This is a genomic window from Patiriisocius sp. (assembly GCF_051252435.1).
Taxonomy (GTDB): Bacteria; Bacteroidota; Bacteroidia; order Flavobacteriales; family Flavobacteriaceae; genus Patiriisocius.
Map to the genome: position 1 here is coordinate 1 of NZ_JBPOFW010000004.1, position 115,343 is coordinate 115,343.

At 36.6% G+C, this 115,343-nt stretch carries 102 protein-coding genes (1 of these 102 running past the window's edge); 38 read left to right on the forward strand and 64 right to left on the reverse strand.

What is annotated here, in order from left to right; all coding sequences use genetic code 11:
* Window positions 1-867 precede the first annotated feature (867 nt).
* The 4 genes from thrS (at window position 868) to rplT (ending at window position 4,152) form a co-directional block, all read left to right on the forward strand.
* Window positions 868-2,817 carry a threonine--tRNA ligase gene (gene thrS, locus ACSHW7_RS09590; protein ID WP_435679135.1) on the forward strand — a complete coding sequence of 650 codons (1,950 nt, stop codon included), beginning with the start codon at window positions 868-870 and terminating at the stop codon, window positions 2,815-2,817.
* 99 nt (window positions 2,818-2,916) lie between these two features.
* Entirely contained in the window at window positions 2,917-3,429 is a 513-nt protein-coding gene (gene infC / locus ACSHW7_RS09595) for a translation initiation factor IF-3 (RefSeq protein ID WP_435679518.1), read from the forward strand.
* An 83-nt stretch (window positions 3,430-3,512) separates the two neighbouring features.
* Window positions 3,513-3,710: a 50S ribosomal protein L35 gene (gene rpmI, locus ACSHW7_RS09600; RefSeq protein ID WP_435679519.1), complete on the forward strand. Its 198-nt coding sequence runs from the start codon at window positions 3,513-3,515 to the stop codon at window positions 3,708-3,710.
* 97 nt (window positions 3,711-3,807) lie between these two features.
* Window positions 3,808-4,152 carry a 50S ribosomal protein L20 gene (gene rplT / locus ACSHW7_RS09605; RefSeq protein WP_151893710.1) on the forward strand — a complete coding sequence of 115 codons (345 nt, stop codon included), beginning with the start codon at window positions 3,808-3,810 and terminating at the stop codon, window positions 4,150-4,152.
* Window positions 4,153-4,282: 130 nt separating this feature from the next.
* Here the strand turns inward: rplT and ACSHW7_RS09610 are convergent, their stop codons facing one another.
* A complete protein-coding gene (locus tag ACSHW7_RS09610) occupies window positions 4,283-4,789 on the reverse strand; it encodes a hypothetical protein (protein ID WP_435679136.1) in 507 nt (168 codons plus the stop codon).
* Between the two features lie 243 nt (window positions 4,790-5,032).
* Between ACSHW7_RS09610 and ACSHW7_RS09615 the strand changes: the two genes are divergently transcribed.
* Together ACSHW7_RS09615 and ACSHW7_RS09620 are read left to right on the forward strand one after the other, a co-directional pair.
* A complete protein-coding gene (locus ACSHW7_RS09615; protein WP_435679137.1) occupies window positions 5,033-6,397 on the forward strand; it encodes a hypothetical protein in 1,365 nt (454 codons plus the stop codon).
* 1 nt (window position 6,398) lies between these two features.
* Complete coding sequence (locus ACSHW7_RS09620) at window positions 6,399-8,021, forward strand: caspase family protein (RefSeq protein ID WP_435679138.1); 1,623 nt, start codon at window positions 6,399-6,401, stop codon at window positions 8,019-8,021.
* Here ACSHW7_RS09620 and ACSHW7_RS09625 read toward each other — a convergent pair.
* On the reverse strand, window positions 8,005-8,280 hold the full coding sequence (locus ACSHW7_RS09625) for an EF-hand domain-containing protein (RefSeq protein WP_435679139.1): 276 nt from the start codon (window positions 8,278-8,280) through the stop codon (window positions 8,005-8,007). The two genes, ACSHW7_RS09620 and ACSHW7_RS09625, sit on opposite strands and share 17 nt — an antisense overlap.
* Window positions 8,281-8,473: 193 nt before the next feature.
* Here ACSHW7_RS09625 and ACSHW7_RS09630 point away from each other — a divergent pair, with 193 nt between their 5' ends.
* Window positions 8,474-10,111 (forward strand): ABC-F family ATP-binding cassette domain-containing protein, encoded by a 1,638-nt coding sequence (locus ACSHW7_RS09630; protein WP_435679140.1) that lies wholly within the window; start codon window positions 8,474-8,476, stop codon window positions 10,109-10,111.
* A 116-nt stretch (window positions 10,112-10,227) separates the two neighbouring features.
* Window positions 10,228-12,096 carry a B12-binding domain-containing radical SAM protein gene (locus ACSHW7_RS09635; protein ID WP_435679141.1) on the forward strand — a complete coding sequence of 623 codons (1,869 nt, stop codon included), beginning with the start codon at window positions 10,228-10,230 and terminating at the stop codon, window positions 12,094-12,096.
* 108 nt (window positions 12,097-12,204) lie between these two features.
* Here ACSHW7_RS09635 and ACSHW7_RS09640 read toward each other — a convergent pair whose 3' ends face one another.
* Window positions 12,205-12,741, reverse strand: a complete 537-nt coding sequence (locus ACSHW7_RS09640) for a hypothetical protein (protein WP_435679142.1) — start codon at window positions 12,739-12,741, stop codon at window positions 12,205-12,207.
* Between the two features lie 210 nt (window positions 12,742-12,951).
* Here ACSHW7_RS09640 and ACSHW7_RS09645 point away from each other — a divergent pair, with 210 nt between their 5' ends.
* Entirely contained in the window at window positions 12,952-13,188 is a 237-nt protein-coding gene (locus tag ACSHW7_RS09645) for a hypothetical protein (protein WP_435679143.1), read from the forward strand.
* A gap of 260 nt (window positions 13,189-13,448) precedes the next feature.
* Here ACSHW7_RS09645 and ACSHW7_RS09650 read toward each other — a convergent pair whose 3' ends face one another.
* The 10 genes from ACSHW7_RS09650 to ACSHW7_RS09695 all read right to left on the reverse strand — a co-directional run bounded on the left by ACSHW7_RS09650 (window position 13,449) and on the right by ACSHW7_RS09695 (window position 24,065).
* Window positions 13,449-14,339 carry a hypothetical protein gene (locus tag ACSHW7_RS09650; protein ID WP_435679144.1) on the reverse strand — a complete coding sequence of 297 codons (891 nt, stop codon included), beginning with the start codon at window positions 14,337-14,339 and terminating at the stop codon, window positions 13,449-13,451.
* Window positions 14,340-14,343: 4 nt separating this feature from the next.
* Entirely contained in the window at window positions 14,344-15,066 is a 723-nt protein-coding gene (locus ACSHW7_RS09655; RefSeq protein ID WP_435679145.1) for a hypothetical protein, read from the reverse strand.
* A gap of 139 nt (window positions 15,067-15,205) precedes the next feature.
* Window positions 15,206-16,390 (reverse strand): asparagine synthetase B, encoded by a 1,185-nt coding sequence (locus ACSHW7_RS09660; protein WP_435679520.1) that lies wholly within the window; start codon window positions 16,388-16,390, stop codon window positions 15,206-15,208.
* Window positions 16,391-16,840: 450 nt separating this feature from the next.
* On the reverse strand, window positions 16,841-17,077 hold the full coding sequence (locus tag ACSHW7_RS09665) for a phage tail protein (protein ID WP_435679146.1): 237 nt from the start codon (window positions 17,075-17,077) through the stop codon (window positions 16,841-16,843).
* Window positions 17,078-17,412: 335 nt separating this feature from the next.
* A complete protein-coding gene (gene dnaB / locus ACSHW7_RS09670) occupies window positions 17,413-18,966 on the reverse strand; it encodes a replicative DNA helicase (RefSeq protein ID WP_435679147.1) in 1,554 nt (517 codons plus the stop codon).
* Between the two features lie 166 nt (window positions 18,967-19,132).
* Window positions 19,133-20,086 carry an acetyl-CoA carboxylase carboxyltransferase subunit alpha gene (locus ACSHW7_RS09675; protein ID WP_435679521.1) on the reverse strand — a complete coding sequence of 318 codons (954 nt, stop codon included), beginning with the start codon at window positions 20,084-20,086 and terminating at the stop codon, window positions 19,133-19,135.
* 53 nt (window positions 20,087-20,139) lie between these two features.
* Window positions 20,140-21,042: a DMT family transporter gene (locus tag ACSHW7_RS09680; protein WP_435679148.1), complete on the reverse strand. Its 903-nt coding sequence runs from the start codon at window positions 21,040-21,042 to the stop codon at window positions 20,140-20,142.
* A complete protein-coding gene (locus tag ACSHW7_RS09685; RefSeq protein ID WP_435679149.1) occupies window positions 21,029-22,108 on the reverse strand; it encodes an LptF/LptG family permease in 1,080 nt (359 codons plus the stop codon). The genes ACSHW7_RS09680 and ACSHW7_RS09685 overlap by 14 nt, the downstream gene beginning before the upstream one ends.
* Window positions 22,109-22,183: 75 nt before the next feature.
* Complete coding sequence (gene tgt / locus ACSHW7_RS09690; protein ID WP_435679150.1) at window positions 22,184-23,314, reverse strand: tRNA guanosine(34) transglycosylase Tgt; 1,131 nt, start codon at window positions 23,312-23,314, stop codon at window positions 22,184-22,186.
* A gap of 253 nt (window positions 23,315-23,567) precedes the next feature.
* Window positions 23,568-24,065: a hypothetical protein gene (locus tag ACSHW7_RS09695; protein WP_435679151.1), complete on the reverse strand. Its 498-nt coding sequence runs from the start codon at window positions 24,063-24,065 to the stop codon at window positions 23,568-23,570.
* Window positions 24,066-24,247: 182 nt separating this feature from the next.
* Between ACSHW7_RS09695 and ACSHW7_RS09700 the strand changes: the two genes are divergently transcribed.
* Entirely contained in the window at window positions 24,248-25,093 is an 846-nt protein-coding gene (locus ACSHW7_RS09700; protein ID WP_435679152.1) for a transketolase, read from the forward strand.
* 130 nt (window positions 25,094-25,223) lie between these two features.
* Window positions 25,224-26,177, forward strand: a complete 954-nt coding sequence (locus ACSHW7_RS09705; RefSeq protein WP_435679153.1) for a transketolase family protein — start codon at window positions 25,224-25,226, stop codon at window positions 26,175-26,177.
* A gap of 159 nt (window positions 26,178-26,336) precedes the next feature.
* Here the strand turns inward: ACSHW7_RS09705 and ACSHW7_RS09710 are convergent, their stop codons facing one another.
* The 12 genes from ACSHW7_RS09710 to ACSHW7_RS09765 all read right to left on the reverse strand — a co-directional run bounded on the left by ACSHW7_RS09710 (window position 26,337) and on the right by ACSHW7_RS09765 (window position 35,966).
* Window positions 26,337-27,500, reverse strand: a complete 1,164-nt coding sequence (locus tag ACSHW7_RS09710) for a glycosyltransferase (protein WP_435679154.1) — start codon at window positions 27,498-27,500, stop codon at window positions 26,337-26,339.
* Between the two features lie 78 nt (window positions 27,501-27,578).
* Window positions 27,579-28,835, reverse strand: coding sequence for a hypothetical protein (locus tag ACSHW7_RS09715; protein WP_435679155.1), 1,257 nt, complete (start codon window positions 28,833-28,835; stop codon window positions 27,579-27,581).
* 92 nt (window positions 28,836-28,927) lie between these two features.
* Window positions 28,928-30,232, reverse strand: coding sequence for a 30S ribosomal protein S12 methylthiotransferase RimO (rimO, locus tag ACSHW7_RS09720; RefSeq protein ID WP_435679156.1), 1,305 nt, complete (start codon window positions 30,230-30,232; stop codon window positions 28,928-28,930).
* A 144-nt stretch (window positions 30,233-30,376) separates the two neighbouring features.
* The gene (locus tag ACSHW7_RS09725; RefSeq protein ID WP_435679157.1) at window positions 30,377-30,967 is read right to left on the reverse strand and encodes an SET domain-containing protein; all 591 of its coding nucleotides are present in this window, start codon (window positions 30,965-30,967) and stop codon (window positions 30,377-30,379) included.
* A 151-nt stretch (window positions 30,968-31,118) separates the two neighbouring features.
* Window positions 31,119-32,078 carry a signal recognition particle-docking protein FtsY gene (gene ftsY / locus ACSHW7_RS09730; RefSeq protein ID WP_435679158.1) on the reverse strand — a complete coding sequence of 320 codons (960 nt, stop codon included), beginning with the start codon at window positions 32,076-32,078 and terminating at the stop codon, window positions 31,119-31,121.
* A 187-nt stretch (window positions 32,079-32,265) separates the two neighbouring features.
* Window positions 32,266-32,418, reverse strand: coding sequence for a DUF4295 domain-containing protein (locus ACSHW7_RS09735; protein WP_435679159.1), 153 nt, complete (start codon window positions 32,416-32,418; stop codon window positions 32,266-32,268).
* A gap of 43 nt (window positions 32,419-32,461) precedes the next feature.
* Window positions 32,462-32,644 carry a 50S ribosomal protein L33 gene (gene rpmG / locus ACSHW7_RS09740; RefSeq protein ID WP_435679160.1) on the reverse strand — a complete coding sequence of 61 codons (183 nt, stop codon included), beginning with the start codon at window positions 32,642-32,644 and terminating at the stop codon, window positions 32,462-32,464.
* Window positions 32,645-32,669: 25 nt separating this feature from the next.
* Window positions 32,670-32,909, reverse strand: coding sequence for a 50S ribosomal protein L28 (rpmB, locus tag ACSHW7_RS09745; RefSeq protein ID WP_435679161.1), 240 nt, complete (start codon window positions 32,907-32,909; stop codon window positions 32,670-32,672).
* A gap of 76 nt (window positions 32,910-32,985) precedes the next feature.
* Window positions 32,986-34,233, reverse strand: a complete 1,248-nt coding sequence (locus tag ACSHW7_RS09750; protein WP_435679162.1) for a competence/damage-inducible protein A — start codon at window positions 34,231-34,233, stop codon at window positions 32,986-32,988.
* A gap of 3 nt (window positions 34,234-34,236) precedes the next feature.
* A complete protein-coding gene (locus ACSHW7_RS09755; RefSeq protein ID WP_435679163.1) occupies window positions 34,237-34,575 on the reverse strand; it encodes an Hpt domain-containing protein in 339 nt (112 codons plus the stop codon).
* A gap of 4 nt (window positions 34,576-34,579) precedes the next feature.
* A complete protein-coding gene (locus ACSHW7_RS09760) occupies window positions 34,580-35,191 on the reverse strand; it encodes a fumarylacetoacetate hydrolase family protein (RefSeq protein WP_435679164.1) in 612 nt (203 codons plus the stop codon).
* A 1-nt stretch (window position 35,192) separates the two neighbouring features.
* Window positions 35,193-35,966, reverse strand: a complete 774-nt coding sequence (locus ACSHW7_RS09765) for an exonuclease domain-containing protein (RefSeq protein WP_435679165.1) — start codon at window positions 35,964-35,966, stop codon at window positions 35,193-35,195.
* A gap of 150 nt (window positions 35,967-36,116) precedes the next feature.
* On the opposite strand from ACSHW7_RS09765, the gene ACSHW7_RS09770 reads away from it, so the two are divergent.
* A complete protein-coding gene (locus ACSHW7_RS09770) occupies window positions 36,117-36,743 on the forward strand; it encodes a glutaredoxin family protein (RefSeq protein WP_435679166.1) in 627 nt (208 codons plus the stop codon).
* 84 nt (window positions 36,744-36,827) lie between these two features.
* Here ACSHW7_RS09770 and ACSHW7_RS09775 read toward each other — a convergent pair whose 3' ends face one another.
* The 4 genes from ACSHW7_RS09775 to ACSHW7_RS09790 form a co-directional block, all read right to left on the reverse strand.
* The gene (locus tag ACSHW7_RS09775) at window positions 36,828-38,177 is read right to left on the reverse strand and encodes a dihydrolipoamide acetyltransferase family protein (RefSeq protein WP_435679167.1); all 1,350 of its coding nucleotides are present in this window, start codon (window positions 38,175-38,177) and stop codon (window positions 36,828-36,830) included.
* A gap of 78 nt (window positions 38,178-38,255) precedes the next feature.
* Window positions 38,256-39,377 (reverse strand): glycosyltransferase family 2 protein, encoded by a 1,122-nt coding sequence (locus ACSHW7_RS09780; RefSeq protein WP_435679168.1) that lies wholly within the window; start codon window positions 39,375-39,377, stop codon window positions 38,256-38,258.
* A 10-nt stretch (window positions 39,378-39,387) separates the two neighbouring features.
* A complete protein-coding gene (gene recR, locus ACSHW7_RS09785; protein ID WP_435679169.1) occupies window positions 39,388-40,008 on the reverse strand; it encodes a recombination mediator RecR in 621 nt (206 codons plus the stop codon).
* Window positions 40,009-40,081: 73 nt separating this feature from the next.
* Window positions 40,082-42,571: a VPS10 domain-containing protein gene (locus tag ACSHW7_RS09790; protein WP_435679170.1), complete on the reverse strand. Its 2,490-nt coding sequence runs from the start codon at window positions 42,569-42,571 to the stop codon at window positions 40,082-40,084.
* Window positions 42,572-42,696: 125 nt separating this feature from the next.
* On the opposite strand from ACSHW7_RS09790, the gene ACSHW7_RS09795 reads away from it, so the two are divergent.
* Complete coding sequence (locus ACSHW7_RS09795) at window positions 42,697-44,160, forward strand: sodium:solute symporter (protein WP_435679171.1); 1,464 nt, start codon at window positions 42,697-42,699, stop codon at window positions 44,158-44,160.
* Here ACSHW7_RS09795 and ACSHW7_RS09800 read toward each other — a convergent pair.
* Window positions 44,131-44,493 carry a CoA-binding protein gene (locus ACSHW7_RS09800; RefSeq protein WP_435679172.1) on the reverse strand — a complete coding sequence of 121 codons (363 nt, stop codon included), beginning with the start codon at window positions 44,491-44,493 and terminating at the stop codon, window positions 44,131-44,133. The two genes, ACSHW7_RS09795 and ACSHW7_RS09800, sit on opposite strands and share 30 nt — an antisense overlap.
* A 763-nt stretch (window positions 44,494-45,256) precedes the next feature.
* Between ACSHW7_RS09800 and ACSHW7_RS09805 the strand changes: the two genes are divergently transcribed.
* The gene (locus ACSHW7_RS09805; protein ID WP_435679173.1) at window positions 45,257-46,726 is read left to right on the forward strand and encodes a hypothetical protein; all 1,470 of its coding nucleotides are present in this window, start codon (window positions 45,257-45,259) and stop codon (window positions 46,724-46,726) included.
* 236 nt (window positions 46,727-46,962) lie between these two features.
* On the opposite strand, the gene ACSHW7_RS09810 is transcribed toward ACSHW7_RS09805, so the two are convergent.
* Window positions 46,963-47,970, reverse strand: a complete 1,008-nt coding sequence (locus ACSHW7_RS09810) for a 3-oxoacyl-ACP synthase III family protein (protein ID WP_435679174.1) — start codon at window positions 47,968-47,970, stop codon at window positions 46,963-46,965.
* A gap of 244 nt (window positions 47,971-48,214) precedes the next feature.
* Between ACSHW7_RS09810 and ACSHW7_RS09815 the strand changes: the two genes are divergently transcribed.
* Entirely contained in the window at window positions 48,215-50,668 is a 2,454-nt protein-coding gene (locus ACSHW7_RS09815) for an alpha/beta hydrolase family protein (protein ID WP_435679175.1), read from the forward strand.
* Window positions 50,669-50,934: 266 nt separating this feature from the next.
* Here the strand turns inward: ACSHW7_RS09815 and ACSHW7_RS09820 are convergent, their stop codons facing one another.
* Together ACSHW7_RS09820 and ACSHW7_RS09825 are read right to left on the reverse strand one after the other, a co-directional pair.
* Entirely contained in the window at window positions 50,935-52,248 is a 1,314-nt protein-coding gene (locus ACSHW7_RS09820; protein WP_435679176.1) for an ABC1 kinase family protein, read from the reverse strand.
* A gap of 50 nt (window positions 52,249-52,298) precedes the next feature.
* Complete coding sequence (locus ACSHW7_RS09825) at window positions 52,299-53,003, reverse strand: TetR/AcrR family transcriptional regulator (protein WP_435679177.1); 705 nt, start codon at window positions 53,001-53,003, stop codon at window positions 52,299-52,301.
* A gap of 284 nt (window positions 53,004-53,287) precedes the next feature.
* Here ACSHW7_RS09825 and htpG point away from each other — a divergent pair, with 284 nt between their 5' ends.
* Together htpG and ACSHW7_RS09835 are read left to right on the forward strand one after the other, a co-directional pair.
* Window positions 53,288-55,180, forward strand: a complete 1,893-nt coding sequence (gene htpG / locus ACSHW7_RS09830; protein WP_435679178.1) for a molecular chaperone HtpG — start codon at window positions 53,288-53,290, stop codon at window positions 55,178-55,180.
* Window positions 55,181-55,343: 163 nt separating this feature from the next.
* Window positions 55,344-59,540: an HYR domain-containing protein gene (locus ACSHW7_RS09835; RefSeq protein ID WP_435679179.1), complete on the forward strand. Its 4,197-nt coding sequence runs from the start codon at window positions 55,344-55,346 to the stop codon at window positions 59,538-59,540.
* A gap of 132 nt (window positions 59,541-59,672) precedes the next feature.
* Here the strand turns inward: ACSHW7_RS09835 and ACSHW7_RS09840 are convergent, their stop codons facing one another.
* The 4 genes from ACSHW7_RS09840 to ACSHW7_RS09855 form a co-directional block, all read right to left on the reverse strand.
* Window positions 59,673-60,347 (reverse strand): response regulator transcription factor, encoded by a 675-nt coding sequence (locus tag ACSHW7_RS09840; RefSeq protein WP_435679180.1) that lies wholly within the window; start codon window positions 60,345-60,347, stop codon window positions 59,673-59,675.
* Window positions 60,348-60,449: 102 nt separating this feature from the next.
* A complete protein-coding gene (locus tag ACSHW7_RS09845; protein ID WP_435679181.1) occupies window positions 60,450-61,250 on the reverse strand; it encodes a sensor histidine kinase in 801 nt (266 codons plus the stop codon).
* A complete protein-coding gene (locus tag ACSHW7_RS09850; RefSeq protein WP_435679182.1) occupies window positions 61,229-61,894 on the reverse strand; it encodes a hypothetical protein in 666 nt (221 codons plus the stop codon). The genes ACSHW7_RS09845 and ACSHW7_RS09850 overlap by 22 nt, the downstream gene beginning before the upstream one ends.
* A gap of 6 nt (window positions 61,895-61,900) precedes the next feature.
* Window positions 61,901-62,335: a hypothetical protein gene (locus tag ACSHW7_RS09855; RefSeq protein ID WP_435679183.1), complete on the reverse strand. Its 435-nt coding sequence runs from the start codon at window positions 62,333-62,335 to the stop codon at window positions 61,901-61,903.
* 202 nt (window positions 62,336-62,537) lie between these two features.
* Between ACSHW7_RS09855 and ACSHW7_RS09860 the strand changes: the two genes are divergently transcribed.
* The 6 genes from ACSHW7_RS09860 to ACSHW7_RS09885 all read left to right on the forward strand — a co-directional run bounded on the left by ACSHW7_RS09860 (window position 62,538) and on the right by ACSHW7_RS09885 (window position 76,030).
* Window positions 62,538-63,044: a phage tail protein gene (locus tag ACSHW7_RS09860; RefSeq protein ID WP_435679184.1), complete on the forward strand. Its 507-nt coding sequence runs from the start codon at window positions 62,538-62,540 to the stop codon at window positions 63,042-63,044.
* A gap of 225 nt (window positions 63,045-63,269) precedes the next feature.
* Window positions 63,270-69,479 carry an HYR domain-containing protein gene (locus ACSHW7_RS09865; RefSeq protein WP_435679185.1) on the forward strand — a complete coding sequence of 2,070 codons (6,210 nt, stop codon included), beginning with the start codon at window positions 63,270-63,272 and terminating at the stop codon, window positions 69,477-69,479.
* 236 nt (window positions 69,480-69,715) lie between these two features.
* On the forward strand, window positions 69,716-74,749 hold the full coding sequence (locus ACSHW7_RS09870) for a M36 family metallopeptidase (RefSeq protein ID WP_435679186.1): 5,034 nt from the start codon (window positions 69,716-69,718) through the stop codon (window positions 74,747-74,749).
* A 170-nt stretch (window positions 74,750-74,919) separates the two neighbouring features.
* A complete protein-coding gene (locus ACSHW7_RS09875; protein ID WP_435679187.1) occupies window positions 74,920-75,054 on the forward strand; it encodes a hypothetical protein in 135 nt (44 codons plus the stop codon).
* The gene (locus ACSHW7_RS09880) at window positions 75,054-75,404 is read left to right on the forward strand and encodes a DoxX family protein (protein ID WP_435679188.1); all 351 of its coding nucleotides are present in this window, start codon (window positions 75,054-75,056) and stop codon (window positions 75,402-75,404) included. The genes ACSHW7_RS09875 and ACSHW7_RS09880 overlap by 1 nt, the downstream gene beginning before the upstream one ends.
* 2 nt (window positions 75,405-75,406) lie before the next feature.
* Entirely contained in the window at window positions 75,407-76,030 is a 624-nt protein-coding gene (locus ACSHW7_RS09885; RefSeq protein WP_435679189.1) for an alpha-ketoglutarate-dependent dioxygenase AlkB family protein, read from the forward strand.
* On the opposite strand, the gene ACSHW7_RS09890 is transcribed toward ACSHW7_RS09885, so the two are convergent.
* Window positions 75,956-76,402 carry a hypothetical protein gene (locus ACSHW7_RS09890; protein ID WP_435679190.1) on the reverse strand — a complete coding sequence of 149 codons (447 nt, stop codon included), beginning with the start codon at window positions 76,400-76,402 and terminating at the stop codon, window positions 75,956-75,958. The genes ACSHW7_RS09885 and ACSHW7_RS09890 overlap by 75 nt on opposite strands.
* A 313-nt stretch (window positions 76,403-76,715) precedes the next feature.
* A complete protein-coding gene (locus ACSHW7_RS09895) occupies window positions 76,716-77,495 on the reverse strand; it encodes a S1/P1 nuclease (protein WP_435679191.1) in 780 nt (259 codons plus the stop codon).
* 127 nt (window positions 77,496-77,622) lie between these two features.
* Here ACSHW7_RS09895 and ACSHW7_RS09900 point away from each other — a divergent pair, with 127 nt between their 5' ends.
* The 6 genes from ACSHW7_RS09900 to ACSHW7_RS09925 all read left to right on the forward strand — a co-directional run bounded on the left by ACSHW7_RS09900 (window position 77,623) and on the right by ACSHW7_RS09925 (window position 81,765).
* Window positions 77,623-78,483, forward strand: a complete 861-nt coding sequence (locus ACSHW7_RS09900; RefSeq protein WP_435679192.1) for an SPFH domain-containing protein — start codon at window positions 77,623-77,625, stop codon at window positions 78,481-78,483.
* Between the two features lie 20 nt (window positions 78,484-78,503).
* Entirely contained in the window at window positions 78,504-78,671 is a 168-nt protein-coding gene (locus ACSHW7_RS09905) for a DUF4177 domain-containing protein (RefSeq protein ID WP_435679193.1), read from the forward strand.
* Window positions 78,671-79,183: a hypothetical protein gene (locus ACSHW7_RS09910; protein WP_435679194.1), complete on the forward strand. Its 513-nt coding sequence runs from the start codon at window positions 78,671-78,673 to the stop codon at window positions 79,181-79,183. The genes ACSHW7_RS09905 and ACSHW7_RS09910 overlap by 1 nt, the downstream gene beginning before the upstream one ends.
* Window positions 79,167-80,504 carry a serine hydrolase gene (locus ACSHW7_RS09915; protein ID WP_435679195.1) on the forward strand — a complete coding sequence of 446 codons (1,338 nt, stop codon included), beginning with the start codon at window positions 79,167-79,169 and terminating at the stop codon, window positions 80,502-80,504. The genes ACSHW7_RS09910 and ACSHW7_RS09915 overlap by 17 nt, the downstream gene beginning before the upstream one ends.
* 3 nt (window positions 80,505-80,507) lie before the next feature.
* Window positions 80,508-81,434: an alpha/beta hydrolase family protein gene (locus ACSHW7_RS09920; RefSeq protein ID WP_435679196.1), complete on the forward strand. Its 927-nt coding sequence runs from the start codon at window positions 80,508-80,510 to the stop codon at window positions 81,432-81,434.
* 172 nt (window positions 81,435-81,606) lie between these two features.
* Window positions 81,607-81,765 (forward strand): Arc family DNA-binding protein, encoded by a 159-nt coding sequence (locus ACSHW7_RS09925; protein WP_435679197.1) that lies wholly within the window; start codon window positions 81,607-81,609, stop codon window positions 81,763-81,765.
* 68 nt (window positions 81,766-81,833) lie between these two features.
* On the opposite strand, the gene ACSHW7_RS09930 is transcribed toward ACSHW7_RS09925, so the two are convergent.
* On the reverse strand, window positions 81,834-82,337 hold the full coding sequence (locus tag ACSHW7_RS09930) for a hypothetical protein (RefSeq protein ID WP_435679198.1): 504 nt from the start codon (window positions 82,335-82,337) through the stop codon (window positions 81,834-81,836).
* A gap of 819 nt (window positions 82,338-83,156) precedes the next feature.
* Between ACSHW7_RS09930 and ACSHW7_RS09935 the strand changes: the two genes are divergently transcribed.
* Window positions 83,157-84,380, forward strand: a complete 1,224-nt coding sequence (locus tag ACSHW7_RS09935) for an MDR family MFS transporter (protein ID WP_435679199.1) — start codon at window positions 83,157-83,159, stop codon at window positions 84,378-84,380.
* 219 nt (window positions 84,381-84,599) lie between these two features.
* Here the strand turns inward: ACSHW7_RS09935 and ACSHW7_RS09940 are convergent, their stop codons facing one another.
* Window positions 84,600-84,815: a DUF1328 domain-containing protein gene (locus ACSHW7_RS09940; RefSeq protein WP_435679200.1), complete on the reverse strand. Its 216-nt coding sequence runs from the start codon at window positions 84,813-84,815 to the stop codon at window positions 84,600-84,602.
* Window positions 84,816-84,908: 93 nt separating this feature from the next.
* Window positions 84,909-85,352, reverse strand: a complete 444-nt coding sequence (locus ACSHW7_RS09945; protein ID WP_435679201.1) for an Lrp/AsnC family transcriptional regulator — start codon at window positions 85,350-85,352, stop codon at window positions 84,909-84,911.
* Between the two features lie 130 nt (window positions 85,353-85,482).
* On the opposite strand from ACSHW7_RS09945, the gene ACSHW7_RS09950 reads away from it, so the two are divergent.
* Both ACSHW7_RS09950 and ACSHW7_RS09955 read left to right on the forward strand, forming a co-directional pair.
* The gene (locus ACSHW7_RS09950; protein ID WP_435679202.1) at window positions 85,483-85,875 is read left to right on the forward strand and encodes a hypothetical protein; all 393 of its coding nucleotides are present in this window, start codon (window positions 85,483-85,485) and stop codon (window positions 85,873-85,875) included.
* A gap of 57 nt (window positions 85,876-85,932) precedes the next feature.
* Window positions 85,933-86,535, forward strand: coding sequence for a hypothetical protein (locus tag ACSHW7_RS09955; RefSeq protein WP_435679203.1), 603 nt, complete (start codon window positions 85,933-85,935; stop codon window positions 86,533-86,535).
* Between the two features lie 110 nt (window positions 86,536-86,645).
* Here ACSHW7_RS09955 and ACSHW7_RS09960 read toward each other — a convergent pair whose 3' ends face one another.
* The 3 genes from ACSHW7_RS09960 to ACSHW7_RS09970 all read right to left on the reverse strand — a co-directional run bounded on the left by ACSHW7_RS09960 (window position 86,646) and on the right by ACSHW7_RS09970 (window position 91,149).
* Window positions 86,646-87,092 (reverse strand): RES family NAD+ phosphorylase, encoded by a 447-nt coding sequence (locus ACSHW7_RS09960; protein ID WP_435679204.1) that lies wholly within the window; start codon window positions 87,090-87,092, stop codon window positions 86,646-86,648.
* 9 nt (window positions 87,093-87,101) lie between these two features.
* Complete coding sequence (parS, locus tag ACSHW7_RS09965) at window positions 87,102-87,602, reverse strand: type II RES/Xre toxin-antitoxin system antitoxin (RefSeq protein WP_435679205.1); 501 nt, start codon at window positions 87,600-87,602, stop codon at window positions 87,102-87,104.
* Window positions 87,603-87,723: 121 nt separating this feature from the next.
* Window positions 87,724-91,149, reverse strand: a complete 3,426-nt coding sequence (locus ACSHW7_RS09970; RefSeq protein ID WP_435679206.1) for a methylmalonyl-CoA mutase family protein — start codon at window positions 91,147-91,149, stop codon at window positions 87,724-87,726.
* Window positions 91,150-91,312: 163 nt separating this feature from the next.
* On the opposite strand from ACSHW7_RS09970, the gene ACSHW7_RS09975 reads away from it, so the two are divergent.
* The 3 genes from ACSHW7_RS09975 (at window position 91,313) to ACSHW7_RS09985 (ending at window position 93,275) form a co-directional block, all read left to right on the forward strand.
* Window positions 91,313-92,203: a T9SS type A sorting domain-containing protein gene (locus tag ACSHW7_RS09975; RefSeq protein ID WP_435679207.1), complete on the forward strand. Its 891-nt coding sequence runs from the start codon at window positions 91,313-91,315 to the stop codon at window positions 92,201-92,203.
* A gap of 76 nt (window positions 92,204-92,279) precedes the next feature.
* Window positions 92,280-92,984: a DUF4197 domain-containing protein gene (locus ACSHW7_RS09980; protein ID WP_435679208.1), complete on the forward strand. Its 705-nt coding sequence runs from the start codon at window positions 92,280-92,282 to the stop codon at window positions 92,982-92,984.
* A gap of 108 nt (window positions 92,985-93,092) precedes the next feature.
* Window positions 93,093-93,275: a Lacal_2735 family protein gene (locus ACSHW7_RS09985; protein ID WP_435679209.1), complete on the forward strand. Its 183-nt coding sequence runs from the start codon at window positions 93,093-93,095 to the stop codon at window positions 93,273-93,275.
* A 2-nt stretch (window positions 93,276-93,277) separates the two neighbouring features.
* On the opposite strand, the gene ACSHW7_RS09990 is transcribed toward ACSHW7_RS09985, so the two are convergent.
* From ACSHW7_RS09990 to ACSHW7_RS10070, 17 genes are all read right to left on the reverse strand, one after another.
* Window positions 93,278-94,051, reverse strand: a complete 774-nt coding sequence (locus tag ACSHW7_RS09990) for an ABC transporter substrate-binding protein (protein ID WP_435679210.1) — start codon at window positions 94,049-94,051, stop codon at window positions 93,278-93,280.
* On the reverse strand, window positions 94,041-94,868 hold the full coding sequence (gene pyrF, locus ACSHW7_RS09995; RefSeq protein WP_435679211.1) for an orotidine-5'-phosphate decarboxylase: 828 nt from the start codon (window positions 94,866-94,868) through the stop codon (window positions 94,041-94,043). The genes ACSHW7_RS09990 and pyrF overlap by 11 nt, the downstream gene beginning before the upstream one ends.
* 36 nt (window positions 94,869-94,904) lie before the next feature.
* Entirely contained in the window at window positions 94,905-95,981 is a 1,077-nt protein-coding gene (gene prfA, locus ACSHW7_RS10000) for a peptide chain release factor 1 (protein ID WP_435679212.1), read from the reverse strand.
* A gap of 177 nt (window positions 95,982-96,158) precedes the next feature.
* A complete protein-coding gene (locus ACSHW7_RS10005; protein ID WP_435679213.1) occupies window positions 96,159-96,881 on the reverse strand; it encodes a hypothetical protein in 723 nt (240 codons plus the stop codon).
* A 70-nt stretch (window positions 96,882-96,951) separates the two neighbouring features.
* Window positions 96,952-98,130 carry an AIR synthase related protein gene (locus ACSHW7_RS10010; protein ID WP_435679214.1) on the reverse strand — a complete coding sequence of 393 codons (1,179 nt, stop codon included), beginning with the start codon at window positions 98,128-98,130 and terminating at the stop codon, window positions 96,952-96,954.
* A gap of 87 nt (window positions 98,131-98,217) precedes the next feature.
* Window positions 98,218-99,717, reverse strand: coding sequence for a carboxypeptidase regulatory-like domain-containing protein (locus ACSHW7_RS10015; protein WP_435679215.1), 1,500 nt, complete (start codon window positions 99,715-99,717; stop codon window positions 98,218-98,220).
* 12 nt (window positions 99,718-99,729) lie between these two features.
* Window positions 99,730-101,103: a CsgG/HfaB family protein gene (locus ACSHW7_RS10020; protein WP_435679216.1), complete on the reverse strand. Its 1,374-nt coding sequence runs from the start codon at window positions 101,101-101,103 to the stop codon at window positions 99,730-99,732.
* A 1-nt stretch (window position 101,104) separates the two neighbouring features.
* Window positions 101,105-101,509, reverse strand: a complete 405-nt coding sequence (locus tag ACSHW7_RS10025; protein WP_435679217.1) for a curli production assembly/transport component CsgF — start codon at window positions 101,507-101,509, stop codon at window positions 101,105-101,107.
* 37 nt (window positions 101,510-101,546) lie between these two features.
* Window positions 101,547-102,290, reverse strand: a complete 744-nt coding sequence (locus ACSHW7_RS10030) for a CsgE family curli-type amyloid fiber assembly protein (RefSeq protein WP_435679218.1) — start codon at window positions 102,288-102,290, stop codon at window positions 101,547-101,549.
* Between the two features lie 26 nt (window positions 102,291-102,316).
* Window positions 102,317-102,811: a hypothetical protein gene (locus ACSHW7_RS10035; RefSeq protein WP_435679219.1), complete on the reverse strand. Its 495-nt coding sequence runs from the start codon at window positions 102,809-102,811 to the stop codon at window positions 102,317-102,319.
* Window positions 102,812-102,925: 114 nt separating this feature from the next.
* Window positions 102,926-103,831, reverse strand: coding sequence for a hypothetical protein (locus ACSHW7_RS10040; protein WP_435679220.1), 906 nt, complete (start codon window positions 103,829-103,831; stop codon window positions 102,926-102,928).
* Window positions 103,832-103,970: 139 nt separating this feature from the next.
* Window positions 103,971-104,870 carry a hypothetical protein gene (locus ACSHW7_RS10045; RefSeq protein WP_435679221.1) on the reverse strand — a complete coding sequence of 300 codons (900 nt, stop codon included), beginning with the start codon at window positions 104,868-104,870 and terminating at the stop codon, window positions 103,971-103,973.
* Window positions 104,871-105,135: 265 nt separating this feature from the next.
* Window positions 105,136-106,029: a hypothetical protein gene (locus ACSHW7_RS10050; protein WP_435679222.1), complete on the reverse strand. Its 894-nt coding sequence runs from the start codon at window positions 106,027-106,029 to the stop codon at window positions 105,136-105,138.
* Window positions 106,030-106,077: 48 nt separating this feature from the next.
* The gene (locus ACSHW7_RS10055) at window positions 106,078-107,034 is read right to left on the reverse strand and encodes a hypothetical protein (RefSeq protein ID WP_435679223.1); all 957 of its coding nucleotides are present in this window, start codon (window positions 107,032-107,034) and stop codon (window positions 106,078-106,080) included.
* A 48-nt stretch (window positions 107,035-107,082) separates the two neighbouring features.
* Window positions 107,083-107,985, reverse strand: coding sequence for a hypothetical protein (locus ACSHW7_RS10060; protein ID WP_435679224.1), 903 nt, complete (start codon window positions 107,983-107,985; stop codon window positions 107,083-107,085).
* A 553-nt stretch (window positions 107,986-108,538) separates the two neighbouring features.
* Window positions 108,539-110,722 carry a glutamine synthetase III gene (locus ACSHW7_RS10065; protein ID WP_435679225.1) on the reverse strand — a complete coding sequence of 728 codons (2,184 nt, stop codon included), beginning with the start codon at window positions 110,720-110,722 and terminating at the stop codon, window positions 108,539-108,541.
* Between the two features lie 404 nt (window positions 110,723-111,126).
* Entirely contained in the window at window positions 111,127-112,080 is a 954-nt protein-coding gene (locus ACSHW7_RS10070; RefSeq protein ID WP_435679226.1) for a calcium/sodium antiporter, read from the reverse strand.
* A gap of 125 nt (window positions 112,081-112,205) precedes the next feature.
* Here ACSHW7_RS10070 and ACSHW7_RS10075 point away from each other — a divergent pair, with 125 nt between their 5' ends.
* Window positions 112,206-112,358 carry an SsrA-binding protein gene (locus tag ACSHW7_RS10075; RefSeq protein WP_435679227.1) on the forward strand — a complete coding sequence of 51 codons (153 nt, stop codon included), beginning with the start codon at window positions 112,206-112,208 and terminating at the stop codon, window positions 112,356-112,358.
* Here ACSHW7_RS10075 and ACSHW7_RS10080 read toward each other — a convergent pair whose 3' ends face one another.
* Both ACSHW7_RS10080 and ACSHW7_RS10085 read right to left on the reverse strand, forming a co-directional pair.
* Window positions 112,359-112,871: an adenine phosphoribosyltransferase gene (locus tag ACSHW7_RS10080; RefSeq protein ID WP_435679522.1), complete on the reverse strand. Its 513-nt coding sequence runs from the start codon at window positions 112,869-112,871 to the stop codon at window positions 112,359-112,361.
* A 201-nt stretch (window positions 112,872-113,072) separates the two neighbouring features.
* On the reverse strand, window positions 113,073-113,543 hold the full coding sequence (locus tag ACSHW7_RS10085; RefSeq protein ID WP_435679228.1) for a Na(+)-translocating NADH-quinone reductase subunit F: 471 nt from the start codon (window positions 113,541-113,543) through the stop codon (window positions 113,073-113,075).
* A gap of 259 nt (window positions 113,544-113,802) precedes the next feature.
* On the opposite strand from ACSHW7_RS10085, the gene ACSHW7_RS10090 reads away from it, so the two are divergent.
* Together ACSHW7_RS10090 and ACSHW7_RS10095 are read left to right on the forward strand one after the other, a co-directional pair.
* Entirely contained in the window at window positions 113,803-114,675 is an 873-nt protein-coding gene (locus ACSHW7_RS10090) for a tail fiber protein (RefSeq protein ID WP_435679229.1), read from the forward strand.
* 11 nt (window positions 114,676-114,686) lie between these two features.
* Window positions 114,687-115,343, forward strand: the 5' portion of a protein-coding gene (locus ACSHW7_RS10095) for a hypothetical protein (RefSeq protein WP_435679230.1). Its footprint extends 195 nt past the window's final position; the window shows 657 of its 852 coding nt (coding positions 1-657); it begins with the start codon at window positions 114,687-114,689; its stop codon lies beyond the right edge, outside the window.

Genomic DNA, 115,343 nt, shown 5'->3' on the forward strand with positions numbered 1-115,343 from the left:
GGCAAACTCTTCGTTTTATTAGCGGGTGCAAATGTAAAACCATTTCCGATAACCCACAACCTTTAAACCAAAAAAAAATAAAAATATTTTAAAGAACTTTCAACACCTCAAAAACATACACTCAACTCGTTTTCTTAGCGGGTGCAAATATACTACTGTTTTTAAAACTAAAAAGCTTTTTAAAAATAATTTTCAGATAAATTTTAAAGAACGTTGTTTTGCTTTTTTGAACTTCATTAACTCCCTCTCAAAGCGGGTGCAAATGTACAATCTCTTTTCAATTCAAACCAAATAAAATATCAAGTTTTTTTAAAAATAATTGCCCTTAATTCTTAATGCATTGATAACATATATTTTATCTCAAATCTTATTTTTAAACCTCATTATACCTTTATATATATCCTATTTTTTACCCAACATCCGTTTTGATTTTAAAACATCCACCTACAGGTATTCCAACCATTGAAATCAAAAATTGTTTCATGTTATACTTATAGAGGTTTTATTATTTAAATGTTTAAATATAGTTACGGTTTATTTTAACAATTATGGTAGTTTTCTTTTTTTGCTCAAAATTTTAAACAACGCTACGAACTTACGTTAGGGATTGAAGTGGCATCCTTTTTAAAAGCTCTTTATGCTTTTAAAAAGATATAACGGAAAGCCCGACCCTTTGGTAAGGTGGAGGCACGACAGTTTACCAAAGGGTAACGCCCAAAAAACTAGCCGAATTACGACAAATATTTCTCCCAGCCACTACTCGACTCTATCTTCGTTCTAGCTTTTGAAACGAGCCATGAATTACCCCTCTTTTAATATTCTAAAATTGATAAAACATACTATCTTTGCCGTCTAAATTAAAAATCTATGATTGCAATTACGTTACCCGATGGGAGTGTAAAACAGTTTGATGCTGGAACGACACCTATGAATGTTGCCAAAAGTATAAGTGAGGGACTTGCTCGAAATGTAATTTCGGCTTCTTTTGATGGAGAAACGGTTGAGACGAGCACGCCTTTGAGCAATGATGGTAGCTTGGTATTGTACACATGGAATGATGATGAAGGAAAAAAAGCTTTCTGGCATTCTTCGGCCCACGTATTGGCACAGGCACTAGAGGAGTTATATCCTGGTGTAAAATTGTCTATTGGTCCAGCAATTGAGAAGGGGTTTTATTATGATGTTGATTTTGGAGATGTTTCATTTACAGAAAAGGACTTAGCTGCTGTTGAAAAGAAAATGTTAGAAATTGCCCGTGGAAAGCATGAGTTTTCCATGCGTTCTTCCTCAAAAGCAAATGCGCTTGATTTTTATAAGAAACAAGGCAATGAATACAAAGTAGAGCTTATTGAAAATCTGGAGGACGGAACAATCACTTTTTGCGACCATGATTCATTTACTGATTTATGCCGCGGTGGTCATCTTCCTAATACCGGTTTCATAAAGGCGATAAAATTGATGAGCATCGCTGGAGCTTATTGGAGGGGTGACGAAAACAACAAACAATTAACACGTATTTACGGGATTACATTTCCGAAGCAAAAAGAGTTAACTGAATATTTAGAGCTTCTAGAAGAAGCTAAGAAAAGAGACCACAGAAAACTTGGAAAAGAACTAGAGTTGTTTACATTTTCGGCAAAGGTGGGTCAAGGTTTACCTTTATGGTTGCCAAAAGGAGCCGCATTGCGAGACCGTCTTGAGAACTTTTTGAAGAAAGCACAAAAGAAGGCAGGCTATGAAATGGTAATGACGCCACACATAGGAAGTAAAGAATTGTATGTAACTTCTGGTCACTTTGCGAAGTACGGTGAAGACAGTTTTCAAGTAATCAAAACTCCTAACGAAGGTGAAGAGTTTATGTTGAAACCTATGAATTGCCCTCACCACTGCGAAATTTACGCGAGCAAACCATGGTCTTATAAAGATTTACCTAAACGTTTTGCAGAATTTGGAACCGTTTATCGCTACGAACAGAGCGGAGAATTACATGGACTGACAAGGGTAAGAGGTTTTACTCAAGACGATGCGCATATTTTTTGCACTCCTGACCAGTTGGATGCAGAATTTAAAAAAGTGATAGACTTGGTGCTTTATGTTTTTGGATCTTTAGGGTTTGAGAATTTTACAACACAAGTTTCTGTTAGGGATTTATCAAAACCCGAAAAATACATAGGTGACGTAGATACTTGGGATAAAGCTGAAAGCGCCATTCTAAGCGCTGTAAAAGACAAAGGACTTGAATATGTTGTTGAAGCTGGGGAAGCTGCTTTTTATGGTCCTAAATTAGATTTTATGGTAAAGGACGCACTGGGAAGAAGTTGGCAATTGGGTACTATTCAAGTGGATTACCAGTTACCGCAGCGTTTTGAGTTATCATATAAAGGCAGCGATAATGAATTACATCAACCGGTTATGATTCACCGAGCGCCTTTTGGCAGTATGGAACGTTTTATCGCTATTTTGCTAGAACATACAGGAGGAAATTTCCCTCTTTGGTTAATGCCTGAGCAAGTCGCAATATTATCATTGAGCGAAAAATATGAGAAATACGCCGAAAAAGTTTTAAATTTGCTTGAAAATCACGAAATTCGCGCCCTCGTCGATAATAGAAATGAGACAATTGGGAAGAAAATTAGGGAAGCCGAAATGAATAAAATCCCATACATGTTGATTTTAGGAGAACAAGAGGAGAATGACGGCACGATTTCTGTACGTAAACACAGTGATGGAGATATGGGGTCGATGACGGTGGAAGCCTTCGGAAATATGATTTCTCAAGCCATTAAAAACGAGATAAAAGAATTTAACGTAGATTAACGTCTACATTTTTAACCAGATTTTCGCAATTGCGGAAATTACTAAATTATATAAGCCATAGCAATACGAAGAAAAAGAAGCAGGGGTCCCGCAAGGATCATTAAAGAAGACCAACACAGAATAAACCGAAAAATTCGTGCAGAAGAAGTACGTCTTGTAGGTGACAATGTTGAAATAGGGGTCTACCCTACACGAAAAGCACTTGCCATCGCAGAAGAACAAGAGTTGGATCTTGTGGAAATTTCTCCAAATGCAAACCCACCGGTTTGTAAAGTAATGGATTATAAGAAATTCGTCTACGAGCAGAAGAAGCGCGAAAAAGTGATGAAGGCGAAAGCCAGTAAAGTGATCATTAAAGAAATTAGATTTGGTCCCAATACTGACGATCACGATTATGAGTTTAAAAAGAAACATGCTGAAAAGTTCCTTAAAGACGGAGCAAAGTTAAAAGCATACGTATTTTTTAAAGGACGTTCTATTATTTATAAAGATCAAGGAGAAATTTTATTGCTTAAGTTAGCACAAGAACTCGAAGAACTTGGTAAAGTAGAACAAATGCCAAAACTTGAAGGTAAGCGTATGATTATGTTTATCGCACCAAAGAAAAAGTAAATCAGTAGTTAGTGGCAGTAGTCACGGCTCTAAAAATATTCCGCTCTGCGGAAGAATGCGAAATAGTAATAAAAAAAGGAAACATGCCGAAACAAAAGACAAAATCTAGTGCAAAGAAGCGTTTTAAGCTAACAGGTACTGGGAAAATCAAAAGAAAGCATGCGTTTAAAAGCCACATCTTAACAAAGAAGTCTAAAAAACGTAAGCTTGCCCTAACTCACGATGGCCTTGTACACAAAGCTGACGAGAGTAATGTGAAACAAATGCTTCGAATGAAGTAATCGTTTTCACGGTTAAACAAATTTTATAACCCTGGAGTAGTGCAATTTGAAAGTATTCATAAAATGAATCGCCTGCTACAAAAAACAAATTAAAAAAATGCCAAGATCAGTAAACAGCGTTGCCAAAAGAGCACGTAGAAAAAAAGTATTAAAACAAGCCAAAGGTTACTTTGGAAGAAGAAAGAACGTTTGGACGGTTGCTAAGAATGCAGTAGACAAAGCAATGTCTTACTCATACAGAGACCGTAGAAACAAGAAAAGAACATTTAGAGCATTGTGGATTACGCGTATCAACGCAGGTGCACGTCAACACGGAATGTCTTATTCTCAATTTATGGGAGGTATGAAAAAAGCAGGTATCGAATTGAACCGTAAAGTTCTTGCAGACCTTGCGATGAACCACCCAGAAGCTTTTGAAGCTATTGTAAAAAAAGTAAAATAAGATATTTATAAACTCTTATTATTTCGCATAAAAAATCCCGCTCAATTTGAGCGGGATTTTTGTTTATATAATCTTTTAGCTTTCGCGAAAATGAGCTGCACACTTACAATGCGTACTACAATCATAATTTTTAAAATTGATAACGTGCACTCAGTGCAATATCCAAATCTAAATCATCTCTGTAATCTCCAAAACCAAATTCAGGTCGTATATCTAATGAAAGTAAAAGCGGAAAATCAAAATTGTATTCGATACCTCCTACTCCAGCGACAAAAGCAAACGTTTCGTTATCATCTTCAAATCTTCCATTATTAGTATTGAATCTTCCGTCTCTTACATTAACTTGTCCTATTCCTGCTCCAGGTCCTACATACCAATTAAAGCCTCCATCAATATTAAAAACCCACTCATAAAGACCAACCAGTTTGAACGCAGAGAAATTACGATTGTCTCGAATACCCAATCCAAATTCCAACCTGTTATTGTTAGAACCTACGGCTCGTTGATAATTTGCCTCTGCACCAAAACCATCACTATCGCCAATACGAATACCAATGGCATTTTGGGAGATTTCTTGAGCAATTGACGCTGTTGAGAATAATAGCCCAATGGCTAAAAATACTATTGCTTTTTTCATAATTTAATTGTTAGAATTATTAGCCTCAAATATATCGACAATGTAAACGCAGTAGTGTTAAGGTATATGTAATCAATAGCTAATATTATATTAAAGGTATTTACATATATCTGTCTTTGTTGCTATATATATATTTTAATATAATCAACAACTCCTTTTCGCTCACCCAAAAGATACTTTCACTCATTGGCTCTTTAACAACTTAAGAATCGGACGTAGATTAGTTTCAAAATTTAAAATATTATGAAACAAATTACACTTACCATCGCGTTATTATTCTGCTTAACAATACAGGCCCAACTAAAGAAAACTTCTGTAATTGGAGCTACAATTTTAGATGTCATTAATGAGTCAAAATCTATTTCAAGCCTTGTTACCAATCACGAACTAGTTATGGGACAATATCGAGACATGAAATTATGGTCTCAGGGAAATAAAATTTCGGCAGAAAGCCAGATTGCTTTACAACATTCCTATAATGAGTATGCCAATCAAATGAACGCGATACTTGATGCATTGAAGAATGATTTGGAATCACTTTCCACACTTAAAGAATTAAAAGGTACGAAACTCAATAAATTTATTGACCGTTTTGACAAATCCTATATCCATCAACTTGAATCTGCAGTAAATACATATAACACAAAATACACTCCCGCATTTAATCTTGCCGCACAGGAAGCTAATAGTAAATCAGGAATTTTAGGCTCAATCATATTGATTCTTGAAATTGGCGAAACCATCTATACATCAATAAAAAGTTTATTTACGACTGGTAAAATTGATAAAGAATTAGAAAAAGAAGCTGTGAGTCTCGCCATGAAATATGCTACAGATGCATTAGACAAACAACTAAGATACCCACTACTAGAAACCACGCCAATAGTAAATTCAAGAATTGAAAGTAATATAAATTCACGTTCAATTACCACAGATAATGATACACCTGCATATTCTAAAACGTTAATGATGAATGAAAATAATAACATTCAACCACTTGGTAGAAATCGGACAGATGAGCAAAACAATAATACTTACGGCGAAATAGAACTCAGCTTTTATCCAGAAGATTCAACTATTGAATTGTCTTCTATTTCTAAAAACATAATTGTAGCCGAAAGTGATAAAATTGAAATTCCTATGTTTTCAACAGCCGAAACACTCAAAACCGGAGACCGTTTTTGGGTAAAACTAGAAGGATATGATTATGCAGATTTTTTCTACTTTGATTCTAATACGCAATCTTGGCAAGATCCGTTTGGAAAAGGAATTATTGTTGGAGGAGGATCAAGCCGAAATAAATCTAAGGTAACATATTTACCTTCGAAAGACCAGTATTTTGAAATTACTGGGACTACGAGCGAAGAACAATTTATGATTTTGATTTCAAACGCTCCAATTGGAGACCAAATTAGAAATCAAATTTTAAACAATGATTTAGAAGGTGTGCTATTTCTGGAAGATATTGGAAAGCGAATTCCTAATATGGCGGCCCCATATCCTCTAAATTCAGCTAGTCATCTTAGTACGATAAGTTGGGCATCATCCTTAACACAACAGATTTACGTACCCGTATTCATAAAAATTGAAAAAACTAAAAACCAATAATATGAAATGTTCATCACACATATACACACTTTTCCTCTGTCTTTTTATGGGCATTTTCGCAGATGCTCAGAATAAAAATATTGCAGTTGGATATCTAGAAACAGCAACTACTTCAAATACGTTTGCTTTTGTAGTAGGAAACGACCATTATAAAGACCCTTCCATTTCAACACTGGCATCTTGTAGATTAGATGCAGAAAGGTTTGGATATTTTTTGAAAAGTGACAGCGGTTTCAATATTCCGTCACAGAATGTAATCGTACTACTCGATGCAAATAAAGAACAATTTATCAAACGATTTAATGAACTTTTAAATACCACAAATAATGAAAGTACCTTCTATTTCTATTATAGTGGTCATGGGATCAAAGGCGGATTATTACCTACCGACTTTTCCAGTAATGAACCTCAATCTTACATTAGCTATTCCTGGATTAAGCAATCTTTGAAGGACAGAAATATAAAGTTTCAACTTTTTATGATTGATGCTTGCTATTCTGGATCCTTGATAAAAGAAAAGTCAATAAAAAAAGAACAAATTTCGTATTTAAATGCAATTGTTGAAGATTCAGGCAGTGATGATTTTGTGATGTTTACAGCAACAACGGCGTTTAGAGTTACACCCGCTGGGCAACACGCAAGTTTATATACTTCAAAAGTACTTTCTATTTTAAATGATATCACCACAGATATCAATCATGACAAGATTGTAACTACTGGTGAATTACAACTCGCAATAGAAAACGAATTGAGTGCTTCAAATACACCGCAATTCTTCGGAAATGAACAACACCCTATCGCTTTAGTTTCATCAAACAATGGAGTTTCCCCACTTAATATTTCCGCTATGCGAACTTCAAGAAAGGCAACAAAAAATAAAATACAGAGAACGGCAGAGACTTCTCATTTAGTAAAGTGGAGAACATACGTTGAAGCGCATCAAAATCAATCGAGCAAATTGAAAACAATGATAACAGATTTAGAAAATGAGTCCACTCCTTTGGCAAATGCAAAACTCGGATTTTTATACAGAGAGGGCATTGGAGTGACTAAAAATAATTTAAAGGCGTTGCAATATTTTATCTCTGCCACGTATGAAAATGATAGTTTTGGAATGTATAATTTGGGCTTTATGTATATAACCGGAAGGGGAGTAACACAGGATTTTGAAAAAGGAATTGCTTATTTTGAAAAGGCAGCTGAGGCAAACGACCCTTTTGCACAATATAATCTGGGCAATCTCTACAATAGTGACACATGTGATTTAGTTCAAAAATCTACTGAGAAAGCTATTTCATATTATAAGAAAGCTACCGAGCAAAATTTTGCAAAAGCACAATTAGGTTTAGGGCGTTTATATTTTGAGTTAGCAAATGAAAACAGCGATACTTTCGAGATAAGAAAATTAAACGCAAAGGGATTGTTCCATATAAAAAATGCGGCGATCTCAAATAATGCCAATGCGCAATACGAAATGGGAAATTGGTGGTCAGAAAAATCTTCCAAACCTCATTTTGAAACGGAGACTTCGTCTTATTGGTTTAAAAGAGCCTGTGACAATGACCATTTAATTGCTTGTAGTGAATTGCTAAATAGAGATAGAAAGGTTACTTCTTCTCATTAATCTCATCAACGGCGGCTTTAAATTCAGACCAACTTATGAGTTCATCGCCCTCTTTGTCGTACCCTTCTATAAGTTTTGAAGCGACCATACCTCGTATAAAACCAGAAATTTCGGCCTCCTTTAATAATTTGACTATTTCGTTTTTATTTAGTTTGCCGTTGCCGTCTTCGTCAAAAAAATTATAAGCGTCTTTCGGACTTGAAAAATTGGTGGCAATCAATAAATGGATTTTGTTTAGGATATCGTCTTTTGTGCTCATTTTTAAAGTTTTGATTATTAATAGCTCGGCTGATTGAGAAACAAGACCGCTGCGCTGATAGATTAAAGAAGCAAGACTTCTTCTTTTAACTCAAACGAATATACTAGAAATTAACACCAAAGTCAAGTTGAAACAATACACACTCCATCCATTTTTAGTACTTTCGCATCCTTAAAATTTCAGAAGAAAAAAGATGATCACAGTCGATAATATTGCAGTTGAGTTTAGCGGTACTACCCTATTTAAGGATGTAAATTTTGTTATCAATGAAAATGACAAAATTGCCCTTATGGGTAAAAACGGTGCAGGAAAATCTACGATGATGAAAATTATTGCAGGCGTTCAAAGTGCTTCCCGCGGAAAAGTGAGCCGTCCAAAAGATACCGTCATAGCTTATTTACCGCAGCATTTGCTCACTGAAGATAATACCACCGTAATTGAAGAAGCTTCAAAAGCATTTAGTCACGTTTATAAAATGCGCGACAAAATGGATGAACTGAACAAGCAATTAGAAACTAGAACCGATTATGAAAGCGATGAATACATGTCCATCATTGAAAAAGTTTCTGAACTAGGTGAGCGTTATTACGCGCTCGAAGATGTAAACTATGACGCCGAAGTTGAAAAAGCATTGAAAGGTTTAGGTTTTAAACAAACCGATTTTACGAGACTGACTTCCGAATTTTCTGGAGGATGGCGTATGCGTATAGAGCTGGCAAAAATTCTACTTCAAAAACCAGACTTGATTTTACTGGATGAGCCAACAAATCACATTGATATTGAATCTGTGATTTGGCTAGAGGACTTTTTGGTCAATAAAGCGAATGCAGTGATGGTAATTTCGCACGACCGTGCATTTATTGACAACATTACAAATCGTACTATTGAAGTAACAATGGGACGCATTTATGATTACAAAGCAAACTATTCCCACTATTTACAATTGAGAGAAGACAGGCGTTTACACCAAATAAAAGCCTATCAAGAACAGCAAAAATTTATTGCAGACAATATGGCTTTTATTGAACGTTTTAAAGGAACCTATTCAAAAACAAACCAAGTAACCTCACGCGAACGTATGCTCGAAAAACTTGAGATTATTGAAATTGACGAAGTTGACAACGCAGCCTTAAAATTGCGCTTCCCTCCTGCACAACGCTCTGGCGATTATCCTATAACCGTTGAGAACTTGACTAAAAAATATGACGACCACGTTGTATTTAGTGACGCAAATATGTCCATAAAACGTGGAGAGAAAGTAAGTTTTGTGGGTCGAAATGGAGAAGGAAAATCCACGATGATAAAATCAATTCTCGGCGAAATTGAAGTCGAAGGAACTTGCAGTTTGGGGCACAATGTGCAAGTGGGCTATTTTGCTCAAAACCAAGCTGCATTATTGGATAACGAAATGACGGTTTTTCAAACGGTCGATGACGCAGCAAAAGGCGACGCTCGCACTGGGATAAAAAACATCCTCGGCCGGTTTATGTTTAAAGGCGACGATATTGATAAAAAAGTGGGCGTACTTTCGGGTGGAGAGAAAACGAGATTAGCGATGGTCAAATTATTATTGGAGCCCGTCAACCTGTTAATTTTAGATGAGCCTACGAACCATTTGGATTTAAAATCAAAAGACGTGCTCAAGGAAGCGCTATTGGATTTTGATGGCACCTTAATTTTGGTGTCGCACGACCGTGATTTCTTGCAAGGACTTTCAGAAAAGGTTTTTGAATTTAAGGATAAACGTGTCATTGAGCATTTTGAAACGATTGACGCTTTCTTGGAACGAAATAGAATTGATAGCTTAAAGGCAATCGATTTGATGGCATAAATTATATATCGGTTTCATTTCTTCTGAAATTTTAATGAATTACTTTGATTGTTTTCAATGAACAAAAGAGTGTCGAATAGTGATTATTTCAGTATGTAGTATTCTATCTTTGTACTATGCACACCAAAATCCTTTTTATCACGCCACCCTTTACACAGTTAAATACTGCGTATCCGGCAAGTGCATATCTCAAAGGATTTATGCAGCAACACGGAGTATCGTTTGCACATTGTGATTTAAGTATTGAACTCTTCACTTCCATCTTTACCGGTGAATTTCTGCGCGCAATCTTTAAAGAAGCTGCCGATTTAAAAAACCACTTCTTCCCAGAAGTTAGCTACAAAAAAGAGCACTACATTAAAAGTGTTGACGTGGTAATTTCATTTCTTCAAAAGCAGGATATCAAAACTGCGCACAAAATATTAGCTCCTCAATTTTTACCCGTTGGACATCGATTGTCAAAAGCAAACACAGACATTAAATGGGAAGCTGGCGAAGAAGGAATCATTGATAAAGCAAAGCATTACGGCACACTTTTTATTGAAGAGATAGGAGATTTCATTCAAGCCAATGTGGACGAGTTTTTTGCGTTCACTAAATATGCTGAGCAGATTGCAACCTCGGCGAGTAGTTTTGACCATTTGGACGAAGTTTTGACCTACCAACCTACGCTCATCGAAGATGAAATGATTAACATTCTAGAAGAGAAAATTGAAAAACATACGCCGCTTTTGGTTTGCTTTACAATTCCTTTTCCCGGAAATTTAGTGGCTGCGTTGCGATGTTCTCAATTTATAAAACAATTTTTTCCAACTATAAAAGTAGCTTTTGGTGGTGGCTATTGCAATACCGAGTTACGCTCACTCAAAGACCCAAGAATTTTTGACTATGTGGATTTCATTTCTTTGGATGATGGTGAAGGACCGTTGTTAAAAATTATCAATTTTATAGAGGGAAATGTTGACGTAAATGAATTGGAACGCACGTTTATTCTAGAAAACAATGAAGTAGTTTACAAGAATAAATTACCAAATACTATTTACCATCACAGCAAATTACCTACGCCAGATTATTCTGGATTGCCTTTTGAAAAATACGTTTCCTTTTTAGATGTGGTAAATCCCATGCACCGTATGTGGACTGATGCGCGATGGAATAAATTGACAATTTCGCACGGGTGTTACTGGAAACAATGTTCGTTTTGTGATGTGAACTTAGATTATATAGGCAATTACCAAAACACAACGGAAAACGATTTAGTAAACAAAATTGAAAAAATAGTCAAAGACACCGGCATTTCAGGATTCCATTTTGTGGATGAAGCCGCACCGCCCAAAATGCTAAGAGCCCTATCAAATGCGCTACTGGAAAGAAAGGTGCGTATTACTTGGTGGACCAATATACGGTTTGAAAAAACATTCAGTTTTGAACTTTGCGAACTCATGGCAAAAGCTGGCTGCATTGCAGTTACTGGTGGTTTAGAAGTAGCTTCCGATAGGCTTTTGGCAAAAATGAAAAAAGGGGTGGACATTGCTCAAGTGACCAGAGTTACCCATAATTTTTCTCAAAATAATATCATGGTGCATGCGTATCTTATGTACGGCTTCCCTACTCAGACTGAACAAGAAACCATTGACTCCTTAGAAGTCGTGAGACAGCTATTCGAAAAAAAATGTATTCAATCTGCATTCTGGCACCAATTTACAACAACGGTTCACAGCCCGATTGGAAAAAATCCGGCGGAATTTGGCATAAAAATAACCGGTCCAGAATTTAAAGGATTTGCTCAAAACGATTTAACGCACAAAGACCCGCAAGGAGCCAAACATACCAAATACACCAAAGGCCTTAATCTTGCGTTACACAATTATTTAAACAATGCAGGCTTTGAAAAGGATGTACAGCATTGGTTTGATTTTCCAATTCCCAGTGTCACGCACTCCAAAAATTTAATCGAAAGCTTTTTATCTGCAGAAGTGGTGTAATGTCTAGATTTCTTAAATAGCAGAAATTTCAGCAAAAAAAAGAAGGACTGGAATACTCCAACCCTTCTTTTCGATACATACCTTAAACTATTTCAGCTTCAGTGATACTTATGAAAATACCAATGTAGTTGCTGAAACATTATAGGTATTTGAGGTAGTACGATGGTTTTGTAAATACTCATTTACTTTCTTCTTCCACGTTTCTGCTAAAGCGATTTCCTCAGTAAGTAGGGAACCGTCGTCATTATTGTAGAATTCAAACGAGTCCAAAATAGCGTTGTTTTGAGAAGTAAAAACCAATGCAATTCGTTGTATGGATTCGTATTCAGATTTTCCACTTTTAATACGTTTTGTTACTTTTTCAACGTCGCAAAATTTTACGTCATTGAGATTCACTTTTTGCAGACGCTCGCTGTCTTCGGCTTTGCTATAATAGTAAATCTGGTTATTACTGCTATCAATTCCTATAGCAGAATTATAATTGATTACATAGTCTGAAAGCGTGCCGTTGTCCTTTGAAATGGCATTTACCAACGCTTTTTTAAGCTGTCTTTCTCTCTTTTTTGTGTTACTCTTGATGAGTATAAATGGCATTGTACATACTAATACTAATATTATTGCGATAACAATCATTCCTGTTTCCATGATATTTAATGTTTTTGATTTTGATACTATAGTGAGTTTGCATCGTTTGCATTGAAACGTTGCGAAAGTTTAATCGTAAATTAAAACACTCGTAATTACCAGAAAGAATGGAAAGGGTAAATGATGTCCTTAGAAAAGGAGTTGTCAAGAAAAATAAGGTCGTAAGACTGAGACTTACTTACTTGATTTAGAAACAAACGTTGGCTTCTTATGCGTAAGCCATTTGATTTTGAAGTAACATCGTCAAAAGAAAAAGGAACTCTTTCCGGCTGCGGAAATGTAACCACCGATTCTGCTTCTGTAACAATTAAAAAGTGTGACCCAATGGCAACTTTGGATTGCACCGATTGTTCTTTATCTATTGAAACAGCATTTGCAGTATCTAAAAAAGACAAATTCTCCGCATTCACTGAAACTGACATCAGTACAGAGAGCGCAAGGAAATGAAAGATGTTTAGAAATGTTTTCAACCTAAAATATTAAAAATGAAGCTTTTTAAAATTCCGATGTGTCAATTTTTAGACTTCAAATTACACTACAAATGAACTTCAAAAAAAGTGATTTTTTTGATAAGATTTAGTTAAATTTTTTGAGGGAATTGAGATGTGTTTTTTAAATCTAGCCATGCAAAAATTTAATACGGTTTTTAATTTATACTGTAGGAATTAGTGTGGGAAATTATGTTTTATTTTAGGTGTTGGGTGCAGTTATTTTACGTGATATAATATGAATTCAAATAATATTTTAGATGAAGTATAAAGGGCATAATTTTTCCTTTCTTCTCCAGATAGTTTATGATTTGTTGAATCTCCAAAATCTGAAACTGATTTTATAGAAACAAATTTTGGTTTCGAATCTTTCAAGGAATGAGCTGAAGTGAAATAAAATCCATTAGTCTCCATATCCATACCCTTAATTCCGTGATAATCCTCGTTAATTTCCTTAATCTTGATATCACTTCTCAAGAGTGAACTACCGGAAACCATTAGTCCAATATGACATTTTAAGGGCTTTACAAAATCAGAATGATTTTCATATTCTGATTTAATAGTAATGAGGTCGATTTGTTTTGAAAATAAAGATAAGCGTGATTTAAGATTTTTATCTATTGAATCTGCATTCTGCCTAAACTTCTTTTTAGTTTCTTTATCCTGTTTTTGTACTTCTACAATTTCGTTATAATTCAAGGATTTTTCTGCAATTATAATATCTCCAATATTAGATATGTTTTTATTTCCTGCACAAATTCCGACCATAAACAAATATTTTAGCTTGAATTGAGTCAGCATTTTACTGGTCGTAGAAACAACAGCCTCGACACCCATTGAAATTGGATAAGGAAGAATAATCTTTTTTATTCCATTTGCTGTTGAGATACTTCCTTGATAGTATATGGTAGCATCGTTTAAATCTTCATTTAGTTCTTTGCATTCGTCCAATAATTCAACAACCGAATTAAATTCTTCATCAGTTGCTGTAAGTATTCCAATGTCAAAATCCAATTTATTTACAGATGTTTCGATAGAAGTTCCTAAAATTTTTCGAGCTTCCTCGCCAAATTTTGAAGCGTTGATTAATATCTGATTAATATCCGTCATTACTTTATGAGAGTAGATGCTTCTTCATTGCCTCAAAAAACTTATCATAAACTTTTTCGTCAGTAGTTTCAGGCACAGTTAGTTGAATGTTTAAATTTATTGTAACACCGTTTCCTCTATCCGAGGATACTTTTTTACTCATTTTAGAAGCTAAACTTGTTTTTTCTTCACTTACTTGCTCGTTATGAACTGATTCTACAATATTATCTACAACCTCATCTTTTTCTTGTTCAGTTTCCACAAGGTTATTTGAGGAAATAATTTTACCATTAGATTCTTCAATTAAATTTGCTTCCTTTAAGATTTCTAATACAGCTCCTGAACCCGCTCTAGAATCTTTAGACTTGCTTTGTCCAGAAGAGTATTCAATATGCCCAACAAAGCCACTTTCCTCCATACCACCTTTTACTTCTAATACCGTAAGCATCTTTTTGAAGAAATCCGTTTCGGCCACAATTGTTCGCCAATGTTTTATAATTTCTTCAGGTTTGTTAAAGGTCAATGCCCTTCCTAATTTTAAACCTAATTCAGTTGGTTTTTTTGTGTTTCCACCTTCGATAATTCCAGCGCCAACAAGAAATTTACTATTTTTACTTACTATAGCCCTATGAATAGCAGTTGATTGACTTATGTCATCTAAATTGGCGCCTTTTGGGCTTGAACTATAAGCTTTGATTAATTTTGTCAATTCATTGTAAGATGAAGACGGTAGTCTAAATTCGGCCATATTTTTATTTTTAGTTTATTGTTTTTTTAATTGCACCCAACATGTTATAAAATGTAATTTATGCATTTTATACGGTAATATAAATCTGTTATCAACAGTTTATTGTGCGTGTTTATGGGATTTGTTATTTCCAAATACATCAAGTTTTCTGCTTTTTCTTTTTTGCTGCGGGGAATAAAACGTTGTTTAAAATCAATCGATAGCCCGGGGAGTTGGGGTGTAGTGCTAGCTCGGTTTTTGCATCGCCTACTCTATGTTGATAATCCTCTGGGTCGTGACCACCATAAAAAGTAAAAAAGCCTTTTCCTTTTATGCCGTGAATGTAGCGAGCTTCGCCCGTCGCTTTGTGCTCACCCATCACCAACACATTGCTTTTAATCTCGTCTCGTTCATAACTTGTAGTTTGCCCCATAAATCCCTTGACCAAAGAAGTATGATTTTGAACCAACATACAAGGGATTGGGTCCCATTTAGCCGAGTAATCCATTAATGAAAAATAGTCCGTTTCTTTGCGCACTTTGCGTTTGGTCGTCATATCAATGGATGAAAATTCATACACCATTGGACTTCGCTCTAGCGTAAAGTCTTTAAAGGCAAACGTTTTTTTATCGTCAATTTTGTTTTGGTAATTAGGTTCGCTCGGGTCTCCGTCAAACATTGGTTCGCAAATATCAACGCCTTCTGCGGCAAGCGCAATGTCAAAACTATCGGTTGCACTGCACATGGCAAACATAAAACCACCACCCACAACATAATCACGTATCTTGAGCGAAACATCTCTTTTTTCTTCAGAAACTTTACTGTACCCCAACTTCGCCGCTAGTTCTTCACTTTTTTGTTTTTCCTCGATATACCAAGGTGCCGAACGATACGCTCTATAAAATTTACCGTACTGTCCTGTAAAATCTTCGTGGTGCAAGTGCAACCAATCGTATAAAATCAATTCGTCTCCCAATACTTCTTCGTCATAAATAGTTTTATAAGGAATCTCTGCATAGGTCAACACCATAGTAACCGCATCATCCCACGGCAAATTTCCCTTCGGGGAATAGACTGCAATCTTAGGTGCTTTTTCTAAAACTACCGCTTCCATATTTTGAGAAGGACTAGCGATTTCGGTAAGGATTTGTTCGGTTTTCGAATCGCTTAAAATTTCGAAAGACACACCTCTTATTTGGCATTCTCTTCGTATTTCTTCGGAGTCTGGAATCAAGAAAGAACCGCCACGATAATTGAGCAACCATTTTACTTTAGCGTTTTTTTCGAGTGTCCAATAGGTAATTCCATAGGCTTTTAAATGTTCTTTTTGGGTTTCTTCATCCATTGGAATGAGTATATACGAGGCATTGGCGCTCCAACCAAAAAGCAATATAAAGGCAATAATTATGTATTTTGACATGTACTGTATATTTAGCTTACAAGATAAAAGTTTCTTGTTTGTTAGGAGTTTTATTGTCGGCAAAATTTGAGCCAAAGAAGGAAAGAAATGTTAAATATTAAAGGTTGAATGTGTAATGGCGGAGGTATTTGGGGAAATTTCGCTATACAGCTGCGACTGCGTTCAGCCGGACAAATAGATGATAAATAAAAATATCACATTGAGTACTTCGATACCGCTTGAAATAGGCACAAGCTAATCTCAGAATAAACGAAATTCGAAATGCTTTACAGTACTTTCGTATAATATAAAGACATTAGCTTCGGAAATATTAAACAACGGAATCATAGCCACAGTTTAAAATTTCCGAAGTAAGAAAAAAGATGTTAGCAACCCTTAATTTCTTGATGGAAACATTCCTTCTACACAAATTATATAAGTAACTTCATCTTGACTTTCCATTTTAGGTAGACCAAACGTTGTTCTTCCATCACCACCATATTTAGTTCCCAAAATCGCAAAAAGCGATTGATTTTTAGCAATTTGTTGTATCTGTCCTTGGCAAAAAGCCCAACCTCGTGGTGCAAAATTGCCTGCAAATAATAAAACTTGTCCTAAATACCCATCTTCCATAACTTTTAAATTTAATTGGTTAAAAATATAACCTTAAAAGTAGTTTTACTTCACGTAAATAAAATGCGTATAAACACCTATTTTATTGAAAATAAATTATTTACAAATAAATAAAAATGAGATTTTAAAAATAAAATATCTATTGAAGGATGAATTTAGTGTAATGCAAAGACAATTTCTTCAGAAATTTTAAACAACACAATTATAGTAATTGCTTAAAATTTCTGAAGTGAGAAAAAAGATTGTAGGAATTAATTAATATTCAAATGTTCAAAATAGGTTTTGACTGTGCTCAACCGAATAACTATACAATGTGATTTTAAAATGTAGAAATTCTAAAAAGGTACTTCGTCCTCACCCTCGGGTGACAAATCATCATTCATGGAGCTTCCAAAAGCATCTTCGGCTGATGGGAAGTTGGGTGTTTTAAAAGTATCATCGTTTGCAGCGGCGTTCATGCTGGAAGCGATTTCGTTAGTAAAAGGAAATGTTTCAAGGTTTTCAAACTTACCTAAATGCCCCACAAAACGTAGTCTAATTTCGTCCAATCCACCATTACGGTGTTTTGCTACGATAAATTCCGCTTGTCCATCTGTGGGTGAATTTTCCTCATCATCCCATTCTTCAATTTTGTAATATTCTGGGCGATAGATAAACGACACGATATCTGCATCCTGCTCAATCGCTCCAGATTCACGAAGGTCACTCAACAATGGGCGTTTGCTTCCTCCACGAGTTTCCACGGCACGTGACAATTGTGATAATGCAATAACGGGAACATTGAGTTCTTTGGCGAGTGCCTTTAAGTTTCGAGAAATCGTTGAAATTTCTTGTTCACGATTTCCGCCATTTTTATTTCCACCGGCCGTCATTAATTGCAAGTAGTCAATCATGATCATTTTTATCCCGTGCTGCGATGCTAAACGTCGCGCTTTTGCACGTAAATCAAAAATGGAAAGTGATGGCGTATCATCAATAAATAAAGGTGCTTTTTCCAGCCCTTTTACTTTTACATTTAACTGTTCCCATTCATGTTTTTCGAGATTCCCGGTACGTAGCTTTTCCGAAGAAAGTCCCGTTTCACTGGAAATCAAACGTGTAATCAATTGTACAGATGACATTTCGCAAGAGAAAAACGCCACGGGAATATTGTGCTGTACTGCCATGTTTCGCGCCATAGAAAGCGTCAATGCGGTTTTACCCATACCTGGACGTGCTGCGATGATAATTAAATCACTTGGCTGCCAGCCCGATGTCAACTTATCTACTAAATCAAAACCGCTGGGAACCCCAGAGAGTCCTTCTTGATTAGCAATTTCTTCAATTTTCTTTTTCGCTTGGATTACCAAATCCTGAGCCGTTTCACTGGAACGTTTTATGTTCCCTTGTGTGATATCGTATAATTTACTTTCGGCAGTGTCGAGCAGATCAAAAACATCTGTCGTTTCATCGTAGGATTCTTCAATAATTTCGTTTGAAATTTTAATCAAACTACGTTGAATATATTTTTGAAGAATAATACGTGCATGGAATTCTATATGTGCAGAAGATGATACTTTTTGCGTTAATTGAATGAGGTAAAATTCGCCTCCTGCTTTCTCTAACGTTTGGCTACGCTTTAACTGCGCTGAAACGGTTAATAAGTCGACGGGTTCGCTATTTACAAAGAGCGTGTGGATGGCTTCAAAAATGTGTTGATGCGCTTCTTTATAGAAAACATCTGGGTTAAGAATGTCAATAACCTCATCTACCCCTTTTTTGTCAATCATCATCGCTCCAAGCACAACTTCTTCTAAATCAATAGCTTGCGGTGGTATTTTTCCCTTTTCAAGGCTAATTACCTGTGAAGGACGCTTTGCATAAGAGGTTTGAGGCTGTACTTTTTCCATAAGGCGAATGTAAAGAAATTGTTAAGCGGACGGTAAAAATTTTAGTCCGCACTATTCACAGGTCATTAACAATCCAACTGTTAATAACTCAATAATATTGTTGATAAGCATAAAAAAAATCTGAAGCAGAAACTTCAGATTTTAAGAATCGTTGGTATCGTTGCAACTAGCCTTTGAAGACTCCCATTTCTGAATATTTATCCATCCTTTTTGCAACTAAATCTTTTGGTGATAAGTCTTTTAATGCCTTATATTCTTTTGAAATTGCAGCGGCAACTATTTTAAAAGTTTCCTCTCTATTTCCGTGTGCTCCACCAATGGGTTCTTTGACGATGACATCAATAAGTTTCTGTTGTTTCATATCGGTTGCTGTGAGTTTTAAAGCTTCAGCTGCCTGTTCTTTAAATTCCCAACTACGCCATAAGATTGAAGAACAACTCTCTGGAGAGATTACAGAATACCACGTGTTTTCTAACATCAAAACTCTATCTCCCACGCCTATCCCTAAAGCACCACCGCTCGCACCTTCTCCTATTATTACAACAATAATGGGTACTTTAAGACGGGTCATTTCAAGTATATTTCTAGCGATTGCTTCCCCTTGTCCGCGTTCTTCGGCTTCTAGTCCTGGATATGCTCCAGGGGTATCTATTAAACAAACTACAGGAATTCCAAATTTTTCCGCACTCTTAAATAAACGCAATGCCTTGCGATATCCTTCAGGATTTGCCATCCCAAAGTTGCGATACTGTCTCGTTTTTGTGTTGTATCCTTTTTGTTGTCCAACAAACATATAGCTCTGGTCGCCAATTTTACCAAGACCACCTACCATTGCTTTATCGTCTTTAAAACCTCTATCACCGTGCAACTCTACAAAAGATTCTCCGCATATAGCATTGATATAGTCCATTGTGTAAGGACGGTTAGGGTGTCTAGATAATTGAACACGCTGCCAAGGCGTCAAATTTTTATATATCTCCTTCTTTGTATCGTTTAATTTTTTTTCAATCTGTTTGCATGTTTTCGTAACATCAACATCACTCTCCGTTCCTATCGCACATGCCTTTTCAAACTGCTCTTGCAGTTCTTTTATGGGTAATTCAAAATCAAGGTATTCCATAGTATTCATTGACTTTTAATTTATGGTCAGTTTACAAAGATAAAATAATGTCGCTAGGTATCGCTTAAACGTCTTTTTTTTCTTTGGGTTTTATTTTTGATAATTCCGTTAGCTATTACTGTTACTACAATTAGCGCCGCTCCGTAATAAAATTGCGGACTCATATTCTCGCTATCTCCCAAGATGAGCAATGCTAAGATAATACCGTAAACGGGCTCTAGATTTATGGTCAACATCACCGTATATGGGCTGATCCATTTCATCACATGAACACTCGCGATAAATGCATAAGCGGTACAAGCCGATGCTAAAATTGCTAAATATATCCAATCACTCGTCTGCAATTTAAAGAACTCGCTCGTAAAGCTTCCGCTGAAAATTAAATACACCGTAATACACAACATACCAAATCCCAATTCGTAAAACGAAATTACTGATGCGTTATACTTCACAGCAAATTTTCCGTTGATTACCGAAAATAAAGCACTCAAAAATGCAGATGTAAGTGCCATCACAATTCCCCAAAAATAATCTCCCTCAACATTAAATATAATGCACAATCCAGCGATAACAAGCACACCAAAAGCTACCTCGTACCAGATTACTTTCCGTTTGTAATAAATGGGTTCTAAAATGGAGGTGAAAAAAGCACCCGTTGAAAGCACCGCAAGTGTTATAGATACATTTGAAACTTTAATCGCACCAAAAAATGTTAACCAGTGCGCAGCAATAATAGCTCCCGCAATCAAAAATCCCGTTAAGGTTTTCTTCGGAAATTTTAAAGGCATTTTTTTATAGCCAACCCATCCAAAAATGAGCAAACTCGCAATCAACATGCGATACCAAACCAAAGGTATTGCCTCAATACTTATAAGTGCTCCTAAAACGGCTGTAAATCCCCAAATGAAAACTATGAAATGGAGATGAAGATAATTAAGTAGTTTATCGTTTGGCATTTCGTAAGAGATAAATGGCTAGTACTCCGAATACCATATTAGGTGCCCAAGTGGCTATAAACGGAGAGAAATCACTCTGCTCCGCTAGTGTACCAAAAATTTTATCAAAAAATATGAATACCATTCCAATGGCAATCCCGATAGCGAGATTGACCCCCATCCCACCACGACGCTTCACAGAAGATACCGCCACAGCAATGATGGTCAAAATATAAGCTGAAACCGGCAAACTCCATCTTTTGTAACGCACCACTTCATACCTATTAATATACGACGAGCCTTTTTCTTTCTCTCTTGCGATAAAGGCGTTTAATTCATTTAAATTGAGCGTTTCGGCAATGTATTTAACTGGAGTTAAATCTTCAAGGTCAAAATCAAAAATGGTATCTCTTTTCTGTTCAAAAATTAGAGAATCTCCAAATTCCCCAACCCTTCTTTCTTTGTACGTAAACAATGAATATGTAGAATCTTCTTCATTGAATTGAATTCGACTAGCTGAAATTTTATTGGTCATTTTAGAACCTTCAAAATGTTCTAAAGTAAAGTTGGTTCCGGTCTTTTCAGAAACATTAAAATAGCCCACATATAAATAATCATTTTCATTAAGCTGTCTGTAAACATTCGAGTTCTCGTAAGCTTTTTTTCCTTTTTTTAGATGCTTATACGTAAAATCATTAAAGCCTTGGCTGGCTATGGGAGCAAGATACATCCCCAAGAAAAAAGCACCAATACATACAATTGTTGCTCCTATCATATAAGGGCGCAGAAATCTGTAATATGAAACACCACTACTTAAAAAGGCAATAATTTCAGTATTATTGGCAAGTTTAGATGTAAACCAAATCACCGATAAAAACAAAAACAACGGAAAAAGCAAATTGGCAAAATAGACCGTAAAGTCCAAATAATAAATTGCAACCTCAATAAATGGTACTTCGTTTGCTAGAATTTTGTCAATCTTCTCTGCAAGATTTACAGTAATCCCAATAGGTATAAAAAGCAATAGCAGGAGCAAAAATGTTCCTAAATATCTTTTTAAGATGTATTTATCGAGAATACTGAGCATTGATAATTAAAACTATTTTTTTGATTATTTAATATTTCCGAAGAAAAACGCTATTCTTTCTAAAGGCTAACAAAATTACAATCGCTTGTCCATTTGCTTCACCATCATATTTTTCCACGTCGTGTAATCTCCCGCTAAGATATGCTTTCTAGCCTCGCGCACCAACCATAAGTAAAATCCTAAATTATGGATTGTTGCAATTTGTCTTCCAAGCATTTCGTTTACGGTAAATAAATGACGAACATACGCTTTGCTGTACTCCGTATCTACCCATGTGATTGCCATTTCGTCTAGCGGAGAGAAATCTTGTTCCCACTTTTTATTTTTGATATTGATGGTTCCGTGCGCTGTAAAAAGCATTCCGTTTCTACCATTTCTTGTGGGCATGACGCAGTCAAACATATCAATTCCCAGAGCAATATTTTCCAATAAATTAATAGGAGTACCCACGCCCATTAAGTAACGCGGTTTATCTTTTGGTAGTATTGCCGTTACAACTTCAGTCATTGCATACATTTCTTCGGCGGGTTCGCCTACGCTCAGTCCACCAATGGCATTTCCTTCTGCACCAACACCTGCAATATATTCGGCAGATTGTTGCCTTAAATCTTTGTACGTGCTTCCTTGCACAATGGGAAAAAACGTTTGATTGTAATCATATTTTAACGGTGTTTTATCCAAATGTTTAATACAGCGTTCCAACCAGCGATGCGTCATGTGCATGGAGCGTTTTGCGTAATTATAATCACAGGGATACGGAGTACACTCGTCAAATGCCATAATAATATCTGCACCAATGGTTCTTTGGATTTCCATCACATTTTCCGGAGTGAACATATGGTAACTTCCGTCAATGTGTGATTTAAACTTTACACCTTCTTCTTTAATTTTATTATTTCCAGAAAGGGAATACACTTGGTAGCCACCGCTATCGGTTAATATATTTCGGTCCCAATTCATAAACTTGTGCAATCCTCCTGCTTTCTCAAGAATATTGGTTCCCGGGCGTAAATATAAATGGTAAGTATTCCCTAAAATAATATCTGGATTTATCTCATCTTTCAGCTCTTTTTGGTGCACACCTTTTACAGTTCCCACTGTTCCCACTGGCATAAATATGGGGGTCTCTATGGTTCCATGGTCTAACGTAATCGTTCCTGCGCGCGCCTGCCCTTGTATGTCTGTAGCTTCGAGTTTAAAATCCATTTGCATTGTTTATAAAGGCAATTACCCTTCATTTTAAGAACGGCAAAGATAGGGTAAATAGTGATTTTTGAAGCTCATAAATTATGATAGTTTCTTCGGAAATGAGACGAACCTTTCACAAATTGCTTTTAATAAAATAATAGGTTTAGCCTAAATAAATTATTATAATTTCTGAAACCAAATATTTATACCAATAAAAAACCCTTGTCGTAAACAAGGGCAATTATATCAATTTTTTAAAATTTCAGAAGTTCTAATTCTTTTCAAAAGTCAGAAAATCTGTTCCTCCATTTCCACCACTAACATCTGTCAACGCAATTTTTGTTTCTGAAACCGAAACGAAATCCCAATCATCATTTAAATCCTCAAAAATACTTGAGTCCGGTACTGGGAAAAAAAGATTGAAATCGTCATCACTCGTGCTATTTCCATCGTCGTCGTTAGAGCTGTTGCTGCTATTGTCTGAAATGGACCAAGTACCATTTTGTAACTGTCCATTTCCAGCAGCATTTACAGAACCGTCTGCATTGAACGTAAAGTTAATCCCCGCAAAATCTGATGTTTCATCAGTATCACTATCAAAAAAATAGGTGATACGCCACGTTCCTGTTTGTGCGATTGCTGTCGTTTGATCTGCACTTGTTTGATTTGGAGTAGTGTCATTGTTGCTATTGTCATCGTCACCACAAGAAACCAGCGTTCCTGTAAAAATGATTAAAAATACACTTGCTTTTAAAATGAGGTTGTTCATGGTTTTTTGTTTTAGGTTTATTAATAATAGATAACGTTTAATAGCTCAATTTATTACAAGGAAAAGATTGACAAATAAATCTTTTCTGTTAACAAACCGTCTAAATCGTTAATAACATCTATTGGCTATATTTTGCCTAGGGGTACTAAAAAAGTATTTTTGAAGCAAATCTAAAACGTATTATGGCCAACATTCAAGAAATGGAAGCACTTGTAAAACAGGTGCGTAGAGATATTTTAAGACAAGTACACAAAGTAAATTCAGGACACCCAGGCGGATCTTTAGGCTGTGCAGAATTTTTTGTAGCACTCTACCAAGAAATTATGGAGCGCAAAGATGGTTTTGATATGAACGGAAAAGAAGAAGACCTGTTCTTTCTTTCAAACGGTCACATCTCTCCCGTTTTTTATAGTGTTTTGGCACGTTCGGGATATTTCCCAGTTGAAGAGTTAAACACCTTTAGACTACTCGATTCTAGACTGCAAGGACACCCAACTACCCACGAAGGGCTTCCGGGAATTCGTATTGCATCTGGGTCTTTAGGTCAGGGAATTTCAGTAGCCATAGGTGCAGCTGAAGCAAAAAAATTAAATAAAGACACGCATACTGTATACGCTTTATGTGGTGATGGCGAGTTACAAGAAGGTCAAAACTGGGAAGCTATTATGTACGCGGCCGGAAATAAAGTTGACAATCTAATCGTTTCCATCGATTTGAACGGTCAACAAATTGATGGATCCACAGACAATGTACTTCCTATGGGAAATATAAAAGCTAAGTTTGAAGCCTTTGGCTGGGAGGTGGTTTCGATTGCAAAAGGAAATGACATACAATCTATCCTTGACGGAATGGCAACCGCAAAATCAAAATCTGGAAATGGAAAACCTGTTTGTGTTTTACTACACACAGTAATGGGTAACGGAGTTGATTTTATGATGCACACGCACGCTTGGCACGGTAAAGCTCCAAACGACGAGCAACTTGTAGAAGGTCTTGCTCAAAACGCTGAAACACTGGGGGATTATTAGTCAACCCTCTATCACCGAAGCAGGAACAAACATAATTTAACTATAAAGTGAGTAAAACTCACAAAAATGAATACAATTAACTAATATACCCGCAAAAGTTCCCCTCCTTTGGAGGGGTTAGGGGAGGCTTATGAAAGAATATAAAGACACAGGTAAAAAAGATACACGTTCAGGTTTTGGAGATGGTCTCACCGAACTCGGTAAAACAAACGAAAATGTTGTTGCACTATGCGCAGACTTGACTGGTTCACTTAAAATGGACGAGTTTAAAGCCAATCACCCAGAGCGTTTTTTTCAAGTAGGTATTGCAGAGGCTAATATGATAGGTATGGCAGCTGGAATGACCATTGGCGGTAAAATTCCATTTACGGGAACATTTGCAAACTTTTCTACGGGCCGTGTGTATGACCAGATACGACAGAGTGTTGCCTATAGCGGGAAGAATGTAAAAATATGTGCTTCGCATGCTGGAATTACACTTGGTGAAGATGGTGCAACACACCAAATCCTAGAAGACATTGGCCTTATGAAAATGTTACCGGGGATGACCGTAATCAATACCTGTGATTACAATCAAACAAAAGCTGCTACCATTGCAATCGCTAAACACAACGGACCTGTTTATTTGAGATTTGGGAGGCCAAAGGTTGCCAACTTCACTCCAGAAAATGGAACATTTGAAATTGGAAAAGCAGTACATCTACAAGAAGGAAATGATGTTACAATAATTGCAACGGGCCACTTGGTTTGGGAAGCACTTGAAGCTGCAAAAACTTTGAACGAAGCAGGCATTAGTGCTGCTGTAATTAATATCCACACCATAAAACCACTTGACGCAAACGCGATTATAAAAAGTGTAAAAACTACGGGTTGCGTGGTCACTGCCGAAGAGCACAACTACCTTGGTGGACTGGGCGAAAGTGTTTCAAGAATTCTTGCTGAAAATCATCCCGCACCACAGGAATTTGTTGCCACTCAAGATACCTTTGGCGAATCTGGAACTCCAGAACAATTGATGCAGAAATACGGCTTAAATGCCGAAGCTATTGTAAAGGCTGCAAAGAAAGTTATCGCTAGAAAATAACATTTAAAATTTACAATGATTAAGGTTGATCGTCTATTTAATTAGATTTTCAACCTTTTTTTTACAGATAAAGCGCTCTATTGATGTTCCGAGTTTAGAATTCACCCTCTGGGAGCGCCAAGCTTTTGAAAAGGTAGTCGCACGAAAGTTTCGTGAGAGCTATTTATTCTTCTCCTCAATCCATTTACTCATATATTTTGTCGCGCTCAACTGTTGTTGTTGGATAATTTGTCCTGTAAAATGAGCCTTCCGATGCGCATCTACATTTTCAGAAAGTTGTTTTATATACTCAATAAATGCTTCGGAAAAGTGACTTTTTTGAAATCTCGCGTTACAATTATCAACCCCTGCTTGTTGCGCTAACAACCAATTATTTTTCTCATCGTGCAAATGAACAGCAGTGGTAGCAAAAGCAACGGCATCATCCTCAATAAAAACTGAAAAAGTTTCTAAATCGAACATCCCCTCTGCCCCCATCGAAGTAGCAACAACAGGAGTTCCATATTGCATGGCATCGAGAATCTTACCTTTTATTCCAGCACCAAATCGCAACGGAGCCAAGCAAACCTTTGCTTTTTGCATTACTGTTTCTACGCTCTCCGCCCAGCCTTTTATCAAGAATCCCTCTTTTTCATTATGTAATTCTTTGATGTGTTGCGGAGCGTAATTTCCGTAGATGGAAAGTGTCGCGGTTGGAAGCTCTTTTTTTATAAGAGGCCAGATGGATTGCTTCAAATACAACACCGCGTCCACGTTGGGCGCATGAAGAAAATTACCAATAGTCATAAATCCGTTGCGGTTTTCAAATGGTGGAAAATCCATTCTTTTTTCTTCAAGAATTTCATCTACTAGCAATGGTAAATACCATAAACTCTCTTCGGAAATTTTAAAGGTTTTGATAAGTAGTTGCATTTCAAATTCTGAAATTATCAAACTACAATCGCAGCGTAAAATACTTGCTAATTCTCTTTTTGCAGTTTCAGAATAGATATCTGCATTTGCTGCATCGCCCGTTTTTTTAAAAGCCTCTTCTCTCGCTTTTCGGAGAAAATGTAAATCTTCGGTGTCTAAAATTTTTAGCGCATTCGGACAATTTTCGGTCACTCGCCACCCGAATTGTTCTTCAGTTATATACCTATCAAAAAGTACAATTGAAGGATTTAGTTTAGAGATAAATTCATCAAAAGACGGATCATTCAGTTTTAATATTTCCGAAGAGATTTCTAAATGATGTAACGGTACACTCTTTTCAGAAATACTCGCAGTGCTTGCAAACGAAATACTGTATCCTGCTTTTTGAAACAACTCGACCAGCTGCATCATTCTTCCTCCAGCCGCAGTGGTTTTTGGCTCTGGGAAATTGTGTCCTATGATGAGAAGTTTGTTTTTGATGATGATAAATTATAATAAGTCGAGCGGGATTTTATACATCTCAATTGATGAATCTTCACCATCATTTGCGATGGTCAGCGCTGCATATATTGCATCGCCAACCCATTCAATTTGAGGGAAGCCGCTAGAGCGTTGACTGCTCGTTTTTGAAATGGTAAGTGGTGTTCCTTTGGCGCCACTTGCGTTGACTTTCATTATTTGAATGATTGCTTGTTCGTCCTCAAACTCCATCCAAGATACGATGGCTTCCTCTTCATTGAGCATAACTATATCTACTCTTCCCAAAGTTTCTTTTACATTCAATCTTATAGGTATGCCGAAATCTGTTTTGTCATTTTTCTTAAAGGCAACTTGTACTTTAGTTTTTTGATTTGCTTCGGTAAACCAAGCTACTGCGATTGCATTTCCGGATGTTGAAATGCTTGGGCCATTTACGGGACAGCCTTCAATCTTCCAATTATCTTCGTTGACAGTTTTTGGTGCAGACCAATCTTGATCCTCAATTTTTTGTACTAATGAAATGTCTCTCACTTCCTCTTCGCTTCTGTCGCGATAAACAACCACAGGACCTTGCGTGGTCATTGTAGCGCTTGTCTGGCAACAATCGCAAACACGATTATCAAGTTCTATTTCATCTATAATATCGCCATTTTGATTGATATGAGCGCCTCGTAAGGTCATAGCTCCTTTGCTCTCATGATGACCGTCCTCGTGACTCATTTCTTCACTGCTCACGGTATTTCTACCATCGAGCCAAGTGACGAAAAACTGTCCTCCATAACTGGGGACGATAGAAACAAATCCATGTTCGCTTTGAGTGCCATCTGTATTAAGGAGAATATCCTTTTTCCACATTTTGGTCGTGGCATTGTAGAGGTTTAATTTTATGTCGTAGGTGTATGTTCCGTTTGCTGATTTTTGGAGAAAACTGGTAAGTATATTACCATTGCTTTCTGCAATCGCTGGGAAATCTGCCCAATTTGTAAACCAATCATTTCCTTTAACAATCGTTTCGGCATTTGCCCACGTTGTGTCTTTTAGGATTGAGAAGTTTAGAAAGTCGGTTTCTCCTTTTGAAGTTACCCATGAAATGTAGAGCTCATTTCCGTTAGAAAATAATCGTGGAGTTTGACTTTGAGCCATGGAAGGGTTATCCATTTTTACAACTGCCAATGGTATCTCAACTTCTTTCTTAGCTTGATTTTCAACACAACTACCCAAAGAAATTACGAAAGAAAAAAATAGTAAAGAGTAAAGTGTTCTCATGTTACTAAAGTACGTAAAATGTGATTGAGGTGTGTATGTAAAGAATTAAAATTAGCAGAAATGTGACTAATTATAATGTAGATAGAAAGCAACTATTTTACTACTTCAGCATATAAGTCGAAATCTTCGGCTGCGGTAATTTTCACGTTAAAGAAATCTCCAGTTCTTAAATAGTCATCCTCCGCATTTATGAGTACCTCGTTATCTACATCTGGACTATCAAATTCTGTACGACCTACGTAATATCCGCCTTCTTTTCTGTCGATCAAAACTCTAAATTCTTGACCAATTTTTTGTTGATTCAGCTCCCAAGAAATTTGAGATTGGATTTCCATTATTTTATTGGCGCGTTCCATTTTTACATCTTCTGGAACATCATCTTCTAAATTGTAAGCGTGCGTATTTTCTTCATGTGAGTATGTAAAACAACCCAAACGCTCAAACCTCATTTCTTGAACCCAATCTCTCAGGGTTTCAAAATCTTCTTGAGTTTCACCCGGATATCCTACAATAAGTGTCGTACGGATTGCCATATTGGGAACTGCCGCTCTAAAATCTTGTAACAATTTTGTAGTTTTTGCTTTTGTAGTCCCACGGCGCATTGACTTTAAAATAGGATCAGCAATATGCTGTAATGGAATGTCGATATAATTACAGATTTTAGGCTCTCTGTTCATTAGATCAAGCACATCCATAGGGAAACCTGTTGGGAATGCATAGTGCAATCTAATCCACTCAATCCCTTCTACTTTTGCGAGTTTTTCAAGCAGCTCGGCAAGATTACGTTTTTTGTACAAATCGAGTCCGTAGTAGGTTAAATCTTGCGCGATAAGAATTAACTCTTTTACTCCTTTTGCAGCTAGTTTTTCAGCTTCAGTAACCAAATCCTCCATCGGGGTAGATCTGTGTTTCCCTCGCATGATTGGAATGGCACAAAACGAACAAGGGCGATCGCAACCTTCGGCAATTTTTAAATATGCGTAGTTTTTGGGTGTTGTTGTTAAACGTTCTCCAATTAATTCGTGCTTATAATCAGCACCTAACGCTTTTAATAATCCCGGCAATTCGGTTGTTCCAAAATACTGATCAACATCAGGGATTTCTTTTTGAAGATCCGGTTTGTAACGTTCGGAAAGACAACCCGTAACAAAAACCTTATCTACAATTCCATCATTCTTTTTTTCAACAAATTCAAGAATTGTATTGATGCTTTCTTCTTTTGCATTGGCGATAAAACCACAGGTGTTGATGACAACAATATTACCCTCTTCCTCATGTACCACTTCTTTATTGTTGGCCCTAAGTTGACCCATCAATACTTCACTATCGTACACATTTTTTGAGCAACCAAGAGTCACTACATTAATTTTGTTTTTTTTGAGGGTTTTCGTACGCATATTTCTGAAATATAAATGTTGCTTTTAAAGGGGTGCAAAGATACTCCTTAAAAACGGGAAAGCAACATATTAGAGATTAAAGTGCGTTTGTGTTTTTCTGAAATTTCAGAAGAAATAGCAGGCAACATTTATCCGAAAAACATACTATTTACTACGATTGTAGTAGATTTCTAAAATAGATGCCAAAGGCTCTTTCTTAGAATTTACTGCCTCGATTCTATTTTTAGTTTCCTGCGAAAGCAGCTTAAAAAGTGGTTGTTGTAAATCTCCAATTTTTGGGAAGACTGCGGCAATACTCTTATCCCATTTTTGATGATAGTTTTTTAAATCGTCCGGGTACACAGTTTTGCGCTTTGTTCCTTCTTCAGAAGCTCTAAATGGGGTATCTACGTTTAAATATCCATAATCATCTGTCAATTGTTCTCCGGGCTGGATATCCCTAATGGCAATCTCAAAATCATACGCTGTAGAGAGACAGTTACTCTTAAAACTATGATTGACAAACCTGCCATGATCCCAGCATAAAACATAATTACCTTTACTATTTCTGTAAGAATATGTATTGAGAACTTCTTTATACAAATCGTCAAACTCTTTGAATTGTTCAATTGTAAACTCTCTATCGAGTTTATCTAAAACCCAAGTGATGGTTCCCGCAGGAATAAATTGGGTCGCTACCACGCCGTGACCTATTTCGTCATTAATGAATTGGATTTCAGTGTGAGGGTGTATCATTTTTAAATTTAGTGATTAGTGACACTAAAATAATTTAAATTAAAAGATACACTAGTCAATATTTTCTTAAAAAATATAAACCAAGATAAATTAGTTGGCTGAAAACTAATCCATCAAACTCACAACTTTCAATAAAATTTCAGAATAAAAACTATCTCTTAAAAAAGGAATCTACAAACTCAAATTTATTAAAGATTTGCAGGTCATCAATACCTTCTCCCACTCCAATATATTTAACGGGAATTTGAAATTGATCACTAATACCAATGACAACGCCACCTTTTGCGGTACCATCTAACTTTGTGACGGCCAATGAAGTTACCTCGGTAGCAGCCGTAAACTGTTTTGCTTGTTCAAATGCATTCTGCCCAGTTGAACCATCCAAAACAAGCATGACATCGTGCGGTGCATCTGGTACAACTTTTTGCATGACACGCTTTACTTTTGTCAACTCGTTCATCAAGTTTATTTTGTTATGTAAACGACCAGCCGTGTCAATAATGACAACATCTGCATTTTGCTGTACGGCACTTTGTAATGTATCAAAGGCAACACTCGCAGGATCACTACCCATCTCTTGCTTTACAAGCGGCACTCCTGTTCGGTCTGCCCAAATTTGAAGTTGATCAATGGCAGCTGCTCTAAAAGTATCTGCCGCTCCGAGCACTACATGTAGCCCAGCATTTTTACATTGTTTTGCTAGTTTTCCAATAGTAGTAGTTTTACCCACTCCGTTCACACCGACGACCATTATTACGTGCGGTCCGTTTTCGTGCTTGGGTAGCTTGAATTCGGTTTCATTACCCGAATCGATTTCGCTTAAAAGGCCAGCAATTTCTTCTCTTAAAATTTGGTTGAGTTCGTCTGTCCCTACGTATTTATCTTTTGCAACACGCGCTTCAATTCGGTCAATGATTTTTAGGGTTGTAGTAACCCCTACATCACTGGAAACAAGTACTTCTTCCAGATTATCAAGCACATCTTCATCCACTTTGCTCTTTCCAGCAACTGCTTTGTTGAGTTTGTCAAAAAAACTTGTTTTAGACTTTTCAAGTCCTTTGTCAAGTGTTTCCTTTTTCTCTTTGCTAAATATTTTTTTAAAAAAACTCATTTGTTTTTCAATAGTTGTTGGTTGAACTGAAAAGTATTCAGTTTTTATTCATTTCAGAATTACTGTCAAAAATAAGACCTAGCTTGCTCTTATGCAACATTGTCAGTCACACGACACGAATACGATGACAAACAGAAAAAGCCACTCTCGTTAAAAAGTGGCTTAAATGCTTTTGTGTGGCGAACAATTATTGTTTGCTCAACCAGTCGTTTACTTGCTCTGGAGCCATGATTGCCTCTGTAAACATATATGCTCCTGTCTTAGGCGACTTAACCATTTTGATTGCTTTGGTTAAACGCTTTGATCCTGTTTGTAACGATGCTACTGATTTCTTTGCCATTATAAACTTATTTATAATTCACGCTTTCGCGAGAATTTAATTCTTACTTAATTTCTTTGTGAACAGTCATTTTCTTTAAGACTGGGTTGAATTTTTTCAACTCCATTCTATCTGGCGTGTTCTTTTTGTTCTTTGTAGTAATGTAACGAGATGTTCCTGGCTGCCCAGATTCTTTATGCTCTGTACATTCTAAAATTACCTGTACTCTATTTCCTTTTCTAGCCATTGTAGTAGACTTTAATCGTTAACGATTATTGATTAGTAAAACCTTTTGCGCGTGCTTCTTTGACAACGGCAGAGATTCCTCTTTTATTAATATTTTTTATCGCTGAAGCCGAAACTTTAAGTGTAATCCACTTATCTTCTTCAGGAAGGTAAAAACGCTTTTTAAATAAGTTTACATCAAACTTGCGTTTTGTTTTATTCATGGCGTGAGATACGTTGTTTCCAACCATTGCTCTCTTTCCGGTAAGCTCACAAACTCTAGACATTGCGGGATAATTTTAATTATTTTTCAAACAGGGTGCAAATTTAAGGATATTTATTGGTTCCCGCAACAAAAGAAATTTAGTTTTTTGAAATTTCTTTTAGTAACATTTCAAAAGCCTTATTGACGGCTTTCCCAATAACTCTTTCTCGGGTATTCCCAAAGTTAAATTTTTCACTAATAACTCTCTCCGGACCTGCCACAGCAATACATACCGTTCCCACTTCGTCAACCGCCTCTCCTTTTGTGGGACCCGCAATCCCTGTGGTGGAAATTGCATATTCGGTTCTGAATAATTGGTTTGATTTTTTTGCCATTTCTTCGGCAACTTCAATGCTTACCACACTGTAGGTATCAATAATTTTTGGGTCAACGCCCAGAATATCACTTTTCAACTGCGTTGCATACGGTACCAATCCGCCTTTGAAATATAGTGACGAGCCTGCAATTTCAGTAATTTCAGAAGCTATTCTACCTCCCGTACAACTTTCTACAACGCTCAAAAATTGACCTTTTTCTTGTAAAGCTTCGGAAATTTTACTTTGAATGCTATTTTCGTCCTCGTAACCCACTGCGATATCTTTCAACATTTCATGAAGGACGTCCATTTGGGAATCAACGGATTGTTTCAGCAAAATTTCATCTTTCCCCATTGATGACAATCTAAGCCGCACACGCCCTAACGATGGTAAATACGCCAGTTTGATTTCCGCAGGTAGAGCGGTTTCCCAGTTTGTGATTATTTGTTCAATCTGGCTCTCCCCTTTCCCGTAAGTCAACAATGTTTTATGATAAATAAATGGGCGATTGAATTTTTTTACAATGCGAGGAAGTACCTCATCAAGCATCAATTGTTTCATCTCGTAAGGAACTCCTGGCATAGATACAAAGACGGTCTCATTTTGTTCCATCCACATACCCGGTGCGGTACCATTAAGATTATTTAACACGATTGCCTTTGAAGGCACCTGAGCTTGTTCAAAGTTTGAGGGCAAAGGTTCCCTACCAATGTAGGAGGCAAATATGTGCTTGATATTTTCTAGAACCTCCTTGTTTTCAACGAGGGTATCGTCAAAATACTCTAAGAAAGTCTTCTTGGTAATATCATCTTTTGTAGGACCCAAACCTCCGGTAACTAAAACGATATCCACACGCTCGTTGGCGTCTTTCAATGCGCTTAGAATATGCGTTCGGTCATCTTGAATGGATGTAATTTGATACACGTTTACACCAATTTTGTTTAACTCTTTTGAGATAAAAACAGAATTGGTATCAACTATTTGCCCTATTAGTATTTCGTCGCCAATGGTAATTATTTCGGCACGCATAGGCTATTGGTAATCTTCTTGTAATTCTTTGAATACGATTTGTAATACTTCAACCAGACGGTCAATATTACCTTCTATTGTGCTATTTGATTTTGAAGTTTTTGTCCAGTTTTCAATGGCAGCAACATCCTTTTGCACATCGATACCAAACATTTCAAGATTTGGTTTCATTTTGTGGGCAAATTGATATGCAAGTTCTTTATTATCGTTTGCAATAGCTTCTTGTAACGCTGCTAGATCTGGGGGAATCTCTTCTAGAAACGTGTTCGCTACTATTTCCATAAAGTCTTCATCACCACCGGCAATTTCATTTAGACTTTCTTTTGAATAGCTTCTTTCCATCTAATTATTTTATTTTAATATCAAAGACTTTTTTGTCTTCGATGTATCCTGTTAGGTTATCGTTTGTTGTTACTTTTGCCACACCACTTGGTGTGCCGGTAAAGATAATATCTCCTATCTTCAAAGTAAAATATTTTGAGACATATTCGATTAAAGCATCAATTTTCCACAGCATTAATGAAGTATTGCCGTTTTGGACTACTTTTTTGTTATTTTCAAGCCTAAAGTTTATATTATTAATATTCTCAAATTCAGACTTATCTATAAATTTTCCGATTACTGCAGACCCATCAAATCCCTTTGCTTTTTCCCAAGGAAGTCCTTTTTCTTTTAATTTAGATTGCAAATCTCTAGCGGTAAAATCTATGCCCAGTCCTATTTGGTCATAATATTTATGGGCAAACTTTGCATCAATGTGTTTCCCTATTTTGGTAATCTTCACTAAAATTTCCACTTCGTGGTGGACATCGTCTGAAAATTCTGGAATAAAAAACGGCTGCTTTTTTAATAATATTGCAGTATCCGGTTTCATGAATACCACAGGGTCTGTTGGACGTTCGTTCTCCAATTCGGCTATATGATCTGTATAGTTACGGCCTATGCAAATTATTTTCATCTTAAAACTTATTATTCAATTTACTCAATTTAATACGCGTCAACACTTTTTTAGTGTATAACGGAAAATCGGCATTTAACAACCAACCAAAATATCCCGGCTCATTTTCCAGCACGTCTTCCACCAATGTTCCCTTATGCTTACCAAACGCAAACATTTCTTTTCCTTTTTTATTGTACCCAATATAGCCAGCAAAATCTGCAAACTTTCTATGTGCGCTAAACTCAGCAAGCGTGGACATATCGTTCTCGAGGTCTGGATATCTATCCAATTGTGCTTTTAAAACCTCATACGTGGCATTCGTATCTGCAGCCGCACTATGTGCGTCCACCAGCTCTTTATCGCAGTAAAACTTGTAAGCAGCTTCCAGCGTGCGTTTTTCCTTTTTATGAAAAATTGTCTGTACATCAACAGCGAGATTTTTCTTCATATCAAAATCTATTTCGGCTCTTAGCAATTCTTCGGCAAGTAACGGAATATCAAAACGATTGCTATTAAAACCACCCAAATCACTATCCTTTATTAAATCATAAACTTTTTTAGCAAGTTCTTTAAAGGTGGGTTCATTGGCAACCATTTCGTCAGTAATTCCATGGACGGCTGTTGTCGCCGCAGGGATGGGTACCGTGGGATTAACGCGCCATGTATGGCTTTCTTTATTTCCATTAGGGAATACCTTTAAAATCGAAATCTCCACAATACGGTCCACCGCAATATTGATTCCGGTGGTTTCAAGGTCAAAAAAGCAAATAGGTTTTGTGAGTTGTAATTCCATTGATATATTTTATGCGACAAAGGTACTGAGAAAATAGGTTTTTGAACTTGAACTCTAATTTGATATTGAAAATAATTTCTTCGGAAATGCGCCAACCCTAATTTCTTCGGAAATAAATAACAACCAAAACCAATCCTTATATTTGTACTTATGAATGCATTACAAAAAACACTCCTCTTTGGCGTCCTATTATGTACAGCTTTTAGTTGGGCACAGCAAGATAGGATTATCATTTCCGAAGAGAAAAAAGGAAAACGCATTGTACTCAAAGCCGAAAACACTACAGACGAAACTCTAAACATTTTTGTGCTCATCAACGCCAACGGCTATCGCCGAAGTGCCGATAAGCCAATTCTCATCGATGTTCCAGCCAAACGGAAAATACCTTTGGCCACTTTAATTGCAATAGACGAACCCAACGCGTCATACACCTACGAGTTGATTATCAACGACAAATTGGACAACACAAAGGACATTTCTTATACCAAAGCAGCGTCTGATATTTCACGGGTTATTGAAGGAAAACTAGTCATGTTCTCAAAAGCTGGTTGCGACCGTTGCAAGCGTTTGGAAGAGGAATTAACCTACAAGCGCATAGATTTTAGAAACTTCAATCTCGATGAAGACCCCATACTTTACAAACAGTTTATGGCATTTATAGAAAGTTCGTTCACCGAAAAAACACAAATACGTTTCCCAGTAATATGGAACAAAACCGAAGCTATTTTTGGATATGATGAATTGGAGGATGTGATGACTGAGTTAAGTAATCAATAGCTTAGTAACAAAAACAAAAAAGCTCCGAATTTCAAATGAAAATCGGAGCTTTTTTATGTAATATTTCGGCTTTGCCTACTTATTTTAAATATCTCTTTTACTATCCCAACCTTGTAGATAATCTGCTACCGCTTTTACAAATTGACCTCCAAGTGCGCCATTGACAACACGGTGATCATAACTGTGGGATAAGAACATTTTGTAACGAATGCCTATAAAATCGCCATCTGGGGTTTCGATTACCGCAGGTACTTTTCTAATGCCACCCAATGCGAGAATACCCACTTGTGGCTGATTGATAATTGGGGTTCCCATAATGCTGCCAAAGGTTCCCACATTTGTTACCGTATAGGTACCGCCTTGAATATCATCTGGTTTTAAGGCTCCATCTCTCGCCCGCCCAGCCAAATCATTCACAGCTTTTGTCATTCCAACTAAGTTGAGTTGGTCTGCATTTTTAATTACTGGGACAATCAAATTACCATCTGGCAACGCAGCTGCCATCCCAAGGTTTATATTTTTACGCTTGATAATATTATCACCATCCACGGCAATATTCATCATTGGAAAATCTTTCAACGCCTTTGCCACGGCTTCCATAAATATAGGAGTGAAGGTCAAATTCTCACCCTCACGTTTCATGAATGCATCCTTCACTTTTTTACGCCAATTCCAAATATTTGTAACATCGGCCTCTATGAAGGATTGTACATGAGCACTTGTTTGAACGCTCTCCACCATGTGATGTGCAATGAGTTTCCCCATACGTGTCATCTCAATAATTTCGTCACCACTATTTACCGAAACTGGTGCTTTTGGCTTTGCAGGAGCATTTGTTGCAGCCACCGGATTTTTAGCTTCGATAACAGTTTTAGGCTGTGCACCAACATTATTTTGTTGAGTATTTGCTTTTTCTGAACCTCTGCTAGCGATGTATTCGAGCATGTCGTTTTTAGTAACACGACCATCTTTTCCTGTTCCGTTAATTGCATCCAATTCAGATTGAGAGATACCTTCTTGGCTCGCCATGTTTTTAACTAATGGAGAATAAAAACGCTCTTCGGTGCTACTTACCGGCGCTGTACTTTCTTTAGCGGCCGTCACTGTTGCTTCAACCGCTTCCACAGTTTTTGCTGGTGGTGCGGTCATTTCATTATTGCTTGCCTCCGTGGTTTGAGTTGCGGTTGCTTCTCCGTCAGTTTCAATAATTGCAAGCGTTTGCCCTACTTGCACTACATCATCCGTATTAAATAAAATCTCAACCAGCACACCGTCCACTTCACTTGGCACTTCACTATCTACTTTATCTGTTGCAATTTCAAGTACCGCCTCGTCTGCTTCAATGGTGTCACCTACATTTTTCAACCAGTTGGTCACCGTAGCTTCGGCAACGCTCTCGCCCATTTTAGGAAGTTTTAATTCAAATTTTGCCATAGTATTTTGCTGTAAATAGCTTTTAAAGTTTGCAGGTGCAAAATTAGTTAAATTTTGTAAGCCATCTTTTAAATATTTCTAAAAAACGACTACCGTTCCTTTTTCGTCACTACGGTCACTTCCCACCATGAAATTACACCTTGGCGGGCAAATTCTGAAAATATTATTCCTTACTTTTAGCTGGGCCATCACATTAAATATCTGGCCATAAGGCATATAATCTGCATCAAACACAAAGAGTGTGTTTGAAAATAAACTGTCTTGAAAAATATTTTTAGAAGAGGCTGTAATCTCCATATCCAACACTTTTGAAATATCTCTAAACAAAGATAAATTTTCAGTCAATATGTATGCTTTTTCTGGCTTCGAAAATGAGCTGCTGTTTTCGGCTTCGGTTGTTTTATTTGACTTTGAAGCTAACTTGACACCTAAGCTCACGATACCATTGAACAGAAAGTTAGAACTAAAATGTTTGCTATAAAATATTTTCATCGCGCCGTAAAAACGTTCTAAATAAACCGCATCTTTGGTGGTGCTTTCGCCTTTATAGTGCAAGGTTTTTAGATTTCCGAGGTACTGATTTCTATATCCCGCTTTCTCTATTTTATACGACAAGTCAATATCCTCACCATACATAAAATAAGCTTCGTCAAATCCGCCCACTTCATTGTAAATTGAACGTTTCATCAACATATATGCTCCCACCAAAACCGAAACTTGACCCCTATTTTCTGCTGAAATTTTAGTCGCATAATACATATTTGTAAAACCAATCATCTTTAAAAATGAGACAAAAGGTTTGGGAATATTCCGCTTACTTTCTGGCAAGAAATTACCTGTTCCGTCCATTAAATAAACGCCTACAGCACCAATATTTTCTTGAGACTCTGCGAATTTTAATGATTCAGCAAACGTATTTTCGGCAACTGCGGTGTCTGGATTTAAGATGCAAACGTATTCGCCAATGGCTTCGTCAACGGCTTGATTGTTTGCTTTGCTAAAGCCTACATTTTCTTTATTTTCAATTAATTTCAGCTTCGGAAATTTCTGCTGTACCATACTACAACTATCATCTGAAGACGCGTTGTCGATGATAATAATTTCGGCATCAATATTTTTTGTTGCCCTTAAAACACTCTCGATGCACTGCTCTAAAAAATAGCGCACATTATAATTGAGAATGATGACCGAAAGTTTCAATGTGCTTTATTTAGGAGTTTTTCAATGAATTTTCAAACGGGATGCGATTCACAATACTACGCCCCAATGTTACCTCATCTGCATACTCTAGCTCGTCTCCCACAGAAATTCCACGGGCGATGGTTGAGGTTGTAATCTTGTATTCTTCAATTTGTCTAAACACATAAAAGTTTGTGGTATCGCCTTCCATTGTTGATGAAAGCGCAAAAATTATTTCGTCAATCTTGCCTTCGCTCACTTTTTTTACAAGCGAATTGATATTTAAATCTGAAGGTCCTATTCCATCCATAGGGGAAATTTTCCCGCCGAGTACATGGTAGTGCCCACGGTATTGGCTGGTGGCTTCAATGGCCATGACATCTCTAATGTCTTCTACGACGCAAACAATACGTTCATTACGGTTGTGGCTGGCACATATTTCGCAAAGTTTTGTGTCACTTATATTGTGGCAGTTATCACAAAAATTGACGAGTGCACGCATTTGTTGCAAACTTTCGGATAAAGCTTCTGTTTGTTGGGTGGGTTGTTTTAACAAATGGAGTACAAGACGTAATGCGGTACGCTTACCAATTCCTGGTAATTGTGACATTTCATTTACTGCATTTTCAAGTAATTTTGAAGAGAAATCCATTGGCTGCAAGATAAAAAAAATGCTTCAGAAAATTCTCATTCCTGAAGCATTGATAATCTTTAATTTTTGAAAACTATTGCTTGATTAATTTTTTTGTCACCGTTCCTTTTGAAGTTTCGATTCTAACAAAATAGACACCTTGTGGCAATCTGTTAATATCAAGTTCGGTTTCCGAAGAAAGAAACAAGTTTTTTAAATTTATCATTAATTTTCCGTTGACATCATAGATTTCTATATCTGCTTCGGTTTCAAAAGGCACCCTCAGTAAAACAGTATTCGTTGCTGGATTGGGGTACAACACAACTTGATTTTCTGAAATAAAATCAGTTGTTCCAAGGTTGTCTTCTACTAAAGGTGACGCCCAAAGACCGCGACCATAGGTCCCTGCATATAATGTATTTGTTGTGTTATTAATATCAAACTCATTGATGATTACATTAGGGAGATTTGTGCTGTAAGGCTCCCAATCTTCGAGCGTATTGTCTATGTAATACACACCGTAGTCCATACCCAAATAAAGACCGTCCTGTCCATTGTCATCCCATATAATTGCTGTTGCGCTAAAGTTTGGTAAGTTCTTTTTATAATTTATCCAAGTCTCGCCACCATCGTTTGAAATAAAAACTTTATTCGCATTATTTGAAGCCACTGCAATTTTATTAGGATTTGTAGGATGCACGGCCAATGAACGTGCTGAACCTCCATAAGTGCCCATATCTTCCCAGTTAGTTGCACCACCATCTTGAGTTCTATAGAGTCTTGTGTTTTCAGTTATATACATAATTTGATTATTTGACGGCGCAATCTTTAAATGGTCGATGTTTCTAGGAAATTGTTGCGAAATCGTCGTCCAAGAGTTACCACCGTTTGTTGACTTAATGACGTTTCTGTAAGCAACATACAAAGTTCCGTTTTGACTCGGATCTTCCTCTAACGGTGTCACCCAATTTCCTGAGCCACCACCTGGGGTATTTACTCCCTGAATATTAACGCCTTGATTATTAGATTTATACAAAGAACCTAGTTGAATCATCCCATAAAATTGATTGTCGTCTGTACGAGACACAAAACCCTCCATTCCATCTGCTCCGTACCATTCTCTCCAGTCCGTATTCTCTGTATAAAAAGACCCTCCATTGTCTTGAGACCCTCCCACAACGGTTACATCGGTTTCTTGTGAAACTCCTATTTTATAGAATTGGCGAATACCTAATCCTTCGGATAAATTTGTAAAATAATCTGCATTTAAATTTTGGGTATTCTCGGCTTTAAAAAAACCGCCATCTGTACCTACAAATAATGTTGTTCCTACAAAACCAATGATATCCACATCTGCATGACAATACCCTATTCCTTCATTTGCAGCTAAATCGATTAACCAACTTGAGGTACATTCAAACGAAACACCTCCATTTAGTGAACGCCAAGTTTGTATTCCTGCAATATGAACTTCATCCACATCATTTGGGTTTACATCTATATCCATATCCCTAGGAGCTTGGCCACTATTATCTGAACCGTTTATTTCATACCCAAAGTAGTTAAGACCTCCTTGATCTAACTCTGTAAAAGAATCTCCTCCATCGGTAGATTTAAAAAGACCCTCAAAGCTTCCAGAAATTGCTTGAATAACATAAACAACTTCTGGATCATCTGCTGAAACTCCTATCATTTGAGCATCGCTAGACAGATTAGGTATAGTAGTGAATGTAATTCCGCCGTCAATAGATTTATGAAACCCATTTCCCGAAGCATATACCACATCTGGATTTCCTGGCTTAAATTCAATATCAAAACCACGACCGTCAGTTGTAATCTGAATCCAGTTTGCACCACCATCACTACTTCTATATATTCCAGCATACTCCGATGTAGCAAATAAAATAGAAGTATCTACTGGATGAATCAATATTTTATTTACTACTGAATTCCCAATAGTGCCAATATTATTCCACGTACCTCCAGCATCTAAAGACTTATAAATACGTCCATTTGAAGACCCAAAATAATACACAGAAGAATCCAAAGGATCAATAGTGACAGAATAGGTATATAAATTAGAAAATTGATCATTCAACGGATTCCAAGATTGCCCTCCATCCAATGTTTTCCAAACTCCACCTGTTTCGGCACTAACGATAATATGGTCACTATTGTCTGCAGCAACAGAAAAACCAGTAATTCTACCCAGTCCAGGACTCCAAGAGCTCAAATTATTAAAATTGAAAGGCCCTATTTCTTCCCAGTCATCAACAAGCTGTGCTCTGTTTGCGGCTGTTTCATTTAAATAAGTATTGTAACGTTGTAATTCCGCTAGGTTTTGGGCATCTGAGGGTATAAATCCATTTTCATTCATCCTTCTGTAAGCCATGTATTCCCAACGTTTAAATTGTTTGTAGCCCGAACCTTTGCCTTTGTCCTTATCTGCAAAATACGCTTCAGCGCTAGCGACAACTTCTTCTACTGAAAAAGTACCAGCATCAATCATACGTAAATATTCCTGCGCAGAAACTGTTGAAATTGAAATAAAAAGGACAAGTAGGAAATAAATATTTTTCTTCATAAATTAAAATTAAAACAACAATTAGTGTAAAAATTGCCTAACAAAAATAACTAAAAAACAAATCGTAGCTGTCCAAACTTTGTACATTTACATCTCATAAAAAACACCTATTTACCACTATAATTATGACTCCATATCAAATTTTAGGTCTTATTGGCGGTTATTTTGGATTGCTATTGCTCATTTCATTTTTAACAAATAGAGGTGGTAGTAATGCCGACTTTTTCAAAGCTGGCAAACAATCGCCTTGGTATTTGGTTGCCTTTGGAATGATTGGCGCATCATTAAGTGGGGTGACATTTATATCTGTTCCGGGTGCTGTTGAGGGAATTAGTTTTGGCTATTTTCAAGTGGTGTTGGGCTATACGATTGGGTATGCTGTAATTGGGATGGTGCTTTTACCGCTCTATTATCGTTTGAATCTCACTTCAATTTACAGTTATCTCGACGGGAGGTTTGGCAATGCTTCGTATAAAACGGGGGCTTCTTTCTTTTTACTTTCTCGTATTGTGGGAGCAAGTTTTAGATTATACCTCGTTGCAATTGTGTTGCAAGATTTGGTTTTTGATAAAATTAATTTCTTCGGAAATGAGGGCGTTCCCTTTTGGTTTACCGTAACCGTTACTATTTTGTTGATTTGGTTGTACACTTTTAAAAGCGGAATCAAAACCATTGTTTGGACAGATACTTTACAAACACTCTTTATGCTAACAGCACTAGGGGTTGCAATTTATTACGTTTCCGAAGGACTTGGATTATCTGGAGCTTCATTATTCCAAAAGATTAGCGAAAGTGATATGTCTCAAATATTCTTTTTTGACGATATAAAAAGTGGCAATAACTTTTTCAAGCAATTTGTAAGCGGTGCTTTTATTGCTATTGTAATGACGGGTCTTGACCAAGATATGATGCAAAAAAACCTTACTTGCCGAACCTTAAAAGATGCTCAAAAAAATGTTTTCTGGTTTACACTTGTTTTGACCGTGGTAAATATGGTGTTTTTATGCCTCGGCCTTTTATTAACCTTGTACGCGCAACAAAACGGAATCGACGCTACAAAAGATAAATTGTTCTCAACCATCGCTGTGGAATCTGGAATGGGAATTGGGCTGGCAGTGTTCTTTTTACTTGGTCTTATCGCAGCCGCATATTCTAGCGCAGATAGTGCATTAACCTCGCTAACGACCTCTTTTAGTATTGATATTTTAGATATTGAAAAGAAACATACCGAAGAGAAACAAATCAAAATACGAAAGCGTGTGCATATCGCAATGTCGTTTGTTTTGATATTCGTGATTATCTTTTTTAACTATATTATTGGAGATACTTCAGTAATCACAAAACTGTTTACGTTTGCTGGATATACGTATGGGCCTTTGTTGGGAATGTATGCTTTTGGGTTATTTTCAAAATGGAACGTGAAGGATAAATTTGTGCCTTTGATAGCGATTGCAACTCCATTTTTAGGATATGCGATAAGCTATTTTAGTTTGGCGTGGTTTGAATTTGAGTTCGGCTTCTTTATTCTCATACTCAACGGACTCCTAACGTATTTAGGATTAGTATTGATTCGTACCGAGAAGCACTAGTGTGCACGCTACTTCAGATTCAATATTGTTTTCTTTTAATAATTTATAAAATTCAGGGTTTTCTGTTCCAGGATTGAATACAACGCGTTTGGGTTTTAGTGAAATTATATAATCGTAATATTCCTCTTGTCGTTGCGGATTGAGGTATAAGGTAACAGTATCTATATTTTCATAATCAACCATTTCAGTATCAATTTCAACACCTGCGACTTCGCCTTTTTTGAGTCCGATGGCAACCAAGGGATGACCGTACATAGTCAAGCGATTGATTGCTATGTTTGAATATCTATTTGTTTTAAGGCTAGCGCCTATAACTAGAGTTTTCTTTTTCATATTAATTATTTAGTCCTCCCCCAACCCCTCCGAGGGAGGGGAGCTTTTCAATTAGATTGTTTTATTTATTCCTCAACATTCCCCCTTCGGGGGCTAGGGGGACTTTCTATTTGGCCTCCCCCAACCTCCCGAAATAAACACGGGACAAGTTCCCCGAGGGAGGGGAGTTAAAATCATGTTCAATTCAAAAATCGGTTTCATCCGTCATCCGTCATCCGTCATCCGTCATCCGTCATCCGTCATCCGTCAAACATAAAATTAAGCTTCCACTATTTTAAATTTCCGAAGAAAATGTTAAATATTAAAACAAGTGTAACAGGTTTGAAAATGGAGCGTCTATTACATAGAAACGTTTTCACTTTATTGCGATGAATTTTACGTTGATGGTTAGTGTTAATAATTGCAATAGAGTTACAGCCCCAGGATTCTAGATTTTGGGGCTGTTTTTTTACTGAAATTTCAACTAAAAGTTAAATATTTTAAAATAAACCGAAATAACTGAAACACTTGCCTTAGTTATTGCGTCTATAAAGAAAAAGATGCTCATTGTTTGTTTTGAGCATTACCTAAGAAAAAATTATATAATTATTTGAATTAGCCTTCACGATTTTATAAGTAAGTACATTAGGTTTTTAAGTGTAAGCCCTCAGAGAAGTCTGGGGGCTTTTTTTTGTGATTAATTTTAATAGGTTTAGAATAGTAAATTATATATATATATATATATATATATATATTAGCAAACTTATTAATCATTAAAAATAAAATGAAAAATACCCTTTTAAAAATAGCCTTATTACCCGTTGCATTTTTTATGCTAACTAATTGTGGAAATGATGATGCCGTTGACCCAGTCGCAAGCATAGATGCAATTCAAGCAAACTCTATTGAAATCCTTACTGGCGGCGATGCAAAAACGTGGAAAATAAGTAGTGCTCAATTAGATGCAAATGGCACGATACTCGACCTCTCTTCTAACTTTAATATCACTGATGATGAGTTTATATTTTCTGGAACGGTAGAAAATGGAATGCTCAATTGGCGCCCTGGACATGCGGTTAATTTAGAAGGCACAACAAACCAAGAAACATTGCTGGACTATTATTTAGGTCCTATAAGTTCTAGCGTTACCTTTTATACAGATAGCGGGACGAGCTTAACAACGCTTGATGGCGCATTTACTTTTGATGTGGTTGATGCAAACACAATAACAGGTGTATTGACCACCTCGGGCAGACAAGCGAGTGGTGATTTATCCATAACCCTTACTCAAAAAATGCAAGCTGATTATGCTAGTATTCCTGCGAATGGGTTGGATTTTTCGTTAGTTACAAGTTTTACTACTGAAAATTCTAATATTTTAGGTGCTGAGATTGCAACAGGATTTATAGGTAGCTATAGTGAAAATAGTTTTTACATTATTACTAGAGATGACAGTCAAATAACTATTCCAGGAGATCCTGGACCTGAACAGATTTTAAAATTCAATATCGACACTAATACATTTGAAGAAAATCTATTCTATCAAGACCAGTACGTAACAAAAAGACTTAATATTATCAATAATGAATTGGTTGTATTTGGAGGACAATTTGCAAATACGTACCCACTAAATCCAAATGGTGACCCCACTTCAATTTTTCAGCATGACTTAGCATTAACACGCTTTGGGTTTTCTGTACAAAATGATTTAGCGTACATCACGGGTGGAGATACTGCACAAAATGATTTAGCAAATAAAATAAGATCCTATAATTATATCACTAATGAAATTCAAGAAATAGCTATACTCCCTGTGACACGTTTTCGCTCAGATAATGAAGTTGTAAACGACAAACTATATATTTTTGGTGGGCGGAATGGGTTCAATATTGGAAATCCAATCCCAGAAAAAGAAAGTTATATACTCAATATTCTTACTGGAGAAATTACAAGTTTTGATATGCCAGATGATCCATATAGTTCGAATGCCTCAAGAAATGAACATTTAATCTACGTAGGTTATGAAACTAGAACGGATAATGGAAGTGATGATGATGATTCGTTTGATAAAACTATTAATTTTGGAGTTTACAATACTCTTGATGATTCATTTACAGTACTAGCTCATAATTTAGACGATAGTGCAGAATTCACAACCATTGAAGCAATGACTGTTTTCAATGGTAATTTATATGTCATTTACGGTGATACATCAAACCCTGCAACGGTCAGTATCTTTAGTGCTCCAATTTAAAAGTTACTTTTACAATCCAAAAAACCGCCTGCTACATTCTAGTAATAAGCGGTTTTCTTTTTTCTGAAATTATATTACAACAATAGTATTCCAAAAACTATTTATCAACAAAAAGGCCACAGAGAATAAAATGTAAGGAAAAAGCTTACCTAAAAATAAGTCCCCCTAGCCCCCGAAGGGGGAAATCCACAACATAAAAATTTTCAAAATCGTACATCAAAAATCGTAAATCTTCCCTACCATCTAATAACAACACTACCCCACGTAAAGCCACTACCAAAAGCAGCCAGCACCACCAAATCATTTTCCTTTATTTTCCCTTGCTCCCAAGCTTCAGATAAAGCGATGGGGATGGATGCCGCTGTGGTATTTCCGTATTTCTGGATGTTATTAAAAACCTTATCGTCCGCTACTTTCATTTTATGCTGGATGTATTGCGAAATACGCAAGTTAGCTTGATGCGGGATAAAAAGGTCTATATCTGCCGTGGTCAAACCGTTTGCTTCAAGCCCTTCTTTAATCACTTCGCTAAAGCGCACTACTGCGTGTTTAAAAACAAACTGCCCGTTCATGTGCGGGTAATACGGTATATTTTCTTGGTCGTTTTCGGCGATAATTTCAGGGACCCAATGTTGTGTGGCTGGGCCTTGTAACGCCAATTCGTCTTTGTGTTTTCCTTCACTGTGTAAATGAGTGGAAAGTATTCCGCCACTTTTGCGTTCATTTCTTGAAACAACAACAGCTCCTGCCCCATCACCAAAAATCACCGAAACCCCTCGCCCACGCGTTGTAAAATCGAGTCCGCCGCTATGGTTTTCACTACCAATAACGAGGACGTGTTTGTACATTCCGGTTTTTACAAATTGGTCCGCCACCGAAACCGAATACACAAACCCACTACACTGGTTTCTTACATCCAGCGCGGGTATCGTTCGCATCCCCATCATCTCTTGCACCTGCACGCCACCTCCCGGAAAATACATATCTGGGCTCAACGTTGCAAACACAATCATATCAATATCATCTGGCGTCAAACCTGCTCTTTCCAGTGCAATCTTGGAAGCCTTCACGCCCATAATCGACGTAGAATTTCCATCGCCTTTTTTAATGTGCCGCCTTTCTTTGATGCCCGTACGTTCTTGAATCCAAGCATCGTTGGTATCCATTAATTTCGACAAATCGTCATTTGTCACAATATTTTCTGGCACATAATGCCCTACACCGCTTATTTTTGAAGAATACATAATCTGCTCCTGTTTTAAGACGGAAAGATACATATTTAGCAATATGCGATTTCATATTTTACACATCTTTCACTATGCATGCATAATAGAAATGTGGTAATTTGGTTTTAAAATCCGTAACTTTTAAACCTCTAAAACCAGTAAAAATCTTTAGTCTTTCTTCGGAAATTTTAAATTAATAAAACCGGTTGCAGGGATTTAACATTTCCGAAGTAAACAGTATCATTTTAAACATTAAAAAACTATGAAAAAATTAACACTCCTTTTAGCCTTTTTAATCTGTCTATCGCCACTCGTTGCACAAGACACAGATGGATATCAAAAACCCCCAAAATCAATTTTGGACTTAGTGGACGCACCGCTTGCGCCTTCAGTTTTGCTGGATGACAAGGGAGAAAATGTGGTAATGCTTTTTCGGGATCCGTACAAAAGCATCGCAGAGCTTTCTGAAAATGAACTTCGCCTTGCGGGATTACGCATCAACCCAAAAACGAATATTGGGAGTCGCACCAATTTTTGGAACAATATTAAAGTAAAAAAAGCAACGGCCACGAGTGATACGCAAGTAAGCGGTCTGCCTGAAAATCCACGTCTTTCCAACTTTTCGTGGTCACCCAATCAAAAAATGATAGCATGTTTGAATACCACAAACGAAGGTGTTGAAGTTTGGGTTTTGAACATTGAGAAAGCAAGCGTTAAAAAATTGACGAACGCTACTGTAAACGCAAATATGGGCGATGCGCTCAACTGGTTTAAAGACAACAATGCGCTATTGGTAAAAATGCTGCCGGGAAACCGAAATGCGCTCATCAATGTGGACGAAGCTGTGCCAACAGGCCCAACGATTTCAGTGAGTAATGGAGAAAAAGCACAAAATAGAACCTACCAAGATTTATTAAAAAACCCGAATGACGAAGCCAATTTTGAACAATTAGCGATTTCTGAAATTAAAAAGGTGGACTTAAATGGTACTGTTTCAAATTTCTTGGACAGCGGAATGTACAGAAGCATTTCCTTCTCTCCCGATGGGAATTATGTGCTCGTTTCAAAAATAAAAAGACCCTTTTCTTACCTGGTTCCTTATTATAGATTTCCGTACGACGAAATGATTTATGACAACAAAGGGACTTTTAAAACCACCGTAAACGAAGTTCCCCTTGACGAAGTTCGCCCAAAAGGTTTTATGTCCACAAGGATGGGAAAGAGAGATATGAGTTGGAGAGACGACAAACCCGCAACGCTAACATATGCAATGGCGCAAGACAAAGGAGACCCAGAAATTGAAGTGGGTTATAGAGATATTGTGTATCAATTAGATGCTCCATTTACTGGAAGTGGCAAAGAGATTTTTAAAACCAAACAACGCTATTCTGGCATCACTTGGGGAGATGATAATATTGCAATTGGTACTGACTATTGGTGGAATACCCGAAATACAAAAACCTATCTTTTTAATCCTTCAAATGGAGGGAAAGATGCAAAAATAATTAGTGATCGCAATTACCAAGATCAATACAGCGACCCAGGAAGTTTTGTGACAAAACGAAATGAATACGACCGCTCGGTATTGGCACTCGATGGTTCGACAGCTTATTTAATAGGTGATGGATATTCAGAAAAAGGACAGTTTCCGTTTATTGACGAAATAAATTTAAAGACCCAAAAAACAAATAGATTATATGAATCTGCATACACAGATAAAAAAGAAAATATCTATGAAATGATTGATATCAAAAAAGGAAAAGTGCTTGTTCGTATTGAATCGCAAAATGAATATCCTAATTATTATTTCAGAAATATTAAAAAGAAAAACGATTTAACTCCAGTGACAGCTTTTGAGAATCCTTTTAAAAGTTTGCAAGATGTACACAAAGAAGTTATCACTTACAAAAGAGACGACGGATTAGAATTAGAGGGAACCCTATATCTACCTGTTGGTTATGACATGGAGAAAAAAGAAAAAATGCCAATGATTTTGTGGGCATATCCGCGTGAGTTTAAGGATAAAAATAGTGCTTCACAAAGCACCTCAAATCCCAACGAATTTATTTACCCGTACTACGGCAGCCCAGTTTATTGGGTAACTCGTGGGTATGTCGTACTTGATGACGCTGCATTTCCTATTGTGGGCGAAGGCGATGAAGAACCTAATGACACCTTTAGAAAACAACTCGTGGGCAATGCAAAAGCTGCGATTGATGCGGTGGACGATTTAGGATATATTGACAGAACACGCGTGGGAGTTGGAGGCCATAGTTATGGGGCATTTATGGTTGCAAATTTATTGAGCCATAGTGATTTGTTTGCTGCAGGAATTGCAAGAAGCGGAGCTTATAACAGGACATTGACACCATTTGGTTTTCAAAGTGAAGAGCGTAGTTATTGGGATTCCCCAGAAACATACAATACCATGTCCCCATTTATGCACGCAGATAAAATGAAAACACCGCTACTATTAGTTCACGGTGAAGCAGACAACAATAGCGGAACGTATCCATTACAAAGTGAGCGTTATTTCAATGCATTAAAAGGTCTTGGAGCACCTGCAAGATTGGTAATGTTGCCTAAAGAAAGTCATGGATATCGTGCTAAGGAGAGCATTTTACATTTACTTTGGGAACAAGATACGTGGTTAGAAACCTACGTCAAAAATAGAAATAGCAATGAGCTAAAAACAAGTGAAGGTATTAAAAAGTAAAATCTTTAAACGTTGTTAAAAATATCTGAAACAAATATCCCGCCGTAAAGGCGGGATTATTATTTAAATCAATTTCTAATAATGCAGATGCTCTGCCAGCATCATTGAGTTTCATTAAAATGTGAAAAGAGAAGCTCGCGCCTCTCTTTTCTAAACAACCTAACCAATAAAATAAAAAGATTACTAAGTATGTAATCAATATTACTTTATGCTATAAAGATATTATTTTGTTTAATCATAATGAAAAAAGAATAAACAAAGTTTTGTTAATTTTTTATAAAATTTCTGTAATTATTCACTTTAATCTCGGCACCCAAATCGTTCATTAGATTATAGAGACCAAAAAAGGTTCGATTGATGTATAAGAAATGTTTTGATCCTCTATTTCCGTTCATTTTTCTAATTTCGGTGTCCTTTGAATATTTCTCACTTAAGTCGGCTATTTTACCAAAGAAATCCTCATTGCTAAAATCAAACGTTTCATTATGCATTGGCTGTGTAAACAAACTCAACATTTCATGAAACAACTCAGAGAAAAAGGTTACTTCTTCTGCAGTATCATTCGGCATTAAAATTTCTAATTCGTATAATTTCTCCTTAAAGATTTTTGGATCATTTATATTTTCAGGGATTGCCAATTCAAAATATGGTGTGTAAAATTCCATGGGTACTTCTTTGATACAACCAAAGTCTATCGCAATCAATTCATTTTCTTTTGACACTAAAAAATTCCCCGGATGCGGGTCTGCGTGAACACGTTTCAATTCGTGCATTTGGTACATATAAAAATCCCACAACGCTTGCCCCAATTTGTTGGCAACGCCTTTTGAAAATGGCTTTTTGGTAAACTCACTCAAGTGCTCGCCTTCCATCCAATCCATAGTGATGATGCGCTCATTTGATAATTCTTTATAGTACTTCGGAAATTTTAAATTCGGAATATGACTGCACGCATTTACCATTGCGTTGCTCTGCTCCACTTCGAGATTGTAATCTGTCTCTTCCAATAATTTACCCTCTACTTCCTTGAAATATTTATCGCTGTCTTTCCCTTTAATGTTGAACATTTTCATCGCAACAGGTTTTACCATTGCGAGGTCGCTCGTAATACTTTCGGCAACTCCGGGATATTGAATTTTTACAGCCAATTTTTTACCATCTTTTTCGGCGATGTGTACTTGCCCAATACTTGCTGCAGCTATAGAATTTGCATCAAAACTATCATACAATTCTTCTGGATATTTTCCGAAGTACTTCTTAAATGTTTTTCTCACCAAAGGAGCAGACAAAGGCGGTACCGAAAATTGAGCTAATGAAAATTGCTCCACGTATGCCTTTGGCATAATGTTCTTTTCCATACTCAACATTTGAGCAACTTTTAACGCTGACCCCTTTAAAGATTTGAGTCCGTCATAAATATCGCTTGCATTGTCTTGATTGAGTTTATCCTTTGCGTTTTCTGGGTCTACTATTTTATTTCCGTAATATTTTAAATAATTTCCACCAACTTTAACACCAGTTTTCACAAGCTTTGAAGCTCTTGAAATTTTACCCGTGGGTATACTATCTATTGTTTTCAAATTCGATTATTTTGTACTGTTATAAATGGTCACTGAACGGAGCCTAAGTGCTAATTCATTTTTTCTTTCCACAAAAATTTTCCAAAATCAAGCACGCTTTCCAACGGTGTGGTTTCAAAAACATCAAAAATGGCTCGTACCGATTTTTCAATAACGACATCTGTCTTTTCAAAAGAGGGAGAGTTGTCTTCCATCCAGTATTTTAAAATGAACAAGGTTTGTAACCAAGCCCCTTCACTAAAAACCGAAACGGGTTGTTTTAAAATCTTGAAACTCTTTTCATCATTCTTGTCTTGTATCAATTCTCCAGCAAATTCCTTTACATGTTTGCGCAACCCTTTTAACTGCACCATATTTTTCATCATGTCATTATGTTCTTTCAAACTGAATAACACATAACTTCTATTCGCCGTGAGCATTTCAAAAAAAGTGTAGAAAAAAGTGAGCATTTTTTCTTGATTGCTGGAATGTGGATACTCCGGATTTTTATGAGCCAACTTCATTGAGTGGTCAAAAAATGTAGTCCAAATGTCTTTTTGTAACCCTTCAAAACTTCCGAAAAATTTATAGAATTCACTTTCGGTCATTCCATGTTCTTTGGCAAACTTGTATACACTTTTTGGAGTTCGCTCATTTTCCAACACATAGTCCATATATGCTGAAATAATTACATCTCTCGTAATTTCTTTCTTTTTTGAAGCCGCTTTTTTAGTTGTAGTTTTCTTAGCCGTTGTGGTTGCTTTCTTCGCACTCATAATCTCTTGATTTAGAATGTAAAGATACAAAACGTTTAACCATTTTAATTTAAGGTTAAACAAAATGTTTTGTTAAAATGGTACAAAGTTAAAACTCAATTTTATTTCGTTTTCGATTTAAGTTTCACCGTGACATCCTGTCACATCATCCTTTTTGGTACTCTGTTTGAAATAGAAATGTTAGCTTCGGAAATTTTAAATGCTTGGCACATTTCCGAAGTGAAAAATTATACAAAAAACAATACTAATAACTCCGAAGTTTTTCGGAAAAAATAATTTGAATAATGAGCACAGGAACTATTAATGTAGCGGTGGAGAATATCTTTCCACTTATCAAAAAGTTTTTATACAGCGACCACGAAATTTTCTTGCGTGAGTTGATAAGTAACGCGACAGATGCGACCCTAAAGCTAAAACACCTTACAAATATTGGTGAGGCCAAAGTGGAATACGGCAACCCAATCATTGAGGTTAAAATTGACAAAGAAGGAAAGAAATTGCACATCGTCGACCAAGGTATAGGGATGACAAAAGAAGAGGTTGATAAATACATCAACCAAATTGCATTTTCTGGAGCAGAAGAGTTTATCGAGAAATACAAAGACACAAAAGGCGAAGATGCTGGAATTATTGGGCATTTTGGTCTTGGTTTCTATTCGGCTTTCATGGTAGCCAACAAAGTTGAAATCATCACAAAAAGTTACAAAGAGGAACCAGCTGCACACTGGACGTGTGATGGATCGCCTAACTACACGTTGGAAGAAGCTTCAAAAACGGAGCGCGGTACTGAAATCATCTTACACATAAGTGACGATGAAACTGAATTTCTTGAAGACAGTAAAATTTCAGGATTATTAAATAAGTACAACAAGTTTATGCCGGTACCGATTAAGTTTGGTACAAAAACGGAAACACTTCCCAAGCCAAAAGACGCTAAAGAAGAAGATGCTGCGCCTACGAAAGAAGTTGACAATATTATTAATAACCCAAAACCAGCTTGGACAAAACAACCTACGGAGTTAAAAGATGAGGATTACAAATCTTTTTACCGTGAGTTGTACCCTATGCAGTTTGAGGAGCCGTTATTTAATATTCATTTAAATGTTGATTATCCTTTCAACTTAACGGGGATTTTATATTTCCCAAAGATGAACAAGGATATGCAAATTCAAAAGGATAAAATCCAGTTGTTCCAAAACCAAGTATTTGTGACGGACAACGTGGAAGGCATCGTACCAGAATTTTTAACGATGTTGAGAGGTGTAATAGATTCGCCAGATATTCCTTTAAATGTTTCGCGTAGTTATTTACAGGCTGATGGAGCAGTTAAGAAAATTTCTAGTTACATCACGCGTAAAGTGGCAGATAAACTAAAGAGTTTGTTCAATGAAAACCGTGAGGATTTTGAAGCCAAATGGGACGATATTAAAATAGTGATTGAATACGGGATGTTGACGGAGGAAAAATTCTTCGACAAAGCCCAAGACTTTATGCTCTACCCTACCGTTGATGGCAAATACTTCACGTTTGCTGAACTGAAAGAAAAGTTGGCTGCCGCACAGACAGACAAAGATGATAAATTAGTTTTACTGTATGCGAGCAACAAAGACGAGCAACACAGCTACATCCAGTCTGCGAAAGATAAAGGCTATGAGGTATTGTTGTTGGACTCTCCAATCATTTCGCATTTGATTCAAAAAATGGAAACGAGCCAAGAGAATATTTCTTTTGTACGCGTTGACGGTGACCATATTGACAACCTCATCAAAAAAGAGGACGAGGCTATTTCAAAATTGAACGATGAAGAAAAAGAAACGTTAAAGACATTCCTAACGGAAATGATACCGTCTGAAAAATTTTCAGTTCAATTAGAAGCAATGGACAGCAATGCAAATCCTTTCATTATTACCGAACCAGAATTTATGCGTAGAATGAAAGAGATGCAGCAAAATGGCGGAGGCGGTGGAATGTTTGGAATGGGTAACATGCCAGACATGTACAACCTCATCGTGAACACCAATCACGAATTGGTTGCCGAAATTTTAAATACAAAAACCACGAAGAAAAAAGAACGATTGGTCAACCAAGCACTAGATCTTGCAAAGTTGAGCAAAGGATTATTGAAAGGTGCAGACATGACTTCGTTTATAAAGCGCAGTTATGAGATGATCAAGTAGAGATACTTTTTAAGTAATGCTAAAGGCTTCGGAAATTTAAAATTTCCGAAGCCTTTTTTTTGCTTTAGAGTAATCACTTTTCAACTAAAAAAAAGAGTTGAAGTTTCCGAAGTGAAAAAAACTTCATTTAGATTTGTTACCCAAACTAAATCCTCACAAACTGATGGCAAAAAAAATACTACTCGGACTTTTTCTACACATATTTCCATTTCTCATCTCTGCTCAATATGTACAATTAGGGGATGACATTGATGGAGAATCTTTTGGAGATTTTTCTGGTTGGTCCTGCACATTAAGCGCAAACGGAGACCGTTTGTGCGTAGGCGAAAAATTTAATAACGAAGGGAGTCCTACGAGCGGCGGTGGTTCAAATTTTGGGCAGGTGCGCTGTTACCAATGGAATGGCACAAACTGGATACCACTGGCAGATGATACCCATGGAGAGGTAACGAGTGATAATTTTGGCGATTCTATTGAAATGAACAATAACGGTACGCGCTATGTGGCGAGTGCTACTGGCTCAACCATAAATTATGTGAGAGTCTATGCGCTGTCTGGTGCAACTTGGGTACTATTAGGTAACGAGATAGTTGGACAGAATACTGGGAACTCTTTTGGGTCAGACGTATCCATGAACGGAGCAGGAAATATAATTGCGATTGGAGAATCAAGAGATGACACCAATGGAACGGATAGTGGACGTGTACTGATTTATCAAATCATTTCAAATACTTGGCAACTCTTAGGAGCTCCCATTAACGGTTTAGATACTTTGGATCGCAGTGGCTCATCGGTGTCCATCAATAATAGTGGAACTACAGTCGCTATTGGAGCTTCAAATGATGATTCGTCTCCTGGACAAGATGGGGCTGTTAGAATATATGATTTTGATGGCACTTCCTGGGTTCAACGCGGCTCAGCTATTTATGGTGGTCCAAACACAAGTGTTTTCGGGGATGAAGTATCAATCAACAACAATGGTAATGTTGTGGCAATTGGAGACCGAGGCAGTAATGCTGGTGGAGGATCAAATTCTGGAATGACCCAAGTATATGAATTTGATGGAACAGACTGGGTTCAAAGAGGTCAAAGTTTGTTTGGAGTAAATAGCTCAGACAACTTTGGGATTTCGGTCTCGTTGGACGGAGCTGGAAACACCTTATTAGTGGGTGGTGACGGTAGCTCTTTCTCAGACCCGGGGTATGTAAAATTTTATGAATATGATGGTACGACGTGGGTACAAGTTGGAGCAACCATTGTTGCCGAAAACACAGGGCAAACACAAGCACAACACTTTGGTCGTGCTACTGCGATAAGTAACGATGGTCTTACGGGTGCAGTTGGCGATTATTACAATCAAAATGAAGGAGATACATTTCCTATTCCCAAAGGAAGTACTCGAGCTTTTAGAAGAGACCCTTTAGCCACACAAAATCCCGTGGCGATGTGTCAAAACATTACCGTGTTTCTTGATATTAATGGAATGGCAAGTATCGTAGCCGCCGATATTGATAATGGCTCATCAGATGCAGACGGACCAGTGACACTTACAATAGATCAAACCGATTTTACATGTGCGGACTTAGGCGCAAATACCGTCACACTTACCGTAACAGATAGTGACTTGAATATGGCTACTTGCCAAGCGACGGTTACAGTTGCAGACAGCCTGCCTCCTACCATTACCTGTCCTGGAAACCAAAACGGAACTATAGATGTTAATTGCGAATACATACTTCCAGATTACTCCGGTTTGTCCATAACTTCTGATAACTGCGGAAACGTTACAACAACTCAAAATCCGCTACCGGGAACAGCAATCGGAATCGGGATAACCACAATCACACTCACTGCAGATGATGGAACAAATAGTGCTACATGCACCTTTGATGTTCTCGTTGAAGATACTACAGACCCAATTGCAAGCTGTGTGGCACCGTTTACAATCAACCTCGACGCCAGCGGAATGGCAACTATCAGCGCAGCAGATATAGATAACGGTTCTTCAGATGCTTGTGGCATTACTACCCAAATTGACGTTACAAACTTTTCATGTGCAGATATTGGAGACAACACGGTGACACTAACAGTAACCGATACAAACGGTAATATTTCGGTATGTACCACTATCGTTACGATTACAGATCCATTAAATTCCTGTAATCTTCCGCCGGTTGCAAATTGCCAAGACGTAATAGTTTCCGAAGATTCAAATTGTCAGGGTACTGCAACTGCTTCAGATTTTGATAATGGTTCCTTTGATCCCGAAGGACAGCCCATTACGCTAACAGTTTCTCCCATGGGCCCTTATCCATTAGGTACAACCACTGTAACCTTAATTGTAGATGATGGTCAATCAACGAACTCTTGTACGGCAACAATAACTGTAAACGATACAACACCACCAACAATAAACTGCCCTCCAAATGTATCGGAAAGCGCAGGTGCCAATTGCTCTTTTATGCTACCAGATTACACTTCAATGGCTGTGGCGATGGATAATTGTAGTCCCGTTTCAGTAACACAATCGCCTACGCCGGGCACGGCAGTCATTGTTGGAATCAACACGATTACATTGACCGCAAGCGATGGGACCTCAACGTCGCAATGTACTTTTATTGTGGATGTGGTTGACAATACGCCGTCCACTGCTGTTTGTAATGATTTTACCGTTCAATTGGATGGTACGGGAAATGCAACCATTACTGCTTCCGATGTGGCTTCAGGAAGTATGGATAACTGTGCTATAGCTTCGGTTTTAGTCGATAACGATACGTTTGATTGTAGCAACGTGGGACCAAATACTGTTACGGTAACGGTGACCGATACCAGTGGAAATGTATCCACATGCACATCGATTGTCACTGTAGAAGATACGGTTGTCCCTTCGGCCCTGTGCCAAGATATTATCGTGGCGCTTGACGCTACTGGGAGTGTTACAATTCAACCAATCGATGTTGATGGTGGTAGTACCGACAACTGCGAGATTGCAACCTATGCGGTGGATATCGATACATTTACTTGTGACGATTTAGGTACTAATACAGTGACATTAACCGTGACAGATATCAACGGAAATTCCAGCACTTGCAACGCAACAGTAACCGTAGAAGAAACCACTCCACCTATTGCCGTATGCCAAAACATTACCGTTGCGCTCGACGTCAACGGAACCGTTACAATCACGGCCAACGATGTGGACGGAGGCAGTACCGATAACTGCGGAAACGTAACAACAACGATTGATATCGAAACATTTACCTGTGACGATTTGGGTACAAATGAAGTGATACTTACCGTGACGGACAACAACGGAAACACTAGTACGTGTAATGCTATTGTAACCATTATTGACGAAACTGCTCCTACGGCAGTATGCCAGAATATCACAGTTGAACTCGACGGCGATGGTATGGCAACAATACAAGCAAGTGATATCGATAACGGAAGCACAGACACATGTGGGATTGCATCTATTACTATCGACACTTCATTTTTTGATTGTTCTAATCTGGGAGAAAACATTGTAACATTGACCGTAACAGATGATTCTGGAAACCAAAATAGTTGCCAGGCGACCGTTACCGTAATTGGCACGAGTGGAGTTCAAGCTATTTGTCAAAATATTACCGTTCCTTTAGGGCAAGATGGAACCATGACCATTAATCCAATTAATGTGTATGGCGGAAATCTAGATGTAAGTTGTCCAGATACTGTTTTTAGTCTCGATAGAGATACATTTACGTGTGATGACATAGGCCAACAGATAATTATCACATTAACAGCAACCGATAACAACGGCAATACAACTACCTGCCTAGCACAAGTTAATGTTGTTGATACGCTTGCACCGCTAGTTATGTGCCCAGAGAACCAAACGGTAATTTCCACGGGACCATACGAGTTACCAGATTATTTTTCCACCGGCGAGGCGATAGCGATAGATAATTGTACAGACCCCGTTACTGTATTTGACCAAGACCCAGCACCGGGAACGCTACTCGAACAAGGCACTTACACCATTACACTCACTGCTGAAGAAAACAACGGATTTGAAGGAGAGTGTGAGTTTATTTTAATTGTTGATGATGTTTTAGGGAGTCCTGAGAACCAACCTTCAATTGGGACGATTGTGATGTACCCTAATCCTGCTACCAATTTTGTGATGGTTTCAAATCCGCAATTGGTGTATATTAATGAAGTTGCTATTTACGATATCACAGGAAGACTTGTGATTGTTGCTTTTAAGTTTGACTCAACCGATACTTCAATTGATATTTCCAACTTACAAAGCGCCGCTTATGTGGTTGTTATTAAAACTGAATTAGGTACAGCTGTAAAGCAGTTGGTGGTTGAGTAGTTTTAGACGGAACACGGAATTTAAAAAATCACCAATTCTCAAAAAAGAATTGGTGATTTTTTATTGGCCGCTTTCAAATATGTAACAGCGAAGCGTTCTTCTACCAGCTAATGACTAGCGGCTACTAGCTTTTCAATAATTTGGACTTAAATCTACGATACCGTTTTCTATGGCGTACACTACAAGACCGGCAATGTTTTTTGCTTCGGTTTTAAGGAGGAGGTTGTTGCGATGTCCTTCAACCGTTCGTGGACTTATATAGAGCTTATCGGCTATTTCGTTTGTGGTCAATTGTTCGCAAATGAGCTCTAAAACCTCTCGCTCTCTCGTCGAAAGGTTGTTTTTATCGAACCTCGATTTTATCCCCACTTTTGTGTTGTGTACTCCATCTTTGATAAACTGTAAAACTTGTTCATCATAATAAAACCCGTTTTTAGCGACTTCTTTGATGGTTTTTACCATCAATTTTGGAGAACTGTTTTTTGCCAAATATGCTACCGCGCCAATGGATATCATGTTGATAACAAAGGGTTTGCTAAAATAGCTCGTGAGCGCAATCACTTTACATTCTGGATATTTTTTATGAATGAGTTTTGTTACCTCAACGCCATCGAGTTCGGGCATTTTTAGGTCGGTTATTATAATTTGGGGGAGTGTTTTTGCAGCTTTCAATTGGGTCATCAAATCTTTTCCATCGGCGGCATCAAACAGGATTTCAAAATCTTCCTCTCTGGTCAAAATGGCACGCATGCCTTGTCTAAAAAGCTGTTCGTCATCTGCAAGTACCATGGTAATTTTATCACTCATAATTTTGGCTGTTATTTATTTCCGAAGTTATGCCTAAACGGTTTTACGCTTTAAAAACTTTGGAGTTTTTCCAAACTAGTTTACTATATTTTTAGTGGACATTCATTTTTCGGTCTCGGGAATTTCAGAAGCAATTATAAAAGAAGTCCCTTTACCCACACTACTTTCTATGTTTATGGAACAACGAAGTATGGCTGCCCTACTTTTTATGTTTTGCATTCCCAAACCTATTTTTTCCTCTAGCCTATCCATAGAAAAACCTGTGCCGTTGTCCTCAAACGTTAATTGAAAACCATGGGGCGCTTGGGTTATACTGAATTTTATTTGAGTCGCTTTCCCGTGGCGTGTGGCGTTGTTAATGAGCTCTTGTACAATTCTAAAAACGTGTAATTCCTGCGTTTTCGTCAATTGCAATCCATTTATGGAAATGGAGTACAACATTTGAAATGCGTTGGTCTTTTTAAAATCTTCAAAAAGTTCTTCCAGTGCTACTTTTAACCCAAATTTATCCAGCACCGGCGGTAGCAAATCGTGCGAGATACGTCTTGAACTCTCAAGGGTACTGGTGGTTACTTTTAAAACGTGCTCCAATGAAGCTCTATCGCCATTTGACAACGTGGTGCTGTCCAGCATCATGTGTGCAGTCAAACTCACTACATTGAGCTTAGCACTAATGGCATCGTGTAAATCCTGTGCAATACGCTGGCGCTCTTCTTCTTGTGTAGCAATAGTAGACTCCAATAATTGGTCTTTAAATTTAATTTGCAATCCTATTTTTTCCATTTCTTTTTGAAGGATTTTTTTCCTAGAAAAATAGAAAAACAGCATGAGTCCAGTCATGAGAAAAACGGTAAACAGGATACCATATATAAGTGCGTTTACTATTTCTTGTTGATTTTCCATTTTGAAATATTAAGTTTCCACTCCAGAAAAATGACTATTTGAAATAAAAAATAACTTGCTTCATTAATAAAAGAAATATTATCAGATGTCTCTCTGTCTAAAATGGCATTGCGTGAATCTTCTACTGATACAGCATATAGTATCCATACTAAAGAGCTAATTGAGAGGTAGATCAACAAGCCTGAGGTAAAAATTAAATAAAGGCCATCCGTTGTTAAAGAATTATATAGATGTACTAAAATATACGCGACAATAGGAACGGTTGCTATTAATATTTCGGGAGCGTGAAAATCTTCGAATTTTTCTGCATTCAGTCCATAATAGATGAATAAAATTCCTATTACAATTATAATAATTAAATTAACAAATATCTTCTGATATTTATTGAACATAATTTTATAAAAAAAAGAAAGGCAAATAAATTGAAAAATTAAATAGCTATGAAATAAAAATAAATTATTCAGTTTGACACTACTCAAATAAGAACTTAATAATTGATGCAAACAAATCAAAGCTAGATATAACGTAAGGATATTTAACGATTTATTGTACTTTAATTTAATTGCGCTATACCCATACAATAATATATTTGCGGCAACAAAATAGTTAAGAGTTAATGCAAAAAAACGATCTAATAATTCCATTCATTTTTAATGAACCAAAGGGCTGTTGCGATCACATTTAACAGGACAAGGTCTCGTTAAATCAAATGCTCCACTCCCACTTAAAGGTATTCTCAATGGGTTTTTTGAGTTTTCTACTTGGTCTTGATAGTCACCTTTTACATCTACTGTACCTACCAACACTAATTTTTCTTCTTCTTCACCAGTTGCTGGGTTTGGGCCAATTGCCATATAAGCTCTAATGCCATACGCCAAAGGATTGCTATGTACAGTTAAACCTCCTTTACCGTCTGATACCAAAACCCCAATTTCTTCGAGTAAGCTCAATAGATCTGTATTAGGGATTAAAAATGCTTTGGCATGGCCAGGGTTTTTTTTCTGCCATGCTGCTGTCCAATTTTCTGCGTCTGTAATTGAAATTTCATCTTTTGGCAAAACGCCATCCATTTTTGGGGTACTCATAATTTAGTTTGTTTTTTCGTTGGTTTATAGTAATGACAAGTTCTAAAAAATAAGTCACATAAAAAATAGGCACTTGCAAAACAGGTATTTTTACGGGTTTTAAAAAACACTTAAAATACTTATAATCAAATATTTAAACTATTGTAGTTTTAAAGAACTAATAACTAATATTAATTTAAATTTCACGATTTTGGATCAACTAATGGGACAAATTCAAGCATTCGGTTTTAACTTTGCACCCCGTGGCTGGGCTTTATGCGAGGGCCAACTACTCTCTATTGCTCAATACAATGCACTTTTTTCGCTTTTAGGCACCCAATATGGCGGTGACGGAAGAACAACATTTGGATTACCAGATTTAAGAGGTCGTATTCCTTTAAATCAAGGACAAGGACCTGGCTTAACCGCAATGAAAATAGGTCAAAAAGGTGGTGATGAAACTATTTCATTACAGGCTACTAACATTCCTGCACATAGTCATCCTGTGGCAATACCAGTTAATACAGGTGCTGGCGATGAAGCAGCGCCTGGTGGCCAGAATTTAGCTAGTCATGCCGGTGCGTTTTCAGAAGGTGGAACAGCAGGCCAAACGCTTGCTCCTTTCAATTCTGGAAATAACGCGGGAGGCAATCCGGTACAAAGTAGAAATCCTTATTTAGTGATAAATTATTGTATCGCACTGGAAGGCATCTATCCTTCTAGAAATTAAACAATTCCTTGTAATAAACATAACCCTGTTAGGCAACTAACGGGGTTTCTTTTTTCTTCGGAAAGTAGTTCCATTTACTTTAAAATAGCACAAATTAGCATTCCATAATTTTATTTTAACCCCCATTTATTTCAGTTAACCGAAATAATAAAAATAATTACAACTACCTATTTCTTAAAGTAATGTTAATCTTTATATTGCAGTACCTCTCCTAATATTTATGTTATGAAAAAAATTACATTACTACTTGCACTCATTTCTTCAATCTCAGTTTTTGCACAGCTGAAATTAGACCAGATATCAACGCCGACCCTTACTTTTAACGAGTGTGAAACATACATTAAAACTATTGTGGAAGGAACTATCTCTAATGACGATATCGTCGTAAAGTATCAAGATGACAATCTCATAGTAAACTTGAATTGTGAAGAAGTTTTAAAGCAGAAAATATCAGAAACTACAGAGCTTATCATCAATGGTGGTGATGGTGATGACAGCCTGGAAATAAATTTTGATGAGGATACGTTTTCCTTTCCAATTATTTTTAATGGACAAGGACAAAAAACCACTGCTGGAGATTTTTTAAACATCAATGGTTATTTTACAAATCAGGAAATTACCCACATTCCTCCGGGTCAAGATGGCAATAACGGTTTTATAGCTTTAGACCAATCGCTCATTACTTTTACGGGATTAGAACCTATTAATGCCGGAAACGCCATAAACACTACTATTAACCTACCAGATGGTGTTAATAATAATGCGTCACTACAGAATAGTGCAATCGCAGGAGAAATTGAAATTATTGATAATGGAGCAACTTTTGAAAATACAGTTATACCTAATCCTACTGGGTCACTTACCATAAATGGAGGGAATATGACCGATGTGATTTTTGTAAAATCAATGGATGCTTCATTTAATGCAGATTTAATAGTGAATGCTGGAGCAAATGATTTGGTGAGATTTGATACCAACCCCACTTCAATTGGTACAGGTAGTTACGACATTAATGCGCAAATAATTGAAGTCGCTCAAAATGTTTCAACAACCATGGATGGAAATATAACGTTCAATGCTACTCAAAATATTTTTGCGGGTTCAGGTGCTCTCATTTCCGCAGAAAATGGGGATATTAATTTTGGCGCAAATTCGGCAGGAATATTAACTGGAGTTAATACTGATGCCATCGCTTTAAACAACAGTGAAGTAAGAACTACGGGGTCTGGAAATATTAACCTTAACGGTGTGGGTGTGAGTACTGGTGGTACAGACTCAAATTATGGAATTGCCCTTACGAATGGGCAAGTAATAAATACTGGGTCTGGGGCTATCACTATTATTGGTGTGGGGGGAAATGGCGTTAATAATAACCAAGGTATTAACATAACAACAAACGCAATTGTAAGATCAAATGGCGGTGGTATATCTCTTGATGGAACTGCCGGAAATGTTACAGGGACTTTAAATCAAGGCGTTACAGTTGTCGACCAATCTATAATAGAAGACCTCACAACAGGTAACATTACGATTGCAGGTCAAGCAGGTAGTGGAAATGCTGTTAACAGGGGTGTTGAAATTCTTGGCGGAAATGTAAAAGTAAGTTCCAATGGAGGAAATATCTCTATTTCCGGAACTGGAAATGCTACATCGACTGCTAATTTTAACATCGGAGTTAGTATTCGTGATACAGCAGAAATTTCAGCAATAAATGATGGAGACATTAACATTACAGGTATTGGTGGTTCTGGTACAACATCAAATTTTGGATTGGAAATTACCTCACCCGGAACATTGATTAGCGTTGTGGATGGTGCCATTTCTATCAACGGAACTGGCGGAAACGGTCCTGGAGATGCAAATGAAGGCGCACGCATTTTTGAAGCTATTGTTCAAGCCACAGGTACTGGATCTATTGCATTTTCAGGCCAAGGAGCAAATGCCAATAATACTAATTTTGGATTAAGATTTAACGATGCAACCATTCAATCTTCTGGAGGTGGCATTTCGTTAATGGGCCAAGGTGCAGGTACAGGCAATAACAACTCCGGAATAATTATTGAAAACAATACACTATTTCAAGATTCAAATACGGGCGCGATTGAGGTTTCGGGAACATCGCAAAACACATCAACTCCCGCAATTGGTATTATAGATTTTATTTCTAAAATTATGTCTGGTGGTCCAATTACGGTAACGGCTGTAACAGGACCATTTATTTCGGCTGCGGGAATTCCACCTACGTCCTTATTAGAGGGAAGCACGGTAACTTTCAATGGAAAATTTAGTGCTGGGTTTAATTTAGTCGGACAATTGCCTATTTCAGGGAATACATTTCTTTCTGCTGGAGACGAATTCATTGTTACAATTAATGGCCCTACTGCAGGAACTAACTATGACCAATTAACGGTATTAGGAACGGTAGATATTACAGATGCTACGCTTAATATTGTTGATAACGTAACAACGCCTATGCCTCCAGCAACAGTACTCACGTTAATTGACAATGACGACGTTGACTTTGTAACAGGTACTTTTAATGGTTTGCCCAATGGTTCACAAATTATACTTAACGGTCAATCGTTTGTTATTATTTACAATGGAGGTGATGGTAACGATGTGGTTCTTTTACAAGATACACCACCAACAGCAATGTGTCAAGATATTACCGTACAACTCGATGGAACAGGCTCTGTTACTATTCTACCCGCAGATATTGATAATGGTTCGTCCGACCCTGATGGACCTGTAACATTATCTGTTGACATAGATACATTTACCTGTGCAGACATTGGGCCCAATACTGTTACCTTAACAGTAACCGATAGTGTTGGAAACACAGCTACTTGTACTGCTATTGTAACTGTAGAAGATTCAATTGCACCAACGGCAATTTGTCAAAACTTTACCGTTGAACTAGATGCTAATGGCGAGGGAACACTCACAGGAGCCGATATTGATGGTGGAAGTTCTGATAACTGCGGAAATGTAACATTCACAGTATCTCAAAACATGTTTACCTGTGCCGATATAACTGCCCCTGCAACAATAGTATCTCCCCTATTAATTACTGGAATATATGATGGGCCACTCGCAGGTGGAACTCCAAAAGGAGTAGAATTAAAGGTTCAAGAAAATATTGCAGATTTATCTTTGTACGGACTAGGTTCTGCAAACAACGGTGGCGGAACAGATGGTGAAGAATTTACCTTCCCCGCTGTTTCGGCAAATGCTGGAGAGTATATTTATGTTTCAAGTGAAGATGTTGAGTTTACAAACTTTTTCGGCTTTGCCCCAGATTATACAGACGGTGCCATGGGAATAAATGGGGATGATGCCGTAGAATTATTTTTCAATGGTGCGGTTATAGACACTTTTGGAGACATCAATACAGATGGAACAGGCGAAGCTTGGGACTACCTCGACGGCTGGGCGTATAGAATGAACGAACAAACAACAAACGGGGGAACTTTTGTAGCTAGTAACTGGACATATAGTGGTATCAATGTATTTGATGGAGAGACCACAAATGCAACAGCTGCTAATCCATTTCCGATAGGGACTTATTTCGTAACACCTTCAACAGGAACTTCAATAAATGTTACCTTAACAGTGACAGACGATTCAGGAAATATGGCCACTTGCACTGCTCAGGTTAGTGTTATAGATACCATCGCTCCCATCATTACATGCCCAGCAAATCAAACAGAAAACGCAGATGCATCTTGCGAATTTATAATTCCAGATTACGCACCACTGGCAGTCATAAATGATAATTGTAGTGTAGTTTCAATTACGCAAAATCCAGCTCCGGGAACTATAGTAAGCATAGGTACAACCTCTGTTGAAATTATAGTTTCAGATGGAACAAACATCACTAGCTGTTCATTTGATATTGAAGTAGAAAATAACGAAGCCCCAACTATTTCTTGCCCGGCAAATATTACTGAAGTTGCAAACGCATCTTGTGAATTCATACTACCAGATTACACTTCACTGGCAACAGTGGAGAATGATTGTGATGGTTCGACCACCGTAACACAATTACCAGTAGCAGGAACTATAGTCACTGCAGGAACAACAACAATTACACTCACCTTGGAAGATGGCGCAAATACGACTGACTGTACTTTTGATGTGATGATTGTTGACGATATTGATCCGGTTGCGATATGTCAAAATATAACGGTAGAACTTGACATCAATGGTGAAGCATCTATTACAGCTGCAGATATTGACGGAGGAAGTACTGATAACTGCGGAAATGTCACACTAACAGTTTCTCAAACTGATTTTACATGTGCAGATCTGGACCCCACCCCCGCCCCACTTTTACCTTTATTAATTACTGGTGTTTATGATGGACCACTTGCTGGAGGAACTCCAAAAGGAATTGAATTAAAGGTACAAGAAAATATTGCAGACCTGTCGCTTTATGGCTTAGGGTCTGCTAACAATGGAGGTGGAACCGATGGAGAAGAATTTACATTCCCTGCTGTTTCAGCAACCGCTGGCGATTTCATTTATGTTTCAAGCGAAGCAATCGGATTTACAGATTTCTTTGGCTTCCCTCCCACATATACTGATAGTGCACTAGACGTAAATGGTAATGATGCTATTGAGTTATTTTTTAACGGGGCTGTCATAGACACCTTTGGGGACATTAATACAGATGGTACAGGACAACCTTGGGAATACCTTGATGGATGGGTATATAGAGTGAATGACCAACCAACCAACGCAGGTATATTTAATGATGCAAACTGGATTTTTAGCGGTATCAATGCACTCGATGGAGAAACTACAAATGCTACGGCAGCAAATCCTTTTCCCACTGCAGCATTTACAACTACGCCACCCCCACCAGGTGTGGTACTTGTAACATTAACAGTGACAGATGATGCTGGAAATACATCTACCTGCACAGGCCAAGTTACTGTAGAAGATAATTTAACACCTTCTCTTACATGCCCTGCAGACCAAACCGAAGGTGTAAACACTAATTGCGAATTTATAATTCCAGACTATACTGTACTTGCAACGGCTACCGATAACTGTAACTCTATTACATTAACACAAACTCCTGCGGCAGGAACAATTGTTACAATTGGAATTACAACAATTACCATTATTGCAGATGATGGCACCAATAGCGACTCCTGTACGTTTGACATAACCGTTGTTGATGATGTAGCTCCAACGGCAGTTTGCCAGGACATAACTGTAATGCTGGACGCGACAGGAATGGCAACAATTACAGCAACCGATGTGGATGGAGGAAGTGCAGATAACTGCGGAAACGTAACGACATCAATAGATATCGATATGTTTGATTGTACAAATGTAGGACCCAATGATGTAACGCTAACAGTAACCGACGATATCGGAAACATTTCAATGTGTACAGCTGTAGTTACAGTAGTTGACGACATCGCGCCAGATGCCGTTTGTCAGGACATTACTATTCTATTAGACACTAACGGAATGGCAAGCATTACCCCTCAAGATGTGGATGGAGGGAGTTTTGATAATTGTGGCATTGACACAGTGACCATTGATATAGATACTTTTGATTGTTCAAACGTTGGTGTAAATATGGTTACACTTACAGTAACCGATGTAAACGGAAACACATCGACTTGTATCGCAAATGTAACCGTAGAACAACAAATTATAGCACCAAATGCAATCTGCCAAAATGTTACGGTTCCCTTAGACCAAAACGGTATGGCAACCATTAGTCCCTCAGCAATTGATGCTGGTTCAACGGGAGCTGGGTGTGTGGATGGATTAACACTTGATATTGACACCTTTGATTGCAGTAACATAGGCACTCCGGTAATGGTAATGCTTACCGTTACTAATGCAAATGGAGTGACAGATAGTTGTACAGCTTTTGTTAATGTGATTGATAATTTGGCACCTCAAGTTATGTGTCCTGCAGACCAAACTGTAATTTCAACCGGACCATATATTTTACCGGATTATTTCGTTACAGGCGAAGCTACGGCGACAGATAATTGTACAAACCCAATCACGGTAACAGATCAAGACCCAAATCCAGGAACGGCACTTCCGCAGGGAATGTATACCATTACCCTCACAGCAGAAGATAATAATGGGTTTGAAGATGAATGTACTTTCATTTTGACGGTGAATGATTTATTAGGAAATGAAAATCCGGAAATAGCATTGACAACCGTAGTTTTATATCCTAATCCTGCGACCAACTTTGTTATACTTAGCAACCCACAAAATGTAATGTTAACAAACATGACTATTTATGATATTACGGGCAGATCAGTGCAACAAGTAAGATTGAATGAAATGGGAGAAAGCAAAACAATTGATGTTTCAGCACTGCAAAGTGCTAATTATCTAGTACTTATTGAAAGCGAATTTGGTCAAATCTCTAAAAGATTGTTAATAGAATAATTTCTGCTAAAATTTCTTAAAATCCGTATAATCAATATTATACGGATTTTTTTTTGCTCCAAAAATTCTAGTTTTCTACTATTAATCTAATAGAAACTTCAGTAATAAGATAAATGATTGCCCTTCAGCACTTTTTTTTCTATTTTAGTCGGCATTTTAAAATCAAGTGGCGTACTAGAATAGTAGTATTGCACTTTTTTTGAAAGATGTATCATAGATTCAATTAAAAAATAAAAATGAAAAAATTACTACCCCTATTGCTATGCTTGACTTTGTTACAAGTTTCAGCTCAAAAGAAAAATTCCAATCAAAAATCACAAATCAATCTAGAACAACTTGTTTCCCAAAAAGGGAATTCTCACGTTGTTACGAGCGAGCATACAAGTAGTGTAAGTGGCATTCACCATATTTATTTGAGGCAGGCAATTAACGGCTTAGAGATATATGGTACCGAATCAAGTATCCACTTAGATACTTCGGGAAAATCTATTATCACTCATAATAATTTTATGAATGATGTAAATGCTACGATTACTTCGGCGAGTGCAAGTCTTTCACCTTCTGAAGCAATCAATGCGGTTGCAAATACAATGGGATATTCGGTTGGAAGTCTTGAACAACTTTCTTTCGAAGGTGGTATCAATAAAAAAACAATTTTTGCTGGCGGCACTATTTCAGAAAGAGATATTCCAGTAAAGTTAATGTACTTCAACTCAAAAGCAACGGGAACTAGAATGATTTGGGAACTTTCCATCAAGGAAACAACAGGGTCAGAATGGTATAATTTTCATGTAGATGCTGCAACAGGAACAATTCTACACAAAGAGAACTGGACAGTTTCGTGTAATATTGATGGAGACCATGAAGCACACGACCATTCAAATAGTCACATTTCCGAAGTGAAAATTTCTGAAAAGAAAACGATGTATCCTACAAATGAAGCTACAGCGCTCGTAGGGAATTACAATGTGTACGCCATGCCTGTTGAATCTCCCAACTACGGAGGAAGAACGATGGTTGCTGACCCAGATAACGCGATTGCTTCACCTTTTGGGTGGCACGACACAAATGGAGTTGCTGGTGCCGAATTTACCATTACTAGAGGAAATAACGCACATGCTTATGAGGATGGTGATAACCCAGGATTTAGTCCTGATGGAGGTGCTGGACTTGTTTTTAATTTTCCTGTAAATGAAACCTATTCCAACGCAGACCAAAGTGAAGCAGCAGCAATCACAAATTTATTTTACTGGAACAATATTATACATGATGTTGTCTATCAATATGGATTTAACGAAGCGTCTGGTAACTTTCAAGAAAACAATTATGGCAACGGGGGTGCTGGGAGTGATTACGTTTTTGCTGAAGCACAAGATGGGTCAGGTACCTGTAACGCCAATATGGGAACACCGGGAGATGGTGGAAATCCTCAAATGCAAATGTACGTCTGCAATTCTAGAGATGGTGATTTAGATAATGGCGTAATCATACACGAGTATGCTCATGGAATATCAAACAGATTAACAGGAGGAGCTGCCGCTGCCGGTTGTTTACAGAACAACGAGCAAATGGGTGAAGGTTGGAGCGACTATTATGCATTGATGATGACCTTAGAACCTGGTGATATGGGCCCAGACGCAAGACCTATTGGAACTTGGTTAACAGGAACTGGACCCACTGGAAATAGCATTAGAACGTTTGATTACAGCACCGACTTTAACATCAATCCACATACCTACGATGATATCATGACAGAATCTATACCTCACGGAGTAGGTTCAGTATGGGCGATGATGTTATGGGAAATGACGTGGGAACTTATAGACTCTAATGGTTTTGACCCAGATATCTACAACGGTACTGGTGGAAACAACATAGCACTTACGCTTGTTACCGAAGGAATGAAATTACAACCCTGCTCTCCAGGATTTGTAGATGGAAGGGATGCTATACTTGCAGCAGACCAAGCTATTTATGGAGGTGCAAATGCCTGCGAAATTTGGGAAGCGTTTGCAAGAAGAGGTTTGGGCTTTAGCGCAATCCAAGGAAGTACTGATAGCAGAAGTGATGGAACCGAAGCTTTTGAACTTCCCCCTAGCTTTTCTAGCTTTAATACCATTGATGAAGTTTGCCTTGGAGATGGTATTCAAACCGGACTTGGTGGTGGCTCACCAGTAGGTGGAGTTTATAGTGGAACCGGAGTTACAGATGACGGAAATGGAATGACCTATACTTTTGACCCCGCAATCGCAGGTGAAGGCACGGTGACAATTAGTTATGCAACAATAGATTTTTGTACGGGAGCGCCTGGTGTTTTGACGGACGATATTGAAGTAACAGACAACCCACCCGTTCTTATCTGTAAAGGCAGTGGAACTTTAAATATGACGGGAGAAACAAGCGACAGCCCTAATTTGCCCATACTTGACTTAAATACCGTAAGTACCACTATGGAAGTAACCGATAATGTAAACATTACAGACCTAAATGTAGATTTACAAATAGCTCATACCTATGTTGAAGATATGACTATTATTCTGGAATCACCCACTGGAACTCAGGTTGTAATATTCAATGGAGGTAATGATGGATGTAGCGGAGATGATATGATGCTATTATTTGATGACGAATCTGCCAATGCATTAGGATGTAATACCGGTAATGCATTTCCAGAACCCGATTACAGACCAAGCAATCCATTAACTGCTTTTGATGGTGAAAATACACTTGGTACTTGGACAATTTTTATCCAAGATTCCTTTAATCAAGACCCTGGAATTTTAAACTCGTGGTCTCTAATATATGATTATGAATTTGTATCTGCACCGCTGGACGTGTTTCTAGACGTTACAGGAAACGCTACGGTAAACGCTGCAGACTTTTTAGAAAGTATTAGTATAGATTGTGGAACTTTTACAGTAACTGCAGGTACCCCATTGGCGCCAACTGTTTCATTTACTAACTCAGATATAGGATTAAACAATGTTGAAGTTTCAGTAACCACAGGAACAGGAAAAACTTCAACTTGTACGGCAATTGCAAATGTTATAGGTAGCCCTGGTGGTCAAAGCATTACTTGTCCAGACGATGTCACACTCGAGTGTGGCGATGATACTTCACCGGCAAATACAGGGATGGCCATGGCATTATCAGATTGTGACCCTAACCCAGTGGTAACTTTTTCAGACTCTGAAACGCCAGGATGTGGAAATACTTCTGTAATCGAAAGAACTTGGCTTACAACTGATAGCTGCGGAAACGATATTGTAAGTTGTGTTCAAACCATCACCATTGAAGATACAACACCTCCTACGGTTGATTGCCCTATGGACATGACTGTTGATACAGACCCAATGCAATGTACCGCTGTGGTAACTTTTGACTTGAACGAAGCAGATACCTGCGGAAATGTAACTGTTTCACAAATCCAAGGATTACCATCGGGCAGCGAATTTCCGATAGGAATCACAACAAACGAATTTAGCATAACTGATGACTGCGGAAATACAACAGAATGTATTTTCACAATTACTGTTGAAAACAACACACCACCTGAAGCTATCTGTCAAGATATCACAGTTCAACTTGATGCTACAGGAACAGTAACCATTGATGCAGCTGATGTAAATGGAGGAACAGGAACAGTTTGTGCAAGTGTAAATGCAACGATTGACATGGATACTTTTAACTGCTCAAACGTAGGCCCAAATAACGTAACACTTACCATAACAGATGCCGACGGAAATGAAGCAAGTTGTGTCGCTGTCGTTACTGTAGAAGATACAGTTTTACCCGATGCAGTTTGCCAAAATATAACAGTACAATTAGACGAAACAGGAACTGCAACAATTCAAGCTACAGATGTTGATGGAGGAAGTTTTGATGCCTGCGGAATTGCTTCTTCAGAAATAGATATTGATACTTTTGACTGTACCAATATAGGAGTCAACCAAGTAACTTTAATCATCACAGACGAAAACGGAAACACCAACAGCTGTGTTGCCGAAGTTACCGTAGAAGACACTTTAGCCCCAACAGCAAATTGCCAAGAAATAACCGTTCAATTAGATGCTATTGGAATGGTAACAATTTTACCAACAGACGTCGATAACGGAAGTACTGACAACTGTACCATCGCAGAGTATCAATTGGATGTCGATACTTTTGATTGTTCGAATATCGGTACTAATGAAGTAACACTAACCGTAATCGATGAAAGCGGAAATGAGTCCGCTTGCACCACGATTGTTACTGTGGAAGATACAGTTGCGCCAACAGCTGTTTGTAACAACATTACTGTTACGCTAGATGAAGATGGAATCGCGATGATAGATGTTTCAGATATCGATGGAGGAAGTACAGATAATTGTACTGTTATTTCTACTGAAATTGACATTGAACAATTTGATTGTTCAAACATAGGAACCAATGATGTTACATTAACCGTAATCGACCAAGATGGAAACGAATCTACTTGCGTAGCAACCGTTACCGTTGAAGAAGGCATCTTCCCTCCTAACGCGGTTTGCCAAAACGTAACCGTAACATTGATGCAAGATGGAACTGCTACGGTTTTACCAACTGCGTTTGATGGAGGTTCATCTGGAATTCGTTGTTTCGATGGATTGAGTATTGATAGAGATAGTTTTGATTGTGATGACATAGGAACGCCAATCCAAATCACCTTTACAGTTACCAATGCTGCTGGAGATACCGATAGCTGTATAGCGTTTGTAAATGTAGTTGATGGATTAGCGCCTACAGTAGTTTGTCCAGAAGACCAAACAGTAGTGTCAACCGGTCCTTACGAATTACCAGATTATATTGCGACAGGAGAAGCTGTTGCAACAGATAACTGTACAATTCCCGTAACAGTGTATGAGCAAGACCCTGCTCCAGGAACATTCCTCGAGCAAGGAGATCATGTAATCGAAATCACCGTGGAGGATAATAACGGTTTTGAAGCAACATGTAGCTTTGTACTTACCGTGGATGATACTTTAGGAACACAATCGCCAGCAATTGCGTTGATTACAGTAACGTTGTTCCCCAACCCGGCAAATAATGTTATCAATATTTCAAACCCTCAAAACATAAATCTTGAGCGATTAGGTATTTATGATATTACAGGTAGACTTGTACAAACAGAGAATTTAAAATCGGCTGGAGATACTGCTTCATTTAATATTTCAGCATTACAAAGCGCAACATATATGGTGGTAATTGAAAGTGAATTTGGTCAAACCGTAAAACAATTGATTAAGGAATAATCATAATCTTTTAAAACTAAAACCGCCAATAGCAAATGTTATTGGCGGTTTTTTATTTTCTATTCCTTACTTTTAGATTTTAAAATTTCGCAATGAAATAAATACTCATAGTACTCATATTAAGCAGTTTTATTTTCTCGAACTGTCGCTCCAAAAAAGCAGAAGAAAAAATGATTCCAGTAGAAGCAGATGGCGGTATAGGTGATGGAGCCGAACCTTTGGACTCTTTGCTTAAATACCAAACGCCACCGGTTATTTCAAAAGAAAACAGAGACACGTTACTCATCAAAACAGATTCTATATAATGTTACCTTGGCATCAATATCTTTTTGGCTTAATTTTTATCATAGCCGGCGCAAATCATTTTAGAACCCCAAAAATATATGAGCGCATTATGCCTCCATATATTCCGCAGCGCAAATTAATGGTTCTGTTGAGTGGCATAGCCGAAATGCTAGCCGGATTTCTAATTTTAAACCCCAGTACACAACACGTAGGAGCTTGGGGAATCATTCTCATGTTGATTGTTTTTTTGACGGTACATTTTTATATGCTTCAAAATGAAAAGGCATCGATGAAATTACCAAAATGGCTTTTGATTTTGAGAATTCCGCTTCAGTTTGGATTGATTTTTTGGGCGTATCAATATATTTAAAAATGGATTTATTTACTTCGGAAGAAAGCACCACACCTCTAAGATTACCGATGAAAGACGCTGAAGTTTGGTATTACCCAAATTTCTATTCCGAAGAAATTGCAACTACATTTCAGAATAAAATAATGACCGAAACCCATTGGCAAGAAGATGACATTACTGTTTTTGGGAAGACGTACAAGCAGCCCAGGTTGACAGCACTATATGGTGATGAGGAGAAGCCTTACAAATATTCAAACATCACAATGTACCCAAATAAATTTACGCCAGTATTGGAGAAAATTAAAAGGGATATCGAAAAAATTAGTGGGGAAAGATTTACCAGCGTATTGCTCAATTTATACCGTGATGGTAGTGATAGCAATGGATGGCATAGTGACGACGAAAAGGAGCTGGGGAAACACCCCTTCATCGCATCTTTAAGTTTTGGAGCGAAAAGAACGTTTCATTTTAGGCATAAACATGATAAAAATGAGCGCTTTAAAATAGATTTAAAGCATGGTAGTTTATTATTAATGGGAGGCACTACCCAGGCCTTTTGGCAACATCAACTACCAAAATCTAAAAAATTGATACTTCCAAGAATCAACCTTACTTTTAGGGAAATCCAACAATCTATCATCTAAAATACTGGGTCGATATGCTTTAAAAATATACAGCAATGCACTCACAATTATAATATGGTACATAAGTGGTAAAAAATTGACACCACTAATCACTATAAATAATAGAATTACCATTGAAAGTATTCCTGCAATAACAGCAGATGTTTTTACGTGTATCTTCATAAACAATAAGGCTCCCGCTAAAAATTCTAAAAATGGAAATATTGTGGCAGCAATTATCAAAACATCCTTGTTTCCAAAAAATTCTGGAAATTCGTTTGTCACAAAATCTACATGACTTGTAATTGTTGCTACACTATATAATGCGTGTAAAACAATTGCCAGACCTGTAAGTTTACGAACGATAAAAAATGTGTTTTTCAAAATTGCCATCAATACAATAAATTCATTTTTGCTTAATAATATATTTTCTAAACCGAGATTTGAAACGAAATAATCTCAATTAACTTGGACAAAGATATTCTAGCACAACGAACTATATGTTAATGATTTAACAATATAAATAAGGATGACGTAGGTTTTCGACAGAATACAAAAATACCAATAAAGAATACCGATAAAATGCACAGCTTTCTGTGTACACTTTTTTCAGAAATTATAAAAATTGAAAAAGTGAGGGGGTAGCCGAGTCTTAAAAACAGCTACATTGTAGAAGAACAAAAAAAAAATAGTAAGCTTTGTAAAATTACTCAAAGATTTCATTGAGCATTTTGGCCAATCTAAGTCCGCTTTTATGTAATTGCGTTCTGGCAACGTTTGTATACCTGTACATATACTCATACCCTAGTTTTTCTCCTATTTCGGTATTTGCATAAATATCTTCGCAAAGTGCTCTGCTTTCGTACATCCAATCTGTAACCGAGCCTCCCTCCCATTCTCTCATTTTTTCTAGAGATATATCTTCCTTATTCTGGGTAAGTTCGGTGTACGACATTTCGTAGCTTTCAAGTAATTTTGTATCCCATACGGTATGCAAGTTTGTTCCTTCGCCAAACCATCTTACTTGAAAATCATTTCCGCCTTTATCTTCGGCAAGACCAACGTGCAACGGCATGTGTAAATCCCCAACAAAATGTACAAGCATTCTTAAATTAAAGGCCTTATCCTCTTTTGAGGATTCGGGGTTTTTTAATACCGTAATACACGTATCAATCGCTTGAATAATGTCACCATATTTATTTTTTTCTGAAGTTTCATACTTTGCACCAAAAGGAAAACTCACATAGTGCCAAGAGCTATAATTCTTCATTGTTTTATCGCTACGAATCTCATCGGCATAGGTTGATACAAAGGCCAGCGATTCTCCATTCAACAAATCATCGATTGCTCTGGATGCTTTTTTAGATAGATATTCAGTAGCAATTTCTCCGGTCACACGATGCCCCGTTCTACCCCAGTCATCATTGGCAAATGCGGTATTAAAACAAATTATTAAAGCCGAAAAGAGTAACAAAAAAGATTTCATAGACACAAATTTTAAACAAAGATACCATTCCTATTTGAGTTGCATTTGTAAAAACATTTGGAAATTTCAGAAAAAATATATTATATTTGTTTAATATCATTTTAATATCACTTTAAATCAACCAACCATGTCAAACGAAAAAACAATAACACCGGCGAGCGGTTATATGATGCTCTTTCTATTTTTAATTTTATTCTTTGGAAGCATCGCTGCCATTGTGATGTTCAGACATCCATTATTTGGTTTAGGAATTCTAGCAGCGCTTATTATGTTACCAGGATTTGTAATGGTAAACCCAAACGGTTCAAGAGTGCTTTTGCTCTTCGGAAAATACATAGGCACGATTAGAGAAAACGGATTGTATTGGGTCAATCCCTTTTACACCAAGACTAAAATGTCCCTACGTGCTCGCAACTTTGATAGCGAACGTTTAAAAGTGAACGATAAAATGGGAAACCCCATTATTATTAGTACGATTCTAGTTTGGCGCGTGAGCGACACACACAAAGCAGCTTTTGATGTTGACAATTATGAAAACTTTGTACGTATTCAAACCGATGCTGCCGTGAGAGAATTGGCGAGCAAATATCCCTACGACAATTTTGCCGATGAAGGCCTCGACGAAGACATCACCCTACGATCAAGCATGGGAGAAGTAAACGAAGCACTTGAAAAAGAACTCGAAGAACGTCTTGCAATTGCTGGAATTGAAGTGCTCGAATCTAGAATTGGCTACCTCGCATACGCAAACGAAATTGCAAGTGCGATGCTCAAACGTCAACAAGCAACTGCCATCGTTGCTGCACGACATAAAATTGTGGAAGGTGCCGTAAGTATGGTTGAAATGGCGTTAAACGAATTGAGCAAAAAAAATGTAGTCGACCTCGACGAAGAACGTAAAGCCGCAATGGTAAGCAACTTAATGGTTATTTTATGTGGCGATAAAGATGCGTCACCTATAGTAAATGCAGGAACGCTCAATCACTAATTAAAAAAAGCACAACTCTTATGAAAGAATATAAAGTTATAAAGACAGACGTCACTTGGAAAGATAATATTCAAAACTTTGAAGATTTGCTCAACACCTATGCAAGGCAGGGTTGGGAAGTCAAAGATGTTGAACTCGTAGGTGGCTCTTCCAGTCATTACGTCGCTATTTTAGAAAAACAAAAATAATGAGAGCATTTAACGAAGAACAGAAATTTAGACAGTGGTGGCTCATTGCTATTGCCGTAGTCACTTTTGGGTTTATTATCTACTCAACGGTATCAGATTTAAGTGAATTTCAAAAAAGTTCCTCCACACTACTTAGTTTAATATTAACAAACGTTATTGCGCTAGCTGTTCTTTTTTTAATATTCTTTCTTTCCCTTAACACCGAAATAAATGAAAAAGGCATATCGTACGGTTTTTGGCCGTTTCAGTTAAAATTGAAATATATTCCTTGGTCCGAAATTTCTAAAATATACGTTCGTCAATACAGACCCATTGCCGAATATGGCGGTTGGGGATATCGTTTTTCCAAAGGAAAACATGGCAAAGCGTATAATGTTAGTGGCTCGACAGGAATTCAAATTATTTTCAAAAATGGAAAAAAAACCTTAATCGGAACTCAAAAAAAGAATGAAGTGGAAAGCGTTCTCAAAACATACCAACACAAATTGCACAGCAATGAAAACACTCATTAAATACTCGATAGCTTTAAGCTTATTTATTGTTTGTGCTATTTGCAACGCACAAATTACTCCCGAAGCTAAACAAGAAATCGACGCTCGTATTGCTTCTGGCAACCATCCTTCCATTTCTGTTGGAATGTATAGAAATGGAGCAACCTATTTCTATTATAGCGGCTATCGCGACATAGAAAATAAATTAAAGGCAGATGAAAATACCTTTTATGAAATAGGCTCTATTACTAAAACTTACGTCGCTCTCCTACTCGCAAAAATGGAAAATGAAGGGCTTTTGAACGTTAACGACCCAGTCCAAAAGTATATTCCAGACACATTAAAATTGAGCGACAAAGAGGGAAACCCGATTCTTTTCAAGCATCTCGCCACGCATACTTCAGGATTATTGAGAATGCCTTTTGGCTACAATCCGCCAGACCTCAAAAATCCTTTTAAAGGATATTACAGAAAGGATATGTTCCTACAGCTTAAAAATTTTGGACCCGTGAACGTAGGCTCAAAATACAGCTATTCAAACCTTGGCGTAGCATTATTGGGTGAGACCTTGGCAATAATAAAAGACGATACGTTTGAAAATATTCTCACTTCGGAAATATTAAAACCATTGAACCTCAACGAAACTTTTATCAACTTACCTGAATCCAAAAGGAATCATTATGCACTTGCTTATGCTGATAAAAAATTAACACCACAATGGGATTTTGATGTAATGGCACCCGCTGGAGCATTGAAAGCGACCCTTCCAGATTTACTAAAATATGGGGTTTCTTATCTTCAAAAAAATGGAATTTCAGCAGCGCAACAAAAAGTTATGCAAACCTATTATGAGGCAGAGGGGTCACAAACAATGGGGCTTGGTTGGATAAAAGATGGAGAACAGCTCGTTCACGGTGGACGTACTTTTGGTTTTACAAGCTACATCATTATCGACCCAGAAACAGAAACTGTAATAGCAATTGCAACGAATACTGGAGATAGAAATGTTTCTGACATTGCGAATTATATTCTCAATCCAGTGAAAAATAAATTATTTGATGCAAGTGAGGATGAAGCTGAAATTTCCGCAGAAAAACTTCAAAGATATTTGGGCACGTACGTGAACAAAACCTATGACATGACCTTTATTGTTACCGAAAAAGACGGTACACTCTTTGTAAAACTGAACAATCAGAACGCACTCGCCGCACAATACGTGGGGGAAAATGCGTTTATGAATAAAGAGGTAAAGGCAAAGATCCAATTTGGGTTAGAGAACAACGACGTGACTACGTTAACGCTAGTTCAAAACGGTAACAACATCCTTTGCAATAAACAATAAACTATGAAAAAGATTGCATTTTTAATATTGTTGAACACACTGTTCATTCAAGCGCAGACCATCAAAGAAGATGCTCGCGACATCTCTGTTTCACCATTAATTGATGGAACTATTTTGACACCAAAAAGTGAAGAGAAAATTCCGTTGGTTATTATCATTGGCGGTTCTGGACCTACGGACCGAAATGGCAACCAACAAATGATGGAAAACAATTCACTACGCTTTCTTGCGGAGGGGTTGTATAAAAACAACATTGCAAGTTTTAGATATGACAAACGTATCGTGAAACAAATGAAAAATAAAACTATTAGCGAAGAAAGCACTAGGTTTGATTATTTTATTAAAGATGCTGTTGATGTTTTCAATTATTTTAAAAAAGCAGATGCGTTTTCAAAAATTTACATTCTTGGGCATAGCCAAGGATCACTTGTTGGGATGGTGGCTGCGCAACAGGGAGCAGATGGATTTATTTCAATCGCGGGTGCAGGTCAACCTATTGATGAAGTGATTGTAGATCAATTACAAAATCAAGCGCCAGGATTGACAGAAAATGCCAGAACAGCCTTTGCCGAAATGAAACAAAATGGAACCACCTCAAACTACAGTCCAGGTCTCGCCTCCATTTTTAGACCTTCCATCCAACCGTTTATCAATAGCTGGATGAAGTATAATCCTCAAGAAGAAATTTCAAAATTGAATGTTCCAGTTTTTATCATCAATGGCGACAAAGATTTACAAGTACAGGTAAGTGAGGCGGCGCAATTGCAAGAAGCTAAACTTGACGCTCAATTTTTAATCGTGCCCAAAATGAACCATGTCCTCAAAGAAATTGAAGGCAACGATATGGAAAATCAAAAATCATATAATGATTATAAAATGCCAGTAGCTCCTGCATTAATTGAAGAAATTGTGCGCTTTATTGAAGAATAATTTAATAGTAAAATAGATAGATATGCTTGGACATTGGTTATTAAAAAAGGGCTCTTATAGAGTATTAATACTACTTGTAATTATTTCTATATTGAGTATATGCATTGGTGTAACACTATTTATTACACAAACAATTTAAGATAAACATAAAAGCCAAAAGTAAATTTTAAGGATGGCAAAAAAGAAAGCATTTGCATTACGAGTTAACGAAGACATGATGAAAGCCATTGAAAAATGGGCTCAAGACGAGTTCCGTTCTACCAATGGACAGATTGAATGGATGCTCAATGAAATGCTGAAAAAGAACGGCAGAGAACCTATGAAAAAATAAAACACTACTATTTCAGCAAAGCGGAAATTTTAAAAACCTATTAAATTCAGTTCAATTTTGTAGAAAGTTTATTTAAAGCATTTGTCAGTGTACTTTTTAGTTCTTTTTATAGCCAATAGCTGGTTTAGAAATATTTCACCCACAATTTCTTCGAATTGTTTTTCGGTAAAAACTTTTGAAACTTTTCCATTGAATTTATAGGGTAAAAATCCAATAGACTCAAAATCCGAATCATCTTTTGTATGTATAAAATCATAGTAATTATAGTCAATATAGCCATCTGAGATGTTGAATTGGTATTTGAATTCGACGGTTCCCGCGGACGTTTCTCCAGAATTAATATAATAAGAGTATTGCCATTTACCTTTTACAAAGCACATTTTCGAGTTTTCGTCTTTAGTTCTTGAATAATCCACTACCCCTATTGTAGTTGGTGAGTTCAGTATACAATTCAAGATTTCATTTTTTGATGCTATATTTGAATCTAGTTCAATTCTTCCATTGCATATAATGAATAATGAAGCCATTTTTATCTGCAGAGATATTAACTTTATTAAGTTCTTCTCTCTCATCAAATTTGTTTACATCCGAGATGTGAATTAAATGACTTGCTAAATATAACTTGTCGTGATATTTGATGAGAAAAAATGTAAAATGTTTATAGGTATCATGGTCAATTGCCGTATACAGGTATAATATGGAAATCTTCAAGAATACCTTTTACTTCAACAATTTCATAGTCTAAATCGTCTAGATTCAAATTAAAAATATCCTTTTAGTTGTTAAATTAAAGAAGCTCATCATGTACTCGATATCAATTAATTCTTGATAATTAGCATGGACATTATCGATAAGCTGATTCAATTCACTTTCATTCAATGTAGATTCCGAATTTTTTTTCAGTTTTTCAATTATGGATTTTTTTGGTACTATTAGTGATTTGTATAGAATTGAATCATTTTTTACAATTGCCTTACCCAGTTGATCTCCAAAAATCTGTATATCTATGGTTTGGGAAAACAAACTGGAAATGGAACTAAGTATTGAAATCGTAAATATTAAAATTATCTTCATTCTTGTTCTTAAATTTGCTACAACACGTTACAAAATGTAATTTATACATTTTATTATAAGGTAAAATCAACCTAGTATCAACAGTTTATTATGCGTGTTTATAGGAATTTATATTATAAAAATCACTAAGTTTACTCTAAAAAATAAAAACAATGAAACGCAATACAAACATTTGTATTCTAAAAATAGTGTATTTCCATGGACATCAACACTGGGATTTTGCGTATTGCCAATTATAGAATAAGATAATCCAATATAAAAGCGTCTCAGTATTTACTGAGACGCTTTATTTTTATGTACCAACTCATTAACCAAAAATGAAAAAATTTTATCGCAATTATATAGACAATTTTGCTGGGCTCTCCAGGGAAATCTGGTTGCTCTCTTTGGTAACATTTATCAATCGTGCTGGCGCGATGGTGATTCCGTTTTTATCATTGTATTTGGTCAGTGAAAAAGGTTTTACATTACCAGAGGTGGGTTTGATTATGACCTGTTTTGGCATCGGTTCTTTTACTGGCACTTGGATTGGCGGGAGATTGACAGATAGTATTGGTTTTTACAAAGTTATAACGGGCAGTTTATTTTTTGGTGGTATCGGGTTTTATCTGCTCCAATACATTGAAACTTTTTATGGCTTTTGTATTGGGATATTTTCACTTATTCTAGTAGCAGACGCCTACCGTCCAGCTATTTTTGTCGCCAGCGATGTATATAGCAAAGAAGGAAACAAGACTCGAAGTATTGCGTTGATACGCCTAGCGATAAATTTAGGTTTCTCAATAGGTCCTGTTATTGGCGGTTTGATAATCGCTAATATAAGCTATACCTCACTTTTTTGGATTGATGGAATTACGTGCGCAGCTGCAGCAGGTTTACTGTTCGTTTTATTGAAGCCTAAAAAAGTAATCAGTGATGAACCAACAGTAGCTGTAACAAAAGAAGGACTTGCACCTTATCGCAATTCATATTTCATTCTGTTTTTTGTGATAATGGTGTTGACGAGCATTACGTTTGTGCAATACTTTAGCGTGATGCCACTCTACTATGCGCAGAATCATTTATTGAGCGAAGATACCATTGGCTGGCTCATGTTTTTAAATGGTGCCACCATCGTTATTTTTGAAATGCCACTCGTTACTTGGCTAGAACGGATAAAAATTTCGAAAACGATGGCGACTTTTTGGGGCGGGGTATTTATAGCACTAAGTTTTCTGGTTGTCAATATTTCTAGTTGGAGTGGTGTACTTGTTATTGGAATGATTTTAATGACCATAGGCGAAATGGTAGGTTCTCCATTTTCAAGTGCGTTGGCTTTAGAAATGGCACCCAAAGGCAGAAAAGGCAGCTATATGGGCTTATACAGTATGAGTTTTTCAATCTCGCACATGATAGGCCACAATGGCGGTATGAATCTAGCAAATACGTTTGGGTTCGACATTACATGGTATGTTATGGCTGCGATGCTAGTGGTTGTGTCTATATTGACCTTATGGTTGTATCGATTGCTTAAAAACTCACCTAAATTTAATACGTGGTGACAAAGATGCTTTTTAGTTGAAGTTACCAGAATTGGAATTGTAAGCCAAAAAACATATCGCTATTATATCCTTCTGTCTGTTAATGTTTGGCTGCGGTAATGTTCTTTTAAAAGATATATATTTTAAAAAATTGAAATTTCAGCAAAAAAAAGCCCATCCTGTAAAGATGGGCTTATTATTTATTCGAACCTCAAAAAGGTGAACCTAAATCGTTTACAATTAATTATTTTTTACTCTATTTCTTAATTTTCTGAAACGTAATTTTCGCATATTTTTAGAAATTAAAACTGAATCCAAACACGAAATCAGCAATCCAATTGCAGAAACTAAAAAGATAAATCTTACAACCGATGCTCCAGTAAATTCAAGACCAGTAAAACCCAATATTCCAGTAATTAATGTTACGATTAAAAATTGTGAAGTATAGTTTTTCATGATGTTGTATTTTAAATTCAAAGTAAAGATACATCCACAATTTTGATAAATTTATTAACGCATTACCAATTGTATATTTTTTAACAATTCTAACTATTTGAGCTTGGCAATGCTCCTGTGAGCCACAACGTGCGAGAGTACAATTTGTGTCTTCGTTTCGCCATAAACAATGAGTTGGTCGATAAAATTTTCCAGATGATTTTGATTCTTTAATATCACTTCCATTACAATATTTTCATTACCTGTAATCCTATAGCAGTTGAGTACTTCTTCGTAGGTTTTTACTTTTTCAAGAAAGGGTTTCAACTTCCCCATAAAAGCACGCAATGTAATGATTGCTTTAAGTTGATATTCGGCTTTAAAAGGAGAAACTACAGTTTTATATCCGGTAATAAGTCCAGCGTCCTCCATTTTTCTAATACGCTCTCCCACCGCCGGTGAGCTGATACCCACTTGCCTGCCTATTTGAGCATTAGACTGCCTTGCATTTATTTGAAGCGCATCCAAAATCTTCCAATTAATACTATCTATTTTCATTTTACTGAAATTTTAATTATTTCGTTAATATTTAAATCAAATATAACTTTTTACTTTAAATATTAAATATAAAAAATCAAATTAGTCATTACATTTGGGTTGCTATATTAAGAAAAACAACCGTATTAAAATGAGCTCTCAAGTACCCCAATTTTCTCCTACCTCGCCTATATACTTACAGGCTGTTGAAATTTTTGCCCTATCACGAAATATCGCAAACTATCTGGTTGAAGATTTTTCTTCTTTACAGGAAAATAAAGAGAACCCAGACGTGTACTTTACGGGCGACATCGTGCAACAATCCATATCATTGGGTCCAGAAATTCTTAGAGCAGAACAAAAAGTTTTTTCCGAAGAAAAGTACAAGCACGTGGCTTCGATAGACAGACTCACTAATTTACTTATTAGAAATTGTGAACGTTTGGAAAGAAGCAATAGTAATGGCAAGGACTTTCTTCCCATTCTTAGAAAAGAGCTTAAAAAATTTAGAAAACTACAACGCACTTGGATGTTGACTTTGTAATTTTATTTCCATAATTTACTAGTATCTTTAAAATCGTAATCCAAAAACTCATTAAGCATGTTTGATGACGAAGATGAAGAAAGACCCAAAAATCACGAGGACATAGAAAAAATGCCTATTTACGTTAAGGCTATGGAAATTTATGAAATTGTACGAAGCATTATAGAGGCGGTCGAAAATACTGATATCGACTTCGACAGAGAAAATGCCGAGTTTCAAAGTGACTGGATTGAACGCAGCCTTCACTATTTAATGGAAAATGCCCTTGTACTTCCAGCAAAAATAGCGGGTGCCGAAGGTGGAGACATCTATGATATACGCATGGAAAACGCCGCAATTATTAGAAAAAGTGCGATGGAATTGATAACAGATGCGCGTGCTTTAGAAATCAATGGTTATGAAGAGACAGAATATCTGAATTTATTACGAACCGAAATTGACAATTTTAGAATACTCTTTGCTGAATGGGTAAAAACCTTTGATGTAAAAAATTACTACATTGATAGGTGGGGTCTCTTTAATCCTCCCGGTGTCAATTATGACGACCACGACCCAGATGATGACATCCCGTTTGATCCAGATGAATTTCTTGATTTTTTGATGGATGATTTAGATGAAGATAATAATGAGGAAGAAGATGATGATAACTCTCCTTTTTAATTGTGAAATCAATATGATATTTGCCTAATTTCAGAAAGTAAATGACAACATTTTTTTAAATAAATCTTACGTGATTTTTTTTCGGAAATATGTGCTTAAACAAGTTTGCATCAAAGCCTATTGTCTAATTTCAAAATTTCTGACTTTACAATTTTTAGCTTTTTGATATGCATTGGATTTACTAGGATATTAGATTCAAAAGGCAACACTGCAGAAGGCACTTTCAAACCAAGGCTTTTGTTAGATTCTAACCAAGCTGAACCATAATCCTGCGTTCTAGAATTGGGTGGATTGTCGCGCCATTTTTCAGTAATCTTCGCTGGGGATTTTAATGTGGTTAGTAGTGACTCGTGTATCTCAACCTCCATGAAATAAAATGAATCATTTACAAATTCATAATCCAAATGCACTAACAACTCCAACGTTGCAAGTGCTAGACTTTCAGAAAAATAAACTACGGCATCACCTCTTCTATTCCACCTTCCTCCATAAAGACGAGCACCTTCACCACTTAAATCTTTCCTGTATTCTTTTTTTGAAATTCGGTATATTTTCAAAACGATTGTTTATGAATAAACCCCATGTTCAATTCTACCCAATATATCTTTAATTAGCTTAGTACCAAAACTAGTATCTAGAAAATCTAACGGCTTCTTATAACCAAGCCCCCGAATGTCCTTATGTAACCAAGCTACAAATGACTCTATAGTACCCATAACTTCAATACCTCTAGAAATTACTTGAGCAATTTCTAGAATTTGCTCCGTGCTATAAACATTGAGCAACTCATGGTCTTGCTTGCGCTGGATTGTACGGTGCGAGACGTGAATAAGCGCACTCATTTTTTCCATGGAAACACCAAGAATTGAACTTACCGTTAAAATAACAGATTTAGGGAGTCCTTTGCGAGTAATCTCAATGAGGTCAATATCGCTATTTACAACATGCCCAACCTGCAAACTACCACCAAGTACACTTACGATACGGTCATACTTATTTTGTATGCCGTAAAAAACCTGAGGCTCTTGTGCCAAATTAATTACTTTTACTTCTTTCTTTGATTTCATGACCATGACATTTGTCACAAATATATGATTTATTGTCGTGTTATTGAAATATATTTAACAAAAAAAACCTGACACGATTTTCCACATATCAGGTTTATAGCAAAAAGTAAAATTAAAACTATTACATATTTCGTCTATACTGTCCCCCCACTTCAAAAAGCTTTGCTGTTATTTGCCCTAAAGAACACACCTTTGTTGCTTCCATTAATTGTTCAAACATATTTTCATTATGGATTGCCGCATGTTGTACCTTTTTTATACTCTCTTGTGCTTTGTCACCAAAAGCAGTGTGGAGATTATTCAAAGTTTCAATTTGGTATAATTTTTCTTCTTCGGTTGCTCTTATAACTTCAACGGGAAGCACCGTTGGAGAACCTTTACTGCTTAAAAACGTATTTACCCCGATTATAGGAAACTCTCCCGTATGCTTTAAAGTTTCATAATACAAACTTTCTTCTTGGATTTTGCTTCGTTGATACATTGTTTCCATTGCCCCTAAAACACCTCCACGTTCTGTAATTCTATCAAATTCAAGCAATACGGCTTCTTCTACTAAATCAGTCAATTCTTCTATAATAAAAGAACCTTGAATTGGATTTTCATTTTTTGCAAGCCCTAATTCTTTATTGATAATCAATTGAATTGCCATGGCTCTACGTACACTTTCTTCAGTTGGAGTTGTTATGGCTTCATCATAGGCATTAGTGTGCAATGAATTACAATTGTCATAAATCGCATACAAGGCCTGCAATGTGGTCCGAATATCATTAAAATCTATTTCCTGAGCATGTAAAGAACGACCCGAGGTTTGAATATGATATTTCAACATTTGAGCTCTTGGGTTTGCAGCATATTTATTTTTTAGCGCCTTACTCCATATTTTACGCGCAACACGACCAATTACAGAATACTCCGGATCAATACCATTGCTAAAGAAAAAGGAAAGGTTAGGACCAAATTTATTAATATCCATTCCACGGCTCAAATAGTATTCTACATACGTAAATCCGTTTGAAAGTGTGAAAGCTAATTGTGTAATTGGGTTTGCACCGGCTTCGGCAATGTGATATCCACTGATGGAAACCGAGTAGAAATTTCGAACTTGATTTTCAATGAAATATTCCTGAACATCACCCATTAATCTGAGTGCAAATTCCGTAGAAAAAATACAAGTATTTTGAGCTTGATCTTCTTTTAAAATATCAGCCTGCACCGTACCGCGCACTTGCATCATCGTGTCCGCTTTGATTTTGAAATAAACATCCTTTGGCAACACTAAATCTCCCGTTACTCCAAGAAGCATTAATCCTAAACCATCATTGCCTTTTGGCAACTCTCCTTGATATGTTGGTCTATCAACGCCACGCTCTTTGTAAATTGACATTATTTTCCTTTCAATTTCTTTTTCAAGACCGTTTTCCTTGATGTACTTTTCGCAGTTTTGGTCAATTGCGGCATTCATAAAAAAGCCTAACAACATTGGCGCGGGCCCGTTAATTGTCATACTTACCGAAGTCATCGGGTGGCTTAAATCAAAACCACTATACAATTTTTTCGCATCATCTAAACAACAAATGGAGACTCCCGCATTACCAATCTTTCCGTAGATATCCGGGCGATGGTCTGGGTCGTTTCCGTAGAGCGTAACACTATCAAAAGCCGTTGACAAACGCTTTGCCGGCAATCCCATACTCACATAATGAAAACGCCTATTCGTACGTTCTGGACCCCCTTCACCCGCGAACATCCTCGTTGGATCTTCACCTGTTCTTTTAAAGGGATACAGTCCTGAAGTAAAAGGGAATTCCCCAGGAACATTTTCCTGCAATGTCCAGCGAAGAATATCACCCCACGCCTGGTATTTGGGCAGAGCTACTTTAGGTATTTGAGTGTGCGAAAGCGACTCGGTATGGGTATCAATATTTATTTCTTTGTCCCTTACTTTAAAGGTATAGACAGGGTTTTTGTAACGATTTACTTTTTCATCCCAACCTGTAATCACCTCCCAATTGTAATTATCTAAGTCCAATTTCACTCGGTCAAACTCAGCGAGCAATAACTTTATGAGCTCTTTATTTTCTTCGGAAGTTTTAAGCTCTTCGGAAACAATGCCAGCTTTATCAAGTTGAGGAACTTCACCTGAAAAAGATTCAATAGTTTTAAAGATTCCGTATAACTTTTGAGCTACTTCGGCTTGTTCGTTTGCTGTTTTGTCATACGCCCTGTTCGTTTCAGAAATTTCAGAAAGATATCTTGTCCTTGCCGGAGGAATTACAAAAATTTTCTCGGACATCTCATCCGAAATCTCGAAGGTGCTTTTTAAATCTGTCTCCGTTTTTTCTTGTAGTTCCGCCATAATAGCACAATACAATTTGTTCATCCCGGGATCATTGAACTGTGATGCAATGGTACCAAAAACAGGAAGGTCATCTTGATGCGTTTCCCATAATTGATGATTACGCATATATTGTTTTTTAACATCTCGCAGTGCATCCAACGAACCGCGCTTATCAAATTTATTGATGGCAACGAGATCGGCAAAATCAAGCATATCTATTTTTTCAAGCTGTGTTGCCGCTCCAAACTCTGGAGTCATTACATATAAGGATACATCGCTATGCTCGATAATTTCGGTATCGCTCTGTCCAATTCCAGAAGTTTCTAATATAATAAGATCGTATTCTGCGGCTTTAATAACTTCAATCGCTTCTGAAACATATTTAGATAGCGCCAAGTTTGATTGACGTGTTGCTAAACTGCGCATATAAACGCGAGGCGAATTGATGGCGTTCATTCTAATACGGTCACCCAAAAGCGCTCCACCTGTTTTACGTTTTGATGGGTCCACGGAAATGAGACCGATTGTTTTTTCGGGAAAATCAATTAAAAAACGTCTTACCAACTCGTCAACCAAAGAAGATTTTCCAGCACCACCGGTACCTGTAATTCCAAGTACTGGGGTTTTTAAAGTTTCATTCTTTTTATGAATTTTCTTTAATGTTTCTTCAGCGATTTCAGGAAAATTTTCGGCTGCTGAAATTACTCTTGCAATGGCACCGTTGTTTTTTTCTGATAAATGTGAAAGCTCTCCGTTCAACTCATTTCCTATAGGAAAATCTGATGTTTCAACTAAATCATTAATCATCCCCTGCAATCCAAGTTCACGACCATCATCTGGAGAATAGATGCGGGTAATTCCGTAATCCATTAATTCTTTAATTTCAGAAGGCAAAATAACGCCTCCACCACCACCAAAGATTTTTATATGGCCTGCTCCTTTTTCTTGCAAAAGGTCATACATATATTTAAAATACTCATTGTGTCCTCCTTGATAGGAAGTCATTGCAATAGCATTAGCATCTTCTTGTATGGCCGTATTCACAACCTCTTCAACACTCCTGTCATGACCCAAATGTATTACCTCTACTCCTGTTGATTGAATAATACGGCGCATTATATTTATTGCTGCGTCATGACCATCAAATAGAGATGCTGCGGTTACAATTCTTACTTTATACTTTGGCTTATAGGGATTTGCTTGTTGCATGATAAGTTTTAATAGATATTTGTTTGACAAATTTAGTTAAAAATAAGCCGTAGTCACTGGGATTGCTAACGAAAATAAGTCTTAAAGTTTCATTAAAATGTTGCTGTAAGCAATTAATTATTTTATCTTGCAAGCTCATTTAAACAATTAAAATAAAAATATTATGAAAAAAATTTACATTTTAGCTATAGTAGCTTTTGGATTCGCATTTACATCTAATGCGCAATTGTTAGAAGACAACATGGAAGATTATTTAGAGGGTGATATTAGTCCACAATCTCCAATATGGAGAACTTGGAGTGGTGATGAGGTTGCTCTAGAATCTGCTGATGTTGTTACTGAGCAAGCAAACGATGGTACATTTTCAATGAGAGTAAATAACGAAGGTGCTCCAGCAGGTATTGATCAATTATTAGTAATTCCTGCTCAAACAGGTGGTGTTTCTACTTTGAAATTTATGATGTATGTTCCATCTGGACAATCAGGTTATTTTAACTTACAAGGGGAGATTACAACTCCACAAACTGGGGTTTACATTACTCAAGATTTATATTTTAACCAAAATAACGGAGCGCCAGGTCAAGGTACTGATGGGACAAATACATGGAGTTTCCCTCACGATGCATGGTTCGAAGTTGGTATTGCTGTTGATGTTGATAATAACGAATATAAAATGGTTGTAGATGGTGCTGAAGCTATTCCTGCAGGAACTGGCTTTAATGATGGTACTACTACATTTGGTGGAGCGGATTTTTATGCAACAGACGCAAGTACATTATATTATATTGACACTGTATCTCTTGAATCTGGTGACACTTTAGGTGCTGAAGATTTTAATGCTGATGTATTTTCAGTATATCCTAATCCAGTTGTTGATATTTTGAATATAAAGTCTGCAGTTCCTGTTGATGCAGTAGTCGTTTATGACATCTTAGGAAAAGTTGTTGCGCAGTCTTCTACAAAAACTGTTGACATGAGTGGATTATCTTCTGGTGCATATTTAGTTAATGTAACTATTGGAGATACTTCAAAAACTATCAAAGTAATTAAGTAATATTTACTTTAATATTTTAAAAGGCGCTTCAAAAATGAAGCGCCTTTTTTATTTTTATAATTCTAAAATATACAATATGAAAAGATCAATTTTAGTTTCTGTTTTTTGTTTTATTACATTGTCATGTGCGCAACTACAAAATGTAGTTAATACAATACCAACACAGGGAGGTCTTGATCCAACTACTATTGCAAGTGGATTAAGACAGGCACTAGATTTTGGGATTGACAAACAAGTTACCAAGTTAACTCAGCAAGATGGATTTTATAAAAATTCAATGGTGAAAATATTACTTCCAGAAGAACTTCAAAAAGTTGACAATACCTTACGTAGTATTGGCCTTGGCAAATTAGCTGACGAAGGCTTGAAAGTAATGAATCGTGCTGCAGAAGATGCGGTAAAAACAGCTACGCCGATTTTTGTGGATGCTGTGAAAAATATCACTTTTACAGATGCTAAAAATATTTTGCTTGGCAATAACACGGCAGCAACCAGTTACCTTGAAGGCAGAACTACTCAAGCCCTTTATCAACAATTCAATCCTGTTATTAAAAATTCATTTTCAAAAGTTGGGGCAGATCAAGTTTGGGCTAATATTATGACTAAATATAATGCAATCCCTTTAACTAATAATGTAAATCCAGACTTAACAGATTACGTTACGTCAAAAGCACTTGAAGGTGTTTACAAAATGATTGGAGAAGAAGAAAAGCAAATACGCACAAATCTTAATTCAAGAACAACTAATCTTTTAAGACAAGTGTTTGCGCTACAAGATTAATTTAACTTTGTACAGTTAATTCTTGACTGTTTTACGAAAAGATTAACTAACTGTTATCAAAGATTAAAGACTTTGATTTTTACCTTTGTTTTGAACAAAATTTTAAATATGTCATTTTGGTATAGAAAAAAAACAAGGCTTGAAATACTTAAATCTAAGTATAGTGACTTGATGCGTAAATCTTTTGAAACTGCACTTAGAGATAGAGAGAAGAGTCAATTAGTTAAGAGAAAAGCTAAGGAAATTTATGAGGAAATTGAATATTTGAGCTTAAGCAGTGCTGACAAGTAATTTTATGCATGCAATTTCTTGAAATAATCGAAAGCTTTATTCAATCTAGATCCGTACCAAGAAAAATATTCCCCATCTACTAAACGCACTTCTTTTTTAAGTGCGTTTTTTAATTTTATTATATGTCCGTTCTTAAAAGGAAAAGGTTCTGTTGAAAGTAAAACCATATCAACATTAGCCAAATCATTTAATTCTACTTCAGGATATCTTGATTCTTTTGGAGCGAAATTTTTAAAATTATTTAGCATCAATAACTCATTGATAAACGTTTGTTGTCCCGCAACCATAAAAGGATTTTGCCAAATTAAGTAAGCAATACTTTTTAACTCTTTATCCTTTATAAAATTTTTGAAATCAATTAGCTTTTCATTTATGGTATTTACAAGAGCTTCTGCCTGTAACTTTTTATTAAATATAACTCCGAAACTCTTAATCATTTCTTGATTATCCTTAATTTTAAATATATCACTCACCCAAGTTGGTGCAATACCTTGACAAGCTTCAACAATATCTTTTGAATTTTCTTCTTTATTACAAATAATTATATCTGGCTTAAGTGCTGTAACTTTTTTAAAATTGACATTTTTGGTTCCACCTACTATTTTACTAGTTTGTTTTATGGTTTCTGGATGTACACAGAATTTAGTAACACCCACAATTTGAGTAGCGAGTCCTAAATCTACAAGTAATTCAGTTTGTGAAGGCACTAAAGAAACAATACGCTTGGGAACACTTTCAAAATATAACTTTCTATTAAGCTGATCTTTAACGTGCATTTAGAATAGATTCCATTTGTTGCTGCAATTCAATTGCTGCTGTGGCAGCCGCATTGTCAAATTGCAAATCATTCCCTGCATAAATAATTCCTCTAGAAGAGTTTATGAGTAAACCAACATTTGCATTCATTCCATATTTACATACATCTTGTAGATTTCCACCCTGTGCTCCTACACCCGGAACAAGTAAAAAACTATCTGGAACTATTGAGCGGATATCAGCAAAATATTCAGCTTTGGTTGCTCCAACCACATACATTAGGTTCTTTGAATTTTTCCAAGTAGCAGATGTTTTTAAAACCTTTTTATATAATTCTTGTCCATCAATCCCATCAATATTTTTGGTTTGAAAATCAAAAGCCCCTTCGTTTGATGTCAATGCCAATAAAATGGTATGCTTGTCCTCAAATGCCAAAAAAGGCTCTATTGAATCCTTACCCATATATGGAGCAACGGTTACACTGTCAAAAGCCAAATCTTCGAAAAAAGCTTTAGCATACATGGAAGAGGTATTTCCTATATCACCTCTTTTCGCGTCGGCGATTGTAAAAATTTCTGGATGATTAGCATTTAAATATTCTATTGTTTTTTCAAGTGACTTCCAGCCTTTAATACCGTAGGCCTCGTAAAAAGCAGTGTTAGGTTTGTAGGCTACTGCCAAATGATGCGTAGCATCTATGATTGCTTTATTAAATGAAAATATGGGGTCTTCTTCAGCTAGAAGATGTTTCGGTATTTTTTGCAAATCTACATCTAGCCCAATACACAGAAATGATTTTTTTCGGTTTATTTCGGCAATTAGATGTTTTGTGGTCATTACTAGAGGTTTTGTTGTTGTTACTTTTCCGAAGTATTAAAAACTTTCTCCTGTTTCTTTTAAGCGCTCTGTATTATCAACCAATTGTAGTTCGTCGATAATTTTTTGAATGTCGCCATCAATAATGTTACTCAAATCGTACAACGTTAAATTGATACGGTGATCTGTAACACGGCCTTGAGAGTAATTATAGGTTCTAATTTTTGCACTACGGTCACCACTTGTAACTTGAGATCCTCTTTTGAGGGCATCTTCGGCTTGCTTTTTTGCTAATTCTAAATCATACAATCTAGAACGCAAAACCTTAAAGGCTTTTTCTTTGTTCTTATGTTGCGATTTTTGGTCTTGGCATTGCGCCACCAATCCTGTAGGAAGGTGTGTCAAACGTACCGCCGAATACGTGGTATTTACGGACTGACCACCTGGTCCAGAGGAGCAGAAAAAATCAACACGAACGTCCTTTGGTTCAATTTGAACATCAAATTCTTCGGCTTCTGGAAACACCATCACCGTTGCTGCGCTTGTATGCACACGTCCTTGAGTTTCGGTTTGAGGTACTCGTTGCACACGGTGTACGCCGGCCTCAAACTTTAATGTTCCGTAAACATCGTCTCCTTCGACTTCCATTTGTATGGCTTTGTAGCCTCCACTTGTTCCTTCGCTAAAATCAACAACACTTGTTTTCCAACCTTTACTTTCGCAATATTTTGTGTACATACGATGTAAATCACCCGCAAAAATACTAGCTTCATCACCGCCAGTCCCTGCCTTTATCTCCATCACCGCATTCTTTGCATCTTCAGGATCTTTTGGTATAAGCATAAATTTTATTTGCTCTTCGAGTTCTTCAATTTTTGTCTTGGCTTCGTCCATTTGCATTTTAGCCATCTCCACCATATCTGCATCGCTACCGTCTGATAGAATTTCATCTGCCTCGGCAATACGCTCTGTTGCCATAATATATTCTTGGCGTTTTTTCATCAAAGCGTTTAAATCTTTATATTCTTTTGTGAGTTGAATATATTGCTTTTGATCGCTAATAATATCTGGCTGAATAATGAGATCACTCACCTCATCAAATCTATTTTTTACTATTTGGAGTTTTTCTAACATAACTAAATTCTCCTTTTCATTTTGAAACGGACGGTGGCAAATTTACAATAATTTAACGGGATTTTTTGGTGGTTTATCTGCGGAAATTTCAGCAATTAGAGAGATGAATGCAGTTTAAATAAAGTAGTTTTGATAAGGTTTTTAATATTTCCGAAGAGAATAAAAACAATTTTAAAATTATATCAAATTTTTAATTCTAGGATTTTTTTCAGTATCGTGAATCACTGTATAATGAACTAACAATGCGCTTGATAGAATTAGCAAAATACGAGCTATATAAACGGCTACATTACCATAAGCAAAATCATAATAACCAATTGCTCTAAAAACTTCGGCAAAAATAAGAGCGAAAACGGCAACCGTAAAAACCAATGATGCTGCAGTGCTCTGTGTAAAATTATATAGCAAAGTTGTCATACCCATACAAACTACTCCTATGGAGCTTACAATCAAAAACACAAAGGTCCTTTTACTTCCATCGGCATACATAATCATTGCTGCTAACTCAAACAATAAATATGCATTGACGGATATTAATAGTAAAAAAACAATCCAATAGAAACCATTCATCCTCTTGATGATTATTTTTGGTTTTAAGTACAAAATAAGACTCATGTAACTTAAAAAATTAAGTCCAAGCATTATTTCTGAAATTTCAGGTAATTCATACCAAATAGACAAAAGACTGGAAGCACCGAATAATAAGAAAAAAAGAGCGAGCAGTTTACTTGTAGTAACACGATGGATGTAGCATAAATATGCAAGAAACACAAATGAAACTATAGCCCGTAACATACGATACGTAAAAAAATCTCTTTGCCAATGCACGTAAATACTTGACGCTAGGAGGGTAAGTCCTAAAACGAACAGAATTATTTTATAATGTTTTTTGAAAAGCAAAACCGTAATAATTTGTCCGAAAATAATAAAATCGAATTAAATAACATTTCTTTTCGTAAGAAATATACTACTAGTATGTATATGTTCCCAATTTAGAACTTATGGTAAGCGATTTATTTTCTGCTTTTTTTACCCTTCCAATTATCTGAGCAGCCACATTGAAACTTTTTGAAATTTCAATTATAGTGTCTGCTACATCTGGCGCTACATATAATTCCATGCGGTGACCCATGTTAAATACTTGATACATTTCTTTCCAATCTGTATTACTTTCTTGCTGAATTAATTTAAACAGTGGTGGGACATCAAATAGATTGTCCTTAATAATGTGTAAGTCTTTTACAAAGTGAAGTATTTTAGTTTGAGCTCCTCCACTACAATGCACCATTCCACTTATGTTTGATAAACCTATTTCAGAAATAATTTTTTTGATGATAGGCGCATAAGTTCTGGTAGGAGATAATACTAATTTACCAGCATTTAAAGGACTGTTCTCAATAGCGTCTGTCAGTTTTTTTGAACCAGAATACACTAAGTCCTCTGGCACAGCGGCGTCAAAACTTTCGGGGTATTTTTTTGCAAGGTATTTGTCGAAAACGTCGTGTCTAGCCGAAGTCAAGCCATTACTACCCATTCCTCCGTTATATTCATTCTCGTACGTTGCTTGCCCAAAAGAGGCTAGACCCACAATTACATTACCTGGTTTGATATTCTTATTATCGATAACATCACTGCGCTTCATTCGTGCTGTTACCGTTGAATCGACAATGATTGTTCGTACCAAGTCACCCACGTCCGCAGTTTCTCCACCCGTACTATGGATTTCGACTCCATGTTTTTTTAAATCTGAAATGAGCTCTTCAGTTCCATTTATGATTGCTGAAATTACCTCTCCAGGAATAAGGTTTTTATTTCTACCTATCGTTGAAGAAAGTGTAATATTATTGACGGCTCCCACACAAAGTAAATCGTCGATATTCATAATCAAGGCATCTTGAGCAATTCCTTTCCATACTGAAATATCTCCCGTTTCTTTCCAATACATATAAGCAAGCGAAGATTTTGTACCTGCTCCATCGGCATGCATTATTAAACAATAGTCCTCATCACCAGTTAAATAATCTGGAACAATTTTGCAGAATGCCTGCGGAAATAATCCTTTGTCCACATTTTTAATTGCGTTGTGAACATCTTCTTTACCTGCCGAAACTCCACGCTGTGCATATCTTTTTGAAATATCTTTACTCATTGTTATGGTTTAATCTAGATGATAAAAGTACAAAATGAAAAATCGCCTTAAAAATTTAAGGCGATATAAGTTGTTGTGGCTTATTTTTTAATTCTCCCAATCGGGCATTTTACCATTCTCAGTTATAATTTCAAAATTTTGGTCCGTCAGCGCAAAATTATGACTCAAGACTTTAGATGGTGCTCCAAAAGCTCTGCCTTTTTCAGTATAAATTACAAGATTTTCATTTGGAGAAAAACGCGGATCTATATTAAGAAACCCCTCGGTAACACTTGTCATTAAATCAAATCTGCTCATTGTAGGTATATCCCAAATAAATAAGCGTGCATCTTGTAAGCTATATTCTGGCAATTGAATTCCAGAAATATCTTGGTAATATAAAACTTTAGTACCATCTACATTTAAATTTAGTCCACCTGCACCTCCCGTTATTCCACTTAAAATTGTTTCTTGTACATCACCGTCTGTGTTAATGGTAAAAATTTCTACATTATACCCTTGACTATTATTTGTTTTTACGGCAATCACATCGTTAAACCTACTCCAATCAACTTCGGTCACAAAGTTTCCGTTCATTTCAATATAAAAATCCTCGAGACCAGTACCATTAGAAGCAATTTTATATAAGGTGCTAAATGCTGGATACAATAAAAAATCTCCTTGTGGTGACCACGTAAAATCTAATTCTTCAAAATTAAAACCCTGTATAGGCTGGGAACTCGTAACTTGCACCTGATTACTTCCATCTTCATCCATTGTAAATATGTGCACGTTTCCACCCACATTCCTTAAAAAAGCAATCTTATTTGTAACAGAATTTCTTCTAGGCCTAAAACTGTTAACAGATGGACTTGTTAGTCTAAATTCGTTACCGTCTTGATCTGTTGAATAGATTACATTATTACTATTTTCCTCACGAACAAATAAAATATCTAATTGCGGAGATGTCGTTGTCTCAAAATTGAAGAGACTACTAAAAACAGGTGGATTTGAATTATCTGAAGCAGAAACTTGCCAAAAATATTTAGTGCCAAATCTCAAATCTTCCACAGTATAAATGGTATCTGTAATATTCTGAAAATCTAAAATTTCACTATCTGTATCATTGTATAATTTTAAATTATAAATGACTTCATCATTTTCGTCCTCATCAATAGATTGAAACCAAGCAAACTCAACAGTCGTACTAAGATCAACAGAGTTATTAGCCGGAGTGATAAGTTCAAAAGCTGAAGGTTGAGAATTATTTTCGTCTGAAATGAACAATTCAAATACTACATTAACCTCTGCATCAGCAATAACATTAGCAGGTTCAAATCCTGATAAAAAATCGTCTAAATCTGCTTTGACCGAATAACTACCCACTGGCACATTTTCGATTTCAAAGTTTCCCATTTCATCTGAAAAAACTGTTGAAGTAACCGGTTGCGTAGTAATTTTTACATTTGCCAACGGAGTATTATCAACATCTTTAACCACTTTCCCTGTAATTGTTCCAGTTTCAGTACCGTCAATTCTATCTTCGCTGCATTGAGATAGTAACATTGTCAATGTTATAAATAGAAATATTTTAAAATAATTATTCATTTGAAAAGATGTTTAAAATCCTAGATCATAATTAATACCCACACTAAAGTTATAGAAATAATCATTTCTAACTCCAAGCTCTATATTATCAATTTTATCTGACAGTGTTAAATTGAATTTTGCTTTTGCAAACCAGTTTAATCTATCAGAGAATTGGTACTCAATACCAGCTCCATATTGTAATTTAAAGAAAGAATCCCAGCGCTGTAAAAAATTTGACGGAGAATCATCAACAAAATAAGCAATACCAGGCCCTCCAAAAACAAAAGGTGAAAATTTATCCTTGTCGAGAATTCTGTATTCTAAATTTAGATCACCACTCAACCACCAGTGTTTAATATCTGGTGCAGAAAACAATCGAAACAAACTGACTTCTGTTTGCAATCTCCAATTTCTTTCAAAATGATATTTTAAACCTAAAGTAGAAGAAAAATCTGGTTCTCTCGTGCTATAATCGCCATCGATATAAGCTAAACCAGCTGAAGCCTCTCCTGAAAACTTCATAGGCTTTCGTTGTGATCTTTCGTATAGACCTACACTTTCTTCCTCCAACTTTAACTTCTCATATTTATCTACAATCTCTTTGTTGACTTCATCTCCTCCTGCGGCTATCCAAAGCTTATCCTTAATTCCTTCGTAAATTAAATTTTCTACCGCTTTTTCAATAGCCTCTTTAACTGCCAATTCTGCAGGTTCATTTTTAGTATATCCCGTTTCGACCTCTAAAAGTCTTTGAAAGTTGACAAACCTAAAAAGTCCCGCATCGACACCTTGCGACAATATAGTTTTTGAAACATAAACTGTTTTTACTATTTCACCAGTCGAAGTAGCTACAGCTCTTAAATAAATGGTGATTCTATCTTGACGATACTGTGTTGATCCTCCTGCACCAAAATAGCGCGCTCCAACTCCCCCTGTCAAAATATTAGAATCGTAAGATATGATGCCACCTTCTAAAATAACACCTGCAAAAAGTAAAGGATCTAGACGCTGCACCTTACTTTTATCTGAAGTATAATCATTTCTGGTTGCTTCAATAATTTTTCGCTCCTGTAACAAATTAGCAAGGTTCTCTCTTTCAATAGGTCTAAACCACTTAGAGTCTTCAAGTGCCTTAATCAATATTGTAGTTGCGCCTTGGGTTACAGCTGTGCTGAAATTACTACCCACTTCAGATTGCTTGTATTGACCTGTTTGATCTTTAAAGTTATAAACTCCTATCACTACTTTTTTTTCAGGGTCTGGCAATGATTTTAAATTTTGAGTAACAGAGGTAAACTCACCAAATCTCGCTTCCTGAAATCCAGTGGGTTGATTGAAATATGACCCGCAACCCGCTAAAAAGAAAAAACTACTTACTACTATAAGATATCTAAAAAACTTCATTTTAGTTTGGTACAATAATTTGAGTCTGTTCACCAGTAGATGTGTCGAGAATGTTAATAATAAGGCCATTTACTCCTTCAGAGATTTCTACTTCCAGACCACCAATTGTGGTCGTTCCTGGCTCCAAAGCATCTGAATCAAATTGATTATTAAATACCTCTCTAGATATCCGACTTAGTAATTGTCGTTCCAAATTATCTCTAAACTGTTCTAAATCATCAACCTCTTCGTTTTGTTGAGTATTAGGATCAGTAAAACCATTTTGAGCAGTGGCAGAACTTAACATCCATTGATAATTAAAAGTCTCTCCACCGAAAGAAGGGTTTACAGGCTTATACACAAGTTGTTGTGAAAAACATATAACGGTGAAAAGTGCAAATAAAAGAAATAGTAGTGTTTTCTTCATTTATGTTAATTTTTTAAGTTCAAAAAATACAAAAAATTTAATAGCGTTCAATTTGATTATTTATATTTTTTTTATTTTGTAAATATCTAACTAAATTATTAATTGTAAAGTCGGCCATGCTTTTTAGGTAATCTTCTTTCGGTCTCAAAAAAAATTCACTTAATAATTGTCCTTCAACACTCACTTCAATTTTGGTATTTCTACCTGTTCCAAGTATTTCCTTAATATTTATTATTTCCTCAGCATTTATTTCACTAACAAAGTATTTAGCATAAAATATTTTATAAAAATCGTTGCCAAATTTTGTTCTTGTGTCTTGAGTAACAATACCATTAATCAATGCATCATTGTATGCATTATCTCTAATCTGTTCTTTTGTTAGTATTAATGGTTCTTTTTCTTCTGAAATTTCATCGTATTGGGACCATCTCGCTTTGCCTATTAAATTTTCATCTACGTCATAGACTAAAAATAGCACAATTATTTTTGTAGTGTCAGATTTAGAAATAGTTGTTTCAGCTAGCGTTTTTTTCTCTATTGGGCTTAGAGAAAATCCTCCTTCCTCTTCAACTTTGCCAGGATTTTTTTCGTCCGGAACGGTTCTAAATGTAGTGAAAACAAAACGTAAATCTTGACTTACCTCAACTAAATTACTTGCTCTGGCTCTTATAGCAGTGTATTCGGTATTTTCGTCAACGAGTAATTCTGCATTAACAACAGTATTATATTGTCCAACAGCAGTTAAACTGTAGAAAAAAATAGCGAAAAATAAAAATTTCATGTTATGGAAAATTTTAAAACAACAAACTAGAAGCTAATGATTGTTATTGTTTTATCGGCACCTTGCATATTTATCTGGAGACTATTTGAAATATTATTTGCACCTATTTTATTGATTTCTAAATTATTTCCAAATTGGCTTAAATTACTTGTTACACTACCAGCTGGGTTGTTTACTGTTTCAGTAATAATATTATCATTACCGTTTTGAATTAAGTTTGCACTTACTTCTGTTACATTATATGAAACATCAATTAAATTATTATTACCTTTTTGATCAACCAAAACATTAGATCGCCTAGCAGTAATAGTAACAGTGGCATCATTGTCAATACCCACTTGATTTACTTGAGAAATATTTAAAGAGCCATTAGGCAGTGGCAACCTATTGTTAGCAATAGTTGTCAATAGAGAAAGTTGATTGTTCTCAATCAACTCATTGGCTAACGTATTATTTTGAGAAAAACAACTAAAAACACCTAACGGTATTATAAATAATATGATGTGAAAAAAATTTTTCATTTTATTAGCAATTTAATGAATATTACTAGAATATAAAAATAAATGAATGAGTGTATGCAAATAAATTAATCTTAAATAATTCACATTTATAATATGCTATTTCTGTCAGCAAAATCACAATGCAGTTTGATTTACCGTTGCAGTATTTGCTCCTTTTTGATTAATCAAACTATTATTAACTTGTCCTAAAGGCCCAGGCCCAATTAAACCAGGCAAATTATTAATTTGGTTTACAATGGCCGTATTATTTGCATCCCCGGCACCCAAAATAGTATCACCTTGTATAACTTGTGAAAATGCTAAAGACCCTATTTGAGTTACTGTTGACTCATTTGAATAGTTAGAAAAAGCGTTTGCACCGCCTCTTTGAATAACTATTGATCTTTGATTAGCACCATTTTGAATTGTCAGCGCGTAATTAAAGGAGCCATTCTGGTCAATGTTACTTCCTTGAGTAAAATTTAATGGATTACTGGCTAAAGGAGCAATTGCTATAGTTCTGACTTGATTCGTAATAGCAAAATTATCATTTCCTTTCTGGGTATGATATGCATAATTTCCCTCTTCCATTTGATCAATAATCGATTCTTGAGAATCTCCTATCTGTAATACATCAGCACGGTTAGCTTTAAACACTGAGATATTAGGAGTAAACTGATTGACATCAGAATTATGCCCATCACCTGTTTGTTCCACTCTTGTTTGATTTGCTCCGTTTTGCAAAATGTTCGAGTTATTTCTAGCAGCGAGACCTGCCAATCCTTGGCCACCTCTCTGCGTAACGATTGCAACATTTGAACCAAATTGATTGGCTACAGATGCGTTGTCTCCAACTTGTATAACTACTGCTTGGTTTGTTCCAGACTGATCTAAATCACTAAAACTATAAAAAGACCCAATACTGGTTTGTGTGATTGATCCGACTGTATTTGAACCCAGTTGATCTACTTGAGAAACATTTTGAGCATTTGCCGTAATTGCCAAAATGAAAATATCTGCACTAAAAAAAAACTTATTCATATGGATTAAACTTTTAATTATTAGATTCTATATAAACGATAACGCTAGGCTCAAAATATACTTTATATTAAAATAAGGTACCAGTTTTAAAAACTAGTACCTTATTATAAATTGATTTTTTATAAATCAAAAAAAGAACTTACATACTAGTTTGAGTTACTGTAGCTGTGTTAGCTCCCTGTTGGTTAACAGCACTGTTATTTACCTCACCGAAAGCTCCTGGTCCCATAACAGGTGTAGCAAGCATATTAGTCTGTGTTACCGTAACAGTGTTGTTTGCATCACCTGCAGCTAAATCGCTTTGATTTACTGTTGAATATGCAAGAGATCCCATTTGAGATACAGTAGCCTCATTAGAATAATTAGCAGTTGCATTAGCTCCACCAGATTGAACAATAATAGATCTTTGATTTGCTCCATCTTGTGTAGCTAGTGCATAATTGTAAGATCCATTTTGATTAACACTACTACCTTGAGTAAATCCTCCAGGGTTTCCAGCTAAAGGTGCTATCGCTAAATTTCTATCTTGGTTAGCTTCTGCATAGTTATTATTTCCTGTTTGAACATGACTTGCAAAGTTACCTTCTTCTGCCTGGTCTATTTTAGAACTATTTGCATCTCCATTTTGTGAAACTACGGCATTGTTTGCAACCATAACTGCACCAGGTGTAGTCATTTGATCAACATCAGAAATGTTACCATCACCCATTTGACCAACAGTAGCAAAGTTTACACCGTCTTGGTCAACATTAGAATCGTTTGCTGCAGCAGCACCAACTAATCCTTGACCTCCGCTTTGAGTTACATTTGCAGTACTCGATCCATTCTGATCTACAACTGAAGAGTTTTCACCAGTTTGAGTTACGTTAGCTGAGTTAGTTCCTATTTGATCAACATCACTAAAGTTGTAAAAAGAACCAACACTTGTTTGATTGATGTTTGCAGTATTCGTTGACATTTGATCTAATTCAGATACGTTTTGAGCATATCCTACGACTGCAAACGTTAATGCAGCGAAACTTAAAATTACTTTTTTCATTTTCAATAAAATTTAGATTAATTATTTATTTGATTATTTTAATTCTTTTAATTTCCAACTCAAAGCAAATTTTCATTTTATGTATTATTTCAAATGAAAAAATAAATTATTAGATTATATTTTGTATTCAAAAAAAACTAAAACTTAAGAAACTTATATAATTCTCTAAAAATTTGACTCTACTTATAAGCTTTTGGGGTTTAATTTACTTATTAAAACAAGGGTTAATGTTAATACATTCACCCTTGTTTTATTTTTCAATAAATTAGTTACTCTGCGTTACAGTTGCAGTATTAGCTCCCATTTGAGTCTCAGTACTAATGTTACCCAAACCGGCTACATCACTATTTGACTGCATAACAGTAAGCGTGTTGTTACCATCATTACCAACCAAATCAGATTGCATAGTAACAGAAGAGTTATTATACCCTGATTGTCCGATCACAGCTCTGTTAGATTCTAATCCAGCTACTCCAAATGACGCAGAAGATTGTTGATCTACAGAAGATGAGTTAACATCTCCATTTTGAGAAACACTTGAGAAGTTTCTTCTTCCTCTCTGCAGAACAGTCGAAGTTTGGGCATAACCAGCTCCTGAAGCAGTAATAGCACCGTCAGACGTTTGGTTAGTTACACTTACGTGAGCGGCACCCGCTTGATCTATATCGGCAGAGTTGTCATCATTCATTTGTGTAATAGTCGATTGGTTTGAAAATGCTCCTTGTAAAACTTTTGCGTAGTTTCCATCACCATTAGTAGCAGAGTTATCTTGGTTAATCTGAGACATATTAGCACTAGCAGCATTTCCAGAGGCCGCAACTTGATCAACGTCTACAACGTTTCCTGTTCCATTTTGTATCGCAGTTGAAGTGTTAACCGAATCATAATTAACAGGCTGGTTACCACCATCTTGGTTAATGTCTGCCATGTTACCTGTACCCATTTGATCAACAGTAGAGTCATTTTGTCCTACTTGAGTTACTTGAGCGTCATTTCCTGAACCATCTTGGTCTACATCGCTATCATTGTAATAAATACCTGTTGACGTTTGGTCAATATCAGCATTGTTAGTACCTGATTGGTCTAAATCACTTATATTTTGAGCGTAAGACATTGTTCCGATCATTAGTGCAGCTGCACCTAAAATTACTTTTCTCATAATTGTTAAAATTTAGTTATTAATATAGTTGAAGTTAAAATTTAATTTTTAGTTATTGATTTGTGTAACAGTTGCTGTATTTATACCAGCCTGATTCACACTACTATCATTACCAGAACCACCTACACTATTTGTTTGAGTAACATTGGCGTTATTTTGGGCAATCGTAAAAATTCCTTCTTGAGTTATGTCTGAGGAATTCAATTCTCCAGTTTGTAATACAGTGGCTTCATTTGTAGGACTTCCACCTAGAATAGAAAGAAGACCTGCATCTTGAGTAACCTCAGAAAGGTTGTTATCACCATTTTGTTCTACATCAGAAAAGTTTGATCTTCCTGTTTGCACAACGATATTACGTTGCAAATATCCAGAACCATGTAATGCAGCCGAGGCATCATCACTTGTTTGACGCGTATTTGAAGCGTTATCCCTGCCATCTTGAGAAATATCTGCATAGTTTGCATCATTCATCTGGTCAACGTCAGAGTTGTTATCCCGACTAACTTGATTTACTCTCGCATAGTTTCCTTGTATGTCTGCGGCGTTGTTCATTTGATTTATAGTAGATGTATTGTCACGCCCATCTTGAGTGGCGTCTGCTTCATTAGAACCACCCATTTGGTCAACGATAGAATTGTTACCATCCCCCAACTGGTCTATTTTAGAATCGTTATTATTACCTATTTGATTGATGGTTGACACTTGTTGAGCAGGAGCAACAAAAAATGCACCATCACCACCAACTTGATCAACATCTGCTACATTGGCATCTCCATCCTGAAAAACCACTGACGAATTACTACCTGTTTGATCCACTTGTGCATCATTACTAACACCATCTTGATCAACATCACTAAAGCTATAGAAAGATCCATAAAAATTGGATGTACCATTTTGAGTTACATCTGCATTATTTGTACCAGCCTGCACCAAATCACTCATGTTCTGAGAAAAGCCTAGTAGGGCAAACATTGATAAAGTTCCAGTTAAAATTACTTTTCTCATAATTGTTAAAATTTATTTATTAATATAGTTGAAGTTAAAATTTAATTTTTAGTTATTGATTTGTGTAACAGTTGCTGTATTTTGCCCCATTTGATTAGCAGTACTCATGTTTCCTAAACCATTTGTTACATTGGTTTGAGTAATTGTAGCTGTGTTATTACCTCTCAAACCACTGTTTAAATCGTCTTGTATCAATACACTACTACCTAAATCACCGTTTTGAACAACATAAGCCTCATTGGTTGGATTAACTCCATTCAAAGTAGAGGTTTGAGTAACAGTAGACTCATTGTTATCACCATTTTGAGCAACATCAGATAAGTTTCTTCTGAAACTTTGCATTACAGTAGATCTGTTCAAATATCCTCCAGCTAAAGAACTAGCTGAAAGCTCTGCTGAAGTTTGATTACTTACAGAAACGTTACTTAAATCTCTTTCTTGAGTAACACTCAAGTAGTTGCTCCCATTAGTTTGAGTTGCAGTAGAAGATTGATTTCTTTTAGTCTGCGTAATTTCAGCGTAGTTTCCTAATCCCGTAGCAGAACCTGTATTATCCTGTGTCAACACAGATGAATTACCGCTAGCAAAATCGTTTCCTGGACCAGAAACTTGAGAAACGTATGCTTGGTTGTTTGTACCATCTTGATCGATATTAGAAGACTGTCTATTTTGGTTAAAACCAGGATTTCCATTACCTCCATCTTGATCAACATCAGCAAAGTTCATGTTACCATTTTGAGTAAGAACAGATGCATTATTTCCCACTTGATCAATTTGAGCATCATTACCTGCTCCATCTTGATTTACAGAACTGTCATTATAGAATGCTCCCGTTGAAGTTTGATCTACATCTGCATTATTTGTACCAGCTTGAACCAAATCACTCATGTTCTGAGAAAAGCCCACTAGGACAAACATTGATAAAGTTCCAGTTAAAATTAATTTTTTCATAATTGTTAAAATTTTAGTTATTAAATTAGAGTTAAGATTAAATTTGAAATTGTAGAAATATCACATCATAAAAAGGATGGACAAATCATACATTTAATTGAGGAGAGAATGTAAATTATTCTTAATTTAACTTACACCTCAAAGATGAAAAGAATAATTACTATTAATATACGTGGTTATACGTACGAAAGTCTAAATCAGATAATTGTAAGAAAAAACATGTTAAATTTTCATTAAAAAATCGGCGAACATGATTTTATATCGGCGATGTGACAAAAAATATACAATTTTATAAATGTTAAATAAATGTTAAAATTTTAACAGAAATTAACTAATCGTCAACGTGTTAACAATGTAAGACCATCTACGTAGTTTTTTTCCTACAAATATCCATTTACGTTTAGTTTTACAGCAAATTTGAGTTGTATCAATAAATTTTTAAAAGAAAATTAGACGCTTTCAAAAATTTTATTTCCTACAAAAAACATTAAAAAAAAGTCCCGCTTCTCTCGAAGCGGGACTTAAATAATTTAAAAAAAAGTATGTTAGAAAATTATCTAGTAAACAACAATTCTCTGTACTTAGTCAAAGGCCATAATTCGTCGTCTACCAATAGTTCTAGCTTGTCACAATGATAACGTATCGTTTCAAAATAAGGCTTAATATCATCGCAATAAGAAATAGCTCTCTTTTCAGCATCATCAATTTTATTTGCTTTCTTACGAGCATCGATCATTGAAGTAATATCTTTATTTATATTTTCAATATGACCACTAATCGCTTCGATAAGTCTCATTTGCTCACCAGCTAGATTTTTGAAATCCTTACCATAAATATCTTTTAAACCTTGTACGTTTTCAATCAAAATATTTTGATATCTAATTGCTGTAGGAATTACGTGGTTTCTAGCAATATCTCCAAGTATTCTAGCTTCAATTTGAATATGCATTGCATACTCTTCTTGTTCAATTTCATGACGTGCTTCAATCTCAACCTTGCTCATAATGCCAAGATCTTCATACAGCTTAATTGTTTTTTTAGACACTTGCTCCTTTAATGCAACAGGCGTAGTTTTGTTGTTACTAAGACCTCTCTTTGCTGCTTCTTTTTCCCAAGCCTCTCCATAGCCGTCTCCTTCAAATCGAATACGCTTACTATCCTTGATATACTCCCTCAATACATTAAAAATAGCATCGTCTTTCTTCATTTTCTTATCCTTGATAAGCCCATCAACTTGTACTTTAAACTTCATTAACTGTTGTGCAACAATCGCATTTAAAACAGTCATTGGCTTTGCACAGTTAGCAGTTGAACCTACTGCTCTAAATTCAAACTTATTACCCGTAAATGCAAACGGTGATGTACGGTTACGGTCTGTATTATCAAGTAATATTTCAGGAATTTTTCCTACAACATTTAACTTTAAATCTGTTTTATCTTCTGGTGATAACTTTCCGTTCTTAACTTTTTCAAGAGCGTCAAGAACATTTGTCAATTGCGAGCCAATAAATACCGAAATAATTGCCGGAGGCGCTTCATTTGCACCTAAACGGTGATCATTACTTGCGCTTGCGATTGCCGCTCTTAGTAACTCTTCATATTCATTTACCGCTTTTATAGTATTGATGAAAAACGTTAAAAACTGAAGGTTCTTCATTGGTGTACTTCCAGGACTCAATAAATTAACGCCGGTGTTAGTTGCTAATGACCAGTTGTTGTGCTTTCCACTTCCGTTGATTCCAGAAAAGGGTTTTTCGTGAAATAACACCTTAAAATTATGACGATCTGCAACTTTGCTCATCACATCCATCAATAACGAGTTATGATCCACCGCAAGGTTTGTTTCTTCAAAAATAGGAGCTAACTCAAATTGATTGGGAGCCACTTCATTATGTCTTGTTTTTACTGGAATTCCTAAAAGCATACACTCAGTCTCCAAATCACGCATATAATCAAGCGCTCTTTTTGGGATTGAACCAAAATAATGATCATCTAATTGCTGTCCTTTTGCCGAAGAATGCCCCAATAACGTTCTACCAGCAAGATTGATATCTGGTCTTGATTTTGCCAAAGCCTTATCAATCAAAAAATATTCTTGTTCCCAACCTAATGTAGGATTTACCTTAGTTACGTTCTTGTCAAAATACTTAGCTACCGCAGTTGCAGCACTATCTATTGTTTGCAATGCACGTAATAAAGGAGTTTTGTTATCTAATGCCTCGCCTGTGTATGAAACAAATACAGTTGGAATACATAATGTAGTTCCATAAATAAATGCCGGCGACGTTGGATCCCAAGCTGTGTATCCACGAGCTTCAAATGTATTTCTTATTCCTCCGTTAGGGAAACTAGATGCATCCGGCTCTTGTTGCACTAATTGTCCACCACCAAATTTTTCAATAGCTCCATCCTCTGTAGTTTCAAAAAACGCGTCATGCTTTTCTGCAGTCGTTCCAGTCAATGGCTGAAACCAGTGAGTATAATGAGTTGCACCTTTTGCAATGGCCCATTCTTTCATTCCTGTTGAAATATGGTCTGCGACAGATCTGTCAATTTTACTGCCGTTCTCGATAGCGCCTTTTATACTTTTAAAAGAGTCTTTTGTTAAATATTGACGCATGGCAGCATCGTTAAAAACATTTTGGCCAAAAATTTCCGAACGTCTCGCCGGTTCTTTAACATCAACAACAGGACGATTGAACGTATCTTTTATGGCATGAAATCTTAATGTGGACATAATAATGTGCTTTTTAAGTGGGTTTTGATTAAAATTAAATTGCAAAAATATACTTTTTGACAATACACCCCCTTATTTTTAATGTTAAGTTATTGACAAATATCATTTATCACCAACACACCCCCTAAAAATTAGGGTCAAAACTATAAATACATTTCAATGAGATTGTTTTCGTTGTTCTTCTTCGGAAATGAGGTGGAATTACCATAATTTAAACATTAAAGAATATTGAAACCGATAAAGACAAATAAATTAAAAAAGCACTCAAGATTTGCACACCTATATAAAGGTATACAACGAAGACCTAAATAGGATAGATAGCAAAAATGCTAATCAAACTAAATTGCTTCCCGAAAATACATTTCCGAAGTGAAAAGAATTGAAAAAAAATAGAAAAGAAAAGACTATCCTAAAAATGCTAAACTCACAAAGGCACAATAGGCAACTACGATTATCAATCCTTTGACCCTGCCTATCTCAAACTTCTTAGGCAAGAAAGCTAATGGAATAAGCACCGCAGCAAACCCAATCATCCACCAAATATCATTGGTCAATACTTGCTCGCTTTTTACGACAATGGGCTGGATAATCGCCGTAACACCTAAAACAGAAGCGATATTAAAAATATTTGACCCTATTAAATTTCCTAATGAAAGTGCCTTTTCCTTTTTCAAAGCCGCGATAACCGATGCTGCCAACTCAGGCACACTTGTTCCCACCGCAATCATGGTTACAGCAATCACACGCTCACTCACTCCCAAAGAAACCGCTAATTCCACAGCGCCTTTTACTAAAAGTTCTGATCCAAAATACAACGCAACACCCCCAATGAGCAACCAGATAACTATTTTAAAATTGGTTGCCTTTGACAACCCGTCATCAATCCCATCGTCAACTGGATGCGATTTGGCGCTTTTACGAGCTCTTCTAATTAAGAGGAATAGATAGATGGCTAAAATTGCCAACAATCCAATTCCTTCCATTCGTGAAATTTCGCCACCACTTGAGAGAATAAAATACAATAGCACGGATAGCAACATCATTACTGGCCAATTGAATTTATAAAAATCTCTGTCAATCGCCAATGGAGCAATGATTGCCGTGATACCGAGCACTAAACCTATATTTGCAATGTTTGAGCCTATTACATTTCCTAAAGAAATATCGCTAAAGCCTTCCATAGCGGCTTGGATACTCACCAAAAGTTCTGGTGCAGACGTAGCAAATGATACCACTGTTAAACCAATGACCATTTTTGATAATCGCAGTTTAAAAGACAAGCCCACAGCAGCGCGAACGAGAAACTCTCCTCCTACAACCAATAATATTAAACCAAGAAAAACATAAAGAATACTCATACCTATATATTAAGGACGCGAAGATACTGATTGAAAAATAATTTTAAGAAGTGAATACTTTTTTCTTCGGAAAAGGAACAACTGCGGAATGTGTTTTCTAACAAAGAAATTTCTATTTTTATAGTATGAAAAAATCAATTTTCAAAGTACTTGCTAAAATTAACAAAGCAATTTTGCCCAGCTTTACAAAGCAAGGTTTGGATCTAGCCAAAGCTTCAAAAATACAGATGGCGATTTTTGGCTATAAGCTTTGGGTGACAAAAAATGCTTTAGATTGATCAATAATTTAAAACCGAAGCCACCTCATAAGATTTGAGCTTCTCATTTCCGCGGAGAAAATCTATTTGCATAATGAAATTACACTGCACAATTTCGCCACCACATTTTTTTACCAAATTACACGCAGCCCTTGCTGTACCTCCGGTAGCTAGCACATCATCATGAATCAAAACACGCTCTCCTTTTTGAATGGCATCCTCGTGGATTTCTAAAACATCCATTCCATATTCTAACGAATACGGCTCTTTAAAAGTCTCAAAAGGAAGTTTTCCTGGTTTTCTAATGGGGACAAAACCCACATTTAGTTTTTGAGCGAGCAGCATCCCAAAAAAGAATCCGCGCGATTCAATGCCCACAACTTTATCAATTTTTTTATCTCCCACTTTTTCTAGCAATACATCTAAACATAGATTTACAGCTATTGGGTCTCCCAGCAATGGCGTGATATCCTTAAAGACAACACCGCGCTTAGGAAAATCCTGAATATCTCTAATATAGTCTTCGATTGAGATCATAACCTATATATAACAAAATAAGCCACAACAACGTGGCTCAAAAAAATTGATTATGTAAAATTTACATTTCTTCTTTGATGATGGCGATGATTCCCAAAGCCAAACAAAGAAATGCGGTTCCTAAAACTAATGCTCCTATTCCCATGTGACTAAATTATACAATTAAATGGTATCTATAAAACTGAAAAGAGAAAAATTTTAAACCGTGGCTGTTTCATTTATGATTTTGCTGGATTTTTTTGAATCTAATTCATTTCTGAAAATAGCTTTATACGCCATGGGATTTGTAATACCATCCAACTCACAAAGCAAATCAATTACAGAAACCATGCCGTCAAATATCTGTTCATTTGAAACATGCTCTCGCGAATTATCTTTTAAACCAATTAACGGAATTGAAAATCCACAAGCTTTTAAAAATGTTGCCTCAATAGTCAATAACTCCACAGGTGAATATCCATTGATTTTTCTTCCCAAACGCTGGTGCACAACTCCCACATAGTTAAGTTGTGTACTTCCATGAAAATCGCTTAAATGTTTCCAAGCATCTTTATTATCACAAATATTACCTACCGCACATTGTTTGCAGCATAGCGGATTGAGCTCATTATTATAAAATGCGTCGTACAATTTTGAGATGGCTGCTTCAAAGCGAAATGTTGTGTTCATGGCCTTTTTTATTTTTCTATTAAAGATACGGGATTCGCATGAGAAAAGAAATTTCTACTAAGATAAATTTTTTAACTAACTATTTACCAAATACTTAAACTCAAAAGTAATATCTATTTTGTATTCAAGGGACAAAACAAAACACTACGTACCCCTACGTAAAAATCGACATCTCTGCGTATTGTAGGAAGAAAACTACTTCCATAGATTTGAGGTATACAGAAATCGACTAAAACACACACCAGATAAACACCAGATTATGAAAACAAAACAATTACTTCTCGCTCTTATTGCAATCTTATTTGCAGCACCCATTTTTGCTCAATCAGCTATTGGAATTCCAGTTCAAGGAATCGCAAGAGACAATAATGGAACGGCTCGTATCAACGAGCAAATCATATTAAATCTGGAATTATATTATGTAGAAGGTGGTAATGAAACACTACTGTACACACCCGCACAACAGGAAACCCTTACTACAGATAATTTTGGTGTATTTTCAACAATTGTCAACACAGCTGGTAGAAGACCAGTATTTGCCAGCAAAACCATTTTTCTAAGAATAAAAGAAGGAGGAAACACCATCTCAGACGAACAACTTAACAGTGTTCCTTATGCCATTGCCGCAGATAATGGAGTTCCCACAGGTGCCGTGATGCCATTCGTGGGAGCTACCGCGCCAGAAGGTTGGCTTATCTGCGATGGGGCAGCCATACCCAATGGACAGCAGTATGATGCCCTCAAAACACTTTACGGAAACAACACGCCAGATATGACAGGAATGTTTTTACGCGGAGCAGGAACCAATCCTTATAATGGATTTGATTCTATGCTTAATACAATTCATGTAGATACATTTCAAGGACATAATCACGGTTATTCTGGTTCTACAAATTCTAACGGCAGTCATACTCATCCTATAAAGATAAGTTGGGTTGGGCTGGATAGAGTTGGTAATGGTGGTAGCGCTGTAAATGCTAGAGCGGTTGAGAATCATCGTGATTATAATGGAAACATACCTGCTGAATCAGCTGGGAGTCATGCGCATAGCTATTCAGGCACAACGGCTTCAACTGGAAGCACAGAAACCCGCCCTATGCATTATGTAGTAAACTATATCATTAAATTATAATGTATATAGCCATGAAAAAACTACTCATAATACCGTTGCTCCTCTTAGTTTGGAGCATGACGGCACAGGACCCAATACTGCCACAATCTAAAGTTGTTACGGTATCGCAAGCCATACAAGAAAGCGGATACACCATACAAGTGGGTGTTCCTTTTATTGGTTCAGGTGGTGTACAAGGGACCAATCAAACTAATAATGACATCCGTTTTCCTTGGGATGTTCTATACCTACCCAATACATTTTCTGAAGCTTCTTTTGATGTTTCTAAAGGATATTTTGGAGACATGATACGAGTAAGCTGGACGTTACAGTCTAATTTTAACTTAGTTTCAAACATCGCAGTTTTCCGAAGAGAATATACAGAGGACGGCAGTAATCCATATATTCAAATTGCAAATACCGCTCCTATTGCTACAGAATATGAAGATGAGTTCGTTGAAGGCGGTGTACTTTACGAATATAAAATTGAAGCCCAAGGTATTGGCGGCAACTCAGGAAGACTACTCACTTTTATTGACGGTATTGGGTATAGAAGCCCTACTGCAATTGTTACGGGTAGTGTTAGTTTTGAAGGAGGTAATCCCGTACAGGATGTTGTCATTAGAGCTACTGCACAAGCTACCAACAATGATGAGGGAACGGGATTGGCTATTCCAAATACCGGGAAG

Coding starts and splice junctions, on each gene's coding strand:
- ACSHW7_RS09735 (WP_435679159.1), bottom strand. CDS start 32,418: ATGGCAAAGAAATCAGTAGCATCGTTACAAACAGGATCAAAGCGTTTA.
- ACSHW7_RS09845 (WP_435679181.1), bottom strand. CDS start 61,250: ATGGAAAATCAACAAGAAATAGTAAACGCACTTATATATGGTATCCTG.
- rpmG (WP_435679160.1), bottom strand. CDS start 32,644: ATGGCTAGAAAAGGAAATAGAGTACAGGTAATTTTAGAATGTACAGAG.
- ACSHW7_RS10050 (WP_435679222.1), bottom strand. CDS start 106,029: ATGAGAAAAGTAATTTTAGGTGCAGCTGCACTAATGATCGGAACAATG.
- prfA (WP_435679212.1), bottom strand. CDS start 95,981: ATGTTAGAAAAACTCCAAATAGTAAAAAATAGATTTGATGAGGTGAGT.
- ACSHW7_RS09815 (WP_435679175.1), top strand. CDS start 48,215: ATGAAAAAATTAACACTCCTTTTAGCCTTTTTAATCTGTCTATCGCCA.
- ACSHW7_RS09615 (WP_435679137.1), top strand. CDS start 5,033: ATGAAACAAATTACACTTACCATCGCGTTATTATTCTGCTTAACAATA.
- ACSHW7_RS09750 (WP_435679162.1), bottom strand. CDS start 34,233: ATGCGTGCCGAAATAATTACCATTGGCGACGAAATACTAATAGGGCAA.
- ACSHW7_RS09775 (WP_435679167.1), bottom strand. CDS start 38,177: ATGGCAAAATTTGAATTAAAACTTCCTAAAATGGGCGAGAGCGTTGCC.
- ACSHW7_RS09925 (WP_435679197.1), top strand. CDS start 81,607: ATGGCAAAAAAGAAAGCATTTGCATTACGAGTTAACGAAGACATGATG.
- rimO (WP_435679156.1), bottom strand. CDS start 30,232: ATGCGTACGAAAACCCTCAAAAAAAACAAAATTAATGTAGTGACTCTT.
- recR (WP_435679169.1), bottom strand. CDS start 40,008: ATGGATTTCTCTTCAAAATTACTTGAAAATGCAGTAAATGAAATGTCA.
- ACSHW7_RS10020 (WP_435679216.1), bottom strand. CDS start 101,103: ATGAAGTTTTTTAGATATCTTATAGTAGTAAGTAGTTTTTTCTTTTTA.
- ACSHW7_RS09900 (WP_435679192.1), top strand. CDS start 77,623: ATGTCAAACGAAAAAACAATAACACCGGCGAGCGGTTATATGATGCTC.
- ACSHW7_RS09645 (WP_435679143.1), top strand. CDS start 12,952: ATGCGTAAGCCATTTGATTTTGAAGTAACATCGTCAAAAGAAAAAGGA.
- ACSHW7_RS09870 (WP_435679186.1), top strand. CDS start 69,716: ATGAAAAAATTACTACCCCTATTGCTATGCTTGACTTTGTTACAAGTT.
- ACSHW7_RS09910 (WP_435679194.1), top strand. CDS start 78,671: ATGAGAGCATTTAACGAAGAACAGAAATTTAGACAGTGGTGGCTCATT.
- ACSHW7_RS09800 (WP_435679172.1), bottom strand. CDS start 44,493: ATGAAAAAGAAAACTCTAGTTATAGGCGCTAGCCTTAAAACAAATAGA.
- ACSHW7_RS09650 (WP_435679144.1), bottom strand. CDS start 14,339: ATGACGGATATTAATCAGATATTAATCAACGCTTCAAAATTTGGCGAG.
- ACSHW7_RS09860 (WP_435679184.1), top strand. CDS start 62,538: ATGGGACAAATTCAAGCATTCGGTTTTAACTTTGCACCCCGTGGCTGG.
- ACSHW7_RS10015 (WP_435679215.1), bottom strand. CDS start 99,717: ATGAATAATTATTTTAAAATATTTCTATTTATAACATTGACAATGTTA.
- ACSHW7_RS09620 (WP_435679138.1), top strand. CDS start 6,399: ATGAAATGTTCATCACACATATACACACTTTTCCTCTGTCTTTTTATG.
- ACSHW7_RS09920 (WP_435679196.1), top strand. CDS start 80,508: ATGAAAAAGATTGCATTTTTAATATTGTTGAACACACTGTTCATTCAA.
- ACSHW7_RS09905 (WP_435679193.1), top strand. CDS start 78,504: ATGAAAGAATATAAAGTTATAAAGACAGACGTCACTTGGAAAGATAAT.
- ACSHW7_RS09950 (WP_435679202.1), top strand. CDS start 85,483: ATGAGCTCTCAAGTACCCCAATTTTCTCCTACCTCGCCTATATACTTA.
- ACSHW7_RS09810 (WP_435679174.1), bottom strand. CDS start 47,970: ATGTATTCTTCAAAAATAAGCGGTGTAGGGCATTATGTGCCAGAAAAT.
- ACSHW7_RS09760 (WP_435679164.1), bottom strand. CDS start 35,191: ATGAAAATAATTTGCATAGGCCGTAACTATACAGATCATATAGCCGAA.
- ACSHW7_RS10010 (WP_435679214.1), bottom strand. CDS start 98,130: ATGAGTAAAGATATTTCAAAAAGATATGCACAGCGTGGAGTTTCGGCA.
- ACSHW7_RS10065 (WP_435679225.1), bottom strand. CDS start 110,722: ATGTCCACATTAAGATTTCATGCCATAAAAGATACGTTCAATCGTCCT.
- ACSHW7_RS09980 (WP_435679208.1), top strand. CDS start 92,280: ATGAAAAGATCAATTTTAGTTTCTGTTTTTTGTTTTATTACATTGTCA.
- tgt (WP_435679150.1), bottom strand. CDS start 23,314: ATGGATTTTAAACTCGAAGCTACAGACATACAAGGGCAGGCGCGCGCA.
- ACSHW7_RS09930 (WP_435679198.1), bottom strand. CDS start 82,337: ATGAGAGAGAAGAACTTAATAAAGTTAATATCTCTGCAGATAAAAATG.
- ACSHW7_RS09895 (WP_435679191.1), bottom strand. CDS start 77,495: ATGAAATCTTTTTTGTTACTCTTTTCGGCTTTAATAATTTGTTTTAAT.
- ftsY (WP_435679158.1), bottom strand. CDS start 32,078: ATGAGTTTTTTTAAAAAAATATTTAGCAAAGAGAAAAAGGAAACACTT.
- ACSHW7_RS10035 (WP_435679219.1), bottom strand. CDS start 102,811: ATGAAAAATTTTTTTCACATCATATTATTTATAATACCGTTAGGTGTT.
- rplT (WP_151893710.1), top strand. CDS start 3,808: ATGCCAAGATCAGTAAACAGCGTTGCCAAAAGAGCACGTAGAAAAAAA.
- ACSHW7_RS09635 (WP_435679141.1), top strand. CDS start 10,228: ATGCACACCAAAATCCTTTTTATCACGCCACCCTTTACACAGTTAAAT.
- ACSHW7_RS09715 (WP_435679155.1), bottom strand. CDS start 28,835: ATGAGAACACTTTACTCTTTACTATTTTTTTCTTTCGTAATTTCTTTG.
- ACSHW7_RS09755 (WP_435679163.1), bottom strand. CDS start 34,575: ATGGAAAGAAGCTATTCAAAAGAAAGTCTAAATGAAATTGCCGGTGGT.
- rpmI (WP_435679519.1), top strand. CDS start 3,513: ATGCCGAAACAAAAGACAAAATCTAGTGCAAAGAAGCGTTTTAAGCTA.
- ACSHW7_RS09945 (WP_435679201.1), bottom strand. CDS start 85,352: ATGAAAATAGATAGTATTAATTGGAAGATTTTGGATGCGCTTCAAATA.
- ACSHW7_RS09625 (WP_435679139.1), bottom strand. CDS start 8,280: ATGAGCACAAAAGACGATATCCTAAACAAAATCCATTTATTGATTGCC.
- ACSHW7_RS09805 (WP_435679173.1), top strand. CDS start 45,257: ATGAAAAATACCCTTTTAAAAATAGCCTTATTACCCGTTGCATTTTTT.
- ACSHW7_RS09680 (WP_435679148.1), bottom strand. CDS start 21,042: ATGCCAAACGATAAACTACTTAATTATCTTCATCTCCATTTCATAGTT.
- rpmB (WP_435679161.1), bottom strand. CDS start 32,909: ATGTCTAGAGTTTGTGAGCTTACCGGAAAGAGAGCAATGGTTGGAAAC.
- parS (WP_435679205.1), bottom strand. CDS start 87,602: ATGAAATCAAAGAAAGAAGTAAAAGTAATTAATTTGGCACAAGAGCCT.
- ACSHW7_RS09935 (WP_435679199.1), top strand. CDS start 83,157: ATGAAAAAATTTTATCGCAATTATATAGACAATTTTGCTGGGCTCTCC.
- ACSHW7_RS09765 (WP_435679165.1), bottom strand. CDS start 35,966: ATGGAATTACAACTCACAAAACCTATTTGCTTTTTTGACCTTGAAACC.
- ACSHW7_RS10055 (WP_435679223.1), bottom strand. CDS start 107,034: ATGAGAAAAGTAATTTTAACTGGAACTTTATCAATGTTTGCCCTACTA.
- ACSHW7_RS09975 (WP_435679207.1), top strand. CDS start 91,313: ATGAAAAAAATTTACATTTTAGCTATAGTAGCTTTTGGATTCGCATTT.
- ACSHW7_RS09770 (WP_435679166.1), top strand. CDS start 36,117: ATGAATGCATTACAAAAAACACTCCTCTTTGGCGTCCTATTATGTACA.
- thrS (WP_435679135.1), top strand. CDS start 868: ATGATTGCAATTACGTTACCCGATGGGAGTGTAAAACAGTTTGATGCT.
- ACSHW7_RS09865 (WP_435679185.1), top strand. CDS start 63,270: ATGAAAAAAATTACATTACTACTTGCACTCATTTCTTCAATCTCAGTT.
- ACSHW7_RS09885 (WP_435679189.1), top strand. CDS start 75,407: ATGGATTTATTTACTTCGGAAGAAAGCACCACACCTCTAAGATTACCG.
- ACSHW7_RS09990 (WP_435679210.1), bottom strand. CDS start 94,051: ATGCACGTTAAAGATCAGCTTAATAGAAAGTTATATTTTGAAAGTGTT.
- ACSHW7_RS09915 (WP_435679195.1), top strand. CDS start 79,167: ATGAAAACACTCATTAAATACTCGATAGCTTTAAGCTTATTTATTGTT.
- ACSHW7_RS10045 (WP_435679221.1), bottom strand. CDS start 104,870: ATGAAAAAAGTAATTTTAAGTTTCGCTGCATTAACGTTTGCAGTCGTA.
- ACSHW7_RS09835 (WP_435679179.1), top strand. CDS start 55,344: ATGGCAAAAAAAATACTACTCGGACTTTTTCTACACATATTTCCATTT.
- ACSHW7_RS09880 (WP_435679188.1), top strand. CDS start 75,054: ATGTTACCTTGGCATCAATATCTTTTTGGCTTAATTTTTATCATAGCC.
- dnaB (WP_435679147.1), bottom strand. CDS start 18,966: ATGGAAAAAGTACAGCCTCAAACCTCTTATGCAAAGCGTCCTTCACAG.
- ACSHW7_RS09665 (WP_435679146.1), bottom strand. CDS start 17,077: ATGGAAGATGGGTATTTAGGACAAGTTTTATTATTTGCAGGCAATTTT.
- ACSHW7_RS10025 (WP_435679217.1), bottom strand. CDS start 101,509: ATGAAGAAAACACTACTATTTCTTTTATTTGCACTTTTCACCGTTATA.
- ACSHW7_RS09685 (WP_435679149.1), bottom strand. CDS start 22,108: ATGCTCAGTATTCTCGATAAATACATCTTAAAAAGATATTTAGGAACA.
- ACSHW7_RS09840 (WP_435679180.1), bottom strand. CDS start 60,347: ATGAGTGATAAAATTACCATGGTACTTGCAGATGACGAACAGCTTTTT.
- ACSHW7_RS10040 (WP_435679220.1), bottom strand. CDS start 103,831: ATGAATAAGTTTTTTTTTAGTGCAGATATTTTCATTTTGGCAATTACG.
- ACSHW7_RS09955 (WP_435679203.1), top strand. CDS start 85,933: ATGTTTGATGACGAAGATGAAGAAAGACCCAAAAATCACGAGGACATA.
- ACSHW7_RS09675 (WP_435679521.1), bottom strand. CDS start 20,086: ATGGAATACCTTGATTTTGAATTACCCATAAAAGAACTGCAAGAGCAG.
- ACSHW7_RS09695 (WP_435679151.1), bottom strand. CDS start 24,065: ATGAACAACCTCATTTTAAAAGCAAGTGTATTTTTAATCATTTTTACA.
- ACSHW7_RS10070 (WP_435679226.1), bottom strand. CDS start 112,080: ATGAGTATTCTTTATGTTTTTCTTGGTTTAATATTATTGGTTGTAGGA.
- ACSHW7_RS09790 (WP_435679170.1), bottom strand. CDS start 42,571: ATGAAGAAAAATATTTATTTCCTACTTGTCCTTTTTATTTCAATTTCA.
- ACSHW7_RS10075 (WP_435679227.1), top strand. CDS start 112,206: ATGAAAAAATCAATTTTCAAAGTACTTGCTAAAATTAACAAAGCAATT.
- ACSHW7_RS09795 (WP_435679171.1), top strand. CDS start 42,697: ATGACTCCATATCAAATTTTAGGTCTTATTGGCGGTTATTTTGGATTG.
- htpG (WP_435679178.1), top strand. CDS start 53,288: ATGAGCACAGGAACTATTAATGTAGCGGTGGAGAATATCTTTCCACTT.
- ACSHW7_RS10030 (WP_435679218.1), bottom strand. CDS start 102,290: ATGAAATTTTTATTTTTCGCTATTTTTTTCTACAGTTTAACTGCTGTT.
- ACSHW7_RS10060 (WP_435679224.1), bottom strand. CDS start 107,985: ATGAAAAAATTAATTTTAACTGGAACTTTATCAATGTTTGTCCTAGTG.
- ACSHW7_RS09985 (WP_435679209.1), top strand. CDS start 93,093: ATGTCATTTTGGTATAGAAAAAAAACAAGGCTTGAAATACTTAAATCT.
- ACSHW7_RS09875 (WP_435679187.1), top strand. CDS start 74,920: ATGATTCCAGTAGAAGCAGATGGCGGTATAGGTGATGGAGCCGAACCT.
- ACSHW7_RS09725 (WP_435679157.1), bottom strand. CDS start 30,967: ATGATACACCCTCACACTGAAATCCAATTCATTAATGACGAAATAGGT.
- ACSHW7_RS09890 (WP_435679190.1), bottom strand. CDS start 76,402: ATGGCAATTTTGAAAAACACATTTTTTATCGTTCGTAAACTTACAGGT.
- ACSHW7_RS09825 (WP_435679177.1), bottom strand. CDS start 53,003: ATGAGTGCGAAGAAAGCAACCACAACGGCTAAGAAAACTACAACTAAA.
- ACSHW7_RS09655 (WP_435679145.1), bottom strand. CDS start 15,066: ATGGCCGAATTTAGACTACCGTCTTCATCTTACAATGAATTGACAAAA.
- ACSHW7_RS09660 (WP_435679520.1), bottom strand. CDS start 16,390: ATGGATGAAGAAACCCAAAAAGAACATTTAAAAGCCTATGGAATTACC.
- ACSHW7_RS09610 (WP_435679136.1), bottom strand. CDS start 4,789: ATGAAAAAAGCAATAGTATTTTTAGCCATTGGGCTATTATTCTCAACA.
- ACSHW7_RS09710 (WP_435679154.1), bottom strand. CDS start 27,500: ATGATGCAGCTGGTCGAGTTGTTTCAAAAAGCAGGATACAGTATTTCG.
- ACSHW7_RS09700 (WP_435679152.1), top strand. CDS start 24,248: ATGGCCAACATTCAAGAAATGGAAGCACTTGTAAAACAGGTGCGTAGA.
- pyrF (WP_435679211.1), bottom strand. CDS start 94,868: ATGACCACAAAACATCTAATTGCCGAAATAAACCGAAAAAAATCATTT.
- ACSHW7_RS09850 (WP_435679182.1), bottom strand. CDS start 61,894: ATGGAATTATTAGATCGTTTTTTTGCATTAACTCTTAACTATTTTGTT.
- ACSHW7_RS09705 (WP_435679153.1), top strand. CDS start 25,224: ATGAAAGAATATAAAGACACAGGTAAAAAAGATACACGTTCAGGTTTT.
- ACSHW7_RS09970 (WP_435679206.1), bottom strand. CDS start 91,149: ATGCAACAAGCAAATCCCTATAAGCCAAAGTATAAAGTAAGAATTGTA.
- ACSHW7_RS09630 (WP_435679140.1), top strand. CDS start 8,474: ATGATCACAGTCGATAATATTGCAGTTGAGTTTAGCGGTACTACCCTA.
- ACSHW7_RS09640 (WP_435679142.1), bottom strand. CDS start 12,741: ATGGAAACAGGAATGATTGTTATCGCAATAATATTAGTATTAGTATGT.
- ACSHW7_RS10090 (WP_435679229.1), top strand. CDS start 113,803: ATGAAAACAAAACAATTACTTCTCGCTCTTATTGCAATCTTATTTGCA.
- ACSHW7_RS09940 (WP_435679200.1), bottom strand. CDS start 84,815: ATGAAAAACTATACTTCACAATTTTTAATCGTAACATTAATTACTGGA.
- ACSHW7_RS10085 (WP_435679228.1), bottom strand. CDS start 113,543: ATGAACACAACATTTCGCTTTGAAGCAGCCATCTCAAAATTGTACGAC.
- ACSHW7_RS09855 (WP_435679183.1), bottom strand. CDS start 62,335: ATGAGTACCCCAAAAATGGATGGCGTTTTGCCAAAAGATGAAATTTCA.